The 115343-nt window shown below is 35.5% G+C and carries 105 protein-coding genes (2 of these 105 running past the window's edge); 57 read left to right on the forward strand and 48 right to left on the reverse strand.

All coding sequences use genetic code 11. The features are described from left to right. A protein-coding gene (locus ACFQ1K_RS08515) for a PKD domain-containing protein (protein WP_320555149.1) crosses the window boundary here: on the forward strand, positions 1–1541 show its 3' end. The gene continues 4510 nt to the left of window position 1, outside the view; the window shows 1541 of its 6051 coding nt (coding positions 4511–6051); its start codon lies beyond the left edge, outside the window; its stop codon occupies positions 1539–1541. Positions 1542–1546: 5 nt separating this feature from the next. Beyond that, positions 1547–2548, forward strand: coding sequence for a PorP/SprF family type IX secretion system membrane protein (locus ACFQ1K_RS08520; RefSeq protein ID WP_320555150.1), 1002 nt, complete (start codon positions 1547–1549; stop codon positions 2546–2548). Positions 2549–2637: 89 nt separating this feature from the next. On the opposite strand, the gene ACFQ1K_RS08525 is transcribed toward ACFQ1K_RS08520, so the two are convergent. The 3 genes from ACFQ1K_RS08525 to sqr are packed head-to-tail and all read right to left on the reverse strand — an operon-like array spanning position 2638 to position 4716. Beyond that, positions 2638–3111 (reverse strand): DsrE/DsrF/DrsH-like family protein, encoded by a 474-nt coding sequence (locus ACFQ1K_RS08525; RefSeq protein ID WP_320555151.1) that lies wholly within the window; start codon positions 3109–3111, stop codon positions 2638–2640. 22 nt (positions 3112–3133) lie between these two features. Further along, positions 3134–3442, reverse strand: coding sequence for a TusE/DsrC/DsvC family sulfur relay protein (locus ACFQ1K_RS08530; RefSeq protein ID WP_320555152.1), 309 nt, complete (start codon positions 3440–3442; stop codon positions 3134–3136). A 35-nt stretch (positions 3443–3477) separates the two neighbouring features. After that, entirely contained in the window at positions 3478–4716 is a 1239-nt protein-coding gene (gene sqr / locus ACFQ1K_RS08535; RefSeq protein ID WP_320555153.1) for a type III sulfide quinone reductase, selenoprotein subtype, read from the reverse strand. Between the two features lie 319 nt (positions 4717–5035). Here sqr and ACFQ1K_RS08540 point away from each other — a divergent pair, with 319 nt between their 5' ends. From ACFQ1K_RS08540 to ACFQ1K_RS08600, 13 genes are all read left to right on the forward strand, one after another. Next, a complete protein-coding gene (locus ACFQ1K_RS08540; RefSeq protein WP_320555154.1) occupies positions 5036–6478 on the forward strand; it encodes an OmpP1/FadL family transporter in 1443 nt (480 codons plus the stop codon). Positions 6479–6906: 428 nt separating this feature from the next. Continuing rightward, entirely contained in the window at positions 6907–7989 is a 1083-nt protein-coding gene (locus tag ACFQ1K_RS08545) for an adenylate/guanylate cyclase domain-containing protein (RefSeq protein WP_320555155.1), read from the forward strand. Between the two features lie 433 nt (positions 7990–8422). Then, positions 8423–8707, forward strand: a complete 285-nt coding sequence (locus tag ACFQ1K_RS08550; protein ID WP_320555156.1) for a DUF2188 domain-containing protein — start codon at positions 8423–8425, stop codon at positions 8705–8707. Positions 8708–8957: 250 nt separating this feature from the next. Continuing rightward, on the forward strand, positions 8958–10436 hold the full coding sequence (locus tag ACFQ1K_RS08555) for a hypothetical protein (RefSeq protein WP_320555157.1): 1479 nt from the start codon (positions 8958–8960) through the stop codon (positions 10434–10436). 5 nt (positions 10437–10441) lie between these two features. After that, positions 10442–11299, forward strand: coding sequence for a M12 family metallopeptidase (locus ACFQ1K_RS08560; protein WP_320555158.1), 858 nt, complete (start codon positions 10442–10444; stop codon positions 11297–11299). A 158-nt stretch (positions 11300–11457) separates the two neighbouring features. Continuing rightward, the gene (locus ACFQ1K_RS08565) at positions 11458–13065 is read left to right on the forward strand and encodes a type I restriction-modification system subunit M (RefSeq protein WP_320555159.1); all 1608 of its coding nucleotides are present in this window, start codon (positions 11458–11460) and stop codon (positions 13063–13065) included. Positions 13066–13068: 3 nt separating this feature from the next. Next, positions 13069–14832 (forward strand): ATP-dependent nuclease, encoded by a 1764-nt coding sequence (locus tag ACFQ1K_RS08570; protein ID WP_320555160.1) that lies wholly within the window; start codon positions 13069–13071, stop codon positions 14830–14832. Beyond that, positions 14832–16037, forward strand: a complete 1206-nt coding sequence (locus tag ACFQ1K_RS08575) for a restriction endonuclease subunit S (protein ID WP_320555161.1) — start codon at positions 14832–14834, stop codon at positions 16035–16037. The genes ACFQ1K_RS08570 and ACFQ1K_RS08575 overlap by 1 nt, the downstream gene beginning before the upstream one ends. A gap of 2 nt (positions 16038–16039) precedes the next feature. Beyond that, the gene (locus tag ACFQ1K_RS08580; RefSeq protein WP_320555162.1) at positions 16040–16195 is read left to right on the forward strand and encodes a hypothetical protein; all 156 of its coding nucleotides are present in this window, start codon (positions 16040–16042) and stop codon (positions 16193–16195) included. 54 nt (positions 16196–16249) lie between these two features. Further along, complete coding sequence (locus tag ACFQ1K_RS08585; RefSeq protein ID WP_320555163.1) at positions 16250–19252, forward strand: type I restriction endonuclease subunit R; 3003 nt, start codon at positions 16250–16252, stop codon at positions 19250–19252. 52 nt (positions 19253–19304) lie between these two features. Beyond that, positions 19305–19682: a hypothetical protein gene (locus ACFQ1K_RS08590; protein WP_320555164.1), complete on the forward strand. Its 378-nt coding sequence runs from the start codon at positions 19305–19307 to the stop codon at positions 19680–19682. A gap of 199 nt (positions 19683–19881) precedes the next feature. Next, positions 19882–20025, forward strand: a complete 144-nt coding sequence (locus ACFQ1K_RS08595) for a hypothetical protein (RefSeq protein WP_320555165.1) — start codon at positions 19882–19884, stop codon at positions 20023–20025. Between the two features lie 84 nt (positions 20026–20109). Continuing rightward, entirely contained in the window at positions 20110–20577 is a 468-nt protein-coding gene (locus tag ACFQ1K_RS08600; RefSeq protein WP_320555166.1) for a hypothetical protein, read from the forward strand. Positions 20578–21752: 1175 nt separating this feature from the next. Here the strand turns inward: ACFQ1K_RS08600 and ACFQ1K_RS08605 are convergent. Further along, the gene (locus tag ACFQ1K_RS08605) at positions 21753–22553 is read right to left on the reverse strand and encodes a hypothetical protein (RefSeq protein WP_320555167.1); all 801 of its coding nucleotides are present in this window, start codon (positions 22551–22553) and stop codon (positions 21753–21755) included. Positions 22554–22912: 359 nt separating this feature from the next. Next, on the reverse strand, positions 22913–23899 hold the full coding sequence (locus ACFQ1K_RS08610) for an endonuclease/exonuclease/phosphatase family protein (RefSeq protein ID WP_320555168.1): 987 nt from the start codon (positions 23897–23899) through the stop codon (positions 22913–22915). Between the two features lie 387 nt (positions 23900–24286). Between ACFQ1K_RS08610 and ACFQ1K_RS08615 the strand changes: the two genes are divergently transcribed. Continuing rightward, positions 24287–24814, forward strand: a complete 528-nt coding sequence (locus tag ACFQ1K_RS08615) for a hypothetical protein (RefSeq protein WP_320555169.1) — start codon at positions 24287–24289, stop codon at positions 24812–24814. A gap of 2 nt (positions 24815–24816) precedes the next feature. Here ACFQ1K_RS08615 and ACFQ1K_RS08620 read toward each other — a convergent pair whose 3' ends face one another. From ACFQ1K_RS08620 to ACFQ1K_RS08640, 5 genes are all read right to left on the reverse strand, one after another. Beyond that, entirely contained in the window at positions 24817–25551 is a 735-nt protein-coding gene (locus tag ACFQ1K_RS08620; RefSeq protein ID WP_320555170.1) for a hypothetical protein, read from the reverse strand. 41 nt (positions 25552–25592) lie between these two features. Further along, positions 25593–26504 (reverse strand): ATP-grasp domain-containing protein, encoded by a 912-nt coding sequence (locus ACFQ1K_RS08625; protein ID WP_320555171.1) that lies wholly within the window; start codon positions 26502–26504, stop codon positions 25593–25595. A gap of 15 nt (positions 26505–26519) precedes the next feature. Then, on the reverse strand, positions 26520–29780 hold the full coding sequence (locus ACFQ1K_RS08630; protein WP_320555172.1) for a S41 family peptidase: 3261 nt from the start codon (positions 29778–29780) through the stop codon (positions 26520–26522). Between the two features lie 85 nt (positions 29781–29865). Then, complete coding sequence (gene ggt, locus ACFQ1K_RS08635) at positions 29866–31554, reverse strand: gamma-glutamyltransferase (RefSeq protein WP_320555173.1); 1689 nt, start codon at positions 31552–31554, stop codon at positions 29866–29868. Continuing rightward, entirely contained in the window at positions 31551–32153 is a 603-nt protein-coding gene (locus ACFQ1K_RS08640) for an acyl carrier protein phosphodiesterase (protein ID WP_320555174.1), read from the reverse strand. The genes ggt and ACFQ1K_RS08640 overlap by 4 nt, the downstream gene beginning before the upstream one ends. Positions 32154–32223: 70 nt before the next feature. Between ACFQ1K_RS08640 and glmM the strand changes: the two genes are divergently transcribed. Next, entirely contained in the window at positions 32224–33612 is a 1389-nt protein-coding gene (gene glmM, locus ACFQ1K_RS08645) for a phosphoglucosamine mutase (protein WP_320555175.1), read from the forward strand. Between the two features lie 11 nt (positions 33613–33623). After that, a complete protein-coding gene (locus ACFQ1K_RS08650; protein WP_320555176.1) occupies positions 33624–35129 on the forward strand; it encodes an aminotransferase class V-fold PLP-dependent enzyme in 1506 nt (501 codons plus the stop codon). On the opposite strand, the gene ACFQ1K_RS08655 is transcribed toward ACFQ1K_RS08650, so the two are convergent. Then, a complete protein-coding gene (locus ACFQ1K_RS08655) occupies positions 35126–36016 on the reverse strand; it encodes a lysophospholipid acyltransferase family protein (RefSeq protein WP_320555177.1) in 891 nt (296 codons plus the stop codon). The genes ACFQ1K_RS08650 and ACFQ1K_RS08655 overlap by 4 nt on opposite strands. A gap of 57 nt (positions 36017–36073) precedes the next feature. Between ACFQ1K_RS08655 and ACFQ1K_RS08660 the strand changes: the two genes are divergently transcribed. After that, complete coding sequence (locus ACFQ1K_RS08660; RefSeq protein ID WP_320555178.1) at positions 36074–36727, forward strand: rhomboid family intramembrane serine protease; 654 nt, start codon at positions 36074–36076, stop codon at positions 36725–36727. A 47-nt stretch (positions 36728–36774) separates the two neighbouring features. On the opposite strand, the gene ACFQ1K_RS08665 is transcribed toward ACFQ1K_RS08660, so the two are convergent. Then, on the reverse strand, positions 36775–37929 hold the full coding sequence (locus ACFQ1K_RS08665; RefSeq protein WP_320555179.1) for a TlpA disulfide reductase family protein: 1155 nt from the start codon (positions 37927–37929) through the stop codon (positions 36775–36777). A 146-nt stretch (positions 37930–38075) separates the two neighbouring features. Here ACFQ1K_RS08665 and mnmE point away from each other — a divergent pair, with 146 nt between their 5' ends. Further along, a complete protein-coding gene (mnmE, locus tag ACFQ1K_RS08670; RefSeq protein ID WP_320555180.1) occupies positions 38076–39461 on the forward strand; it encodes a tRNA uridine-5-carboxymethylaminomethyl(34) synthesis GTPase MnmE in 1386 nt (461 codons plus the stop codon). Between the two features lie 81 nt (positions 39462–39542). Here the strand turns inward: mnmE and ACFQ1K_RS08675 are convergent, their stop codons facing one another. The 6 genes from ACFQ1K_RS08675 to ACFQ1K_RS08700 form a co-directional block, all read right to left on the reverse strand. Continuing rightward, entirely contained in the window at positions 39543–40295 is a 753-nt protein-coding gene (locus tag ACFQ1K_RS08675) for a hypothetical protein (RefSeq protein ID WP_320555181.1), read from the reverse strand. Between the two features lie 82 nt (positions 40296–40377). Then, positions 40378–41220, reverse strand: coding sequence for an NmrA family NAD(P)-binding protein (locus ACFQ1K_RS08680; protein WP_320555182.1), 843 nt, complete (start codon positions 41218–41220; stop codon positions 40378–40380). A 12-nt stretch (positions 41221–41232) separates the two neighbouring features. Next, positions 41233–41634: a DUF5367 family protein gene (locus tag ACFQ1K_RS08685; RefSeq protein WP_320555183.1), complete on the reverse strand. Its 402-nt coding sequence runs from the start codon at positions 41632–41634 to the stop codon at positions 41233–41235. A gap of 44 nt (positions 41635–41678) precedes the next feature. Further along, complete coding sequence (locus ACFQ1K_RS08690; RefSeq protein WP_320555184.1) at positions 41679–42173, reverse strand: anthrone oxygenase family protein; 495 nt, start codon at positions 42171–42173, stop codon at positions 41679–41681. A gap of 4 nt (positions 42174–42177) precedes the next feature. After that, positions 42178–42534, reverse strand: coding sequence for a hypothetical protein (locus ACFQ1K_RS08695; protein WP_320555185.1), 357 nt, complete (start codon positions 42532–42534; stop codon positions 42178–42180). A gap of 103 nt (positions 42535–42637) precedes the next feature. Beyond that, complete coding sequence (locus ACFQ1K_RS08700) at positions 42638–43627, reverse strand: AraC family transcriptional regulator (protein WP_320555186.1); 990 nt, start codon at positions 43625–43627, stop codon at positions 42638–42640. A gap of 219 nt (positions 43628–43846) precedes the next feature. On the opposite strand from ACFQ1K_RS08700, the gene ACFQ1K_RS08705 reads away from it, so the two are divergent. The 3 genes from ACFQ1K_RS08705 to ACFQ1K_RS08715 all read left to right on the forward strand — a co-directional run bounded on the left by ACFQ1K_RS08705 (position 43847) and on the right by ACFQ1K_RS08715 (position 46515). Beyond that, positions 43847–44470: a CatB-related O-acetyltransferase gene (locus ACFQ1K_RS08705; protein WP_320555187.1), complete on the forward strand. Its 624-nt coding sequence runs from the start codon at positions 43847–43849 to the stop codon at positions 44468–44470. Between the two features lie 96 nt (positions 44471–44566). Beyond that, the gene (locus tag ACFQ1K_RS08710; RefSeq protein ID WP_320555188.1) at positions 44567–45700 is read left to right on the forward strand and encodes a type 1 glutamine amidotransferase domain-containing protein; all 1134 of its coding nucleotides are present in this window, start codon (positions 44567–44569) and stop codon (positions 45698–45700) included. Between the two features lie 92 nt (positions 45701–45792). Then, entirely contained in the window at positions 45793–46515 is a 723-nt protein-coding gene (locus ACFQ1K_RS08715; protein WP_320555189.1) for a DUF4386 domain-containing protein, read from the forward strand. 119 nt (positions 46516–46634) lie between these two features. Here the strand turns inward: ACFQ1K_RS08715 and ACFQ1K_RS08720 are convergent, their stop codons facing one another. From ACFQ1K_RS08720 to ACFQ1K_RS08750, 7 genes are all read right to left on the reverse strand, one after another. Further along, on the reverse strand, positions 46635–47972 hold the full coding sequence (locus tag ACFQ1K_RS08720) for an alpha/beta hydrolase (RefSeq protein ID WP_320555190.1): 1338 nt from the start codon (positions 47970–47972) through the stop codon (positions 46635–46637). Positions 47973–48173: 201 nt separating this feature from the next. Beyond that, complete coding sequence (locus tag ACFQ1K_RS08725) at positions 48174–48680, reverse strand: hypothetical protein (protein WP_320555191.1); 507 nt, start codon at positions 48678–48680, stop codon at positions 48174–48176. Positions 48681–48760: 80 nt separating this feature from the next. Beyond that, positions 48761–49492, reverse strand: a complete 732-nt coding sequence (locus tag ACFQ1K_RS08730) for a CPBP family intramembrane glutamic endopeptidase (RefSeq protein WP_320555192.1) — start codon at positions 49490–49492, stop codon at positions 48761–48763. A gap of 16 nt (positions 49493–49508) precedes the next feature. After that, positions 49509–50504: a S41 family peptidase gene (locus ACFQ1K_RS08735; protein WP_320555193.1), complete on the reverse strand. Its 996-nt coding sequence runs from the start codon at positions 50502–50504 to the stop codon at positions 49509–49511. A 123-nt stretch (positions 50505–50627) separates the two neighbouring features. Continuing rightward, positions 50628–51440: a LytTR family DNA-binding domain-containing protein gene (locus ACFQ1K_RS08740; RefSeq protein WP_320555194.1), complete on the reverse strand. Its 813-nt coding sequence runs from the start codon at positions 51438–51440 to the stop codon at positions 50628–50630. A 343-nt stretch (positions 51441–51783) separates the two neighbouring features. Further along, positions 51784–52419, reverse strand: coding sequence for a hypothetical protein (locus tag ACFQ1K_RS08745; protein ID WP_320555195.1), 636 nt, complete (start codon positions 52417–52419; stop codon positions 51784–51786). Positions 52420–52806: 387 nt separating this feature from the next. Continuing rightward, positions 52807–53451, reverse strand: a complete 645-nt coding sequence (locus tag ACFQ1K_RS08750; protein ID WP_320555197.1) for a CPBP family intramembrane glutamic endopeptidase — start codon at positions 53449–53451, stop codon at positions 52807–52809. Between the two features lie 205 nt (positions 53452–53656). Here ACFQ1K_RS08750 and ACFQ1K_RS08755 point away from each other — a divergent pair, with 205 nt between their 5' ends. Then, complete coding sequence (locus tag ACFQ1K_RS08755) at positions 53657–56206, forward strand: cation-translocating P-type ATPase (protein WP_320555303.1); 2550 nt, start codon at positions 53657–53659, stop codon at positions 56204–56206. Between the two features lie 35 nt (positions 56207–56241). Here the strand turns inward: ACFQ1K_RS08755 and ACFQ1K_RS08760 are convergent, their stop codons facing one another. Beyond that, a complete protein-coding gene (locus tag ACFQ1K_RS08760; RefSeq protein WP_320555199.1) occupies positions 56242–56886 on the reverse strand; it encodes a TetR/AcrR family transcriptional regulator in 645 nt (214 codons plus the stop codon). Positions 56887–57077: 191 nt separating this feature from the next. Here ACFQ1K_RS08760 and ACFQ1K_RS08765 point away from each other — a divergent pair, with 191 nt between their 5' ends. The 10 genes from ACFQ1K_RS08765 to ACFQ1K_RS08810 are packed head-to-tail and all read left to right on the forward strand — an operon-like array spanning position 57078 to position 67507. Continuing rightward, positions 57078–57851: a hypothetical protein gene (locus ACFQ1K_RS08765; RefSeq protein ID WP_320555200.1), complete on the forward strand. Its 774-nt coding sequence runs from the start codon at positions 57078–57080 to the stop codon at positions 57849–57851. A gap of 1 nt (position 57852) precedes the next feature. Next, the gene (locus ACFQ1K_RS08770) at positions 57853–58563 is read left to right on the forward strand and encodes an outer membrane beta-barrel protein (protein WP_320555201.1); all 711 of its coding nucleotides are present in this window, start codon (positions 57853–57855) and stop codon (positions 58561–58563) included. Between the two features lie 27 nt (positions 58564–58590). After that, positions 58591–59652, forward strand: coding sequence for a PCMD domain-containing protein (locus tag ACFQ1K_RS08775; protein ID WP_320555202.1), 1062 nt, complete (start codon positions 58591–58593; stop codon positions 59650–59652). Between the two features lie 19 nt (positions 59653–59671). After that, complete coding sequence (locus ACFQ1K_RS08780) at positions 59672–60160, forward strand: phosphate-starvation-inducible PsiE family protein (RefSeq protein ID WP_320555203.1); 489 nt, start codon at positions 59672–59674, stop codon at positions 60158–60160. A gap of 14 nt (positions 60161–60174) precedes the next feature. After that, positions 60175–61347, forward strand: a complete 1173-nt coding sequence (locus ACFQ1K_RS08785; protein WP_320555204.1) for a hypothetical protein — start codon at positions 60175–60177, stop codon at positions 61345–61347. After that, on the forward strand, positions 61344–62366 hold the full coding sequence (locus tag ACFQ1K_RS08790; protein ID WP_320555205.1) for an META domain-containing protein: 1023 nt from the start codon (positions 61344–61346) through the stop codon (positions 62364–62366). Before ACFQ1K_RS08785 ends, ACFQ1K_RS08790 begins: the two co-directional genes overlap by 4 nt. Positions 62367–62402: 36 nt before the next feature. After that, the gene (locus ACFQ1K_RS08795) at positions 62403–63830 is read left to right on the forward strand and encodes a hypothetical protein (RefSeq protein ID WP_320555207.1); all 1428 of its coding nucleotides are present in this window, start codon (positions 62403–62405) and stop codon (positions 63828–63830) included. Positions 63831–63863: 33 nt separating this feature from the next. Then, a complete protein-coding gene (locus ACFQ1K_RS08800) occupies positions 63864–64742 on the forward strand; it encodes a mechanosensitive ion channel family protein (RefSeq protein WP_320555208.1) in 879 nt (292 codons plus the stop codon). Positions 64743–64770: 28 nt separating this feature from the next. Continuing rightward, a complete protein-coding gene (locus tag ACFQ1K_RS08805) occupies positions 64771–66483 on the forward strand; it encodes an amidohydrolase (RefSeq protein WP_320555209.1) in 1713 nt (570 codons plus the stop codon). After that, positions 66476–67507, forward strand: coding sequence for a DUF481 domain-containing protein (locus ACFQ1K_RS08810; protein WP_320555210.1), 1032 nt, complete (start codon positions 66476–66478; stop codon positions 67505–67507). Before ACFQ1K_RS08805 ends, ACFQ1K_RS08810 begins: the two co-directional genes overlap by 8 nt. A 22-nt stretch (positions 67508–67529) precedes the next feature. On the opposite strand, the gene ACFQ1K_RS08815 is transcribed toward ACFQ1K_RS08810, so the two are convergent. From ACFQ1K_RS08815 to ACFQ1K_RS08830, 4 genes are all read right to left on the reverse strand, one after another. Beyond that, positions 67530–69299, reverse strand: a complete 1770-nt coding sequence (locus tag ACFQ1K_RS08815; RefSeq protein ID WP_320555211.1) for a mechanosensitive ion channel family protein — start codon at positions 69297–69299, stop codon at positions 67530–67532. A 45-nt stretch (positions 69300–69344) separates the two neighbouring features. Continuing rightward, complete coding sequence (gene cls, locus ACFQ1K_RS08820; RefSeq protein WP_320555212.1) at positions 69345–70790, reverse strand: cardiolipin synthase; 1446 nt, start codon at positions 70788–70790, stop codon at positions 69345–69347. Between the two features lie 72 nt (positions 70791–70862). After that, the gene (locus tag ACFQ1K_RS08825) at positions 70863–71903 is read right to left on the reverse strand and encodes an alpha/beta fold hydrolase (protein WP_320555213.1); all 1041 of its coding nucleotides are present in this window, start codon (positions 71901–71903) and stop codon (positions 70863–70865) included. A 36-nt stretch (positions 71904–71939) separates the two neighbouring features. Continuing rightward, positions 71940–72470 (reverse strand): DUF4136 domain-containing protein, encoded by a 531-nt coding sequence (locus ACFQ1K_RS08830; RefSeq protein WP_320555214.1) that lies wholly within the window; start codon positions 72468–72470, stop codon positions 71940–71942. A gap of 206 nt (positions 72471–72676) precedes the next feature. Between ACFQ1K_RS08830 and ACFQ1K_RS08835 the strand changes: the two genes are divergently transcribed. The 6 genes from ACFQ1K_RS08835 (at position 72677) to ACFQ1K_RS08860 (ending at position 78243) form a co-directional block, all read left to right on the forward strand. Continuing rightward, positions 72677–73477, forward strand: a complete 801-nt coding sequence (locus ACFQ1K_RS08835; RefSeq protein WP_320555215.1) for a sulfite exporter TauE/SafE family protein — start codon at positions 72677–72679, stop codon at positions 73475–73477. Positions 73478–73548: 71 nt separating this feature from the next. Further along, positions 73549–74964, forward strand: coding sequence for an MBL fold metallo-hydrolase (locus ACFQ1K_RS08840; RefSeq protein ID WP_320555217.1), 1416 nt, complete (start codon positions 73549–73551; stop codon positions 74962–74964). A gap of 131 nt (positions 74965–75095) precedes the next feature. Continuing rightward, positions 75096–75434, forward strand: coding sequence for a rhodanese-like domain-containing protein (locus ACFQ1K_RS08845; protein ID WP_320555218.1), 339 nt, complete (start codon positions 75096–75098; stop codon positions 75432–75434). 10 nt (positions 75435–75444) lie between these two features. Next, the gene (locus ACFQ1K_RS08850; protein WP_320555220.1) at positions 75445–76470 is read left to right on the forward strand and encodes a c-type heme family protein; all 1026 of its coding nucleotides are present in this window, start codon (positions 75445–75447) and stop codon (positions 76468–76470) included. Between the two features lie 9 nt (positions 76471–76479). After that, positions 76480–76776, forward strand: a complete 297-nt coding sequence (trxA, locus tag ACFQ1K_RS08855) for a thioredoxin (RefSeq protein WP_320555221.1) — start codon at positions 76480–76482, stop codon at positions 76774–76776. Positions 76777–76980: 204 nt separating this feature from the next. Continuing rightward, complete coding sequence (locus ACFQ1K_RS08860; protein ID WP_320555222.1) at positions 76981–78243, forward strand: NAD(P)/FAD-dependent oxidoreductase; 1263 nt, start codon at positions 76981–76983, stop codon at positions 78241–78243. 414 nt (positions 78244–78657) lie between these two features. Here the strand turns inward: ACFQ1K_RS08860 and ACFQ1K_RS08865 are convergent, their stop codons facing one another. Beyond that, positions 78658–80754, reverse strand: a complete 2097-nt coding sequence (locus ACFQ1K_RS08865; RefSeq protein WP_320555223.1) for a TonB-dependent receptor — start codon at positions 80752–80754, stop codon at positions 78658–78660. A 66-nt stretch (positions 80755–80820) separates the two neighbouring features. Beyond that, positions 80821–81198, reverse strand: coding sequence for a hypothetical protein (locus ACFQ1K_RS08870; RefSeq protein WP_320555224.1), 378 nt, complete (start codon positions 81196–81198; stop codon positions 80821–80823). 172 nt (positions 81199–81370) lie between these two features. Here ACFQ1K_RS08870 and ACFQ1K_RS08875 point away from each other — a divergent pair, with 172 nt between their 5' ends. The 11 genes from ACFQ1K_RS08875 to ACFQ1K_RS08925 all read left to right on the forward strand — a co-directional run bounded on the left by ACFQ1K_RS08875 (position 81371) and on the right by ACFQ1K_RS08925 (position 94490). Then, a complete protein-coding gene (locus tag ACFQ1K_RS08875) occupies positions 81371–82093 on the forward strand; it encodes a peroxiredoxin (protein WP_320555225.1) in 723 nt (240 codons plus the stop codon). Between the two features lie 345 nt (positions 82094–82438). Next, the gene (locus tag ACFQ1K_RS08880; protein WP_320555226.1) at positions 82439–83071 is read left to right on the forward strand and encodes a DUF2202 domain-containing protein; all 633 of its coding nucleotides are present in this window, start codon (positions 82439–82441) and stop codon (positions 83069–83071) included. Positions 83072–83173: 102 nt separating this feature from the next. Continuing rightward, a complete protein-coding gene (locus tag ACFQ1K_RS08885; protein ID WP_320555227.1) occupies positions 83174–83833 on the forward strand; it encodes a DUF6799 domain-containing protein in 660 nt (219 codons plus the stop codon). Between the two features lie 59 nt (positions 83834–83892). Next, positions 83893–84807 carry a hypothetical protein gene (locus tag ACFQ1K_RS08890; protein ID WP_320555228.1) on the forward strand — a complete coding sequence of 305 codons (915 nt, stop codon included), beginning with the start codon at positions 83893–83895 and terminating at the stop codon, positions 84805–84807. Positions 84808–84908: 101 nt separating this feature from the next. Beyond that, the gene (locus ACFQ1K_RS08895; protein WP_320555229.1) at positions 84909–86222 is read left to right on the forward strand and encodes a TolC family protein; all 1314 of its coding nucleotides are present in this window, start codon (positions 84909–84911) and stop codon (positions 86220–86222) included. A 1-nt stretch (position 86223) separates the two neighbouring features. Continuing rightward, positions 86224–87315: an efflux RND transporter periplasmic adaptor subunit gene (locus ACFQ1K_RS08900; RefSeq protein WP_320555230.1), complete on the forward strand. Its 1092-nt coding sequence runs from the start codon at positions 86224–86226 to the stop codon at positions 87313–87315. A 37-nt stretch (positions 87316–87352) separates the two neighbouring features. Further along, positions 87353–90553, forward strand: a complete 3201-nt coding sequence (locus tag ACFQ1K_RS08905; RefSeq protein ID WP_320555231.1) for an efflux RND transporter permease subunit — start codon at positions 87353–87355, stop codon at positions 90551–90553. A 9-nt stretch (positions 90554–90562) separates the two neighbouring features. Beyond that, on the forward strand, positions 90563–90868 hold the full coding sequence (locus tag ACFQ1K_RS08910) for a hypothetical protein (protein WP_320555232.1): 306 nt from the start codon (positions 90563–90565) through the stop codon (positions 90866–90868). Between the two features lie 10 nt (positions 90869–90878). Then, positions 90879–91082, forward strand: a complete 204-nt coding sequence (locus ACFQ1K_RS08915; protein WP_320555233.1) for a YgaP family membrane protein — start codon at positions 90879–90881, stop codon at positions 91080–91082. A gap of 167 nt (positions 91083–91249) precedes the next feature. Next, entirely contained in the window at positions 91250–93982 is a 2733-nt protein-coding gene (ppdK, locus tag ACFQ1K_RS08920; protein WP_320555234.1) for a pyruvate, phosphate dikinase, read from the forward strand. Positions 93983–94127: 145 nt separating this feature from the next. Further along, positions 94128–94490 carry a DUF4870 domain-containing protein gene (locus tag ACFQ1K_RS08925; RefSeq protein ID WP_320555235.1) on the forward strand — a complete coding sequence of 121 codons (363 nt, stop codon included), beginning with the start codon at positions 94128–94130 and terminating at the stop codon, positions 94488–94490. 106 nt (positions 94491–94596) lie between these two features. Here ACFQ1K_RS08925 and dnaN read toward each other — a convergent pair whose 3' ends face one another. The 6 genes from dnaN to ACFQ1K_RS08955 all read right to left on the reverse strand — a co-directional run bounded on the left by dnaN (position 94597) and on the right by ACFQ1K_RS08955 (position 99825). Beyond that, positions 94597–95715, reverse strand: coding sequence for a DNA polymerase III subunit beta (gene dnaN, locus ACFQ1K_RS08930; RefSeq protein ID WP_320555236.1), 1119 nt, complete (start codon positions 95713–95715; stop codon positions 94597–94599). Positions 95716–95803: 88 nt separating this feature from the next. Continuing rightward, on the reverse strand, positions 95804–97468 hold the full coding sequence (gldG, locus tag ACFQ1K_RS08935) for a gliding motility-associated ABC transporter substrate-binding protein GldG (RefSeq protein WP_320555237.1): 1665 nt from the start codon (positions 97466–97468) through the stop codon (positions 95804–95806). Continuing rightward, positions 97455–97961: a hypothetical protein gene (locus ACFQ1K_RS08940; protein WP_320555238.1), complete on the reverse strand. Its 507-nt coding sequence runs from the start codon at positions 97959–97961 to the stop codon at positions 97455–97457. The genes gldG and ACFQ1K_RS08940 overlap by 14 nt, the downstream gene beginning before the upstream one ends. Beyond that, entirely contained in the window at positions 97958–98680 is a 723-nt protein-coding gene (gene gldF / locus ACFQ1K_RS08945; protein ID WP_320555239.1) for a gliding motility-associated ABC transporter permease subunit GldF, read from the reverse strand. The genes ACFQ1K_RS08940 and gldF overlap by 4 nt, the downstream gene beginning before the upstream one ends. 8 nt (positions 98681–98688) lie before the next feature. After that, positions 98689–98985 carry a putative quinol monooxygenase gene (locus ACFQ1K_RS08950; protein WP_320555240.1) on the reverse strand — a complete coding sequence of 99 codons (297 nt, stop codon included), beginning with the start codon at positions 98983–98985 and terminating at the stop codon, positions 98689–98691. Positions 98986–98988: 3 nt separating this feature from the next. Next, positions 98989–99825 (reverse strand): SAM hydrolase/SAM-dependent halogenase family protein, encoded by an 837-nt coding sequence (locus ACFQ1K_RS08955; RefSeq protein WP_320555241.1) that lies wholly within the window; start codon positions 99823–99825, stop codon positions 98989–98991. A 121-nt stretch (positions 99826–99946) separates the two neighbouring features. On the opposite strand from ACFQ1K_RS08955, the gene ACFQ1K_RS08960 reads away from it, so the two are divergent. Beyond that, on the forward strand, positions 99947–100900 hold the full coding sequence (locus ACFQ1K_RS08960; RefSeq protein WP_320555242.1) for a PhoH family protein: 954 nt from the start codon (positions 99947–99949) through the stop codon (positions 100898–100900). Beyond that, positions 100900–101856, forward strand: a complete 957-nt coding sequence (locus ACFQ1K_RS08965; RefSeq protein ID WP_320555243.1) for a phosphoribosylaminoimidazolesuccinocarboxamide synthase — start codon at positions 100900–100902, stop codon at positions 101854–101856. The genes ACFQ1K_RS08960 and ACFQ1K_RS08965 overlap by 1 nt, the downstream gene beginning before the upstream one ends. Here ACFQ1K_RS08965 and ACFQ1K_RS08970 read toward each other — a convergent pair. From ACFQ1K_RS08970 to rlmD, 4 genes are all read right to left on the reverse strand, one after another. Beyond that, on the reverse strand, positions 101853–102377 hold the full coding sequence (locus tag ACFQ1K_RS08970) for a DinB family protein (protein ID WP_320555244.1): 525 nt from the start codon (positions 102375–102377) through the stop codon (positions 101853–101855). The two genes, ACFQ1K_RS08965 and ACFQ1K_RS08970, sit on opposite strands and share 4 nt — an antisense overlap. 80 nt (positions 102378–102457) lie before the next feature. Continuing rightward, positions 102458–103201: a DUF6048 family protein gene (locus ACFQ1K_RS08975; RefSeq protein WP_320555245.1), complete on the reverse strand. Its 744-nt coding sequence runs from the start codon at positions 103199–103201 to the stop codon at positions 102458–102460. Beyond that, positions 103182–103727, reverse strand: a complete 546-nt coding sequence (locus ACFQ1K_RS08980) for a DUF6452 family protein (RefSeq protein ID WP_320555246.1) — start codon at positions 103725–103727, stop codon at positions 103182–103184. Before ACFQ1K_RS08980 ends, ACFQ1K_RS08975 begins: the two co-directional genes overlap by 20 nt. A gap of 3 nt (positions 103728–103730) precedes the next feature. Next, complete coding sequence (gene rlmD, locus ACFQ1K_RS08985) at positions 103731–105182, reverse strand: 23S rRNA (uracil(1939)-C(5))-methyltransferase RlmD (RefSeq protein ID WP_320555304.1); 1452 nt, start codon at positions 105180–105182, stop codon at positions 103731–103733. Positions 105183–105424: 242 nt separating this feature from the next. Between rlmD and rocD the strand changes: the two genes are divergently transcribed. Further along, a complete protein-coding gene (gene rocD, locus ACFQ1K_RS08990; RefSeq protein WP_320555247.1) occupies positions 105425–106705 on the forward strand; it encodes an ornithine--oxo-acid transaminase in 1281 nt (426 codons plus the stop codon). Positions 106706–106763: 58 nt separating this feature from the next. Here the strand turns inward: rocD and ACFQ1K_RS08995 are convergent, their stop codons facing one another. Both ACFQ1K_RS08995 and ACFQ1K_RS09000 read right to left on the reverse strand, forming a co-directional pair. Then, entirely contained in the window at positions 106764–107102 is a 339-nt protein-coding gene (locus tag ACFQ1K_RS08995) for a CCC motif membrane protein (RefSeq protein WP_320555248.1), read from the reverse strand. 8 nt (positions 107103–107110) lie between these two features. Beyond that, positions 107111–107410 (reverse strand): DUF2752 domain-containing protein, encoded by a 300-nt coding sequence (locus tag ACFQ1K_RS09000; RefSeq protein ID WP_320555249.1) that lies wholly within the window; start codon positions 107408–107410, stop codon positions 107111–107113. Positions 107411–107495: 85 nt separating this feature from the next. On the opposite strand from ACFQ1K_RS09000, the gene ACFQ1K_RS09005 reads away from it, so the two are divergent. Together ACFQ1K_RS09005 and ACFQ1K_RS09010 are read left to right on the forward strand one after the other, a co-directional pair. Further along, positions 107496–107723, forward strand: coding sequence for a hypothetical protein (locus tag ACFQ1K_RS09005; protein WP_320555250.1), 228 nt, complete (start codon positions 107496–107498; stop codon positions 107721–107723). Continuing rightward, positions 107710–108261: a Smr/MutS family protein gene (locus tag ACFQ1K_RS09010; protein ID WP_320555251.1), complete on the forward strand. Its 552-nt coding sequence runs from the start codon at positions 107710–107712 to the stop codon at positions 108259–108261. The genes ACFQ1K_RS09005 and ACFQ1K_RS09010 overlap by 14 nt, the downstream gene beginning before the upstream one ends. A 4-nt stretch (positions 108262–108265) precedes the next feature. Here the strand turns inward: ACFQ1K_RS09010 and ACFQ1K_RS09015 are convergent, their stop codons facing one another. Continuing rightward, the gene (locus ACFQ1K_RS09015) at positions 108266–109198 is read right to left on the reverse strand and encodes a hypothetical protein (RefSeq protein ID WP_320555252.1); all 933 of its coding nucleotides are present in this window, start codon (positions 109196–109198) and stop codon (positions 108266–108268) included. Positions 109199–109285: 87 nt separating this feature from the next. Here ACFQ1K_RS09015 and ACFQ1K_RS09020 point away from each other — a divergent pair, with 87 nt between their 5' ends. Then, positions 109286–110431 (forward strand): cysteine desulfurase family protein, encoded by a 1146-nt coding sequence (locus ACFQ1K_RS09020; protein WP_320555253.1) that lies wholly within the window; start codon positions 109286–109288, stop codon positions 110429–110431. Here the strand turns inward: ACFQ1K_RS09020 and ACFQ1K_RS09025 are convergent. The 3 genes from ACFQ1K_RS09025 to ACFQ1K_RS09035 all read right to left on the reverse strand — a co-directional run. Further along, positions 110421–112250 carry a T9SS type A sorting domain-containing protein gene (locus ACFQ1K_RS09025; RefSeq protein WP_320555254.1) on the reverse strand — a complete coding sequence of 610 codons (1830 nt, stop codon included), beginning with the start codon at positions 112248–112250 and terminating at the stop codon, positions 110421–110423. The two genes, ACFQ1K_RS09020 and ACFQ1K_RS09025, sit on opposite strands and share 11 nt — an antisense overlap. A 145-nt stretch (positions 112251–112395) precedes the next feature. Further along, positions 112396–114861 carry a TonB-dependent receptor gene (locus ACFQ1K_RS09030; RefSeq protein ID WP_320555255.1) on the reverse strand — a complete coding sequence of 822 codons (2466 nt, stop codon included), beginning with the start codon at positions 114859–114861 and terminating at the stop codon, positions 112396–112398. 11 nt (positions 114862–114872) lie between these two features. After that, positions 114873–115343, reverse strand: partial view of a M23 family metallopeptidase gene (locus ACFQ1K_RS09035; protein WP_320555256.1) — the end only. It continues 1215 nt past the right edge of the window; the window shows 471 of its 1686 coding nt (coding positions 1216–1686); its start codon lies beyond the right edge, outside the window — the gene reads right to left on this strand; it ends in the stop codon at positions 114873–114875.

A 115343-nucleotide genomic window follows, 5' to 3' on the forward strand; every position in this document is an offset into this window, starting at 1 on the left:
GATCTTATGCGTTGACCGTTACCGATACTTCAGGATGTACAGATACCTTAAGTGTAGACATACAGCAAAATGATCAGATCACAATCGATGTAACGACAACAGAAATTGAGTGTTATGGGGATAACGATGCGTCCATAACCATTAATAATATATCAGGCGGAGTAGCACCTTATGACGTGGCTTGGAGTAATTTTGGTACAGGATTGAGCCAGTTTAACCTTTCAGCAGGTACATATACCATTACAATTACAGATGCAGAAGACTGTGTTCGTGAGTTTTCAATAGTAATTGATGAGGCACCGATTTTCCTTATTGATCCTGTGGTTACACAAATGTCTTGTGCTGGAGAAAACGATGCAAGTATTGCACTTAATTTTCAAGGAGGTTTAGACCCAATTACCGTGGTTTGGGATGATGATGCTTCAGCTGGTGTAGAACGCAATAACTTAGCTCCTGGTACGTATAGTGTTACCATTACGGATGGTACTCCATGTGTCATTCAAGAAACCTTTACCATATTCAATATTTTACCATTACAGTTGTCCGCCAATGTTACAGATGCTCTCGATTGTGATGATACCAATAGTGGTTCAATTAACTTGCTCATTCAAGGAGGTACACCACCGTTTTCGGTCACCTGGTCTAATGGTGCTACCACGGAAGATTTAGCAGCCATTCCACCAAACACCTATGTGGTTACGGTTGTTGATGCTAATGGTTGTAGTATAGAGGGTAGTTGGGACGTTAATCGTTTTGAGCCTTTAACTTTAGATGTAGAGACCCAATCTGAAGTAGATTGTGATACCCAAACCGTCAATCAAACCTTTGTAGCTATGGCCAGTGGAGGAGTGCCACCATTTAGTTATAACTGGTCTAGTGGTACGGTAAGTGGTGCTAATAATGAATTTATGACAACAGATGAAGATGGTTTGGTACAGCTAGAAGTGACGGATGCATTAGGTTGTACCACCAATTTTAGTTTGAATGTGGGCATCCCACTTTTAGGGGACCCCGACTTTGAACTATCATCTTTTGGCTTTAGTAATTTTGGCGTGTATGCCATTGAAGATCCTATCACATTTACCAATTTAGCCACTGGTGATTATCTAAGTGTTTTATGGGATTTTGGTGACGGTAGTTTTTCGGGAGAAGAAAACCCAACGCACACGTATAGTGCTGTTGGTTCTTATGTGGTCACGCAAACCGTAACCTACCCATTTGGTTGCGTATATGAGCGGGTCATTACCTTATATGTTGAAGAAGGTTATAAACTGGTAATGCCAGACGCTTTTACACCAAATGAAGATGGTATTAATGATTTCTTTGGTCCTGTTTATGAAGGCCTTAGTAGCTTAGAGTTGAATATTTACGATACTTGGGGAAGCTTAATCTACACGGAAGATGATGATAATTTTACAGGTTGGAATGGTAAAATCAATGACGAATTTGCCGAAAACGGTAATTATTATTACACCTTTAGTGCCAAGACGTTTTATGGAAAAACCATTACCGCCCAAGGAGCTTTTGTATTTATAAAATAAACCTCATGATCTTAAGATCCATATTTACCATTTTTATTCTAATCAGTTGTTGGACTTTAGCAGCACAGGACCCTATTTTCACACAGTCTAACTATATACAGGAAACCTTAAACCCTGCCTTTTCTGGGTTTGAGGACAATGACCGATTAGGGGCTGGGATATTAAGTCGTGTGCAATGGCCCAATCTTGATTTACAGATTCATACCCAATACGCCTATGTGAATAAATCTTATGACTATGGACCAAGCTTGGGCTTTGGTATTGGCATGAATGCGGTCTGGCAATACGAATCGTTTAACAACTATAATTACGCACAAGTTAATTTTAATTATGCCCATCGAATCAACCTAAATAATGGGTGGTACTTTAGACCTGCGATAGAGGCTGGTATTGGAAATAAAAGCAACCGCTTTAGAAATCTTACCTTGGCTGATCAAATCAACATTAATTCAGGGTTCATCAATCCTGTGTCTGTAGACCCTTTAGCAGGTCGATTGAACAACATTTACTTCTTGGATATTAATGCAGGCTTTCTTGTTGAAAAGCAAACCTTCGATGATATCAGTTATTGGATAGGAGGTTCGGTACGCCATCTTAATCGACCAAATATTTCTATTGTGGATGGTGAAAAATTACCTCTGGACATTTTTTATTCCTTTCACGGAAATGTTAGGTTTCCGTTCTTACGTGAGAATACCGTTATGATGACAACAAACCTTATGGTACAAGGGCCTTATAATCGTTTGGACGTTGGTACTATTTTTCAGCTCGATGCCTTATTGTTAGGTTTAACTGCTGCAACGAATCCGGCGCGTAATGATGGAAATGAACATTTACTGACTTCCATAAATGCGTTTGTAGGCTTTGAATATGAGACCCTAAGATTTGGGTTCTCCTATGATAAAAACACCTCAAATATTGGTCGTACTGATGGGGTTTATGAGTTGTCCATGACGTATCTGTCGCGATGTCAGCGATGTAGTACAGATCGTAGTAGAAAGCGCTAAAAAAAATATTGCGGTATATATTTTTATTAGAAAATACATACCGCAATGTCCTACATCATCAGAACCCAATGATGGTGTATATAATTAGGTTATATGAATAGAAGGTGCGTGCCTTCTTCATTTGCACGATTATAAAAGTCTCCAATCGTGATGATGCCATCTAGCTCATCAATAAAATCCTCTTCTTTAAGATGAAACATGTCAACTGCGAGTTTACAACCCCAAAGTTTACAACCAGAATCCGAAAGAATTTCTAAAAATTCCCCTACGGGTGGCATATCCAATTTTTCCATTTCTTTTTTCATCATCTTGGTGGCTAAGGCTTCAACACCTGGCAAACCACCTAACATTGTTGGTATATGCATTGCAGGATTACCTACGGTTGCCACATGGAGGTTGTCCAATTTCTTCTTTTGTATGGCCTCTAAACCAAAGAATGTAAAGAATATTTCAGATTCTATACCTTCCATGCGCGCACCATTGGCCATCACGAAGGCTGCGTAAACATTCTCTATAGTTGCTTTTGATAAGATGAAAAGCATTTTCTTAACTTTTGTGCCCATAATATTCTATGTTTTAATTAGTTTAAATACAACTTTTTGGTTTAGGGATACCTGCTATTTTAGTCGATATTTTAAGAGGTCCGCCAGGGAACAGATTATAAAACTCCTTGATGTCTATCACACCACTTTTTTTAATACCTCTTACTGATAATGGTTCCTCTTTGTGATATTTATCTTGTAAATATTCAATGACTTCCCAATGTTTGTCAGTCATAGTAATATTAGATTCTTCGGCAATACCCTTACCAATTTCACGATCCCATTGTGTAAAGTCGGTGAGATAGCCTTCTTCGTTAACGTCGATTTCTCTATTTGCAATAAGTTTTTTCATGATTATTCAGAATTTTTAAGGTTATAATATTAGTGTTATGCTTCGATTTTTTTGCCTTTAGTAGACATATTTGCACTTACAAATGGTATAGGAACGCCTTTAAGCAGCATATTCCAGTATACCCATCTAAAGGCTAATTTTCCCATATGATTCATTCGGTTTTCTTTCAATAACTGCATCGGTCCAATACCGGCAATAGGGAAGGTACCTTCTACAGGTTCCTGTACATAATTAAAGTCTATCAGAAGGGCTTTGCCATTACCAGTTTCAACAAAACAATTGGCGTGCCCATCAAATGAAGCATCTAAAGGTTCTCCTTTTATATACTTTAGGATGTTTTCTTCAAGTATTTCAGCTTCAAAATGAGCCACTGAGCCTGCTTTCGATGTCGGTAAATTTGTTGCATCACCAATGACAAAAACATTCTCGTAGTCTTTAGATTGTAACGTGTTTTTATCTGTAGGTATAAAATTAAGATCATCTCCCATTCCAGAACGTTCTATAAGTGCATCACCCATATTGGTTGGTACAGTGACCAGAAGATCATAGTCAACCTCAGTTTCGGCATAATCAATAATCTTATTATTTTCATAATCTACCCGCTCAATGTTAAAGTTAGTGACTTCTGAAATCCCTTTTTCCACTAATAAGTGATGTAAGGCCTTGGTAGCTTTAGGTTTGGTGAAAGCTCCATCTAATGGAGTAACATAGGTAATGTCTACTTTATCTCGCATCCCCTTGTTTCTAAAGTATGAATCTGCTAAAAATGCAAACTCCAAAGGAGCTACAGGACATTTTATGGGCATCTCGGTGATATGTACAACAAGTTTACCTCCTTCCCAACTTCGTAATTTATCCCTAAGTGCTTTGGCACCCTCGTAAGAATAGAAATCAAAAATACTTTTGTGCCATTCAGGACCCTTCATACCCTCAATTTCATCAGGTGCTATTTTAGAGCCAGTAGCAACAATGAGTAGGTCATAGTTAATGATTTCCTCGTTTTCAAGAGTCACCTTATTGGCTTCTGGTGAGATTAACTCAATTTTTTTCTGAATGTAATTTACTCCTTTTGGAATAAATTTCTTTCCCACTTTTTTTACCTGATCTTCTGTATAAATATCAAAAGGTAAAAACAAAAATCCAGGTTGATAATAATGGGTTTTATATTGATCTATGATAGTAATTTGCCATTCATTCTTGGGAAGTTTCTTTACCAAATGATTGGCCATCATTGTACCAGCTGTACCTGCTCCTAAAATCACTAAATTTTTCATTGGACTAAATTTTTGGTTACGTGTTAAATACACCTTTATTTCTGATGGTAAAGTTACAGTGATGCTTCAAGTTAGGTTATGACAAATGTCATGTATCCATGTAACAAATGTTACATAAGAAAAAACGGTGGAAACACTTGATTTTAAAGGGGTTTTAGAAGCCTCGATTTTCAAAAAGCAGACTATGACATTTATCATAATTAGTTAAGGGTTTGCCATTTATTTTTGTTCATGGCTATTTACTAACCAAAATTCGAAAACGCGATAAAACATGTAGTTCTTAAGCCATTTTATCCGCAGAATATAAAACGATCTTATTATGAAAACATCATTTATTAAATTAATTGTATTACTGTTCTCACTCGGCCTATATGCCCAAACAGGTCATATCATGCAAGGCGTGGGATCTGTAAATATGTCTATGGGTGGAGCGGCAACAGCACAACCATTAGATATTTCTGGTGCTATGCATTGGAATCCTGCAGCCATATCTGTGTTTGATGATAAAATACTCAAGCTTGATGTGGGCTTTTTCTTTTCATCACCAGAGTTAAGTTCTAGTCTGCCAGAAGGACTACTTTATCCAGAAGGAGCTTTTGGTCCAGGGTCACCCGCATCACCAGCAGTTTATGGTACAACAAAGGACGATAGAGGAGTGTCTTACATGCCAGCGCTAGGTATGGTCTGGGGAAATGAAAATAGTAAGCATACGTTCGGTGTATCCGCTTTTGGTATTAGTGGGTTTGGGGTAACGTTTCCTCAAGAAACTAACTTACCAATGGATATGAACGGTAACCCAAACATGGATTGGAACCCAAATAATTCAAATGCCATCAACTGGCCACAAGGGCTTAATGGGTTTGGACGTATTGAGTCCGATTATATGTTACTGCAAGTCAGTGCGACCTATGCCTATGAGCTTACCGATAAGATATCTATAGGGATACAACCTAACTTTAACTACGCGGCACTTGAGTTGAATCCTAATCCAATAGCATCGCCAGATTTCCCACCTTCAATGGGTGGTACAGGCAAAGGTTATCCTAAGGCAGATAGTACACCAGCCATAGGTTTTGGTGCACAATTTGGGGTGTTTTATGATTCTGGTTCTGGTTTAAAGCTTGGTGCTTCCTACAAAACCAATCAGACCTTTGGTGAATTTGAATTTGATAACGAGTACCTTGATGGTACAGATGCACCAGATGTTAAATTCCAAATGGATTACCCAGCCATCATGTCACTTGGTTTAGGTTATTCTTTTACGAATTTTGACTTTGCGCTCGACTTTAGACGCGTATTTTACGAAAATACCGAAGGATTCGAAGCTAGTGGATGGGCCATTGGAGATAACGGCTTCCCAACAGGCGCAGTACAAGGTTTTGGTTGGAAAGATATTTCCATACTTTCTGTTGGGTTACAATATAAAGGGATTAGTAAGTTACCATTACGTTTAGGTTACACCTACAGTGGTAATCCAATTGATGAGGATTTAGCGTTCTTTTCAACACCAGCAACAGCAATTATTAAAAATGCGTACCAGTTTGGATTGAGTTATGAGATTAATGATAACTGGAGACTAGATGCCGTTTACCATTATGGCGATAGCAATGGCGCTACAGAAGGACGAATATTAGATCCTAGACAAATTACACCAAATAATCCATTAGGTGAAATTCCAGGCACATCCGTGTCTTATAAGATGACAACCTCTATGGCGATGTTTGGTATAAATTATACCTTCAAGAAAAAAACAAAAGACTAAGCTAAAAATCAAAATACGGGATACTTTTAATAATCTATTTAAAATCCAGCATTACGGTGCTGGATTTTTTTTGATTGAAATTCCGACAGAGTCAGAAAGCCCAACGATTTTAAGAAGTAATGAGCGAGAAATAGAATTTAAATCAGACATAAAGTATCGAATAAAGAATATGGAAAAAAATAAGAGCGTATCCAATTATCAGCGAATGGTGCTTTAGCAACTTCCTATAAATCGTTTTGACTTTTTGGTTCGTTTTGTGTCAAGACAAAATGAACGTAAAGATTAACTTATCATTACAATGTGCTCAGGCTTCAGAAATTACTCTCAAAGACGGTGCACTATATTAATTTATAACGCTACTATCTAAATCAATTAAAGTTATATTCAATAAAGTTACTTATTTTAGTACCATTCAATAATTAGAAATTTTGTGGTCTCCAAAACAAAAGCGTTTAGTCCTTCAATCCTTACCTATTGCATTGATATGGTTAGTAACTGGTTGGGTATTTCTGTGGACCGAACAGGCCATTATTGGCAATACCAGTAACACACCAGATTCAGCGATTTCATTAACACCAAAAGTGTTTGCCTTTGCTAGTGTAAGTGTAACCTTAATAGGATTTTTGGTGGGTTTTATAGAATATCGGTTCATCAACAAACTATTTAAACCGTATCGCTTTTCCCTTAAGCTTTTAGGCAAGTTTGCCTTCTACATACTGTTTATGGAGCTCATAGTATTCATAACGTTTATCAGTGCTGCTAGTATTGAACTGAATGAACCTATGTTGTCGCATGTGGTATGGGAAAAGTATGTGTTATTCTTTTGGAGTATAACACATGCCAGTACATTGATTCAATTGGCATTTTCTATGCTGCTCACCTTATTTTATGTTGAGGTCAGTGAACATTTAGGGCACTCTGTACTGACCAACTTTATAACAGGGCGTTACCATCATCCTAAATCAGAAATTCGGGTATTTATGTTTAGTGATATGAAGTCGTCCACACAAATCGCAGAAACATTAGGTCATGATAGGTATTTCCAATTTTTGGCATCGTATTACAACGACCTTTCTGATGCGATTTTACAACATAAAGGAGAAGTTTATCAATATGTTGGAGACGAAATTGTGTTAACATGGCCAAATTCAAACAAGGATTATACAAAGTTAAGCCTCGACTGTTTTTTTGCCATGAAAAGGGATTTAGCGCAGCGGCAATCCCATTATCTGGAGCGGTATGGTGTATTTCCCGATTTTAAGGCTGCGATTCATGTGGGAGAGGTGACTACAGGTGAAATAGGAGCGCTTAAAAAGGACATTTTTTTCACGGGCGATGTACTAAATACAGCAGCACGCTTGCAGTCAGAATGCCAAACATTTAATGTAGATTTACTAGTGTCTAACGCGCTGGTTAAAAGGGTAGCTTCAGAAACTTATACATTTAAGAGTTTAGGATCCGTGCAATTAAAAGGAAAGGCAAAAGAAGTTGAAGTATTTTCAGTAGTTTGAATGTGGCTTTACAAACAAAAACAAAATTCCAATTTCAACTAAGTAGCTAACTTCTGCACGCAGAACTAAAGACCTATCAATTGATTATAAGAAAACACAATTCCGACGCAGTCGGAAAAACCAACGATTTTAAGAAGTAATGAGTAAGAATTATCATTGAATGTGACATCAAGTATTGAAGCATAAAATACAGCTAAGAGTAAAGTATATTCAATTATCAACGAGTGGTGCTTGCAACTTCCTATAAATCGTTTTGATTTTTTTGATTCGTTTTTTTATCAAGAAAAAAATGAATGGAAAAACTTTTTGATATAAACTGCATTCACTCTTAGGCTAAGTTCATTGTGGGCTTATGGGATAATTTGTTGTGATGGTTAGCGATGTGCTGGTATGGTTTAATTTACTATATTTACTTTTATAGCAAACACCAGTAATGCCAAAACAAAATAACTTAGTTGACGCTATACAAAACCTAATAGCTGCTATTCTAAAGGCTTTAGGCTACCAAAGTACACCAAAACGCACCTGGCACCAGCACGTGGTGCCATATAAAGAAGGCTGGGCCGTCAGAAGAGAGGGGAATGAACGCGTTACTTCTAAACACCGCAAACAAGGCACAGCCATACGCAAGGCCAAAACCCTAGCCAAACGTTACAGTGCCGATGTAATTATTCACCGTGCCAATGGTGGTATCAGAAAACGTATCAGTTACAGGTAGTTACAATGCTAGGCATAGGCTTTAATTCTGCACTTTAAGGTTTTTTTTGGTCATTGGTCTAATTTAAAAGGAAATAATCTCAATAAAATTTAACTTAAAACCAATTCCTTAAGTAGCGCGTCCTTGGCGCTATAGAATTACATAATTCGTTGTTGACCGCATCGTATAGCTGTATACCCAATATGGGGTGTGCTTTGCTATGAAGGATGCTTTTAATTTGAATATTAACCAATTAAAAACTATACGGATTATGAAAAACTATCTTTCCCTTTTGTTAACATTTATAGTTTCTATACCTTGTTTTACTCAAGTTGAATTTGAAAGCAAGGATGGCTTAATAAGCTCGGCTGCCTACAACACTAAGATTGCTAAAGATTTTAATTACCTCATTTTAGGTGATAATTCTCCACAGCAAGGTATTAGCGCCACCTTAAACGAAAAGAAAAGTAATATTAAGATTAATGGCTTATTCTATTCTGGGCCCACTGGTGTTTTTACCATCGAGGCTGACTTGGCTGCGAGTAATGGCATTTATTTCTTTGACCAAGAAAATGGTAGTGAACAAGGTAAAATTACTTTAAATTATTATCGACGACTAACATCACTTTCAAAATATAAAAGCCTAAATCCTAAAAATAGAGCCTACATAAATCTACAAATTGTTGATTTGTTGGCTAAAACTAAAACTAAATATGATAATTTACTTGCATTATTAAAAACCGTAAAATTTAATGATGCTGTTAGAGTTTCTAGCGATGAAGAAAAGCGTATCTATAAGCAATTGCGTTCGATAACAAGAAATTATATAAACGAAGATGATAAAAAGGGTTATGATGAACTCCCAACCACAAAATTTGTATCGGCGAATTATGTTAAGTCAACAATGGCGAATGATAATGGTGGTAATCAGAAAGGTAAAGACGGCATAAAGGATATAAAAATCGACAATAAAAATAACTTTGATTTAATTAAACTAATTAAGGATTATGATGAAACTAGAGATTTTATACTTACAAAGTTAGAGGACAGTATTAATAAAATAGAGTTGCAAAATACCTCTAAACAATGGACGTATAATCATACGTTATTTTATGGTGTAAGCCCTTTTTATGAAAGACAAAGTTTTAAACGATTTACCTATAATGCCAACCAGTCTTTCTCAGATATGTTTAATCAGGTTAAAGGGGATATTTATGGGGTAACATTATCATTAAATTACAGTATAGAAAAAGGTTTGGCAAACAAAAAAAAATTAAGTCCTCATTCTTTGTTTACAAGGCTCTCATTGTCTTTAATTAGAGGTTCTAATATTTCGAATTTTAGAAACAGCACCTTAGAGACCTCAGGTGTATTTGGAAATGACGTTAATGGTAATCCGGTTATTTTTACCAATTCTGACAATGCATTTATAGGTGATACGCGATATGAGTATGGCTTTGGACAACGTTTTACTTTAGACACCTATTTCTATCCACTAGATTTGCCAATTGGTTTATTTGGTATAATTAGTTACGAAAAAATTGATTTTAGTAGTCGAAGTTCTGCAAAAGACAAAGAAATGTATCCTTTGCGATTAGGCTTACTTTTTAGTCTCGTTAATAAAGACTCAAAAAAACCAAATATTACGATACAAACTTTTTTAGATCGTACAGACTTAAACCTCAGTCCAAATGGCAAGGATAAGGATCTACGCTTTGGGTTAGGGATTGGATTACCTATAAATTTTTAATTTCAATGTATTCTAAATTAAATAAAATAATTATTGCGATTGTTTTGGTAATAATTTTAGCTCTGACTTTAATATACCTTTTAAATAAAAATGACTTTCATAAACCATTAGAATATCGTAGTGATTATGGTTCAAGAAAATTTATTGAGGTAAAGTTTCAAATGGCTTTTACAGAAGAGGAAGTCGAGTTTATAGCCGAAGTTGTAGATAGTCTTGTCATTACAGAAGGGGATATTATATTAGGTACATTAAAAGATTTTGAACTGCAAGGTTTTGCTGCTGTGACAGGTGAAGGAAAGCTATGGGATAGAGGTATAATTCCATATGTAATAGAATCTAATCATCCTAAAAAAGACGAAATATTAAAAGCTATCGAAGAAATAAATACTAAAACAAAAATTAAATTATTGCCACGGCTTAACGAGAGAGACTATGTTTATTTTATGAATAAGCCCAATTGTGCTTCTTATGTTGGTCGTCAAAAAGATGGGCAAGTTATTGAATGTGGTAATTGTAGTTATGGAAGTATTATCCATGAAATATTACATGCAGCAGGATTCTATCATGAGCATACAAGAAAAGATAGAGGAAAATATATCATAGTAAATGAGGAAAATATTGAGATTAATTCGAGTGACAATTTTCGGCGCTATATTGATAGATTTTTATCAGGGAAGGATATAAAAGACTATGATTATAATTCGATCATGCATTATGATGAATATTCATTTTCTAAAAATGGGAAAAAAACTATTGAGGTAAAAAAACTACAACAAGATTCTGTTATAAAAATTGGTCAACGTGACTCACTGAGCGATGGCGATATAAGAGGCATTAATATAACCTATCATTTAAAGCAGTAATTCTATAGGTCTAATTATTCAATATCATAAAAGAATATATATCTAAATACCCTTGCAAAATCAAGGGCTTTTTTTATCTTTAAACTCCCTTAATTAATTTCACATTGACCCTTTAATTTTTAAAATTTTGTACCCGTTTTAATCCGGGCCAACCAAATATGACCAAAACCAAAACCAAAGCCGATATCAATTTCGAACAAGAACTCTGGAAAGCGGCTAACGAACTACGCGGTGCAGTTGCCGAAAACCAGTATAAGGACTACGTCTTACCGCTCATTTTTTTAAAGCATTTGTCAGAGCGCTATCAAGCCCGTAAGGACGAACTTATCGAGGCATTTAAGGATGAAAGCTCTGACTATTACACGCAAGACCCGGACGAAAAGCAATACATCCTGGAAGACCCTGACGAATACCTCTCTAAAAACACCTATATCATCCCTAAGGAAGCCACTTGGCAATTTTTGCAGGATAATGCCGAGCAGGACAACATCAAAGTCTTGGTAGATGATGCCTTTGACCTATTGGATGGCACCTTAGCACAATACAGACAAGACCTAAAAGGCATCTTACCGCGCATCTTTGTAAAAAGCCAACTGACACCAAAACAAGTGGCTGGTTTAATTAACCTATTGGCAAACCCTAAGCTGTCCGAAAAAGAAAACCCGGGTAGCGATATACTAGGCCGTGTTTACGAATATTACATTGGTAAGTTTGCCATTGCCGAAGGTTCTGGTGCAGGACAATTCTTTACACCAAGCAGTATCGTTCGTCTTATGGTAGAAATGATAGAACCCTACCAAGGAAAAATCTTTGATAATGCCTGTGGTTCTGGTGGTATGTTTGTACAGTCCTTAAAGTTTTTACAAGCCCATGGTGGCGATAAGAGGAACATTTCCATTTACGGACAAGAGCGTTACGATGGTACATTACGCTTATGCAAAATGAACCTCGCTTTACGCGATTTATCCTTTGATGTTAAGTTGGGCGACTCATTATTACAAGATAAGTTCCCAGACCTTAAGGCAGATTACATATTGGTAAATCCACCATTTAATGTGAGCCAATGGCACTCAGAGGATTTACCAGAAAACGACCCAAGACTCTTTGGTCCTAAAGAAGAATTCACAACGGATGGCAACGCCAACTTCATGTGGATGCAAACCTTTTGGAGTCATCTTAGTGATCGAGGTACGGCAGCGGTGGTAATGGCCAATGGTGCCATGACCTCAAATAACAAAGGCGAAAAAAATGTCCGCCAGTTTATGGTAGATAAGGGTATGGTAGATTGTATTGTACGTTTACCAGATAAACTTTTTTTAACCACTGGTATACCAGCATGTATTTTTATTTTAAGTAAAAACAGAGATGGTAAAGATGGCGAACACAGAGAGCGTTTAAACGAAGTGCTGTTTATAGACATGTCCAAACTAGGACGTATGGAAAGCCGCAAGCTACGCGTCTTTGATGCGGCTGACCTACAAAAAGCCACAGACACCTACCACACTTGGCGCAATGTCATTCAGAGCGATAGCGAAGAATCTCAATACAACGACGAACCAGGCTTCTGCTACAGCGCCACCATAGACGAGGTCGCTAATCAAGACTACAAACTCACACCAGGCATCTATGTGGGTACAGAAGCCGTAGAAGACGATGGCATCCCATTTGAAGACAAAATGGCAACCCTAAAAACACAATTACAGGAGCAGTTTGCTAAAGGCAACGAACTACAACAACAGATTTTAGAGAATTTTGAAAAGTATTAATTAATGAAATTAGATAAAGTTAGAATTGAAGAATTTAAATCAATTAAGGCCTTAACAGTTGACTTACATGAATTAACCTGTTTTGTAGGTAAAAATGAATCGGGAAAATCTGCAATTCTTGAGGCCATAAGTTATTTAAATTTTACCAAGTATAAACTCAAAATAGACTTAACTAATAAGACTTCATCTAAATATGAAAGAGATGAATTTCCAATAATTAAAGGATACTTTCTTATTAGTGAAGAAGAAAGTGAAATGATTTATAATCTATTTACTCACAAAGCAACTGGACATGAAGAAACAAAAAAAATATTTAAATGGTTGAGAGTTACAATTAAATCTGATAAGATAGAAGACATCGAATTCGAATTATTACACGGTAATAATAAAGGAACTAGTTTAAAAGAAATATTCAATTCTAGTTCTGGAAATACACTAAATGCACAACAGAAACTTAATCAATTAAATGTAAACCGAAATAAAATATTTAATGAAGTCATTCCTCAAATAGAACTTTTTACAAGTGATGAACTAACATTAGCACCAATTACACTGGCACAATATCAGCAAAAACAGGGTTCTTACCAGTCTTTTAAGAGATTATTTGAAATAGCAAACCTAAATAATATTGAAACTTTAGCAGCTAATCCACAAAAATTTAGACATAAGTTAAGAATGGCGGAAAGAGTTCTGACTAAAATTCTAAGAAAAGCATACAAACAAGATGACTCACTTGAAGTAAAATTAGATTATCATGGGGATAAGTTTATCATAAGTTTTGAAGATGATTCTGATAGACCATATGATCTTACTGAAAGAAGTTTAGGGTTTCAATATTTCTTTGCTTTTTTAATTAATAAAACATATTTCAATAAAATTGATAAAAGAAAACATATATTTCTATTAGATGAACCAGGCAACAACTTACACCCAGAAGGTGCAAGGAATCTCGTAAATGTACTAGAAGATATTGCTGAAACTGATCAGGTTTTATATTCAACACACAATCCGTTTTTAGCATTTAGAAAAAAACCAGATAATTTAATTCTAGTAAAGAAATCAGGCACGAAAGGAACTGAATTGTTGACAAAAGTTTACACGAACAAATATCAAATTTTAAGAAAGGAATTAGGTCTAATTCTTAACGATTCGTTTTTGGTAAATGATATAAATTTAGTTGTAGAAGGTAATGCGGATAAATGGATATTACATTATGTTATTCATGAAGACGATGATTTCGAACCCTTAACTTGGACACATATTTTTAGTGCTGATACTGCTTCAGAAATTATACCATCTGTACGATATTTATCAAACCTTGGATTAAAAGGAGTAGTCTTATTAGATTCTGATGATGCTGGAAATAAAGAAATCAAAAAGCCTAAGTTTAAGAAATATATTCTAGAACCCAAAGAGTGGAGTCACCTTACACTAGATGAGGTTTTTAACGACGGAGAAAAACGAACTATTGAGGATATGCTTTTACATCAAAAATATGTAGAAGCTTACAATGAATATTATAAAGAAGAAGATGCTGTAGAATGGAATGAGCCTTTTAAACCACTAGTAATTTCTAAGTACAGTTTACCAATCTTAGACCAAATTAATACTCATTTTAAACAGCATGCAGATGGTGGTATTAATAAAATAGCCATTCTAAGAAAGTTCACAGAACTTAATCCATATGATACTAATATGGGCTTCTATAAAAAATTGAAAGAACTGTTGTTAGTTATCCAAGAGCGTGTAATGAAACTTAATGCCTAATGCCCAACAACTGGAAAACATATAAACTCTCAGAAGCATTAAAAATAATTGGAGGTGGAACACCAAAGACTTCAGTCAATGAGTATTGGAATGGAGATATTCCTTGGCTGAGTGTAAAGGATTTTCAAGGAGAAAAGAAATTTGTAAATAATACAGAAAAATCAATTACACAATTGGGGCTTGAAAAATCTTCAACAAAATTATTACCAAAGGGTGCATTGATTATTTCGGCCCGAGGGACTGTAGGTGAATTAGCAGTCTTAGAAAGAGATATGGCTTTTAATCAATCTTGTTATGGATTATTGCCTAATGACAAAACAGATAGAGACTTTCTCTATTACTTAGTAAAACAAAAAATTAGCGACCTTCAAGGTTTAAGTTACGGCAGTGTTTTCGATACAATTACTACCAAAACTTTCGATAGTTTAAATGTCAAAATACCATATTTAAAAGAACAAAAAGCCATAGCCAACATCCTTTCCGCTATAGACGACAAAATAGAAAACAACCTAGCCATAAACAAAACCTTAGAAGACATGGCCATGGCACTCTACAAACATTGGTTTGTGGATTTCGGACCATTCCAAGATGGCGAGTTTATCGATAGTGAGCTTGGTCCAATTCCTAAAGGTTGGGTAGTGAAAAGATTACCAGAAATTTCTATTAATCACAATAAAAAAAGGAAACCTATTTCAACACGTGAAAGAGCAAAAATTCAAGGAATATACCCATATTATGGTGCAACAAAAGTTCTTGATTATATTGATGATTTCAGGTTTGATGGTGAATACATATTGTTAGCCGAAGATGGTACAGTAAAAACAGAGAGAGATACACCATTTTTGCAGTTTGTAAACGGACAATTTTGGGTAAGTAATCATGCCCATGTATTAACTGGAAATGAATTATATTCAAATGAATTTGTTTACTTATCACTTTCTCATACTAATGTAGTTCCAATTATAACTGGTGCTGTTCAACTTAAAATAAACAAAAAGAATTTGGAGAGTCTAGAATTTATTGTTCCGGTAAAGGAGCAATTAAAAGAATTTGAAGATATTATTATTCCAAAATTTCAACAGATAAAAGAATTGGAAAAAGAAAACCAATCCCTAACCCAACTTCGCGACACCCTATTACCAAAACTCATTAGTGGTGAGTTACGGTTAAAGGAATTTAAAAGACAATTGGAGCAAATAGTATAATTATGGAATATAAAATAGAATCAGCATCAAACATTAACGATTTGTCGGACAAGGTGAACAAAGAAATTGAACAATCTTGGAGACCTCAGGGCGGTGTTTCTCATACTTTTATAGAAGGAATGGGGAATTACTTCTTGCAAGCAATGATAAAAAAATAATACAGATATGCTGCAACAACCCTTCGACTGCGCTCAGGGCGACAAGTAAATGATATGACCACAGAAGCCACCATAGAACAAGCTACCTTAGACTGGTTAGAAGACCTAGGCTACACGCACAAAGATGGTACAGCCATAGTACACCATCCTAAAGACGTGGTGCTAAAGGATGCGCTGTTGACATTTATACAAAAAACATATCCGCAGTTACCTAGTGATATGCAGGCTTTGGCGGTTGCAGAATTTACAAACAATGTGGGGGCAGATCTAGAGCATCGCAATCGTAGCTTTCATTTAAAGTGTACTAAAGGCATAGACCTTAATTACGAAGATGCACAGGGCAACGAAAAAGCGATACACGTCTATCCTATAGATTTTGAGTATCCAGAAAACAACAGCTTTTGGGCAGTCAATCAGTTTAGCATTACGGGCAAAAACAAACGCCGACCAGATATTATCATTTACATTAATGGCTTGCCGCTTATCGTCTTTGAGCTCAAAAACTGGTACGATGAAAATACCAAACTCAAAGAAGCGCACAACCAAATACAGCATTACAAAAAAGACATTCCGCAGTTGTTTGAGTACAATGCGCTCACAGTCATTAGCGATGGTAACGAGGCGCAACACGGTATGTTTAGTTCGGGTATGGAGTGGTTTGCCCCTTGGAAAAGCATTAACGGCAAGGACACGGTAGAGGAAGACGATTTCCAAATGCACACGCTTTTGTTTGGTTTGTTTCCAAAAGCACGCTTGCTCAACTACATCAAAAACTTCATCTTTCATGAAGACCATAATGGCTCGCTCATAAAAAAGGGTGCGAAGTACCATCAGTTTTTTGGGGTCAATTTTGCTGTAGAGGCAGCTAAACACTCGGTAAGACCATTTGGTGATGGTCGTATTGGTGTCATTTGGCACACCCAAGGGTCTGGTAAAAGTATTTCTATGGCCATCTACACAGGTATTTTGCGCAGTTTACCAGAGTTAAAAAACCCTACCATTGTCGTGCAAGTAGACCGTAGCGATTTAGATATGCAACTCTACGAGAATTTTGTCTTGGCCAAGGACTTGGTAGGTGATGTACACCATGCTGAAAGTACGGACGATTTGCGAAAACTGCTATCCGTTGGTGCTGGTGGCGTCATTTTTACCACCATTGAAAAGTTCCGTTTAAAACAAACTACAGATGAGGTGCTCGGCGAACTCGAGCATCCTGTATTATCAGAACGTGAGAATATCATCGTGATGGCAGATGAGGCACACCGTACACAATACGGCTTGCTCGATGGGTTTGCCTCTAATTTGCGCAATGCCCTGCCTAATGCGTCCTTTATTGGCTTTACAGGAACACCTGTGGATAAAAAGGATGCCGATACCGAAGAGGTGTTTGGTAACGTCATACATACCTACGATATCAAACAGGCGGTAGAGGATAAGGCCACAGTCAATATTTACTATGAACCACGCCTGGCCAAGCTGCACCTTTGGAACGAGAATATAGATGATGAGGTGGACGAAATTACAGAAGGTGAGGAGGATTCTGGCAATCTCAAATGGGCAGCCATTGAAGATGCGGCAGGCAGTGAAGACCGTGTGAATAAAATCGCTAAGGATATTTTACAACATTTCACCAAGCGTATCGAAACCTTAGATGGTAAAGCCATGGTAGTGTGCATGAGCCGTCGTAATTGTGTAAAGATGTATGATGCCTTAATCGCCTTAGACGGTTGCCCTGAAGTGGCAGTGGTTATGACCGGCAACATTTCCAAAGACCCTGTTGAATGGAACCAGCATTTTAGAACCAAAGATGCTCAGGAAGCCTTAAAGAAACGCTTTAGAAAGGTGGACGACCCTTTAAAAATCGTCATTGTTCGCGATATGTGGTTAACCGGGTTTGATGCACCTTGTGTTCATACCATGTATGTCGATAAAATCATGAAAGGCCATAACCTCATGCAAGCTATTACACGTACCAATCGCGTCTTCAAGGACAAGGAAAATGGGGTAATTGTAGATTACATAGGCATTGGCGATAACCTAAAATCGGCAACCGATAAATACACCAAAGGTGGTGGAACAGGAAAGCCAACCATAGATATGGAACAAGCTTTGGAATTGTTCTTCAATCAGGTAGAATATTGCAAGACCATGATTCCAGATACTGTGGATTACAGTAATTGGAAAGCCTTAAGAGAAGCAGATAAAGTGCTTTTGGTGAAAAAAGGTGTCAACCATTTGGTGAAATACGATGAGGATGCCAATAACTTTATGAAGGCTGAAAAGAAGTTGTCAGGGTTATTATCCATCGTAAAAAGTCAACCAGCCATTCAAGAGTATGCCGTGGATGTCTTGTATATGCAACACGTGTCAAAAGCGGTAAGAAATGCCAAATCGGTAAAGTCGAATCGAAGTGAACAAAAACAACAAATCAAGGAATTGATCAGTCAGAGCATCGATTCCGAAGATATAGTCGATGTGTTTGCCATGGCAGGAATAGAAAAACCAGATATTTCCATTTTAGATGAAACCTTTTTATTGGGCGCAAAAAAAGAAAAGGATGGCAATGCCTTAAAAATTGAAATCATCAAGAATATTCTTAAAGATGAAATAAAATTACGTTTGCATAAAAACATTAAAAAGTACACCTCACTTAAAGAAGAACTAGAAAAAGTTATTGAGAAATACCATAACAACGCCTTAGATAGTTATGCCACGATTGCAGAATTGGTAGAACGCGCCCAAGAGTTACAACAGGACGACAAACGAACCGAGGAACTCGGTTTAAGTGAAGAAGAATTAGCCTTTTATGATATCCTCGCTGCTAAGCAAGACATCATCAAAGAAAAAGGACTCATGCAAGACATTGTGCATGGCGTGGTAAAAGCAGTAAAATCAAATCTGCAACTCGACTGGACGAAGAAAGAAAACGCAAAAGCAGCCATTCGATTAGCCGTTAAAAAAGAATTACGAGGTAAAGTTTCCATCACAAAACTTAACGATATCCTAGCCGAAATTATGGAACAAGCCGAAGGCCAGTTTAGTGATTGGAGTGCTTAAAGTTATATGTTACGTGATGTAAAATTTCCAAGAATTAAAAATACACTAAGCTATGACGGAGTCAGAAAATGTAAAGACCTTATACGACAATTTAATAAATGCTCAATTTTACAGCTTTCCGTTGTTAGGTAAAGTATCTGTTAGTGTTAAGCAAGGTGTTTATATTATATACGGATCTAATAATAAGGTTTTGCACGTTGGAAAAACCTCAAGAGCAAAAAATGGATTAAACCAACGATTAACAAATCACCTAAGAGCTCAATCCTCTTTTTCAAAGGCATACCTTATAAAAAATGGTATTGATTTAAGACAGATTGGAAGCTATAAGATAATAGAAATTGAAGATAGCCGCATGAGAACCTTTGTAGAAGCGTTGGCTATTGGTAAACTATGTCCTGCACATGTTGGAACTGGTGCTAAAAATGGATAATCCATAAATCAAAAATGAACCTACAAGAAGCAAATCTGAACAGAAAACCATACGCGTCATCATACTCAAGAGGGCCACTTTGGCCAGCACCCGTCTCCCTAATGTTAACAAAACGCTAAATCTTTAATATTTAGGGGATTAAGACATCTAAATCTAAGTGTATAGCCGTATCTTTATAAACAGAAGAAAACCCATTGCTATGAACTCATTACAACGATTAAGATCACGATTATTAAAGTCCAAAACCGAAACCTTTCATAAGACCACAAAACGGGAGTTATCACCAAAAGCTAAGGACGCTACCAAAACGGTAAAAGAAGACGACGCTTACCTATTTATCTAAGCGCACCAAATGTTTACCGGTTGATAATCTTGTAACAAAATAGACCATGGTGAGACCTATAGATGTATCCTTTAACATAGCAAAATGACATTTATAGACCTTACAAAAATTGGTACTAACAATCCAAACCCAAAATTTAAAGGCAAATTACAGCAGCTTCAGCAACTCTTGCAAGAGCTAAAAAAGCATCTGTTACCAGAGGCAACCATTAAAGCAATCAATTCGGAGCTTTCGGCACTTAAGATAAAAGCGCCGTCAGATCCCAAACTATACAAACATGTGTGCTCCACGCAAAACCGTATTTTAAAGTATCTTGAAAAACAGCACAAAATAGTACCAAAAGGCTATTACCAGCAACAGTGGTTGGCGGTAGGAATGGCTGCCATTGGTATTCCTATGGGAGTAGCTTTTGGTTTGGCGCTAGGCAATTTGGCCTTTTTAGGTATTGGCCTACCAATTGGTTTGGCCATTGGCATGGCTCATGGAGCAGGCATGGACCAAAAAGCGGCAAAAGAAGGGCAGCAATTGCAGTTTAAAAGTAATGCACTTTAAATAAGCCAATACTTTAACCGCATAACAATTCCAAAAACCAAATTCCGACAATGTCGGAAACTACTGAAAGCAAAAATAACGAGCTGTAAAAGTCTTGTTGTAAAGCATAATCAAGGATAGAAAGCTAAGGACAAAATGGAATTAAAAACTTTCAAAGACTAAAGCGAGAGGTACGAAGAAAAATGCGTTGCATTAATGAGAAACTTCAAAATATTGTGGAAAACAATGAGTAATGTCATCTTTCAGTAAAGCACTTTTTTTGATATCTTTTATAATGCCTCAAAAAAGAACACCTAAAAAAAAACAAACTCAAACCTGATGCTGTATCTCAAGCGATACGCAACAAAGAAAATACCCTTTGTACTTCTACCAAAGCGAGATGTTTTCAAACAAGGAAGGTATACTTAAACTCAAGATTTGAGCTTTTTAATCGCATAGATATATAAAGACCAAATTCCGACAACGTCGGAAACTACTGAAAGCAGAAATAACGAGCTGTAAAAGTCTTGTTGTAAAGCATAATCAAGGATTGAAAGCTAAGGACACAACGGAATTAAAAATTCTCAAAGACTAAAGCGAGAGGTACGAAGAAAAATGCGTTGCATTAATGAGAAACTTCAAAATATTGTGGAAAACAATGCGTAATGTCATCTTTCAGTAAAGCACTTTTTTTGGTATCTTTTATGGTGCCTCAAAAAAGAACACATAAAGAACAATAAACTCAAACCTGATGCTCTATCTCATGCGAAACGCAACAAAGAAAATACCCTTTGTACTTCTACCAAAGCAAGATATCTTTAAACATGGATGGTATGCTAAAACTCAAGACTGGGGCCTTTTAGTCGTATAGATATATAAAGACCAAATTCCGACAACGTCGGAAACTACTGAAAGCAGAAATAACGAGCTGTAAAAGTCTTGTTGAAAAGGATAATCAAGGATTGAAAGCCAAGGACAGAAGAGAGTTGAAAATTCTCAAAGACTAAAGCGAGAGGTACGAAGAAAAATGCGTTGCATTAATGAGAAACTTCAAAATATTGTGGAAAACAATGAGTAATTTCATCTTTCAGTAAAGCACTTTTTTGGTATCTTTTTTGGTGCCTCAAAAAAGAACACCTAAAAAACCCTTCTCAGCACAACACCAAGAAGGGCTAATAAAAATAATATAGCACAACTTACTTGGCTGCAGCAATTTTCATACTATGGCCTTGAGCCAAAATATACAACTCACCATTTACCATTTGATAAAACACAATAGCTGTACTCGCAAATAAAGCGGTAGTAACAGGTACTGGTGCAAAACCAGTAAGATCAATATCAAAACCAGTAGGGCTACCTACCATACCACCAAGGGCAATGGCATCACTGTATGCTACAACACCTACGGCATTAGGTTGTTCTTCAACAGGTTCGTAAGACTTCAATGTGGCATCCCACTCATAATTGCTTACGTAACCCGCAGCAAGAGCCAACTTAAAATGAGTGGCGCCTTCGGGCGAACGTACAAAAGTATCGGTATTAAAATCCTCAACGTTCCAACGCACACCATCCTTAGTATCCGGAATATCAGGTCCAACCGAGGGAGCATTAAAAATACTATCAAATGGTGTTGAGACATCAAAATTAAAACCAATAAAAGGCTCTAGGTTATCCACAAGGTTAATGTTGCGCTGACCTCTCAGACCTGTACCATTAGGAACAATACTGCGCATTTTTGCTGTAACACGAGAGGTAAGATAGCTGTCACCAACAACCCTGGCAATGCCAGCAAAACTCTCTCTAAAGGCTTTACCACATTTGGCTGAGCCTCCAAATTCTTGATTGTTTTCTCGCGTTCGTTGAAACTCAGGAGCGTTAGCAATACGGTTCCGGTTAACTTCGCTTTTGGTTTTTACAAAGTTTTGTCCATTCTTTTTAAAGAAGGTCAACCCATCCAGAGTGCCTTCAAGTTTAATAAAACTACTGTTCTTTGCCATAATTATAAGATTTGGGACATACCGCACTATGGCATAATGCAATGCAGTACATCTGGTTAAACATAACCTGATAATCAGGTCCTCATTAAGGTGTTAATAGGGGATGGGTCAGCTACTATAAAAACCGGTATTTTATAAACAGTAATTGATCAGATTACTAAGCAACTGAAAATCAAACATATAAAATTATTTTTAATCCACAAACAGTTCAAAATAAAGAGTTTATAACAAAATAAAGAAATTTCAGAAAATTCTTCAAAAAGCAAACTCAAAAACTCAACTTTATCTAAGTATTCTCAGTTAGACATGAATACCTGTTGCTAAAGTCATAAAAATGAAATAGTTACAAAAAATTTAGTTTAAGACTCCCGCAACGTTACCGAAATAGGGTAGTGATCACTAAAGCCATTTAAATCAATCGTCTTGCCCATACCACCAAAAGCTTTGGGCACACCATAGGCACCAGATTTAACCATTTCAGGAAATTGCTCAATGCGCACGGAATCCATAACAACGTTGATAGTACTGTTTTGCTTTAGCATATTTTCATTAGCTAAAAACTGATCGAGCATATTAGGCTGATTTCCAAAGTAAAAGCTAGCAGTGCCATAGTCCATCAATGGCCACATTAAATTTAAAAAATAAGGAATGCGACCGCGTACCACACGGGCTCTACTGCGTAAGGCCAATGCAAAGCGAGTAAGCGACTCATTAAAGGGCTCATCATTAAAGTCGCCCATAGCTAGCACAGGGGTATCATCACCATGAACTTCTCGTATACGTTGATGGAAATAACTTAACGTTTCACCTGCAATCTGTCGGTAACCATTAGATTCATACTGTCCACCACTACGAGAAGGCCAATGGTTGGCAATAAGCACCAAGCGCTGTTGCCCTTGGCTATGAGTAGTCAAAAAATTAACCTGTAAAATATCGCGAGTAGCAGTTCTGCGCAATACAAAATGATCAAAAACCTTAGGTTCACCGTTCTCCTCTTCAATAGTAAACAGGTCAGCATCGTAGATAAAAGCAACATCAATACCACGGCGGTCATCAGAATCGTCATGCACCAAAGCATAATTACGATTCAAAACACCCATTTTATCTATCAGTAGGTTGAGGACATGGGCGTTTTCAACCTCACACACACCAAGAATATCGGGTCCGTTACCAGCATTCAATTGCACTATGATGCGGTTAAGCTGTTCTAGTTTGCTATCAAGTTCTATAGGTCCCCAACCCTTAACGTCACTACCAATAGCACGTTGTAATTTTTCGGTACGCCTTGGCGAATGTTCAATGTCAAAGAGATTTTCTAAATTCCAGAAAGTAACGTAATAGTCCATATCATCTAAACTTTTTTTGGGATACGGCTATTGATTAGGTTTTAAAAGAGGATGATTAAAAATAGTGGATTTTAAATAAACAACCAAATACCAAATCAATCCTAGCCACTGACAGTAAAATACGTTTTTGAGAGCCATCCTGAGCTTGTCAAAGGTTTTGCGTCAATGTCAAATGAATACATAAAACGAATTAAAAAGTATAGTTTTTAGCAAAAATTCAAAATTAGAACTCCTCCATAGCTCCTCCATGTGTACTCCATGTATACTCCATATACAAGGCATGTCTTTAAAATGGAAAACACATCCACTCATTTTATAGATCAACAACTACAAAATTCTAATAGAGATTTAGTATACTTGTTATACAAATAACAGAATACACAAACTATGAATTTACTTGGAATAGGATCACGCATTAATCATTCAGAATACGGTAAGGGAGTGGTTACCAATGTAACCTCAAAACATTATTGGGTAACGTTTATAGAAAAAGGATTAGAAACTCTAGAGCTCAATGAAGACTTCGAAGTGATTGAAGCGGCTGAAGACGATGTAGATACCGTAAGTTTCTATGAGGTTGAAAAAAGCTTAAAAGCAATCCTTAAAAAATGGTCAGATGTTTCTGAAGTCGTTTCCATTGCTGATAAATGGAAAGGCGGTAAGCTAATTCTTGAGCCAGGGGATACCAATCTACAAGGCAAAGAATTACCAATAGATACGTTTTTCCATAAAATCACCATGGTACGCGACCGACTGCGTGTTATGGAGCAAAAAATCAATTCTAGTAATCTTGATGAGCAAGAGAAAATAGATTTACAGCAATACATCACCAGAAGCTATGGTAGCTTAACGAGTTTTAATGTACTGTTTAAGTTGAAGAGCCAGCAGTTTATAGGGCAGCGATCAAAGTCTTAGTCCTACGGCAACGTTAAGCCTTTAACATCACCCATATCCAGATCAAATACAAAAAACTTGTGAGTGGTAGGCAGTAAGGCACCACTGTCTGTAGTGGTCCATTGATCCCAAGAAGCTTCAAGACCATCAATGGGTAATAGCTTTACCCACATTTGAAAACGCTTAGGCTTACCAGAATCATCCAAATGCCATAAGTAGGAATCACCTGGTGTTGTGCCACCTGTGGTATAGGTGACCAGTAAGGCTTTTTTACCATCGTCTGTTTGTACTAAGCGGCGCTCAGTACCCTTATCAAACACCTTATATGGAGCAACTAGCCAAAACGAGTCATTATTATAGTAATCTTGTGCTTTTTGGATGTAGTCTTGTTTTTCAGTACCGTTGTATTCCTGCTGTCCTGCAAATACTTTGGATTTATTCATATCATCAAAGTCCAATATAACGGTCATGGCATCCCAAGATACTTCACAGATGTTATCCGTTTTATACCATTTGTAATGATGAATGCCTTTAAAGGTCCATTCGAGGTAATCCGTATTAAGATAGGCTTTGTGATTTAAGGCTTGAAGCATTGAGGTAGCCAGTTGGTCAGCCTCTTTTCCTTGAATACCAGTAGGTAATTCTTCATCGTATTTAAGATACATAAACCCAAAAAAGAGTAGGGTAGGTAGCGTGAAAAAGATAATGATTCCGCCAATAATTTTTAGGATACGTTTTGTTTTTGATGGTTTTGGCACGTTAGTTTTTATTTAATTATTTACAAGATGACGATTTATATTTAGCATGACAAACCTAAAAGTTTTTTCTTAATGCCCTCCGCTAGAACCAAGGCAGCTTCAGGATAATGTCTAAACCATAACTCTGGTTCTATGAGTTCGAGCTCTGCAAGGGCAATGCGTTGGTCATTATCCTTAAAAATATCCACTCTGGCATATAAGGGTTGTTCGTCACAAGATTTAACCGCTTGAAGTGCAAATTCAATTTCAGCATTTGTTGGTTGATAATGTTCAACACTACCCCCAAAATCATCTTGTACCCTAAAATCACCAGATTTAGCTTTCTTAAGTACGGCATGTGCAAACTGTCCATTAAATACCATCATTGAGATTTCGCCTTCTGATATGATGTTTTTTTGTAACGGTTGTAGCATCATTGACTCTTGTGCAATAAGGACCTCATAAATTCCTTGATGATTACTTCTATTTTCAGGATTCAATCTATAAGTATGTCTTGCAGCACCTGAGACACAAGGCTTCAAAACGGTCTCGGTCCATCCAGTTTCTAGATGTAATTCTTCAAGCGTTCGATGATCGCCCTTTTCAATAAACAAGGTTTCTGCAGTATGAACACCCTTCGCCTTTAGTTGTTGCAAATAATGTTTGTCAATGTTCCAACGTATAAGGGCTTCTGAATTGATCAGATGCGTCAATTTAGAAACCTTATTCAACCATTTTGAAAACTTATGGAAGTTGTCAAAATAGTTCCATGTGGTTCTAAAAAGTATGGCCTTTGTGGAAGACCAATCAAAGTTGGGGTCGTCCCACGCCAATCTTACGACCTTGAGCCCTAGCTTTCCCAATGCATTGACAACCAAGGCATCTTCAACAAGGACATTTTTTACATAGTCATTTATGGTTTTGGGATAAGCATAATTACTGTCCGTTAGGACGACAACATCGTATGGTTTCATGCAAAGACAATTATATTAATTGTCGTTTTTATACCCTTTAGGTCGTTTCCATCGTACTGGAGCTTCTGGCTCTGGTTTCAATTTGAATTCATTACCATTTAAAAGCTTCATGGCCTCTTGAACGGCACGTTCTAATTGCGGATCATTACCTTTACTGGTTTCTTTTGGATGCTGAATAACTTCAATATCTGGTGCTACACCTTCACCTTCAACGGCCCATTCCCCATTAACATCATAAAAGCCTCCTCGCGGTGCTACCATACGTCCACCATCAATAAAACGTGGTGTATCCCAGGTTCCTACAAGTCCACCCCAGGTTCTCGTTCCAATTAATGGTCCAATATTTTTCATTTTGAACATATAAGGTAGTAAATCACCACCTGAACCAGCGCGTTCATTGATGAGCATTACTTTTGGTCCCCAAATACCTGCCATTGGTGTTGTCCATGGACGATTATCACCAGCTTTGCTATTAAAGTACCCAAACAATTCACGAGACATTACATCAATCATATAGTCGGCGGCAGAGCCACCACCATTGTTACGCTCATCAATAACAACTCCCTTTTTATCTTGCTGTGAAAAATAATATCTGTTAAATGAGGTAAATCCGCCACCGCCAGTATTAGGTACGTAGACATAGGCTAATTTTCCATTAGAGAGTTCATCCACTTTACGACGATTACTCTCAATCCAATCCATGGTTCTCAGCATGCGTTCGTTAGAAACAGGCTTAACCAATACGGTTCTTGCATTGGTTGTATTAGGCTTGTCATTCACAACGATAGTGATTTCCCTACCTGCCGTTTGTTCTAAAAGTTGATATGGATTGGTATTGTCATCTAACGTTTTCCCGTTAATAGAAAGGATATAGTCCCCTTCATTTACATTGATACCAGGTTGTGATAATGGCGCTTCCATATCAGGATTCCAGCGCTCACCAGTATAAATTTTTGAAATTTTATAATTACCATTGACCTTTTCAAAGTCACAACCTAAAAGTCCAACGGGCACACGATCAACATCTGGAAAGTCACCACCAGAAACATAGGAATGTCCTACAGCAACTTCGCCACTCATAATATCCACGACATAATTTAAGTCGGTTCTATGGCGTACATGGTCTATCCAAGGCGCATACCATTGGTAAACGTCATCCCATGGTGCCCCATGCACATTATCTACATAAAGAAAATCTCTCATGTAGCGCCAGCCTTCTTTAAAAATTTGGTGTGCTTCAGCTTTGGGGTCAAGCTTTATTTTAATATTAATATTCAATTTGTCCTTACCCGGTTTTGGTGGTGTTGACGTGCTAGTTAAGACCCAACTTCCATTTTGGGAAAGTAAGATAGATTTTCTATCATTTGAGGCAACCATTTGGGACACACCAGTGGCAAAATCCGTTGCTTTTTCTTTTTCAACATCGTAAGAGTGGACTTTAAGTCCTCTTTCATTAGGAATAGCTTCTGCAATAAATACATGATGTTTAGGACCTTTAAGCAGCGCGACATAATTTCTGTCTGGCAAATTTAGAGCGACGGCACGATCAAAAATACCTTCTTCATGGATGGTCACTGTTACCTCCTCGGACGATTTTTTATCATCTTTTTTGTCATCCTTTTTTTCATTTTTATCATCTTTTTTGACCTCTTCCATATCATTTTTAGGAAGGTTAGGAGCTTTATCCTCTTTACTGAGTACAATAGCATATAAACTCCGAGTAAGATTGGCTGCTGGATCATAATTACTCATATCTAACCAACCACTTTGTAAACCGTAGTTGGTACTTGCTAGAGTATATAAATATTTACCTGAAGCGTCCCAAACTGGCGTTATGGCATCAGCCAGTGGGTCGGTTATTTGGATTACTTTCTTTGAATCTACATTGTAAGCAAAAATGGCCTTATAATGGCTGTCTTGTTGTTTCGCATAGGCAATCCATTTACTGTCTGGTGACCAAACTGGGTTCATGGAACGGTTAGGATGTGCATAGCGATCAGTATCTACCTTTTTTGTTTTCTTAGTTTCTAAATTTAGAATCCAAATATTATAATGTGTATCGGTATAGGCTATATACTTGCCGTCTGGAGACCAGTCCGGTTGAAAGTAAAAGGTTGGATTTGGTAATGAAATAGCTTCAGCATTTTCGCCATTTTGGTCAGCTAGCATTAATTGGTACTCACCACTTTTATCAGAAAACCAAGCGATTTTATCACCTTTTGGTGACCAAATAGGGCTTCTATCTGCAACTCCAGGTGAGTTGGTGAGGTTCATCCAAGTGCCATTTTCCTTTGGTACCGTAAAGATTTCACCACGATGTTCAAATATTGCACGTTTGCCTGTTGGTGAAACATTAGGATTAGTGAGTTGTCGAGCGGAAACATCATCCCATTTGGATCTGTAAAAGTTGAGATCCGCTTTCACGTCTATATTTAACTGATTTGTAGCTCCCGTTGCTGGATTGTAAAGGTGCAGATATCCACCTTGTTCATATACGATTTTGTCATTGCTGGCATCTAAACTTTTTACGTCGAACTTTTTATGGAATGTGACTTGCTTTTCCTCTTTAGTTGAAGGATTAAATGACCAGATATTCATGGTGTAATCGCGTTCGGACATAAAGTATACTAAGCCATTGAGCCAGACAGGATCGAGATGACGTTCTTTTGTCGGTTGTGACGTTCTCGTCAATGCTTTAGTTTTTATATCAACCACCCAGATTGGCATTGCTTGACCACCACGGTAATTTCTCCATTCAGCATCCCAGCCCGTAATAGGTGTGTAAGCCAAATGTTTACCATCTGGCGACATTTCCCCATAAGCGGCTCTTGGAATATCCAATGCTTTGGGTAAGCCACCTTCTAATGATACCGTAAAGAATTTGTTGGTCATGGTTGGTTGTGACTCCCTACCAGATCGAAACAATACTTCACCATTTGGTGTCCATCCTTGTACATAATCACCACCTGGATGATAGGTGAGACGTTTTGGCTCTCCTCCTTCAGAAGGCATGACATAGACGTCTACGTTTCCATCATATTGTGCTGTGAAAGCAATCATTTTACCATCATTGGAGTAATGTGGATTGGATTCATAGCCTTCATCACTAGTCAATCTAATAGCAGTTCCACCTTTTGTGGAGGCTTTCCAAAGATCGTTAGCATAAACAAAGACGACATCATCGCCGTGAAGTGTTGGTTGTCTTAAAAGCTGTGTGCCTTGGGAAAATGAGATAAGTGACATGCAAAGCATTGCATATACAATGTAATTTTTCATAATGGATGGTTTTATGGGTTAAGTGTTTGGTGACTTGCGGAAGCTAAAGATACGATATCGTTCAATTGTATGTTTTAAAACAATGTTAAAACCCAAGAGCAGTATCATCACCTCTATAATCTGCGCCACCTTCTAAAGTTCCATTGGGTAATACTAAAACCCCATCGACTTTACCAATAATCGATGAACGGGTTTGATTAATGGGATAGCCCAAATGTTCTAATTGATTCATAAGGTTTTTATCAAAAGAATTCGGTTCCATTCTAATTTCGTCTGGTAGCCATTGATGATGAAATCGTGGTGCATTGATAGCTTCTTGCATAGAAAAACCAAATTCATGTACATTTAATATGGTTTGTAGAACGGAAGTAATGATGGTAGATCCTCCAGGTGTACCTAGTGTCATGTAAAGCTTACCTTCTTTTTCTACAATGGTTGGTGTCATAGCACTAAGCATTCGTTTTTCAGGGGCTATGCTATTGGCTTCAGCACCGATAAGACCGTATGTATTGGGCACTCCAGGTTTGCTGCTGAAATCATCCATTTCATTATTTAGAAAAAAGCCTAATTCCTCAACATATAATTTTGAGCCGTAAGCACCGTTTAGGGTTGTGGTAACGGCTATAGCGTTACCAAACTGATCCACAATAGAGTAGTGGGTGGTTTCATCACTTTCGTAACCCGAAATTTTGCCATAGGATAATTCATTGGAAGGTGTTGGGGTTCCAAAGGAAAAGGTACTCATCCTTTCTTCAAGATAGTTGTCACTCAGTAAAGTTTCTGTAGGAATCCCCACAAAATCAGGATCACCTAAATAGTAACTACGATCTGCATAAGCACGCTTTTCGGCTTCGACCAAAACTTGAATGTATTTTAGCGAGTTGTGGTTATATTCATTCAGATCAAAAGGTTCAATCATTTTCATAATTTGTCCTAAACAGATACCCCCTGAAGACGGTGGGGACATTGAAGTGATGACCAAATCATCGTATTTAAAAGTTATAGGGTTTCGCCATTTAGGTTTATACTTTTTTAAATCTTCCGCGGTAATGACACTACCTTTAGCTTTGAAGTAATCAACCAAAACCTCTGCGATTTCACCATTATAAAAATCATTTTCACCATATGAAGAAATTCGTTTTAGTGTATTGGCTAAAGCTAGGTTTTTTAAGGTATCACCTGCGCTTATTGATTTATTGAAAATTAGTTGTTTACCATTTACAGCTTCAAAAATGCTATCGTATGCTGCAAAACGATTGGCTTGGTGTTGAGTAACTACAAATCCGTTTTGAGCCAAATCAATGACGGGTTGTAATATCGTTTCAACATCAAGCCTTCCATGTTTGCGCTGTGCTTCAAAAATCCCAGCGATAGTGCCGGGTACACCAACGGCCTTACTTCCTACTGTACTTAAATCTTTTATAACGTTTCCTTTATCATCTAAGTACATGTCTTTATATGCCGCTAATGGTGCTTTTTCCCTGTAATCAAGTGCTCCTTTTGTACCATCAGCCAATCTGTAAACCAAAAAGCCACCACCGCCGAGATTGCCCGCATAAGGATAAACGACCGCTAGCGCCATTTCGGTTGCCATCATAGCATCAAATGCATTGCCACCCTGTTTTAAGATTTGCACACCGATTTCAGATGCTTCTTTTCGGGCGCTGACGACCATAGCATTTTTCGCCAAGGTACCTCTTAGGGTTGTACTTGGTCTATTTTTACAACTGACAAGACATATAAAAAGTAATATGATGATTTTAGAAAACTTCATAGTTTAAATTGCTTTACTAAATCGATACGTTTCGTTTTACTAAAGGCTTTGAGTTCTTCAAAAAAGGCTGTAAATTCCTCTTCAAATTCAGAATAATATGTTCGAAGTTCTTTTGTAGCTTCATTCATTTTAGATTTGCCCTTCGTTCGATTGTTCATACCATTTAATACACTTTGAATACCTTCGATAGTTGCATAATTTAAGAGCCAATTTCCTTCAATCATAATTGGTGTGAGGCGTTTAAAGCGGTCTGGTAGGATGTCAAAGTTATTGTTGAGTACTTGGTAAAAGTCATCAACATATTGGTCTAAAGGAGTGTCACAATAGTTGTCCCAGTTTTTAGCTAAAAAATGATCATAAAAAATATCTACAATAACACCACTGTAATGGCCGTAATTTTGATGTAAACGTTTTGTGCTTTGCCTAAAGACGGGATGTGCATCTGTAAAGGTATCTATTTCCCTATGAAGCAGAATTCCAGCTTGTACTTTTTTTGGGTAAGTTTTATAATTTCGTCCTCTAATACCATCTGCAACAAAATTCCCAATGGTTAGGAGTTTATTATTTCCAGAGAGGTATATGTGGGCAAGGAAGTTCATTGCCCGAATTTACAAATTCATAATAACAAAATAGGATTAACATGTTATATTTGCTCAAAATCAAAATTCTATGACTTTAATAAAATCAATATCTGGAATTCGTGGAACCATTGGAGGAAAAGTAGAAGACAATTTAACACCTATCGATGCTGTGAAATTTGCTGCTGCTTATGGCACTTGGATAAAGCAACAACGTAATAAGGAAAACTACAGAGTAGTTGTTGGTAGAGATGCCCGTATTTCTGGTGAAATGATTCAGAGTTTAGTTATGAATACGTTGGTTGGCATGGGTATTCATGTGATAGATTTAGGTTTGTCCACCACACCAACTGTTGAGGTTGCTGTGCCTATGGAACATGCCGATGGTGGTATTATTTTAACGGCAAGTCACAACCCAAAACAATGGAATGCCCTAAAACTATTGAACCATAAGGGTGAGTTTTTAAATGGTGAAGAAGGAAAGAAGATTCTTGATATAGCTGCAGCAAACGACATGACCTTTGCTGAGGTTGACAATTTAGGTAAGATAATTAAAAACGATGCATACATAGATTTGCACATTGATGAGGTTTTAGATTTACCATTGGTAAATAAAAGTGCCATTGAAGCTGCTAATTTTAAGGTCGTGGTAGATGGTGTTAATTCTACCGGAGGTATTGCCATACCATTGTTATTAGAACGATTGGGTGTTGAGGCTGTAAAACTTTACTGTGAGCCCACCGGTCATTTTCCGCATAACCCAGAACCTTTAAAAGAACATCTAGGGGATTTAGCAAGAGCGGTTGTGAAAGAGCATGCCGATTTTGGTATAGTAGTAGACCCTGATGTAGATCGTTTAGCCTTTATGGATGAAATAGGGGAGATGTTTGGTGAAGAATATACCCTAGTGGCTTGTGCGGATTATGTATTGAGTAAAAACCCAGGAAATACAGTAAGCAATATGAGCTCTACTAGAGCCTTACGCGATATTACCGAAAAACATGGGGGAACATACGAAGCCAGTGCGGTAGGAGAGGTTAATGTGGTAGAATTAATGAAGAAAAACAATGTGGTGATTGGTGGTGAAGGTAATGGTGGTATCATTTATCCTGAATTGCATTACGGACGCGATGCCTTAGTTGGTGTGGCGTTATTTTTAAGTCTTTTGGCTGAAAAGAAACTATCGGTTAGTGCATTAAGAGCAACGTACCCTAATTACTTTATGAGTAAAAAGAAGATTCAATTAACACCGCAATTAGATGTTGATGCAATTTTGAAGACTATGGAATCTAACTATAGTCATGAAAAATTGACAACCATAGATGGTGTTAAAATTGATTTTGCGGATAGTTGGGTACATCTTAGAAAGAGTAATACCGAACCCATAATTCGTATTTATACCGAAGCGCAATCGCAAAAAGCGGCAGATGATATAGCAGATCGATTTATTGCCGAAATAAAAGCTGTCGCTAATATTTAGTAAATTTGAATATGATTTCTGAAACAACGAAGGAAAATATCACTGAGCTTGAAGCTTATTTCGAGCAATTTAGAAAGCATATAATTGGTCAAGATCAAACCTTTGTATCACCATTTGGTGAGCAAAAAATAATTTATACAGATTGGACAGCCTCAGGGCGCTTGTACAGACCCATTGAAGAAAAACTCGTCAATGAATTTGGTCCATTTGTGGCCAATACGCATACTGAAACTACTGTTTCTGGTACTGCAATGACTAAAGCTTATCATAAGGCTAAACATATAATTAAAGACCATGTTAATGCTAATGAGGATGACGTACTTATTGTGACAGGTAATGGCATGACAGGAGTGGTGAATAAGTTTCAACGTATTCTAGGATTAAAAGTACCAGAGAACTTAAAGGACTATACTGACATTCCTGATGAAATACGACCTGTAGTATTTATTTCTCACATGGAACACCATTCAAATCAAACATCGTGGCTAGAAACCATGGCCAAAGTTGAAGTAGTGCCACCAGATGAGAATGGTTTATTCTCCTTGGATAATTTAGAAGTATTATTAGAACAATATCAAGATAGAACACTTAAAATATGCTCTATTGTAGGTGGTTCTAACGTTACAGGCATTCAAACACCATATCACCAAGTGGCTAAAATGATGCACCAACATGGTGGAGTATGTTTTGTGGATTTTGCTTGCTCTGCACCTTATGTAGAAATAAATATGCATCCTGATGACAAGGATGAGCAGCTCGATGCAATTTTCTTTTCGCCACATAAGTTTTTAGGAGGTCCAGGTACTTCAGGTGTTTTGGTTTTCAACAAGAAATTATATCATAATATGGTGCCTGATTGTCCAGGTGGTGGTACCGTAAGCTGGACAAACCCATGGGGAGAACATAAGTACATCGATAATATTGAAGATAGGGAAGACGGAGGAACACCAGGATTTCTTCAAACCATAAAAACAGCGTTGTCTATTAAGTTGAAGGAGCAAATGGGAGTAAAAAATATCCTAGAACGCGAACACGAGTTAATAGATATTATCTTTAAAAAATTAAAACCCATTCCTAATATCAATATCCTAGCAGGTCAACACCAAGACCGTTTGGGTGTCATTTCATTTTATATAGATGATTTGCATTATAATCTGGGTGTAAAATTATTGAACGACAGATATGGAATTCAGACACGAGGAGGTTGCAGTTGCGCAGGTACTTATGGTCATTTTTTATTGCATGTAGACCAACAAATGTCTAGAGAATTAACGGATGAAATTTCCATTGGAGAGTTAGTGCGTAAACCAGGTTGGATGCGTATGTCTATTCATCCTACCACGACTAATGCAGAAATGGAATATGTTTGTGATAGTATTATAGCACTTGCAGAACATCACGAAGAATGGTCCAAGGATTATGAATATTCTAGGGATAATAATGAATTCATTCATAAATCCCTGCTAAAAAATCATTCGGACTCAGTTAATATAGAGGGTTGGTTTAGTTTGGACTAATATGATTTAACAGGCTTTTTATCCTTATGTTTCCAGCGTTTGTGCGTCCATAAATAGTACTCAGGAGCTTCGATAATCTGCTTTTCTACCAATCTAAAGAACATGTCGGTAATCTCATAGTCCTTGTAATCTCTAGGGCTTTCGGTAATGGTTTTGAAAGTCGTTTCGTAATACCCGCGTTTTATACGTTTTACACTAAAAAATACAACAGCCATATCGAGTTTTTTAGCAAGTAATTCTGCACCTGTATGCATTGGCACTTTAATGCCCATGAATTCATTCCAATGGTAGGCTTTATTTACTTTAGGAGACTGATCGGAAGCAAAACCATTAATAGTTAATTCTCCTTTGTTTCTGCTTTCATTTAAAACATTGAATGTTTCCTTGGTTGTAATTAGGTAGGTATTGTGTCTTGCTCTTATGCGTTTTACAAGCCTATCAAAATATTTATTTCTCAAACGCTTGTATATCGCATATCCTTTGTAATTAATATAGGTTTGAAGTATAAATATCCATTCCCAACTGCCGTAATGCGCGCACATTAATACAATACTACGCTCCTTTTTTTCTAAATCTTTGATTAGTTCAATATTGGTGAACTTATAGCGCTTTGCCAGTTCAGTTTTAGAGATGGTCATCGATTTAATGGACTCTAACGTCATATCACACAAATGGTGATAAAACTTTTTGGTGATGGTAGATATTTCCTTATCAGACTTTTCTGGAAACACTAACTTTAAATTGGCTTTAACAGTAGATGCTCTATAACCAAAGATCCGATAAAGAAAAAAGTATAAAACATCGGATAAAGCATAAAGTAGTCTAAATGGCAATATAGAAACCAGCCAAAGAATAGGATAAATAAGGATGTAGGCAATAAGTTGCATAAAAGCGAGTTCGTTCTGAAGCGCAAATATATTATATTTGATTCAATAGATTTTTTTATGTACAATTTAAATCCTGTTACCATTGCCATTATTGCGGTAAATGTTATTGTGTCACTAAAGGGTTTTGACGACCGTTTGTTTTTCGAGAAATATAAGTTTAATGTGGGTAGTATAAGGCGAGGCGAACAAATAAGAATGTTTAGTTCTGGTTTTTTACATGTGGACACCACCCACTTACTTTTTAATATGTTGACCTTATATTTTTTCGCTAATGCTGTGATTTTTGCATTAGGTCAATTAAACTTCATTATTATTTATGTGGCGAGTCTCGTCTTCGGTAATTTACTTTCATTATACTTTCATAAAGAAGAGTATTGGTACTCTGCGGTTGGTGCTAGTGGTGCTGTTACGGGTATATTATATGCTGCCATTTTGATTCGACCGGAAATGAACTTGTACATGTTTTTTGTTCCCATTCCAATACCAGGTTACATATTTGGTATAGGCTACTTATTATATTCAATTTATGGTATGAAAAACAGAATAGGTAATATTGGTCATGATGCACATTTTGGTGGTGCAGTTGGTGGTTATGTGGTAACCTTAATGTTAATGCCTAGTTTGTTTAAAACGGATCTTGGGCATATAGGCCTGCTTGCCATTCCAATTATTATTCTTTTTGTACTTTATAAAACTGGTAAATTGCACTAAAAAAAGCCTGTAATTACAGGCTTTAAAAATATCTGTGTATCCTACATTTAAAGGTCTAAAATAAGCTGTCTTACTTTACGTTCTAAAGCAAAGCCTCTTAAGTTCTTTGCAACAATTTTTCCTTCTTCATCTAAGATATAAGTCGCAGGGATAGATTCAATATTATACAGTTTAGCTACATCGTCATTAAAATACTTAAGACTGGACACATGGTGCCATTCTAAACCATCCTTTTCAATGGCGTCTAACCATGCTTTTTTAGGGTCTTTTTGGTTTGGTGCACCATCTAAGGAAACTCCTATGATTTCTAAACCTTTATCATGGTATTGCTCATAAACTTTAACAACATTTGGATTTTCCCTTCTGCAAGGGCCACACCATGCTGCCCAAAAATCAATAATAGTAACCTTACCTCTTAGATCATTAAGACTTACAACCTTGCCATCTGGTGTTTGGGATTCAAAATTAGGAGCTATTTTACCAATTTCTAGGTAAGCCGTTTTTTCATATGCCTTGTAAAGTTCATCTAACTTTTGTTTTACAATTTGGCCTCTATTTGAGTTTTTTAAATAATCTGGAAAACTTTCAAATGCTTCCTGGTATTTTAGAATATCAAACCCAGCTCTACTAGATTCTAATTGAATGAGATTAAGGCTAAAATAACTGTCGTTGTTTTCCTGAACAAACTTTAATGGATAGGCCCTTTGGCGTTCTCTTAGATCTTCCATAACGTTTTTAATGGAATCTCTTTGTTCAGGTGCGGGCTCGTTACCCAATTCTCTAAACTTTGTCATAATCGCTCCACCTTCCTCTTTAAACTGAAGCATACCATTTTGAAATGCCTCATAACTCTTATTGGATTCAGAACCAGTAACCTTCGATTCCATAGGAATCTGTTTGTTAAAATCTATAGTTATATCGCTATTCTCTAACATGAAGACTACATTCCCTGGGCTCCCGTCTGCAGATAAAAAGTAGATCCCAGGCTCATCAACAGAACCTTTGATGGTAAATTTATTATCCATTACTATGGCAGAGTCCTTGATAACTTGTTGTCCCTTTTCATCAATTTGGGCCAACCGAACTCTTATACCGTTATGAACATCCTCAGCATTCCCATTAATTACATATTCTGAATCTTTTCTTTGGTTACAGCTGGAAATAGCAATACCTATTGCTAGTAACATTAATATTTTTCTCATTATAATCCTTTTCTTTTTTTCAATCGCAAATATAACAACATAGGGTCATTATTCTAGGATTTGATTGTGAATTAAATCTTAAATAGTAATCACTGTTTTTTAACAATACCATATTTTACAATACTTTTGCAATAAAGTAATTGCGTATGCATAATGATACCATCGTAGCCCTTGCCACTCCTTCTGGTAGCGGAGCCATTGCCATTATAAGGCTATCGGGTAAAGATGCCATTGCCATAGCCTCATCGGTATTTAAATCGGTTTCGGGTAAGACATTACAGAACCAAAAAACCCATACGATACATTTGGGTCATATTGTGGATGGTAATAAAACCCTAGATGAGATCTTGGTTTCTGTATTTAAGAATCCTAACTCTTATACTGGAGAGGATGTTATTGAGGTGTCTTGTCATGGGTCTCTCTATATTCAACAAGAGATTATTCAATTATTTTTAAGAAAAGGCTGTAGAATGGCTGCTGCGGGAGAGTTTACGCTCCGTGCTTTTTTGAATGGCAAACTGGACTTGAGTCAGGCAGAAGCTGTAGCAGATTTAATTAGTAGCGATAATGAAGCCGCACATCAAATTGCCATGCAGCAAATGCGAGGGGGATTTTCTTCAGAAATCGCAAGGCTACGGGAAGAGCTTTTAAATTTCGCCTCTTTAATTGAATTGGAGCTCGATTTTGCAGAGGAAGATGTAGAGTTTGCAGACCGCACCCAGTTTAAGGAACTTATAGAGCGTATTACATTTGTATTAAAACGGTTAATTGATTCTTTTGCGGTTGGTAACGTCATTAAGAATGGGATTCCGGTTGCTATAGTAGGCGAGCCCAATGTAGGAAAATCTACACTTTTAAATGCGCTTTTAAACGAAGAGCGCGCTATTGTTTCTGAAATTGCTGGAACAACAAGGGATACTATTGAAGATGAAATCTCTATAGGTGGTTTTGGATTTCGGTTTATAGATACTGCAGGAATTAGAGAGACTAAAGATGTTGTAGAAAGTATTGGAATCAAGAAGACCTTTGAAAAAATTGAACAGTCCCAGGTGACCATATATCTTTTTGATGCTAGTAAAACTATAGATTCACTCGAGGAAGTCAGAATTGAAATTGAAAAAATAAGAAATAAATACCCACAAAAGCCTTTATTGGTTATTGCTAATAAAATAGACCGCTTGGATGATACGCAATTAGCAAAAATTAATACCACCATAGCGGATGTATTGTTGTTATCGGCAAAAACAGGTTTTGGTGTTGAGCAGTTAACCAACTCATTATTAAACCTTATTAACACTGGTGCTTTAAGAAATAACGAAACTATTGTTACCAATACACGACATTACGATGCGCTTTTAAAGGCCTTTGAAGAGATTCAAAAAGTAAAACATGGGTTGGATACTGATTTGTCTGGTGATTTATTGGCTATTGATATTAGGCAGGCACTTTACCATTTTGGTGAGATCACAGGTGAAATCACCAACGACGACTTATTAGGGAACATTTTTGCCAATTTCTGTATCGGTAAATAGATAAGATTGTTGTTCTGAATCGGTATTTTTTATTCTTGAAACACTTAATGAATGCGTTAACTGTACATATTATTTACAAGATTAGTCAAGAGGTAAAAATGTCAAGGAGAGGAATAGTATGTTTGTTGACATATGCACCAAAAGAGGGTATTGAAATCCAAAAGCAACGCGCGTATACCCGGCAATAGTTGCAATAAATAATTGCGGTAAGGTTAATATGGGTAACCATAAAAGATTGGTGAGGTTTAATTCAAAATTAAAAATATGAAGCCATGCAAAACTTATACATGAGAAATAATAGATCATTTTAAAGTGCTTTTGCCAGAAATTCTGTAGCATCATTTTGATGGGCTTCGTGCTACTGAAGAGAAAAATGATCATTAATAAGATAATAGCAGGAATTACTCGATACCAAAACGTTTCATCTACAAGGGATAATCGACTTTTAAAAACGGGTTTAGTAAGAATGTAGTATGTAAATGTGCCGGATGTCAAGGCAAAATAAATAGGGTTGAATTTCAAAGATAATCTAAAGGTTATTTCTTCAAATAATGGCAAGATAATGCCACCAACTAAAAGTAAAAGTAGTGGGGAGAATCGTTTGGTCATACTAATCGACGTCAGGTTTTCAGGGTCATAAATAAACTGTAATAATGATGCTACTGTTATTGAGAAAACGACTTTTATGAAAAATAGACCTATGGTATCATAAATTTTGTTTGTTGTACTTTTTTCTACTATAGTTTTGTTCTTGGGAGACTTTATAAAACTCACTAAATCTATCAATAAAGACTTGTAGTACTTTGGTTTTATCAAGGGGTAGGAGATTGTCATCAAATAATATTTTAGATCTTAAGGTAACTTATAATAGAGGCTCCAAAACCTGTTCTAGGTACCTGGAGCCTTGTTTGTTGGTTTAGTTTTTCTGAATTATTTCTGCATTCCAAATACCACTAGCAGCAGTTTCTTTTGCATAGGTTTCAAAATCTTTGGCAGGTCTGCCCAAGACTTTGGCCACATCTTCAGATACCTCTTGATTGTCAGGATTGCCTAAAACCTCTTTAAACAAATACCCAAATAGCCAAACATAAGAATCTGGCAAACCGGCTTGTCTCATTCCTTCTTTGAATTCGTCAATTGAAATCGGCACAAACTGTATCGGTTTATCAGAAGCTTCAGCCATAATGTCTACCACTTCTTTAAAGGTTCTTTTTTGAGGTCCTGTAACGGTTATCGTTTGTCCATTATATGAATCATCAATTAAGACTTTAGAAACAACGTCAGCAATGTCATCAGCATCAACAAATGGAATTTCTGCCTCTGGCATTGGCAAGGCCACTGCACCATTTAAGACAAATTCTAAAAAAGCACCTTCACTAAAGTTTTGATTAAACCAGGACGCTCTAACCAAAGTGTAGTTTAGTCCTGAATTAGCAACGATGTCTTCACAAGCCTCAGCTTCGGTTTCACCTTTTCCTGATAGTAAGACCACTTTTTCTAAGCCAGCTTCCATTGCTTTTTCGGTCAATGCTGTTATGGCATCCCTTGATCCTGGTACGGCTAAATCTGGATAATATACGATATACGCTCTATCCATATTTTTTAATGCTGCAGCATAAGTTTCAGGGTTATCCCAATCGAAAGCTGGATTGGTTTTTCTTCCCACGACACGTACGTTGTGTCCGGTTTGCGTTAAATTTTGGGCTACTCGGCGACCAGTTTTACCAGTTCCTCCGATAACTAAAATGTTCTGTTTCATGTTTTTTATGTTTTATGTAGTTTGATTTTGTTTGTTAATTCTCAGTTTGATATACCAATACAGGACTGTTATGCTTATAAATTCGAACCCAATAAGCCAAAACCCTAAATCGGTAAAAAATTGATAATAAGAACCGCCACTTGGAATAATAAAAACGGGAACCGTGATTAAGGCATCTAAAGCGGTTGCGGTTAAAAAGAAGGTTTGGCCAACCCAATAGCCATGTGTGTTCGTACCTTTTTTGTAATACTGTTTTGCACCAAACCAGACCAAAGGCATTACTGCAATAGAAAGCAGTATATTGGCTTGTTGTTGTGCGTCCTCTACAAACGATATATAAAAGGACAGATTATAAACACTAACCCCTAGAATCCAGATGATAATTCCGATGCCAACTGCTCTTAAATGTTTCATAATTGTTCGTTTTTTAATGTTAATTAGTAAAATTCAATATGTTTTTATTTGTTGAATAATAGTCCTGTAACCAATAAAGCGAATGAGGTAAATGAGCATACGGTTCTAACCATATGCCATTGGTTCCAGGGCTGTTCAAAGGTTTTTCGTAATTCCGAGAGCTCTACATTAGTGGCAGTTTCTAATACTGTTTTGTCAAGTATTTCATTAAGAGGGACATTTTTAAAAATTGTGATCAGACCGACGCCTGCAAAAAACAGAACAGCTGCCACCAAATAAGAGGTAAATGCGAACTGGTTGATGTTTTTGAATATAAAGGCATTTATGAACAGCAGTAAACAAGGTCCCATAAATACAATTATAAAAGTTGGATTAAGGATGGTTCTGTTCATCGCTTGAAATGCCTTTAAGAACCCTAGGTCATCTAAACGACCTAATCCGGGAGTTACGGCATTAGCCCAGGTAAAGCACAATCCAGCAGTTAATCCAGTAAATAGGATACTCAGTGTTAATACGATTAATTTAAAATTTAGTTCCATTTGTTTATTTTTTTGTGTTTGATATCCATGTCAAAACGTCTTGATATTCTTCAGACGTAAGTTTTATTTTTCGGCCTTTAGGCATACGTTTTTTTACAAATACCTGTTTATAAATATCAGGCGCAAAGTCATCCATGTTTTCAATTGTGAATACTCGTCTTTTATTGCGTTTACTATGGCAAACGTTGCATTTATTGTCTAAAATTTGAAAAGCTTTATCGCGGGGATTTCCAATTATATAATTTGACACATATAATTTAGCTTTTTCATTATTGCTCTCAATAGATGTATAAGTATCTAGTGAATCAGCTGAAAGCGCTATAAAAATTCCTATTAATAGTTTTACTATAATTACCATCATTAAATTGTTTAATTAATTTGATGGTACAAAGATGCGCAGTGTTCAAAAGAGTATTTTGACACTTAAAGACAAGCTTTTGACATTTTACGCCAAAATCTAACTATTAGTTGTTTTTACGAAATTCTGATGGGGTTTGGTCCGTCCAATTCTTAAATGCACGGTTGAATGCACTTTGTTCTGAAAACCCGGTAAGAAAGGCAATTTCACCTATACTTTGCTCAGTATTATAAAGCATATCCTTTGCGATGGTTTCCTGTGTCCTTTTAATTAAGTCACGATAGGTTACACCAGTTTCAGAGAGTCTCCTGGTCAGTGTTCGGTTACTCATGGCTAACAGGTCACTAATATAATGTATGCTTGGAATACCTGTGGGCAGTGCATCCTTTATAAGAGCTTCAACATCGTTTATAATCTTATGACCAGGAATTTTTATACCTTTTGTTTTTTCATCAACTTGTTGAAGTAAATAGCTGTTTATACTGGCATCCGCCTTTGCGGTTCGTAAATTAAGGTCGGCTGTTTTATAGCTAATCGAATAACGAGGCTGCTCAAATATTATTGGACATTTAAATGCTTCCTTATGACTTGTGATGTCTTTTGCTGGTTTGTGTTTAAAACTGACTTGGACGGGACGAAGTTCTTTTTCAGACATCGCTTGCAATACGACTACGGTGGCAGACAAACTCGCCTCAGTGGATAATTCCATACCTCTTCGATGTGCTTCCCGATTAAGCACCACATGGGAAATATCTCCTTCGTTTTTAATTTGCCATATAAATGTGTTGGATAACAGTTTGAAATAGCGTTCGCTTCGTTCAAAGATTTCACCAACTTTGGAACACGTACGCCAAGACAATCCTAAAACACCATAATCTTCAATAATCATTTTTTGACCAACTCTTACAGAAAACCCAGAATCCAATCGTTTTTCAAGTAGTTCATGAAGTGCTAAAAATTCCTCGGCATCAACAACTTGTAGCTCATTAATTTTGCTCATCGGAGTTGGTAGTTTCTCAAATTCATCCTTTGGAATGCCTTCAGCTATTGCACAATTGAGCATTTTACGGTAAAGATGAATTGAGAAGTATTTCATTTAATCTTCTTTATTAAGACCTTTTCAAAGATAAAACATTATCTGTTTTTATTCATTTTAGCGTGATTTGTAGAACTTATACTTATATTTTGTGGTATTTCTTGAGATCAAAGTGAGAAATCATAATTAGCTTTTGAGTACCTTTATTTATATAGTGCATAAGATTTTATAACTTCGTTCGTGCCTAGTATTATGCGTTAGATAAATAAAATAACTACTATGAACATTCCTGATGCTAATACCACCTTTCCACTTGAAAACTATGACAAGCTTTGTTATTTGAAAAATATAATCGCTAATCCAAACATTATTGTTGGCGATTACACCTATTACGACGATTTTGAAGATGTATATAATTTTGAAAAAAACGTGAAGTATTTATTCGATTTTATAGGCGATAAATTAATTATTGGTAAGTTCTGTATGATAGCCTCTGGTGTGACTTTTATTATGAATGGAGGTAATCATCTTACAGAAGCCATAACAACATATCCCTTTGCCATATTTGGTGTAGATTGGCAAAATGCCATGCAAGGAAAAAGCTATCCCACAAAGGGCGACACTGTTATTGGTAATGATGTTTGGATTGGTCATGATGCCACAATTATGCCAGGAGTGACAATAGGAGATGGGGCTATCATTGCTTCTAAATCTGTAGTGACCAAAGATGTTGAACCCTACTCAATTGTGGGTGGCAATCCAGCAATAATGATTCGTAAACGATTCGATGATATTAAAATAAATCAACTCTTAGAGCTTCAATGGTGGAATTGGGATATTGAAAAAATTACCAAAAACGTACATCATTTAACGGGTAATGACCTAAATAAGTTAATTGAATAATTGAATTATGCCTTTTGTTTCTTCGACTTAAAACGCCTAGTGTAACAAAACAGTTATTCACTCGTGTTTTATATCTAATCAATAAAGAAACAAAAAATGAAAAAAACGATTTTAAGTCTAGTTTTATGCTTACCAATGTTACTTTTTTCTCAAGGAAATAACAATCAGAAGAAAATTTTAATGGTAGTTAGCAGCTATGGCAAAGATATGGGGGCTTCACGACCTGGATATGAATTTGATGAATTTTCACAAGCCTATTTGGTGTTCAAAAACAATGGTCTCACCGTTGACGTGGCCAGTCCGAAAGGGGGAAAGGTGGAGTCTGATGAATATAACAAAGAGAAAGCCTATAATCAAGAGTTATTGAAAGATCAAGAGGCTTTACAATTATTGAATACAACACGAACAACAGCCAGCATAAATCCTATGGAATATGATGCTATTTATCTCGTAGGGGGAAAGGGAGCTATGTTCGATTTGCCTTTTGACCCTTCGCTGCAAGATATAATATTAAACCTATACAACAGAGACCAAACAGTTATTGCTTCCGTTTGTCATGGTCCAGCCGTATTTGCAAACGTTAAAAATAATGATGACTATATCATTAATGGTGTAGCGTTAACTGGTTTTACTAATTTAGAAGAGGAGCTTTTTGGAAAGAAATGGGTAAAAGAGTTTCCTTTTAGTTTGGAAACGCAGTTAAAAGCTAGAGGCGCGGACTTTAAGCAAACCGATTTCATGCTTTCTAAAGTTGTGGTATCTGGAAAATTTGTGACTGGTCAAAATCCATTTTCAACTGCCAAGTCTGCTGAAGCCGTGGTACAATCTTTGGGATTAAAACCTGTAACCAGAGAGTTATATGCTGATGAAAATAGTGTTCTTCTTATACAAAACATACTAGATGAAACACTAACCACGCTAAAAGCCGAAGAGTTATTAGCCAAGGATATTAGTAACTATGACATGCCGCTGATAGCAGTTTATGGATACTATAAAATTTTAGCATCTGAAGATGACAAGAATGGTTTATTAAAAGGTATAGAACTAGTTGAATTAACCGCACCTTACTTCTTTAATGAAAATCTGCAGCTTCTATTAGCTAAAACATATGCTTCAATAGGGAAAGCGGAAAATGCAAAAAAGATAGCAAACGAATTGATATCCAAAGAGTTACTTGTTGAACAAGCTGAAAGTCTTCTTGAGGACTTAAACACTAAGACAGACCACTAATTTTTGGGTCATACTTATTTAAAAATTAGAGTTATCCCTAATACTCATTTAATCAAGGAAAGAATGCTTTTAAATAATAAAATCCATTAGAAATGAATGGTAAAAATACGTTTGCCAGTTTACGAATTATACGCCTTACAGGTCTATTTTATCTCATAGTTATTATTTGCGCCGGCTTTAGCCAAGGGTATGTAAGAGGAACCCTCATTATCCCTGATAATGCCGTAGCAACAGCTAATAATATTATGCAGAACAAAGGGCTGTTTGAGCTTGGATTAACCATGGATTTGGTAGCTTTTCTAATGGATGCAGTTATAGCTGTCATGTTGTATCAGATTTTTAAGCCATTTAATAAAACCTTGGCTATGATGTCTTCGGTATTTAGATTAATAGCACATCCAGCCATAGGAAGTATAAATCTTCTTAATCACTATATGGCAATGAAGGTATTTGATATTCACCAGTTGACTGGTTCTTTTAGTATAGAACAACTACAGGAAATGAGTAGCATTTTTATGGTAGCGCATCATTATGGGTATCTCATTGCGGGAGGATTTTTTGGTATTCATTGCATATTATTTGGCATACTTATCTATAAATCTAATGTATTTCCAAATTTCTTCGGTGGCCTGTTATTGGGTTCAGGTGCTGGTTACCTTATAGAAACATTCGGAAACTTTAATTTTCCAGGATATGAATTCTACACCGCCTTAATAGTTGGTATAGCAGCAGCTCTGGGAGAAGTTGGAATTACAATTTACATGTTAACTAAAGGAACTATAGTATCATATAAACGGCTAAAAAAATTAACATAATGTAAATTGGGATTTTAATTTTAGCAAACCTTATTATAGTTTTTAAACAAAGTCTAATTTGAAAATTTTCTTTTAAATAGATTCTTAAATCAATATAGGAGGGTATCTATATACTGTTATTAATTTATAGAATCTCCAATGAATATATTAAGATCAAGCATGTCATAGTTAGAATCTAAAGCCTTCAAATCTGTTTCCTTATTTTTTAAATGCTTATCAAAGAAAGCGGTAACGACTTTACTTGTTATTTCAATTGCTAAATCTGGATCAATCGCACCTGCCTGACTTAAGGTTTTTACGGGAATCATGTAAGGAATATCCATAAAATTACTATGAAGCGTTCCTAATACTTTAGCTTCATAGAAGACGTCCTTACTTTTATTGATATAAGCATGAGAATTTAGATCTTCTTTATCTTCTGGCCAGTCAGCAGTAATGTAAAGAAATGGATCATCAAAAGCTGTGTTTACAATTCTACCCCATTGAACACCATCTATGTTAGCACCTGCTTTAATGCGATTGTCCGTTAGCAATGCTTCGCCTGCGGCACCACCACCTCTGGAATGGCCAAATACACCAATATTTGAAAAATCTAAATGACCTTTAAAGAAGCCACTACTGTTCCAGTCATCAATTTGATTCACAACATCTACCACATCCATGGCCCATCGTTCTTCCATATCTCGCACAAAATAGGAAGTAAGTCCTTTCTTAACTATAGGATGACGTTCTTCAAAAGTAAGATCATTATTAAAGGCCTCAACTACAGGTTCCATCATATGCCAGGTATCAGATTCGATCTCTTGTGCATACTGATAATTAAAATATACTTCAGAGCCATCCGGGAACGTGCTTCCTGTACTTTCGTAAGTATGGTTGACTGCAAAGACAACATAACCATGACTTACAATTTCTGATAGTAACGCGTAATAGCTATTGGCTTTTGAGTTGTAGCCGTGTGAAAAAATTAAAACTGGAAACTCTTCTTTAGCAATATTAATGTCTCTGTAAACATGGGTTTCTATCTTGTCTAAATAATTGAAGGCAGAATTTGGAAGACCATATTTTTGTGCAAAACCATGTCTTCCGCCTTCATCAATATATGGATCCTGTTTTCCTACGGATTCGTTAGATGGATACCAGACTTTAATCATTAAGGCCCTTTTATCTGTTTTATCTGTAGTAATTACCTCATCTCTATCAAGGATAAGATGTAGGTCTTTTGTGCCTACTTTGTAGGGACCGGATGGTTGAGGTAATTTAAAGACTGGAAATATTGATGGTAATGCGATGGATATACCTATTATGATGACCAACCCCATGATTTTTAAAATCCTTATTGTAATTGCAGGCCTTTGATAAGATTTTAAAGAAGCTGTAATTATTGAAATGATCCAAAGAATATATGCAGGAATCATTTGCAATCTGTATCCATTAAATAATAAATGAATGGACATAATAATTATTAATAAACCGAATATATAAGTCTTATTAATTTTAGTGCTTATGGTTCTGTGAAACAAAACATAAACAGCTGACATGATAATTAAAATAAATTCTAAAAATTGCATCACTCTATTTTATGGTTTTTAAGCTGAAATTCAAAGGTTAAAGGGTTTTGAATGACTTGTGCTAAAGTCAATAATGGGCAAATAGTTTTAATAATTAAAATATTTGGTTTTACCACATTGCGCAAATTCTTCATCTCTCCGTAACTCTATGTGAACCTCCTTGCTGAACTTTGACAAAGTGTTTTTAAATTCTTCTTTTTTTAGTTCCGATATAGACGGATTATTGATGTTAAAAACGTAATAGTTTACCCTTCCATTTTTATCAAAATATATTCTATTGTAAATACTAATGGTGGAATCCGGAACTTCCCAGGAAAAATCTTCTTCTTTCAAAAAACTAATAATCTTTTTATGAAAATTTGACCACGACTCAATAACTCTTTTACTTTCATTTTCAGTTGTATTTCTTGGATCAAGAAGATTCACACATTTTTCGTCTAGATTGAGTTGGCTAAACTCGGTAAATGCCAATTTATCGTCAAAATTGATAATAATAGGTTCTTTAGTGTTTTCCGTTTTATCTTCACTTGAATTTTGTTTGCACCCCAGTGTCAATGCCATTAGGCCTATTAAAAGACTATTCCTTATTTTCATATGTTATGTAATTAATTTTAAAACTCTTCTTTTTAGATGGGTGTGAATTTTTAAAGTTCTTCTTTTTGTTCAATCTTTTTTTAAATCAAATATCCTACAACATTTATCCAACCATGAAGAATAACAGGCAATAAAAGGCTACCCGTTGCTAGACGGATATACATAAATAATAGTCCATAAAGTCCAGGTAGAAAATCTCCCCAAACAATCACTGTATTCCAGTCGGCATCCACATGAATAACATGTGTCAGGTAGAACATCGCTGTTATAATTATTGCTCCCCAACTCCAATTTACCTTTGCAAATTTCCACGTTTGACTAAACGCCCTCTCAAGTATGAGAAGCATAATTCCACGATCAAAGATTTCCTCTTCAAAAGCTGGCATACTTAACTGGTAGAGCCAATCACTAGTTGATCCTTCTTTGGTTCCACTAAAATAGAGCCATGCTAGTAATGTTCCGATCAGTGCTGTTATAATGGCTGTAATGATGCCTGCTTTTTTAGCTACTCCATTTTGAGATAATCTAAAACCCCATTCGTTTGCTTTTTTGGGAAATAATAAATAGGCACAGAGTAATAGGAAAATAATAGCTGCCATTTTGCCTTCCCAGTTATACCTGCCAGGGATAAGGTCCGGATAGGTTCCGTCCACACCAAAAAAAAGAACAATTTTGTGAAGCAGAAATATTCCAATGGCTAAGCCAACCCATTTCCAATTTACTTTGTTTCTAAAAACAATAAGTGGGATGAGTAAAAGAGCTATAAAGATTAACCATTCTACAACGACTTGATTATACACTCCAAAATTCATTTTATTTGTTTTTAAGTTATTTAATTAATTTAATGATGTATTCCTTAGCATTTTCAGGATTAATTTCAATATCAGGCTTTACTCCAATTTTATCTATTTTCTGTCCATGAGCTGTATAATAATCTGCTATAGGAATAAAGGCTTTATAGTCTTCGTTAATATCAAAATAACTACCAGATAGCATGCCTCCGCAGGATGTTTCGCCTACCAAAGTGGCAATCTTATTCTTCTTAAATATATCTATTAAGGGTTCACAAGCACTAGCTGTCCATTTATTGATAAGTACATAAACTTTACCTTTATAGACAGTGTTTTCATGGCCAGGTATTACCATTCTAAAAGCCGCTTCATTGGCAAACATTTTTTTGATACCTGCATAACTGAAGTCTTGGAGAAAAGGCATTTGTTGTACGTCTTCTGAAGTTGGTAAGTCTTTATTATTTTTGAACCACTTTCGGGTTAAATAATAACCAGCATCGATGGGTTTTTGTGTCAAAAACCGACCTAAAGCGATAGGACCTTCTAGATTTCCACCACCATTATCTCTTAAATCGATAATGAGGTTTTCATAATTGTCTGTCCCAATTTCCTGAAGTGCTCTGGCTATCTTTTTGCCTGGAATAGAAAAAGTTCTGATTCTTAAAAAAGCTGTTTTTTCATCAATTGCTTCCCATGTTACAGAAGGATCATTGTCATGCTCGGTCTTATTTTTAGGTAAACTTGAAGAAGCCTTTGTTTTCAGAATTTGAAAATGAGTAAAAGGTAAATTCCATCTTGCTTGATCGAAAGTTTTTTGAAACTCCTGATCATTTAAAGAGAGTATAGAGTCTGAATATAATAGCGCTTTAAAATCTAGGAAAGACTTATCGGTCAACCAATCTGGGTTGGCAATGTTTTCTTCTAAAGTCATAAATACCTTATCGAGCATTTCTGATCTTTTGACTTTCTTGTCATCATTTACAACCTGTGTTAATACAAGAATACTGATTAAGAATGTAATAATAGTTTTCATTAATTCGTGGGTTTTGGTTTTTGTTGGACACAAATTAAGAACCTTTAAATCGTGCTGAAAAACTTAAGTGATGAGTATGAAGTTTATGCCATGAAATTGAATGGCGAGGGATAAAATTGAACCTTAGGGACGAGTTTGAAGGTATTTCTGAACGCCTATAAAGTGCTTTGGGGAAATAGGAACGCTGTCTTCGATATGTTTTAGCTCCACATTTCCTTTTCGAGTGTTTCCTTTGATGTCAGAAATCATAGCAGGATTTACTAAATAGGATCTATGAATCTGCTGTGCTGAAGGAATTAATTCTAATAAACCTGAAATAGTATATCGAATCATTTCCTTTTGGATCTCATTTTCCTTGAGATAGTAAATATCCACATAATTTGCTTGGGCCTTCGCCATAACAAAATCCTGTTCAGGAAAACTTAAGACTTCGTTTTGATTATTTCCTTTTATGTTTACTACTGCTTGATTTTTGATTAGAGCAGGGTTAATGACAACCTTACTAAATCTAAAGCGGAAATAAATCCAAAGTGGCATGAATATAGGAATAAACGGAACTCCAAATTCTACCACCCATTGTAAAATGTAACCAGAATTTACTTCTAAGTCATTAACAATATAAGTGTTGTAGAAATAGCAGAGAATAGCAATAAAAAAGAAACCAAGAGTTAAAATGATTATTTCCTGAAAAAGAAACCATTTATTATTGTTTTTTTTAAACCAATATTCCTCTAAAACGTGTAGAATTAAAATTGGAATGATGATACACAGACTATATCCTAAAAGCTTTAAATTTTTGTATGGTGTATCATTAGTATAGGTATCGAAGGGTTGTAAGAAAATCAGAATGAAAACAATAATTGTAGCTAAAATAGTACTCAAAAAAAAGGTGTTTAACCAACTTCTGGTATAGGCTATAGCTCTATTCTGTAGCATGTAGTATCATATTTAGGTGTCTTACAAAATTATAAGATTATTGCCAATGGTTTTTTGTATGGCTATTTTAATAAAAATAGCTTCGATTTTCCGTCGTATCCGAAAGATAGTGAATTACAATGATACGAGTACAACGATTAAAATATAAAGGATAATTTCCGGGAAGACCACAAAATATGAAGTCTACACTAAAACAAAACAACTTTTTGTAAAACCTTGATTTTTTAAAGAATATGACAATGAGTTACTCTTATTTTCCTTGTCCTAAGGAAGCTCTTTTTTGCCTTCATGGAAATTATTTAAAGAGGTGTATTTTAAGGGTAACCATTTTTTCTAATGGACCTTAAAATTCATATGTTTTTGGCTTACTGAAATTTTCGTCGAACATAATTTCTGAGTGGCCACTTGGTGCATCATAAGGTGCCTTTTCTAACATAGATGGGTTTGATGGATACGCGCCATTATTATAAGTCAATTCTTTTAATTCACCTTCAGATCTTGTAAGTAGTATTCTCCAACCATTTTTAATAGTCTGTTCTGCAAATAAAGGAGTTCTTGTTACAGTAAATTTAGTTATGGGTTCCAAATCATTACTTAAAAGGAGTATGGTACAACCGCCAGATCCACAAAAGTAAGAGGTTAAAAAGTTAACAAACACTTCATTTTTCCCATCACTATTCAAATCAATTTTATAGAGTTGAAATTTTCTTTCTTCTTTGGGTATTGACCTTAAATCTGCTTCTTTTAGGAATTTACTCGTTAGGTAGTTCTTTATTTTGTGTGCCAATTCATCGTCAACACTTTGTATTGCAAAACCAGGGTCTGAGGACTCCTTTTCTTCTGATGCAACGGACTCTTCATTTGGACTTTTGATTTCCTTACTTGTATCAATTTTAATGTTTTCTGATGTTTTATTTTGGCAAGAATTGAATACGAATACAGAGAGAAGAATAACGGAGATTACTATATATTTCTGCATTGTTGAGGTGTTTTTAATTTTCAGGAATAGATTGATTTTGTCTCGGAAAAATCTATAGGATGTCTTCCGCTAAAGTCTAAGATAATAAAATACTAATTATAAATCATATTTGGTCAGCACTATAATTAGAACGATATAAAAAATTGTTCCCAAACCCATCAGAATCAATTTTCGACCCAATTTATTGTCTGAACTCCTTTTTATTCCTGGGTTATGATGGTTATATGTTCCATTCAACTTAATCAATAAGAGATAGAAAGGACCACAAAAAAAGAGAACAATTAGTGAGTCTGGAAATTTTTTTGATTCTCTCATATAGTCTCAAAATTACTTTAATTTAAATTTAGCTGAATGATTAAACACTAGGTATTGTAATTCGTCTTTTGTTTATAAGTAATCATAATAAATCAATGTCATGACCATGGTGTTATAAAAGCCATGACAAAAAATGGAATACCATAGGTTTCTTTTATAATATAGGAATAGAGCGAGATATACAGCTCCTACAACTAGCGCATTAATGAGGCCTAAAGCACCGAGCTGAATATGATAAAAGCCAAAAATGATAATGGTCGCGAAAGCACTTATGGAGGTGGAATACTTGCCTTTAATAATCTTCTCTAAACGTGTAAAGATAAATCCATGAAAAACAATTTCTTCATAAAAGCCACCAATGAGCCAACCCATAATGACCATGATAAAAAATTGCAACTTTTCACTTTGGATTGTGTCATTAAGTCCAGAATCGTTATAGTCTAAAGACACAAAATAATCCAAGACGGGATGAAAGATCAACTGCATGAACGCTAAGGTTAGAATAGCGATAAGGCCACCAAATAAAATAGTATTTGGTTTAAATGGCTTAAAGCTGAAGCCGATGTCAGAAAAAGACTCATTGGTATATTTTAAAACAAACCGAATAAACAGTAGAATTGGAATGCTATATCCGAAAAATGGAATGAGTTCTGCATGTGGCAAAAGGATAATTGTACCTATTGCAATAATGCTAAGAACAGTTTTGTTAATAGTCATTTTAAATCAAGTTCATGGGTTTTGGACATGGCATCGCTAAAATATGTGGGGAATGTTCATCACAACCGAAAGATAGTGAAATACAACGACACGAGGACGAGATATGTACTGGCTAGCATTATAGATTAGGATATTAAAATTGTTCTATCTAAAAGTCGAAAAGATGGATGCCCTATATATTTTTTAATTACATTTAATAGAATCAATATGGCAAAATAGTACTAGTAGTAATTTACTGAAAAAATTGGAGAACAATTTCAATATTAAGGGGCTTACGGAAAACCAGGTTATTGAGGCTAGAAAAAAATATGGTCAAAACAGTCTGGATTTTAGGAAGGACAGTGGTTTTATTTATGTCGTTAAGAACATTTTCAAGGAACCAATGGTAATCCTGCTTTTGGTAACGTCTTCAATATATTTCATAACCGGAAATATTGGGGATGGTATCTTTCTGGCCTTAGCGATTGTATTGGTTTCAGCTATTTCATTCTATCAAGACTCTAGAAGTCGCAATGCTTTGGACAAACTAAAAGTTTACACGCAACCTAATTGTAAAGTTATTCGGGATGGAGCAGTAAAGGAAATTAAGAGTCATAATCTCGTGGTTGGTGATTGTATGATGGTTGAAGAAGGGCATACCATTCCAGCGGATGGTACCGTGATCCATTCCAATGATTTTTCGGTTAATGAGTCTATATTAACTGGTGAATCCTTTTCCGTTTATAAAAATCAGACCGAGGGCAACAACACCATATTTATGGGAACCATGATTGCTAGTGGATTGGCCATTGCTACTGTGACCCACATAGGTAACGATACCAAATTAGGAAAAATAGGCAAAAGCCTTGAAGAGGTAGCAGATGAACAAACACCTTTAGAATTGCAAATCAACAATTTTGTTAAGAAAATGGTTGTTGCTGGTGTTTTCATCTTTATTATTGTCTGGGTCATAAATTATTTCAAATCCTATAATGTGCTCGAAAGTTTACTTAGGGCACTGACTTTGGCTATGAGTATTTTGCCAGAAGAAATTCCTGTAGCATTTACGACCTTTATGGCCATGGGTGCATGGCGTCTCATGAAAATGGGTGTGGTTGTTAAGCAAATGAAAACGGTAGAAACCTTAGGAAGCGCAACAATTATCTGTACAGATAAAACAGGTACAATCACCGAAAATAAAATGAGTTTGGTAAGACTCTACAGCGCTAAAAGTCAAAAAATAAGTTCCTTGGATGAGGACTTAACAAGCGATGTAAAAGAACTGATCAGAATTGCTATGTGGGCTAGTGAGCCCATTCCATTTGACCCAATGGAGAAGGAGCTTCATGATCACTATAAAAACGTCTTCGGTGATGACGAAAGACCAATTTACAAGATGTATCATGAATATCCGTTAGGAGGTCAGCCTCCTATGATGACCCATATTTTTCAGGACGCCTCCGGCCATAGGATTATTGCTGCTAAAGGGGCACCAGAGGCAATTTTAGAGGTGTGTGGCCTTAGTGACAATTTTAGAGGTGAAATTGAAAAGGCCATTCATAGTTTGGCTGCCAATGGCTATCGTATCTTAGGGGTGGCTCAAAGTACTTATGAGGGTGATAAGTTTCCTAAGAAACAACAAAATTTTCATTTTAAATTTATGGGTTTAGTGGCGTTCTATGATCCACCAAAGCTTAATATTATAAAAGTTTTGAAAGATTTCAATACTGCTGGGATTAAAATTAAAATAATCACAGGCGACAATGCCGTTACCACCAAGGCTATAGCAAAACAAATCGGTTTAAGTGATTTTGAACGTAGTATTTCAGGAGATGATTTAATGAAATTAGCCGATTCAGAATTTAAAAGCAAAGTTTCGCACTATCAAATCTTTACACGCATGTTTCCGGATGCTAAACTTAAAATCGTTGATGCTTTAAAGGCTAGTGGTGAGGTTGTTGCAATGGTAGGTGATGGAGTAAACGATGGTCCGGCACTAAAAACGGCCCATATAGGAATTGCTATGGGTAATAAAGGTACTGAGATAGCCAAGGATGCGGCTTCTCTTATTTTAGTAGATGACGATTTATCTAAAATGGTTGACGCCGTTGCTATGGGCAGAAAAATATATGCCAATTTAAAGAAAGCCATTCAGTATATTATATCGATTCATATTCCAATAATACTCACGGTTTTCATGCCATTGGTATTGGGATGGATCTATCCGAATATACTATCTCCTGTTCACATAATCTTATTAGAGCTCATTATGGGTCCAACTTGCTCTATTGTTTATGAAAATGAACCGATTGAAAAATTTACCATGCAGAAAAAGCCTCGTCCTTTAACATCTGTTTTTTTTAATTGGAAAGAGTTGACTACTAGTGTCATTCAAGGGATAGTGATAACGTTTGGCGTACTTTCGGTATATCAAATTGCAGTTTCTGAGGGATATAATGAAGCAACGACGCGTACCATGGTATTTATAGTACTTATGTCAGCAAATGTATTTTTAACCTTTGTTAATCGTTCGTTTTATTATTCGGTATTAACCACCTTAAAATACAAGAATAACTTAGTGCCATTAGTAATAGGTACTACTGTTTTAATAACGGTGTTGTTACTTTTTGTCGCTCCATTAAATCAATTTTTTCAGTTCGAAATTTTGAAACCAAATCCAATACTCATTAGTATTGCTATTGGTTTCATTTCCGTGATATGGTATGAACTCGTGAAATATGTAAAAAGAAAGCGGAAGGATGTGCTAATTGATTAGGCCCTTAAGTAGTTTTTAATGATTTTATATGTTCATTAAAAAATTAATCCTTCAAACTGTGATTGGCCTTTTTTGGTTAAATAAGGTAAATAACAATTAAGAATACCCTTTAGGTAAATAGGTTTCATTTCTGAAAAATCTTGACTGCCATCATACAGTCTGTAGCTAATGACCCATGTCGTCAAAAGATTAGTGTGTTGAAAGGTGAAGGGATCAAAGTGATCATCCAACAAAAGCCTTTCATCAAGAATTCCCATCTGGCATAATTTGGTTACACGTTCATATAACCGTACTTTATTGGCACTGTAGGTACTGTTGATATGCGACCTTAGCTCCTTGTCATTCATGGGATTTACCAATACATAGGATATGGAAAAGCGATATTCAAATAATAAAGCCATAACATCCGAATAATAGTCCTTGAGATGTTCTAAACTATTAGTTTCTGCATTTTGATGGTGGTTCTCTAGAAATTTTTTTAAGGTTTTCTCGAACTCATAATAGATGGCAAGTATAAGAAGCTCTTTCTTAGGAAAATAATTTGTTATTCTGCTCCTACTTAAATTGAGCTCTATGGCCATTTCATCCCATGTTAATAGCATTTCCTTTTCATTAAACAGTTTATTAATGCGTTTGATAATGGAATTTTTAGTCTTTTCTCCCTTACTGAATGATGTCATATTGAGATGAATTCAATAACAATATAACACATATTTTTAGAAGTAGTCTTAAAAATCATCGATGCTTTGATTAAAAAAATAAAAAAATATTTTTTTATTTTTTTGTTGGATTACAGTAATATAACTAAATTTAAAAGGACAATGAGGTCCAAATGCTTAAGAAAGCTTTAACTACACTAACACCATTTTTAATGTTTCGTTTCAACAAAATTGCCTGTACTGTTTCACTTTGGTTGGTTTGCTGTATTTGTATAGGGCAACAAGAACAGGACTCTACTAGCTTAGAAACCTTACGAACCCAATCTGGTGTCGATCCAACACGTGTAGTAACTAAAATAGCCTATTCAGTCTGGTACTATGACCAAGCGAATGATCGTATGCAGATTAATAACCGTATAAATTATACAGCAGGAGTAAATCGCTGGAGTTTTAGTTTGAAACCAGAGCTTATTACGAACAATTATACCGTTGAAGGGAATTTTACCACAAAGGTAGGCGATTTACGATTTACCATTTTAAATGCCTTCTATGTGAAAGGCAAACATGCTCTGGCTGGAGCTGCCGAATTTACTTTACCAATAGGAGCAGAAGGTTTTGGTAGCCAGTATTTTTCTGTAAACCCATCTTTAACCTATTCATATACCATAAATCAAAGTTTATTCTTTGCTATACAACCTCAGTATTTATTTGATTTAGCCAAAGTTCAGAGCTATCCTGATCTAAGTGTTTTTACATTGAGGACGTTTTTGGCAAAATTTACTAGTTCGGGTTGGTTTTATGTTTTTGAACCACGTATCATCAATAATTTTGAAAGTAAGACTTTTGATTTTGTTTTATCACCAATCATTGGAAAATCAGTAGGCGGCGGCTTTAATATTACGGGTCTTGTAGAAGTACCAACACGTCAGGCGACTATTGACAATCGTGGCCTTTTAGTACAGTTTGGAATCACAAAAAACTTTTGATATGAAAAAACAAATAGCTCTTATTGTATTCTTGCTAGCTTTTGTAGGGTGGATTTTTCCTCAGCAGGCTGATGATCCAGAAGAATTATACAGCATATCAAAAGGACGGTATTACACATCTTTGACTTTTTCTTTAAATAGCAGAAATGCTGAGAATGAAGACCAATTATTTCGTCAAGTTTTGGACCAAGACCGTTATATCTATAGAATCGTTGGTAATGCTGGTTATGCTATAAAAGATAACTTTACATTAGGTCTTTCACTCGGATATGGTGAATCAAAGGAAGATATTAGATATACCGATGAGAATGATGCAGAGCTTAATTCGAAGCGATTACAGCGTGGCTTATCTATTTCACCTAACATGCGAAATTATATTCCTATAGGTAAAGGAAAGTTGCAAATTTTAGTACAGACCGAATTAGGTTTTACCTTTGGTGAATCCCTTCAGCGTATTTATGCAGTAGATAATGTAGATAAGATTGAGAGTGATTTTTTTGAGTTTGAACTTGGAGTAAGTCCTGGTGTAGCACTGTTTTTTAATAAAAATTGGGCTTTTGAAACTCGAGTCAATGTTGCCGGATTTTCTACCAGGGCAGAAGAATTAGTGACCAATAATGATGAGGCCAACCGACAACGAATATCAGAAACAAAAATTGATCTCAAATTAAATTTGTTAGAATTAAACTTAGGGGTAGCGTATTATTTTTAAGTTCAATTTAAATTGTAAAAAAAAGGTATGAAAACATATAAAGTTCAAATAGTAATTGCTGTAATAATAGGTTTATTGTCTTCTGGCTGTATAAGTGATGATGAATTTGATCGTTCACCGTTCAATGATATTAAGACTTTTCAATTACCAGGGCAAGCCGGACTTACCGCTATTAATAGAGAAGAAAAAAGTATTATTATTCCGATGAGTGAAGAGGCAGAATTGTCTGATGTGGTGCCTTCTAATATTGAGATTTCAAATTTGGCGACGATATCGCCCTCTATGACTAGTCCTCAAAATTTTAATGAACCGGTCGTGTATGAAGTTAGGGCAGAGAACAACGAAATAGCGATTTGGACCGTGACAGCAATTCCTGCATTGCCCAATCCACAGTTACCTAATAGTAACTTTGATCAATGGTATACAGTTGGTAATTATCAACAGCCTGGTGAAAGTGCTGATAACACGGTCTGGGGAACAGCCAACAGAGCTTTGGCACTTGTAGGAGAGGCCAATACCAATCCTGTAGATCTAGGTAATGGAGATTTCGCTGCAAAACTGACGAGTGAGCCGGCACCTTTATTGGTTAGGATGGCTGCAGCAACATTATTTACTGGCACATTTACTCAAGGATTTCCTAGTCCAACCGACCCTAGGTCAAATATAGATTTTGGTACTCCCTTTAGCGGACGGCCAGATGCATTTAGGGTAGATTATAGGTATCTCCCTGGTGAATCTTATGAAGATGCAGATGGTAATCCTTTGTCAGGAAGCGACCAATGTGATATTTATGTATTATTAGAAAAAAGAGAAGGTGATGTTGTACAGCGTATAGGAACGGGTTGGTTTCGTAGTGATGCTTTGGTCCAGGATTGGAGTACTTTAGAAATTCCTATTACATATGGTGAACTAAGCCCATCTGATCCTCAGTTTGAATATGCAAACATAAGGGAAGGAGAGTCATGGGGACAATCCTCAGATACACCAACGCATATCACGGTAGTATTTTCATCTAGTGCTTTAGGTGATTTTTTTACCGGCGCTATTGGTAGTGAACTTTGGGTCAATAATTTTGAATTAATGTATTAAAAAACAAACTAGACTTCATATGAGCGCAATCGAAAGAATGATTAAAATGTTTTATTGGTTTATAATAGTTATACTTTTTGTAATTCTATTGTTTTCAACGCTTGAGCTTGTTGTACTCATTGGTAGAACATTAGTAAATAGTAGGGAGGTTTTTGATTTTTCTACACAGCGTGTTAATACCGACGGATTATTTGTCAATCATGTGCAAGGATTTATCGCAGGTATATTATTATTAACCATAATTATTGAATTAATACAATCATTTTTTGTTTTCATCAAGTCTGAGGCACATTCTAAATATCTTGTTATTATATATGAAATCGCTATGATCGCCATAGTGAGACATCTTTTCGTACTTGATTTTGAACATATAGGAGGTGTTGAACTTATGGGAATATCGCTTTTGGTTCTTGTGGTAGGGGCATTAAATTTTTTCAATAAACCTGAATTGATAAAAAAAATGACACAATTAAAATCAATCACAAAACAGAAAAAGTCTAAAAATTAAAATTTTTAAATACTATGCTAGATAAATTTAGAGCTAATTTCTTAAAAACTGTTTTTTATATTCTGACTAGTGTTGTTGCGATTACATTTTCCTCATGCTCTCTTGTTAAAATAGAAAGTGAACAAAAACCATTAGGTGTCAGAGAACTCAATACAAGGTTGCTTACTCAAAACTTTGCAAAGACAGCAATGGATCGTGTTGAATTGGCTGCAGATAGTATTTCTCGTTTATATCCAGATAAAAAGAATGTTCAAATCAATACGCTTTACTGGAAGATTCAAACCTCGGAAGAGTTAGGTAAAGTAAGTTTTCAAACAGAGCCAAAGATTGCCTTAATGGATACTTGGGCTTATTTTCTAGAAGCGAAACAATCACTTAGTTTGCCTGAATTAGATAACATTTTCGGTTCACATAAATCTTTGGCACTAGAGGCCATTAATCAAAACCTCGAAGACATTGACAATATAGCTTTAAATGTCCTTCCTAGAGGTGAATACAATGAAGTAAAAGAGTTTGTAAGGGAACATGCAGCGAATACACCTTTGTTCATGCAAAAGGAATTCAAACACCAATCCGTAAGGGATTCTTATCTAAAATTTAAAAATATACCAGATAGTACCGCCGTGCAAACCGTAGGTACACTTTCAGAAGTAGTAGCAGATGCCAGCAATCGTATTGGCTATTATTCAAATGCTTCAGGCAAAAGGTTTAACTGGAAGACAGAGTTAATGCTAAAGGAGAAGGGAATAGATTCTTTTGCGTTTGAAGCAAAACTTGCTGAGATTGAAGCACAATTTGATCGCTTAGTTGTTGTTGCCGAAAATTCGCCAGAAACCATAGAGGAAGCCATAAAAGAATTTAGGAATAAAATTAGTCCGTTATTTAGAAATCTAAATTATGAAATCGGAGCTGCCATGCAGAGCTTAGCATCAGATGTACAATCTGTAGATACAATGTTAGAACGAGAGCGTATTGCCTTAGATTCTATTATTGAAAGAGAGCGGATAGCCCTAACCATGAAGGCAGATGACTTGGTGAATACCGGCATTGAAAATGCCTTTGATGGCTTGGGTAAAACGATACGTAAATCTATAATCTATTTCATTTTATTATTCATAGTTGTCTTAGGATTACCCTTCTATCTTGGGTATCTAACAGGTAAACGTAAAACAAACAAGGAGTCATGAAAAAAATTGTAATTGTCTTTAGTGTAATAGCATTGGTAATGTCCTGTAATTCCAACAAAAAAGAAACCTCGGTAATTTGGGTTAGTGGCTATAAAACAAATTGTGATATGGGCGCTGGAAAATCGACTTGTCTTATAGTTTCAAAACAAGAATCCCTAGACAATCAGAAATGGGAATTATTTTATACAAACATTGAAGGATTTGAATTTGAAGAAGGTCAATTACAAAAAGTTGAGGTTAAGGAACAAAAATTAAATGATGAAGACATGGCAGCTGATAAATCCAGTTTTAGCTATCAACTAGTAAAATTATTAGAAAAAAAACCAGATAACCGTATTGCATTACAATCTGAATGGCAACTTGAAAAGATGAATGGTGAGGCTCTTATTGATAGTATGACGATACCTACCTTAGTTATTGACCTTTTAGAAATGCGCTTAAGCGGTAATTCTGGCTGTAATAGTTATACGGGAAGTATTACAGAGCTAGGTCTTAATAAGATCAGTATGAGTGAAATGGCAAAAACATTAAAACTCTGTCCTGAAGCCAATTATGAAGATGAATATATGAATCTTCTTAAGAAGGTAAAAGTATATGAAGTTAATGGGGCGAACTTAAATTTTAAAGATGTTGATGGAAAGGAGATGCTTCAATATAGAAAACTTAACAAAACCAAAAATGAGGTCAGAATTCATGATATATGGAATGCAGTTAGGGTAGGAGGTTATCCAATTAATAGAATGGTAACCGTTCCAAGACTTGAAGTTAATACGCAAGACATGAAAATTTATGGCAATGACGGTTGTAATGAGTATTTCGGTTCCATAACCCAACTTTCCAATACAGCTATAACTATTGAAAATATTGGAAGTACACGAAAAATGTGTCCTGATATGGAATTTCCAGAGCGCTATATGAACGCTTTAAAGCAAGTGAAAGGCTATGATTTTGAGGAGAATATATTAATACTAAAAAATACAAACGATGAAGAGGTCTTGGCATTTATAAAAGGAGATTAATTCTAAAGCACAAAACAACTTAATAAACATATAACAATGAAACCACAACTCTTATTACGCATCTGTTTTATAGTAAGTTCTATAGGCCTTTGGTCTCAAGAGACTAATTTTTTAACACTTCATAATTCAGAAAAATTTAAAGTACAAGGCACACTACAATTTGGAGCCAATGCTGTCGCTGAAACGAATCTCTTTTGGAATTTAGCAGACGTTCCTGAATTGGATTTTGATTCTGATACACAATGGTTAGAATCTTATATAAAACCAGGAGTTGGGTTTACATGGCTTCCAAGCGAATCAAATACATCTAAATTTTACGGAAAAGTGTCTATTGTTGCATCTTCTACCCTCGGAACAGATGCATTTGATGAAGGTGATACAGGTAGAACAACAATTGAAGAAGCGCACCTTGGTTACAAATTTAATCTAAACGAAACAAGTAGCCTAGACCTCTCTTTAGGTTCACAAGAATTAAAACTTGGAACAGGTATGCTGATTGCAAATGGTGGTGTAAGTGGATTTGAAAGAGGTGCTTTAAAACTAGGTCCTCGTAAAGCTTGGGAAATGACAGCTATAGGAAAACTAAAAACTAAAGATTTAAATATAACGGGTTTCTATATCGATCCTAACGAATTACCTTCAAATGATACACGCAATGAGTTAGCAGGTTTTGATGTAAATTTATATAAGTCCGCAAATAAATATATTGGGTTAAGTTATATCCACGTCACAAGTTCAAATGCTCCATATCCACAAGCAACTCCAAACGGTCCAGCACCAATAACAATAACTTTTGGAGACCGAGAAGACTTAAATGCATTAAATTTCTACGGAAAATCGTATCCGTTTAAAAATGAACTTAAAGATGTTTTTACAACTATCGATTTTGCATACCAATGGAACAGTAGAATTGATCTTAATTCATGGGGTGGACGTGCCCAAATTGGTTATGATATTAAAAAATGGAAATGGAGACCAACAGTAATGTTGTCTTATCAAATATTTTCTGGGGATGACCCTTCAACATCTGGTCAAGAACGTTTTGATCCCTTGTACTATGAAGGATCTCCAAGCGCATGGTCTACTGGGTCTAAATCATCGATGGTTTTTATCAATTCTAACGTAAAAGCTTTCGGTTTCAGCGTAAGAACTATGCCATCACCTAAGGATATATTAACGTTTAGATATAATGCTATATCTGCTCATAAACTTCGTAGTCCACTTCAATTTGGTCAGGCTGCTAGGGTTGATTTTGCAGATGGTGAGGGATCTACAGTAATTGCTGGTGTAACCGAAAAACCTCTAGCAGATGATTTTTTCCTTGAATACAATAGAATAATCAATCAAAATATTTTCTTTAATGTAGGATTCAGTATGTCTTTTGCTGGCAAAGGAATTACAAGCATTAGACCAGATGTATCTACATGGACCGGAGGTTTTGCAAATATTGTGTTTAATTACTAAAACATTGGTTTACCCGAAAAGCAGAATAATATTATGGAAGAGATAATTAAATTCTTTAAAACACCTTTAGGTATCAATATTATTACTGTCGTTATAGCGATAATAGGAATAGTAATTATTTCCAAATTTATTAAAAGAATTATTCCAAAACATATAGCCGATACCAGTTCTAAATATCGTGCTCGAAAGCTTGTAAATATAATTGGATATGTTACAGCAATTGTTGTTATACTTGTAGTATTCAGTAGTCAATTATCAGCGTTAAATGTAGTACTAGGGGTTGCTGGTGCTGGTGTTGCCTTTGCCTTTCAAGAAGTGATAGCTAGTTTCGCTGGCTATTTAGTTTTACATTCTTCTAGTTTTTTTAAAGTTGGAGACCGTGTGATGCTAGGCGGTATTAAAGGTGATGTGATTGATATAGGACTTCTAAGAACATCACTAATGGAAACAGGGGATTGGATAAATGGAGATCGCTATAATGGACGAATTACTAAAGTTGCCAACAGTTTTATTTTTAAAGCACCTGTTCATAACTACTCAGGAGATTTCCCATTTTTGTGGGATGAAATTCATATCCCAATTAAAACGCACTGTGATTATGTATATGCCAAAGAGAAATTTTTGGATATACTAATGGAAGCTCAAGGTGACTTTGTACAAGTGGCTCAAGAACATTGGGATAATATGACTGCTAAATATTTGGTTGAGAATGCTCGTGTAGATCCTTTTGTGTTTATGCGATTTGACGAAAATTGGATAACCTTGACCTTACGATATGTAGTACATTATAACAAAAGAGGTGGAACTAAAGATTGGATATATGAACAGGTTTTATCTACAATAAGAAATTCAGATGGTAAATTAGAGGTCGCTTCTGCTGCATTTGAAATAACAGCTTTTCCTAATAAATAAAAAATGAAATAACATAAAACGCAAAAACATGAAAAAGCAATTTTTAAAAATTATAATGATGTCATTACTCCTCATGGCATGTAAAGAAACAACTAAAAGTGATAATTCAGATGTGACACTTTACTACAATGGTGATATTGTTACAATGGAAACTAATTCCCCAGTTTATGCTGAGTCGGTTGCTGAGCGAGAAGGAAAAATTGTTTTCGTCGGTAATTTAAAAGATGCCGAAGATAAATTTAAAAATCCAACTAAAGTAGATTTAAAAGGAAAGACGTTATTGCCTGGTTTTATAGATCCTCACAGTCATTTTGAGAAAGTGTCCAATACCATGGGGCAACTTAATATCAGTCCGCCGCCTGTTGGTGAGGTAACAAATATTCCTCAAATTATGGAAATGCTTAAGCAATACAAGATGGATAAGAATATTCCTGATGGTGAGTGGATATTTGCCTGGGGTTACGATGAAAATTTATTGGAGGAAGGTCGTCATCCTACAAATAAAGAAATTGATGAAGTTTTGCCCAACAATCCGGTTTATTTAGATCATACCAGTGGCCATATGGGTGTGGCTAATAGCATAGCACTTAAAATGATGAAGGTGACCTCAGAAAGTAAAAATCCACCTGGAGGAAATATTGGACGCTATCCAGACTCGAACGAACCAAATGGATTGGTACAGGAAACCGCGATGTACCCATTCGTAGGCAACATGCTTCAAATTCTTGAAACCAAGGCAGCAGGATTCTTTGTTGCTACGCAAAATTATTACGCAGAAAATGGGATCACAACCGCACAGGATGGATTGATTAATAGGCGAAAAATTAAATTTTATCAAGAGCAAGCCGAATCAGGAAATATGACGATTGATCTTATTGCCTTGGCTGGATACTCAGAATTAGAGCAAAATTTAGAGGATAGTACCATTACGTTTAATATGTATAAAGATGGTTTCAAAGTGCAAGGAACTAAGCTCATTGGTGATGGTTCTCCCCAGGGTAAAACGGCATTCTTTACCAAACCATATTTGACTCAAGTAGATGGTTGTGAAGAAAACTGTGTTGGATTACCAAGTATTACTCAAGAGGCTATGAACAAACTTTTTCTTATTGGCTATGAAAATAACAATCAATTGTTTATTCATTGCAATGGTGATGCCTCTATTGATATGGCTATAGCAGCTCATGAAAATGCTTGCGAAGTACTTGGTCAGCCTTTAGATAAAGATCGAAGAACAGTGATTATTCATTCACAATTTGTAAGACCAGATCAGCTTGAGAAGTATGTAGAGTATAAGATACTTCCTTCGTTTTTTACGAATCACGCTTATTTTTGGGGAGATGTTCATATTGAGAATTTGGGAATGGATCGCGCAAGTTTTTTAAGTCCAATAGCAACCTCAGATAAGTTAGGTATTAAATACACAAATCACTCTGATGCAACCGTAACCCCATTAAATCCATTAATGACTGTTTGGTCTGCTGTTAATAGAAAATCTAGAAATGGTGTTATCGTTGGTGAGGCCGAACGTGCTACACCATATCAGGCACTTAAGGCCATTACAATTAATGCGGCCTTTGAAAATTTTGATGAGGACCAAAAAGGGTCTTTAAAGGAAGGTAAGCTCGCTGATTTTGTAATATTAGAAGAGAACCCATTAAAAGCGGAGCCTGAAACATTAAAAGACATAAAAGTTGCAAAAACCATAAAAGACGGTAAGGTGGTTTATAGCAATGACTAATGAAGTGATGCGGATTTTTTCTATAAGTATTTTTATTTTCATACTAAGTCTATCCGGTGTTCAGTTATATGGCCAATCTGATACCTTGGTCTTTAATTCTGGAAATAGAATTGTAGGTGAAATTAAAAAGATGGAAAAAGGAATTCTTGAGATTGACGCAGCCTATGGAGATGAGAATTTTAAGGTTAAGTGGCTACAAATAGATTACATTCATACCACTTCAAAATTTTTAATTAATATCAAAAACCAGATCTATGAAGGTCAAATTGCCACGGAGTCGGATAAAACGATTAGAGTATTCCAGGCCGACTCCACTTATATTATATGTGCCTTAGAAGATATAGTATACTTAAAACAGTATAAGGATGGGTTTTCAAATCGCTTTAGTGCAGCTGTGGAAGTCGGTTTTAATTTGACCAAAGCCCAAGATGTTCGCCAATTTTCTTTTAGAAGTTCTGTCGGATATAAAACCAGTAAATCCACATTTAGTGCTTCATATAATATATTACGTGCATCACAGAGTAATACAGAAACCGTTAAGCGAACGGATGGGTTATTAAACTATAGCCGTATTTTAATTAAAGATTGGTATGGTGTAGCCAGTATTTACACCCTTTCTAATACAGAGCAAAAAATAGATTTACGAGCTAATTCCCAATTAGGTATTGGAAATTACTTATACGCTACTAACAGGGCATATTGGGGCATAGTTACAGGGGTAAACAATAATTTAGAGCGTTTCACCAATTCTCAATCCAACCGTAATACCTGGGAGGTGTTCTATGGCACCGAACTAAATTTGTATGATGTTGAAGATTTTAATTTGGCATTCGTTTTTGTTGGCTATTCCGGATTAACCGAAAAAGGTCGATTTCGTGCTGATACCACAATTGATGCCAAGTATGATTTGCCCTGGAATCTATTCATCCGTATAGGGTTTTCGTTGAACTATGACAATCAGCCTGCTATAAACGCAAGTCAAACGGACTACATTTTAAGAACTGGAATTGGCTGGGAATGGTAATCCGTTATGAAGGCTCATAGCCTTAAGAGCCTTCATTGGATTTTTTCTGTGGATATTCTATGGTGTTTTCAATTTTACTTATTGCATTTTCATCAAATTCTGGAATTTGAAGCTCTTTTTTTTCAATCCAGTCTTGAACTTTGTCCTCTACAGCTTTCTTTTTGGATTCAGACATTCCCTGATCTTTTGACAGATAGACCGTTTGTGATGGGAAAGCAAATCCACTACCGCTAGATTCAATAACTTCTGCTATTCTTAAGTTAATATCTTCTTGAACAGCTAAGAACTCATTGTAGTCCGATGATAATATATAAGCATATAGTTCTACATTTAAAGCATCACTGCCATAACCGATAAAACGAACGCGCGCAGGATTACGATCAACCTTGGGATGCGCGTACAAAATATTTCTTAGTTCTACCAGAATATAGCGCATCTGATGTGTAGATGTTTCATAACGCAAACCAATGGTGGTTTGGAACAGGAACATATCACGTTTAGCAAAATTCTCTATGATTTGTGAAGAAAAATCAGCATTAGGCACTGTTACAACTGTTCTTGCCGTTGTTCTTATTCTTGTAGATCGCATACCAATCTTTTCAACGGTACCGAGCGTATTGCCAAATTTGCAAAAATCACCAACACTTACCGGCTGATCAAATACAACAGAAAGTCCACCTACAATATTTTCGACTGTTTTTTGTGCGCCCAAAGCTAATGCAATACCACCAACACCTAAAGCGGCGATTCCTGCCGTAACATTGAAACCAAGTGTTTCAAAAATGATTAAAATAGCAATAACAATTAAGGTAAATTTTGCGCTATTCTTGATGAACGATATGGCACTGAGCCCACTAAAAATATTGCGTTCCCGTAACTGTTCGTCTGCCATAGAGGAGAGTGCATCAATCAATAGCCATAAGAATATAAAAAATGCTGTCCAAACCGCAATTAGATTGACCACACCAAAGGCTTGACGAACCACAATGGAAATTCCTAAATAACGAGATACGTTTACTAAAATTGCGACAGTAATGATTAAGCGCAATGGTATTAAAAGCGTTTTTAGGAACCTGCTATATTTACTCTGTTTATAATTCCTCCAAAATAATCTTACGAACCAACCAATCATTAAGGTTAATAACCATGCTATTAAATAGGAAATTATAGCTATAGAGATTATAGAAATCCAATCTAAGACCGGTGCGCCGAGCCATTTTGAATACTTATTGTCAGTAGCATAGTCAATGTTGTATTTGTCAGAATTATTATTATAATATTGAATGATGTTTCCTGTAGTTTCACTCGAAATTAACCAGATTTCATTATCTGAATCTAAAATTGTTTTTTCTAATAAGATAGGAATATTATTATTTGCTAAACTTAGGCTTCCAACATTTTCATAATTCGTGTTCAATCCATCATTATTATCGCCTTCAGCCGAATTATTTATAATTCTTATAGGGACAATTTTACCGTGTTTGTTTAAAACAATTTCAATGCGTTTAAGAAGTAAAATAACTATGGAGTCGTTATCTGTTTGTATATCATTTGGGAAATTAACATACTCCGAAGCTCTTAAATAATTGTTGTTTGCCACGGATTTAAAAAAACCGTTAACAGCACCTCTAGGTGTTGATCGACCTAACGGATCAAGCTTCTGGGATTTGGTTGTGACCTCTGAGGAGTCAGTAGCTTTGATTGAAAATAAATCTTGTGCATCCACCCCATCAAAACTCAGGAATGAGTATATGATAAGTGCTTTTAAAATTATTGATTTTGTTGAAATCATTTCCGTGATTTTTATGAGTTTAAATTTTTATAGTTTTTTCTGCCATTACATAAGAGATGAAAACAAATGCAGGGTCTTTTCTAAAAGTTTTATGTAAAGGGGTCTACTGTTCCATTCGTTCAGGTCAACAATATCCGAATCTTTAATGTCCTCATTAAATTTGCTTTCTAAGGATTCAGCTATCTTTTTATCATAAACTACAGCATTAATTTCAAAATTCAAATCAAAACTTCGATTATCTAAGTTTGCTGTACCTACGTGAGCTACTGTAGCATCACAAACCATAGTTTTGGCATGTACAAATCCTCTTTTATATCTATAGATACTTACGCCTGCTTCTAACAGTTCTTGAAAAAAGGAGTTCGTTGTTAAACCAACGACTAATGAATCTGATTTTTTTGGAACGATAATCTTGATTTTAACATTACTAAGTGCTGCGATTTTTAAAGCATTTAAAAAAGAGTTGTTTGGAATTAAATATGGTGTAGTGATTAAAATTTCTTTTTTTGCAGATAGTATGGTCTGAATTAAAGAATATAAGATGTTAGGGTAATCTGAATCTGGTCCACTTGATAGGATTTGTACGATTTTATCTCCATTTTCAGTCTTCAGCTTTTCAAAAGGAAAGAAGTCAAATGAAAATTTAAGGTTCTGCTTTGCACAAAAATTCCAATCTGTTAAAAAGGTATATTGTAGGTTCAACACAGCATTGCCTTCAATCTTTAAATGTGTATCTCTCCAATAAAGATCTGTTTTGGATGGATTGATATATTTATCGGATACGTTTATACCACCAACAAACCCAATTTTGCCATCTACGACAATTATTTTTCTATGATTTCTATAATTTAATCTGTTGGCAAATTGAACAAAGTTGATTTTGTTAAAAGCAAAGGCTTCAACACCATTTGATATAAGTTCCTTTACAATATTTGATCTTATATTTTTACATCCAAAGTCGTCATAGATAAAACGTACCTTTACGCCTTCGCGCGCTTTAGCAATCAGCGTCTGGGCGATTTCGTTTCCTATGGTATCGTTTTCATAAATATAATATTCTAGATGTATGTATTTTGTTGCCGACTTTAAAGTCTTTAATACTTCTGGAAATTTTTCCTCTCCATTAAATAAAAGTTCAACTTTATTATTGTCTGATATAATGCTGTTTTGGCTGAGAAAACTAGCCAAAGGATAAAACACGCCTAAATTTTTTTTATGTTTAGAAAGAACAGTATCAGTGTATCTAAGACTTTTTGACTTGAGTTCAGGAAAGGCTTCATCATCAATAGCTATTTTCTTTTGATAAAGTTTACGCTTTCTATAATTTAAACCAACACTTAGGTAAAATAGTATCCCTACTACAGGAAGTGCAAAAATCAATAATAAATAAGCGAGGCCTTTACTGGGCGTAGTGGTATTCAAAATTATTCTTATACCAACAGTTATCAATATAGTAATGTAAAGTGCAAAGATAATGTTAGATAATACCATTATTTATTTTTTAAACTGAAAGGCATAAAATTATTCAACCTCATTAAATATTTAGTTTGGAAGAGACTCTTATTAGTTAGTTGAATAAAAGTCAATAATTTTATTGATGGTTTGTACTCTTTGAGCATCTTTCTCTATAAGCAATTCATGTTCAGCATCCTTAATTTCAATGTACTCACATACTTTACCTATTTCCTTGGCCACATTAAAAAATCTTTTATGTGCAGTAGGGTTGACAATGTCTTCGTTTTCTGCTGAAAATAAAACAAAAGGGGTTTGAATTTTATCGATATTATCAAATATGTAACCGAACTGTTTACAGGAATGACGAAGCCAAGAATATGTGGCACCACCAAGTCGTGCTTTAGGCACTTTTTGATAGGCTTTGATCATTCTGTTAAATCTTATTAGAGAACCAGTTAAAGTATTATCCTCAAACTCTAAATTACTATCATTGTATTCAGATTGGCCAACTGCAAATTTAGGTTCTTCCTTATCTACCAACTTAACAATGCTGCAGATCGTGGGTTTAAAACCAAACATTGGTGAAGTAAATGCAGCCGCATTGAAGTCGTTTGGATACTGCTCCAGATAAGTCATACCTATGGCACCACCCATTGAGTGGGCGAGTAAGAATATTTTCTGGTAGAGATCACTTTTAATATAATTATCATAGAAGTACTTCATGTCATCTATGTAAAACTGGAAATTATCAATGTAGCCCATATCTGGGTTTTCAACCATTCTTTGAGAAAGCCCCTGACCTCTGTGATCATGAATGTAAACAGAATACCCATTATTGAATAGATCATAAATGAGTTCCTTATATTTTATGGCAGCTTCTGTGCGTCCTGATGATATTAGAATTGCCTTATCGGTATTTTTTTGCTTGAAAATTTTATAATAAATCTCAATGTCGGATTGCCCCTTGAAAGTGCCTTCCTCGCCGCTATCATAAAACAATTCTATTTGATTGGCATAGATTGAATCTCTTAAATTAATTGTTGTAGTGAGATTATACTTATTATTTAATTTGAGTGATGAAGTTTTACCACCCTCGCAGGATAATATAATAAATGGAAAAAGTAGAAAGTAGTACCTTAAGAAACTCATAATTTTATAAATCACCTTAGTTTTATAAAATCAGGTCTAACGAGGAGGAAAACTTGATAGTATTTTGTTAATAGCCTCTGATATAACTGAACTATTAAGATTTTTGTCCTTAACAACATCGGTTCCAGAGCCCTTCCAAATCAGTTGCTTTTTTTTATTATCAATAATATTAATTAGGAGTGTACCTTCCGTATAATTGATTTCTTTAGAAAAGGTTTTTCCCACTCCTGTTCTAAATCTCCATCTTTTACCAAAAGTCGTACTTACATTGACGTTGGTGTTAGAGTAATCTCTTTTGTTTTTTGTCTTTACATCTAAATCAACTAGAAAATCAGGATTATCAGACTGAACAAATCCTTTATTGTCTAAGTTGGAAGAAATACTATTTATGAGCCTACTTTTTACAATATCATCAATCGGAAGCTTATCGGTTTCACTTGAAAAATTATAGGTTTTGTAATTTTTGAAATTTACACTTTCATCATAATCAGACATAATCTTTGTTGACGAACAGGAAAATAAAATAAGCGATAAAATGAATGTAGTAAATAAGGTTTTGCTTGACATTTTTAAAAGATTAAGAAGTATAACGTCTTAAAGATAGTGAATTTTCAAAGGATGATTGTCAAAAATTTAGTTCAAATTTCGGATTTTTTAGGAATGAATTAGTTTTCAAAACCAAGGATGTTTTATTAACAATCATTACATTGTAACAATTGTTACGTGTTTAAGCTAATTATAAGATTAGATTTGAAGCTCACTAACTATTTCTTATGGATATAAATCAAATTTTTGGTTACATCGGAGCCTTGTTTATTGGAGTTGTCTTAGGCCTTATTGGCGGTGGGGGTTCTATTTTAACGGTTCCAATACTGGTTTACCTTCTTTTTGTAAATCCTGTTACGGCAACAGCATATTCACTGTTTGTGGTGGGGATATCTTCACTTGTTGGTGCCATTAGGAATATTCAAAAAGGATTGGTGGATTTTAAGACAGCTATTGTATTTGCAATCCCTGCGTTTATTGCAGTTTATATAACAAGAAAATATTTGGTACCATCAATACCTGAAAACCTATTTTCTATAGGTGATTTTATGGTCACAAAGAACATTGGTATCATGTTGTTTTTTGCTTTTGTGATGTTAGTGGCCTCTGTATCGATGATACGAAATAAACGTGAAGAAAGGCTCGAAACTTCTGAAGTTTCATATAATTATCCGCTCATTATTGTTGAAGGTGTTTTGGTAGGAGTCGTTACAGGGATTGTTGGTGCTGGCGGTGGATTTTTAATTATACCTGCCTTAGTATTGTTGGCCAAACTCCCAATGAAAAAAGCTGTGGCCACATCATTGCTTATTATTGCTATTAAATCGCTTATCGGTTTTATTGGAGATGTCGAAAATTTAGTTATTGATTGGCCATTCCTTTTAATATTTACAGGGATATCGGTAGTTGGTATATTTTTAGGAATTTACCTTTCTAATTTTATCGAGGGTAAAAAACTAAAGAAAGGATTTGGCTGGTTTGTATTGATCATGGGTGTTTACATCATTTACAAGGAGTTAACAATGTAACTTTTGTTACAGCCTTATTTTTTAAACGTTAGTAATTTGAGTGACATATAGTTTACATTAACCAAAATATTATGAAAATAGAACAAATTTATACAGGATGTTTAGCGCATGCCGCATATTATATTGAAAGCAAAGGCGAGGCAGCCATTTTTGATCCCTTACGTGAGGTGCAACCATACATTAATAGAGCAAAATTAGATGATGCTAAGATTAAGTATGTTTTTGAAACACATTTCCATGCAGACTTTGTTTCAGGACATTTAGATCTTAAAGAAAAAACAGGTGCTAAAATTGTGTTTGGCCCAACAGCCAAGCCAAATTACGATGCTATAGTAGCTGAGGATGGTCAGATATTTGAAGTAGGAGACTATAAGGTAAAAGTCATTCACACACCTGGGCATACTATGGAAAGTACAACTTATTTGCTCATCGATGAAAACGGTAAAGAACACGGCATCATTACCGGTGACACTTTGTTTATTGGAGATGTGGGTAGACCAGACTTGGCACAAAAGGTCGTAGCGGAACTTACTCAAGATAAATTAGCTTCGCTGTTATACGATTCCTTACGAAACAAAATTATGCCATTGAGTGATGATTTAATTGTATATCCAAATCATGGTGCAGGATCTGCCTGTGGTAAAAATATGAGTAAAGAGACTACAGATACACTTGGCAATCAGAAAAAGACAAATTACGCGCTTCGGGCTGATATGACCAAGGAAGAATTTATAGAAGAACTTTTGGACGGATTAACCGAGCCACCTGGATATTTCCCTCAAAACGTATTAATGAATATAAAAGGCTACGAAAGTTTTGATAAAGTAATGGATAAGGCTCAAAATCCCTTATCACCTAAAGCTTTTGATGCGGCTGCAAATGAGACTGAAGCCGTTGTTTTAGATGTTCGTCAACAATCAGAGTTCATAAAAGGTCATATACCACGTTCCATATTTATTGGTATTGATGGTAACTTTGCGCCATGGGTTGGAGCGCTTATAGTAGATGTAACACAACCCATTCTTTTAGTAACACCAAAAGGAAGGGAAGAAGAAGTGGTGACTAGATTGTCTAGAGTTGGGTTTGATAATGTCATCGGCTATTTAGATGGTGGATTTGAGGCTTGGAAAAATGCAGGAATGGACTACGATACCATAACCTCAATTTCAGCTGAAGAATTCGCAAAGGATTTTGAAGGCAAAAAAGATGTCGTTTTTGATGTTAGGAGAGAAGGAGAATTTGTTGCTGAGCATGTAGATGGTTCAAAAAACACACAACTCGATTATTTAAATAATTACCTAAGTGAATTTCCAGAAGATAAGACGTTTTATCTGCACTGTAAAGGTGGCTATCGTTCTGTGATTGCTGCTTCAATTTTAAAAAACCGAGGTATTCATAATTTGGTTGATGTTGCTGGTGGTTATGATGCCATTAAGAAAACAGACATTCCTAGAACAGATTATGTCTGTCCATCAACCTTAAAGTAATTCCGTAGTTTTAATTAGTTCAGCGTGTGCTACAATTGGGTAGCGCACGCTTTTTTTATGTAACAATGGTTACGCTATGGCATTGCTTAAACAACTAATTTTACATGAGTTAAATATTAAAATATAATCTTATGTCGTTTTTCACTTCATTATTTGGATCTAAGACCTCACAAAGTGACACTATAAAGCTTTTGTCTCCAGAAGAATTTAAAGCTCAAGTTGAAAATAAGAAAGTACAACTGGTAGATGTTAGAACACCAGCAGAATTTAATAGCGGGCATATTAAAGGAGCTAAAAATATAGATTTTTTCTCTGGTAAATTTAATATTGAATTTAATAAATTAAACAAGGATAAAGCAGTTTATGTCTATTGCCGCAGTGGGAGTAGAAGTAGACAAACGTCTAGAAAACTTGAAGCTTTAGGGTTCACCGAAATTTATGATTTAAGAGGTGGAATCTTAAGATACTAAAAAGATAATTATGAGATATATTTTAATATTGCTTGTATCTGTTTTTGTTTTAAGTTGCAACAACTCTAAAAACAAGGACCTTTCTGCTTTTGAAAAAAATATGCAGGCTAACAATCATCCTGGGAAAAAGTTAATGGAAACTAATTGTTATGTATGCCATAGTCCCACGGCTAGTCATGATGATAGAATTGGACCTCCAATGATTGCTATTAAAAAGCACTATATTAATGAAGAAACCACCAAGGAAGAATTTATAGCAGATATGCAAGCTTGGATTAAAAACCCAAATGAGGCTGATGCTAGAATGCGAGGGGCCGTTAGACGTTTTGGTGTTATGCCTAAACAGGCTTTTCCCGAAGACGTTATCGGGAAAATTGCTGATTATATGTTTGATTACGACATAGAACAACCGGAGTGGTTTGAAGATCACTTTAATGAGGAAATGAGAAATCGGAATCAAAAGGGCAAAAAAGGTATGGGCCATGGCAAAGGTAAAGGCAAAGGAAATGGAATGCATAAGCAGCAAGCCCAAACCAATTTTGAAGATTTACCTTATGGCGAAAGAGGCTTAAAATATGCTTTAACTACCAAAGCCGTTTTAGGTAAAAACCTAATGGGTACGATACAGCAAAAGGGAACTTTAGAAGCATTAGAGTTTTGTAACGTTAGAGCGTATCCATTAACGGATAGTATGGCAATAGTCCATAATGCTGAAATAAAACGTGTTAGTGATAAACCAAGAAATCAGAACAATAAAGCCAATACAGAGGAATTACAGTACATAGAAACATTTAAAAAGCTAATTGCCGAAAACAAAGTAGTAAATCCAATTGTGCAGGAAACAGATGATGATGTTCATGTATATTATCCTATTGTAACAAATACAATGTGTTTGCAATGTCATGGTAAACCTGAAACTAATATTAAACCAGAAATTTTAAAATCATTATCTTTACTATACCCTGAAGATAGGGCCAAAGGCTACTCAGAGAACCAGGTAAGAGGCATTTGGAATGTGTCTTTCAAAAAGAATTAAATAGTAGTTATGAGTAAGTTTTCTGAAATAATCAATAAGGATAAGCTTGTGCTTGTCGATTTTTTTGCAGAGTGGTGCGGACCATGCAAAATGATGACGCCTGTTTTAAAGCAGGTTAAGGATAATCTCGGAGACCGAGTAAGCATCATTAAAATTGATGTAGATAAAAACCAAAGTTTGGCTGCAAAATATCAAGTACGAGGTGTCCCTACATTAATGTTGTTTAAAAATGGACAGCAAGTATGGAGGCAATCTGGGTTGCTTCAAAAGGATGATCTTATCAATGTCATTACGAGTAATGATTAGATCTTTTATCTTGTTATTTTTAAAAATCAAGGCTGTTTTCATTCTTTCCAAAAAAATAACACACCATTAAAATCATCATTTAACATTGATGGTTGTTTTGGTTATTAAATGGATTATGTAACAAATGTTACATGATTTCATATTAATCAATATAACTTTAGTGATGTTGAATAATAATCAACACTAACTAAATCTTTTCGTTTTATGAAATCGCATTATCAAATTTTGGTCATTGGTGGTGGCTCAGGTGGTATAATGACTACTGCCAACTTATTATCTAAGGATAAATCTTTGGATATAGGTTTAATTGAACCTGCAGATTGGCATTATTATCAACCCGCTTGGACACTTGTAGGTGGGGGAACTTATGATTTTGAAAAAACCAAACGTTCCATGGCTTCGGTAATGCCTAAGGGTGTAGATTGGATTAAAGATTATGCTACAGGGTTTAACCCAGAAGGTAATGCAGTATCAACCAAAGAAAATGGGGATATAACCTATGATTTTCTAATTGTCTCTCCTGGCTTGGTTATGGATACGTCCCTAATAGAAGGGTTAACCGAATCCCTAGGGAAAGGTGTGGTCTGTAGCAATTACACAGACCCTAAACATACTTGGGAAGTTTTAAGAAATTTTAAAGGAGGAAATGCTGTTTTTACACAACCCACAACACCAATAAAATGCGGTGGTGCCCCACAGAAAATAGCTTATTTAGCCGCAGATTATTTCAAGAAAAATGGCCTTAAAAATAAAAGTAATGTCGTTTTTGCAACGCCTGGATCAGTAATTTTTGGTGTTAAGGAAATCAGGGAAAGTTTAATGCAGGTGATTAGTAAGTATGGTATTCATTTTAAGCCCTTTTACGCACCAATAAAAATAGATGGTGAAAATCAAATGGTAACTTTCAAAGGTGTAGGTACGGGAGAAAATAAGTGTGTGATTAATGAAGATAATGAGCTTAGGGAAGTTATGTCTGGGGAACAAATTATTGAGATGCCTTTTGATATGCTTCACCTGGCACCACCACAAACTGCACCAAAATTTGTAAAGGAGTCATCCTTAGTTAATGATGCGGGTTGGTTGGATGTAGATATTCATACCCTTCAGCATAACAAATATCCAAACATATTTGGTTTAGGGGATGTAGCGGCTTTACCAACAGCAAAAACGGGTGCCGCTATACGAAAGCAAGTACCTGTAGTGTCCGATAATATAAGACAGCTCATTGCACATCATAAAAAAGGAAATAAATCCTATAACGGTTATTCCTCTTGCCCATTGGTAACAGGCTACGGGAAAATGATTTTAGCCGAGTTTGATTACGATAATAACTTTATTCCAGATCCTAAGCTTAAGCAGATGTTGGTATTTAATAGCGAAAAAGAACATTGGAGGCTTTGGATGCTTAAAAAATATGGGTTACCCTATTTATACTGGAACAAAATGATGAAAGGCAAAGAAGTGTAATTAGATTTTTTTTTGATTGATAGCTGAGCACCTTAAGAATTATTTTTTAAGGTGCTTTTTTTATTTACTGACAAATGTCATCTTTATTGTAAAATAATGAAGCTACTTTAGCCTTGAAAACGATAAATAGTTAACCAATGAACAATTCTTTACTAATATACGATCACAGTAATGGAGTTATAATGATTGCTGTGTTCGCTTTAGTTTGCGTCATTTTAGTAGGCGTACTTGTTAATTTTATGACAAGTGGAAAAAAGAAAAACGATAACAACGAAACTAACTAAACTAATTTAATTTTTTATTACATAGTTTTTTTACTGTGTAATATTTTGAAATTCTTCTAGAATTTTGGGCTAAAATGAAGAGGCTCGATTTTATAAATCGAGCCTCTTTTTAGTTTTCTAGATGTAATGTCTAAAATTTGTATTGCAAAAATGCTGTGAAATTACGTCCAGGTTCGGTAATTGGCGTACGTCCAAAATCTGCCTGATTGGTAAATGAAAAGTTGAGATGGTTGTTGTACGTCTCATCAAAAATATTCAAAACAGCAACACCTAAGGTGAAATTTTTAAATGCATTGATGCCAAAACGCGCATCTAAGGTTTGATAACCGTCAGTCACGGTCTCGTCAAAACTTTCAGAAATATTATTTTGTCGGGACACTAAATTATACTGTAGGTTGGCCCAGTACTTTTCTCTTGTAACACCAGCAGAAAAACGGGTTGTAAAAGGCATTGTTAGAGGTAAAGACTCATTTAAATCTTTATTTTTTGTATAGACATATGCAAATTCACTTCTAACAAAATAGTCATTCAAAAATTCTAATTCTGCTTTAATTTCAAAACCGGTTTTATAAGCTTCATCCAAATTTCTAAACACTTTCGCATTCTGCGGTAATGCCATAGGCATAAATTTGCGGTCTATGCTTTCATCTACAACAGCAACAATATAGTTTTCAAAATAGGAATAGTAAAATGAAGCTTCATACTTAAAAGCATCCAAACCATTTTTTAAAGGTTCATAACCTTTAAAACCTATTTCAAATTGGTTGTTAACTTCAGTATCGAGATTAGGGTTGCCTACATACTCATATGAGTCTTGCCCAACAGTAAAATGATTGATAAAACGCTCTATCATATTTGCCGAACGGACACCACGACCATAAGCAGCTTCTATGGTAAAATTATCTGAAACGATTTTCTTAACAGAAACAGTAGTGCTTATATTATGTTCCGTACGCTTTTTTAAATCGTACATTTCTGCAAAATCCGCTTCAGGATCTTTTATATCAGAAACAACATGGTCGTATCTAAAACCAGCTGTAAGAATGGTGTTTGGACCAATACTGTATTTGGCTTCTGTAAAAACACCTAAATCATTAATGTAAGAATCTTGCCAGACCTTATCAATAAAAAGCATGGGTTGTGGTAACGGATTACCGTTCATCACTTTAACTAAACGTTCTCTATTACCGTCTCTGGCAACATTAAACATGTCAACACCAGAAAAAATGTTTAAACGATTTAACGGCTGCCAATGTAATTCAATTTTACCACCAGTGGTCAAGGCATCAACATTAGATGCTGCACTTACCATATTAAATGAGGGTCTGTTGTTATTAACCATTAAATGATCTACATAACTATAGTAAGCCTTGGCATTTACAGATTTAATAACCTTACCAATATGATCTAATTTATAATCTAATGAGATAATACTGCTATTGTCATAATCTGTATCCATTGGTAAAGCCGCATGTAATACATCTCTGCCAAAGGATTGTCTCCAATGCGCTTGTAAGCGATGGTCTTCCGAAAAGTTATAACCCACCTTAACACCATAATCCGTACTTCTGAAAGACGACGGAATTTCGGTACCATCACCATCTTCATAATTACCAAAATCTCTGTAGCCAGCGTTAGCTACAATGTCATACTTTTCTTGTATGTACTGCAATTGGGCCATATTAACAAATGAATTTCCGTTACTTTCATAACCACCGGAAATTTTACCGTGTAAGCCATGATCTAAATAGTTTGGCTTTTCAGTTACCATATTAATAATCCCTCCAAACGTCGCGCCATAGCGCACAGTGTAGGGTCCTTTTATAATCTCAATTTTAGAGATTTCTTCAGGAATAATATGCGTTGTAATAGGATCCATTCGGTTTGGGCACGCATGCATAGCTTTCGTTCCTCCATCATACTGTATATTAAGTTGCTCATATTGAGACGCTCTAAACGACGGATCAATAGCATAGTTACCTCGTTTTATAGATGAGAAGCCGATAATATTGTTAAATAAATCCGCAACGTTTTTAGGTTGTACAATATTCTCAGCGTATTTATTGGATACTATTGTTAGAACAGGATCGGTCTTTATATTTCCTGTAACGATGACCTCGTTTAATTTTGTTATTTCTTTTTTTAAGGTGTCTTGTTTTGTTTCTTTTTGAGCATAAGACACACCTGCGATTAGTGCACATAGCAGTGCACTACACAATGTTTTCATTTATAGTATAATTAAAATTTAAAAATGTAAATAAGGGTAGATACTATCTACTAATAAAAATGAAAACTATACTTGAGGTGGATGAAACCAATCTAAAACCTTTAAAAAAGAATATAAATTGGTGTAGGTAGTTGCTGGTTGGTCCTTAGTCACAAATTTAGTCGTTAAACTGAACTCTTCTTTTGAGTAAGGAACAAACATTAATTCTTTAAAATCTACAATATTTTCAGGAGTCTTTTCATTGCTATTTTGTGATTCTGCCACCTTTTTTAAATGACATTTACCATTACATTGTAGCTCAGGTTTGTCCTTGTTCTCGCATAAGGCTTCTATAAATCCAACAGGGTCAAGCTTATAGTAAGCATAAGTAATATGGACTCTTAAACTATTGGATAAGATTAGAGTAGCAAGGAAAATGGAAAAAAAGTATGTGCCTATTTTCATGCGCTGTAAATGTATAGTTATTGTAAAATAACCCTACTGACTTTTGTCATAAAATTTATACAACATCGTGGTAAAGGTCTTCATTAAGATGTGGATTCAACGTAACATACGTTACATAGCTTTCAGCTATTGTTTTTTATTTTTGAATAAATTATATAAATAATAAATTATCATGAATACAATAGAGATGTCACAAGAACAACAAACATTTTCAATGCCTCGAATAGGAGACAAGGCACCAGAATTTAAAGCAGTTACTACACAAGGAGAGATTAATTTTCCGTCAGATTATAAAGGTAGTTGGACTATTTTATTTAGCCATCCAGCAGATTTTACACCTGTATGTACATCAGAGTTTATGACTTTTGCACATTTAGAAGAGAAGTTTAATAAAGCAAATTGCAAGTTGGTTGGTTTATCTGTTGATGGGCTTTACAGCCATATTGCCTGGTTAAGAACCATTAAAGATAAAATTGAATTTAATGGGATGAAGGATATTGAAGTAAAATTCCCACTAATTGAAGATATTACAATGAATGTGGCCAAGAAATATGGAATGATACAGCCTGGTGAACATCAAACGCAAGCTGTTAGAGCCGTATTCTTTATTGATCCAGAAAGTACGGTTAGAGCCATCATATACTATCCGTTGAGCTTAGGTAGAAATTTTGACGAAATTTACAGAGCACTTATAGCTATGCAAACATCAGATAAGTTTAATGTGGCAACACCAGCAGATTGGGAACCAGGTAAAGACGTAATTATTTCGCCAGCCGGTTCTTGTGGTGTAGCTGAAGAGCGCATGACCAAATCAGAGGATCTAGAATGTAAAGATTGGTTTTTCTGTACTAAAAAATTAGACAAGGATACTGTTTTAAAAGAAGTATTAAAATAGATTTTATTGGTATGAGTAGATTTTAATTTTACTAAGAGTGCCTATGCGGGTACTCTTTTTTATGTAACAAATGTAACTAAGGTTGGAATACTTGTATTGTATTTTTAAACTATAATGAGAAAATACAAAAATGATAGTTGTTTATTCATAAGTATTGAGTAGAACGCGAAAGGTCAACTAGTGTAGTTAACTAGTTTTTTTTTGGTTAGTGTTAAGATATCTATTAGGATATCTTGATTTAAGAGAGCTCTTGAAAATGGGCTCTCTTTTTTTAATGTAACATTAGTAGCACCTTTTCTATGTTTTATTTCAGAACTTTAGGTGTGAATTTTAAATTATAAAAAGATGAAAAAGCCATTATCAACTCGGGTAACACTATTGATTGTACTAATGCTGTCATTATCTTTTTTATGCGCATGTAGTGACGATAATGAAGAGAATAATAGTGAGAACACTCTAACTCAAAATTTAAATGAGTCAGATAAAAATGCCTTACTATTCATGTTAGAAGAAGAAAAGTTAGCTAGAGATACTTATATATTTCTAAACAACCAATGGTCATTAAACCAGTTTGCAAATATTAAGAATAGTGAGCAAATGCATATGAATGCTATTGAAGCCTTATTAATTCAATACAATATAAATTATAGTATACTACCTATTGGTGAGTTTTTTAATCAGGACCTTCAAAATTTTTATGATCAATTTACTACAGAGGGGTCGGTAAGCCAGATCAATGCACTTAAAATAGGTGCAACTATCGAAGATTTGGACATCGTTGATTTACAAGACTACATTGGTTTGACAACAAATACTGATTTAATTTCAGTATTTAACTCCTTACAATGTGGCTCTAGAAATCATCTTAGAAGCTTTGTTAATGGCATAGAAAATTATGGTAGCATTTATGAACCTCAGTTTTTAACATCAGAGGATTATTATACTATCATTTCTTCAGGTCATGAACAATGCAATTAAATAATTTATACACCTCATTCGTATCTATTTCTGACGAATATCATTGTGCGAATTAACATGCCATAGTAAATTCATTCCATTAGAAATTTAAATCGTTTAAAAATGAAAAATATATGGTTATTAGTAGTATTTATGGTTTTTGGAACCATTACTACTGCAGCACAAGAAAGGGACCGAGATCAAATTAGAGATCAAGATCGTTTAATGCTTGTTGATGGAGATGTTTTACAAATTAGAGACCAAAAACAGATACGTTTGCAAAATCGTGTTACTTTAAATGATGGAACTGTATTAAATACGGATGGAACATATCAAACAAAAGACAAGAAAAAATTAAAACTTAAAAATGGACAATGTTTAGATATGAATGGGAAAGTGTACCAAAATGAGTATCAATACCGCAAAATGGTGCAAAAAGAAAACCAAGGTCTAACTAAAGAACAAATACAGGAAAGAAATCAAAACAGATTTCATTACATGCTTGTTGATGGAGAGGTTGTTCAAATTCAAAACCAATCTCAATTTAAATTACAGAATCAATTACAATTAGGTAATGGTACTGTAGTTAATCCAGATGGGTCTTATCAAACACGACAAAAAAAGCAATTACGACTAAAAGAAGGTGAGTGTTTGAATATGGGTGGGGAAATGTTCAAAAACACATATCAACATCGAAAAAAAATGGTCAAGAAGAATAAACTAAACAAAAAGGCCATTAAGAAGCATAAGATGAATAAGAAGACCATGAAAAAGGGTAATTAATGACAAAAAGGGGTTTAAGTTTTTAAATCCCTTTTTCAAAGTAACTAAAGTGTAAAGTGATGAAATACTTTCAACATATGTTAGCGCTGTTAGTTCTTCTACTGTTCAATAGTTACGCGATTGGTCAAAAAATTAAAAGTGCAAACCAAAGCTTAAAAGCAAAGGATTCTACAGAAGTTATCAATGAGAAAGACTCAAGTTATGTGTCTTTAAATCTCAACTATATTAGTGATGCTGTTTTTTTTGGTAGGAAAGACTCCACAGCAATACCATATTTGTATACTTCGGCAATATATCATCACAAGTCTGGTATATATGGAATGGGTTCATTGTCTTATCTAACAAAGTCAAATGACAGTAGAGTAGATTTGTTTTTAGTGTCGCTAGGGTACGATTTCTCGTATGACAATTTTACTGGTGATGTTTCTATCACAAAGTATTTTTTCAATGAGGCTAGCTATAATGTTATTTCTCAGGTTAGTGCAGATGTAACAGCAGTTTTAAGCTACGATTTTCAGTATTTTAACTTAGCTGCCACAGCCGCAAATTATTTTAATAATAATAGTACGTCAGATTTTTTTCTATCTACAGAAATAAGTCACGATTTCATAACTCGTAATCAAAAGTTTCAAATATCACCTTCTGTTGGCTTTTATTTCGGATCTCAAAATTTCTATCAAGAGTATTATACTAATAGAGGAAGTAGTGGTCAAGGACAAGGACAGGGTCAAGGAGGTGCCGATAATTCTACAAATGGTAATAATATTACAGTTGAAGAAAGTGAAACATTTAAAATAATGGCTATAGAATTTGGCTTACCAGTTTGGTACGAATTAGATCCAGTCATATTTATGCTTTACCCTATTTATGTTATACCTAAAAGTCCTTCAAGACTAATTGTGAACGAAGTAGTTTATGAAGAAGATTTAAATCCTACTTTTTACTTCACTATTGGTATAAGCTTAAAAATATAAAAATTAAAAACTATTTGTAAATGGTGCTTTTTGCTTTAGTAACCTTTGTTACTGACTAAAATCAAAGCCCACCTTAATTTTGAATCAAATTAAATTACGACATGTATAAACTTAAATATCTTATCACATTAATTGGCATTGGTTTCATATCAAGTTATAATGCGCAGGAGTTAAAATCAATCTCAAAGGCTGAAGTGTTGAGTACAGTTTCAGAAGCCAATCAGCAGATAAAGATTTCGGTAGAAGCCTTTAATGAAGCTAAAGCCGATTACAGGCAAACAAATGCAGTATTTTTACCAAATATTAGTGTGTCTCACACGGCCATTGCTACCACAAATCCATTAATGGCTTTTGGTTCAAAACTGAATCAGGAAATTGTAACCCAGGCCGATTTTAACCCAGAGGCTTTGAACGATCCGAGTCAGATTCAAAATTATGCAACAGTCTTTGAGTTTCAACAACCATTAATCAATATGGACGGTTTTTATCAGCGCAAAGCGGCCAAGTACAAAATGGAGGCCATGGCTTTACAAACGGATCGTGTTAAGGATTATGTAAATTTTGAAGTCGAAAAAGGCTATATGCAATTACAATTAGCTTATAAAGCCGTAGCTGTATTGGAAAAAGCGTTAGAAGCTGCCGAAGCTAATTTACAATTGGCTCAAAATAGTTATGATCAAGGCTATTTGCAACAATCTGATGTACTCTTGGTTAAAGTAAGGGTGACTGAAGTAAAAAACCAATTACAAACCGCAAGGAGTAATGTAAAAAATGCTTCTAATTATCTATCTTTTTTAATGAATGATACTTCTGATGTAGTATTGAAACCTCAAGACACGCTACAGCTTGAAGCAACCATATTGGAATCTGAAAATGGACTTAGCGAAGAACGTGCAGATATCAAGGCCATGCAATTGGCAGCGAATGCAAGGGAAACTATGTATAAGTCAGATAAGATGACTTTTCTGCCTACCTTAAATGCCTTTGGTAGCTACCAGTTGTACGACGATAGCCTATTTCAGTTTGGAGCTGATGGTTACTTAATCGGTGCCGAACTTAAATGGAACATACTACAAGGTACCAAACGTTTTGGTAAAGCTAAAAAGTCTAAGGCATCCTTAGAAAAATCAAAACTCGAATATGAGCAGTATGTCTCTAAAAGTCAATTAGAGCTGAACAAAATCAAACGTTTGCTTCAAGATATGGAAAGCAAATTACAGTTGTCAAAATTGGCTATGGAGCAATCAAATGAAGCCTTGAGAATTAGAACAAACCGTTTTAAAGAAGGTTTAGAAAAGACTACAGATTTGCTCATTGCAGAAACACAATTTGCACAAAAGGAACTTGAGTATTATCAAACTATATATGAATATAATAGCACTAAAGCATATTTAAACTTTTTAACTATAAACTAAAATGAAGACATTATCTATACATAAATTATTTGCCGTACTTACTTTACTTGGGTTATTGAGTTGTGGGCAAGATCAGAAAGAAGGTATGAAAGATACATCAAATCCTGTTTCGGTAGTTGTAGCAAAAGTAACTTCAAATAATGACAATTCGCCATTAATTGTTAGTGGAACCGTAGAGGCCGTTAATAGTGCAAATCTAAGCACACGTTTAATGGGTTATGTAGAACGCATAAACGTTAAAGTTGGAGACAAGATCACTAAAGGGCAAACCTTAATTGTCATAAACAATAGTGATTTACAAGCCAAAAGAGCACAAGTTAATGCAGGGATTTCTGAAGCTCAAGCAGCTTTTGATATTGCCGAGAAGGATTACAACCGTTATAAGAACCTATTTGAGGAAAACTCGGCATCTCAAAAGGAGTTGGATGATATGACAGCGCATTACAACATGGCAAAAGCAAGGTTGGAATCTGCACAACAGATGAAGAATGAAATTAATGCACAATTTGCCTATACTAATGTAAAAGCACCTTTTAGCGGTGTAGTTACTGGCAAATTCATTGACGAAGGTTCATTAGCTAATCCTGGTATGCCTTTATTGGCTATAGAGTCACCACAAAATTTTGAAGTGGTCGCTAGAGTTCCAGAAGCGGTGATTTCTAAAATTAAGAATGGTCAAGCCGTTAATGTAGTAGTATCTTCCATTAATGTAGAATTACCAGGTAGCGTCACAGAAGTGAGTACATCTTCGGCAAATTCTGGTGGACAATATTTGGTAAAAGTGAATTTAGATTCTAAAAATCAGAATGTGCGTTCAGGTATGTTTGCCTCAGTGCAATTTCCGAATATAAAAAATCAATTAGCCGGCTCAACGGGAACCATTATGATTCCGAAAGAGGCTATAATAACCAATGGTCAATTAACTGGGATTTATACAGTAAGTCAACAAAATACAGCAGTATTGCGTTGGTTGAGACTTGGAAAGACTTTTGGGGATAAAGTAGAAGTATTATCTGGTTTGTCAGAAGATGAATCTTATATTCTGTCCTCAGAGGAGAAATTATATAATGGTGCTAAACTAAGTATTCAATAAACAATCGAAGTAAGCAATTAATTTAAATTAAAAAAACATGAAAGAAGGTTTAGCAGGAAAAATTGCCAAAGGCTTCATAAGTTCTAAACTTACGGTGCTGTTGATGATTGTTTTTATGGTCATTGGAGTGTACAGTTCGTTTTTAATTCCTAGAGAAGAGGAACCACAAATTGATGTGCCAATAGCCGATATATTTGTAGGATATCCTGGTGCGAGCCCAACGGAGGTAGAGTCAAGGGTTATAAAGCCATTAGAAAAGCTTATTACCAACATAAAAGGTGTAGAGTATGTGTATTCTACATCCATGCAAGAGCAGGGCATGGTCATCGTGCAGTTTTATGTGGGAGAGGATATTGAGCGTTCATTCGTAAAACTTTATAACGAGATCAATAAGCATATGGACATCATGCCGCAAGGTGTTACGTTTCCATTGGTAAAAACACGTGCGATTGACGATGTACCAATGCTTGGACTAACATTATGGAGTGAGAATTATGACGACTACCAACTGAAGCAAATTGCACAGGAGTTAACTGACGAAATAGAGAAAGTTAATGATGTTGCTGTAACCAAAAAAATAGGAGGAAGAAACCGCGAATTACGTGTGGTTTTAGATAAGAACAAATTAGCGTCTAGCGGATTGGATTTCTTATCGGTTGCCGAAATGATTAAGGCTAATAATCAACAACTAAACTCTGGTAGTTTTGACAGAAATGATACAGAATTCCTTGTTAAAACAGGAGAGTTTCTTCAAACAAAAGAAGATGTTGAAAACTTGGTCGTCGGTGTGTTTAACAATCAACCGATTTATTTAAATCAAGTTGCCAAAGTTGTAGATGGACCACAAGTACCTATCAACTATGTTAGTCTTGGTTTTGGTTCGGCAAGTGAAAAAATAAAGGATTACCGATCCGAGTATCCTGCAGTTACTATTTCTGTGGCCAAGCGTAAGGGTGCAGATGCGATGAAAATCTCTGATGTCATTATTGACAAAGTTGAGCATTTAAGAACCACTTTGATCCCAGATGACGTCCATGTAGAAATAACAAGAAACTACGGGGAAACAGCTTCCCAAAAAGTATCTGAACTTTTGATGCACTTAATTGGTGCCATTATCGCAGTAACAATCGTGGTAATGCTTGCTATGGGATGGCGTGGTGGATTAGTGGTATTCTTATCAGTGCCAATAACGTTTGCCTTGACTTTGTTAAGCTATTATTTACTCGATTATACATTAAACCGTATCACATTGTTTGCTTTGGTATTTGTTACCGGTATTGTTGTGGATGATTCCATTATCATTGCCGAAAATATGCATAGGCATTTTAAGATGAAACGCTTACCATTTAAGCAAGCCGCCTTGTACGCCATTAATGAAGTGGGTAACCCAACCATTTTAGCAACATTTACGGTTATCGCCTCAGTATTACCAATGGCATTTGTGTCTGGATTAATGGGACCTTATATGAGTCCGATGCCTATAGGTGCATCAATTGCTATGTTATTATCCTTGTTTGTAGCTTTAACCATAACCCCTTATTTGGGCTATATTTTTCTTAGGGAAAAAGATAAAAAAGCAGAGGCTATTAATGATGATGAAACAGCTGGTCTTTCCGATTCTTTGATATTCAAAATCTATTCAAAATTTGAAACTCCGCTAATCGAAAATAAAACGAAACGCTGGTTGTTTTTGGGTATTACCTTTATTTTACTGTTGGGCTCTGTAGGTTTATTTTTTACCAAAACAGTAGCGGTAAAAATGTTACCATTTGATAATAAAAACGAATTTCAGGTGGTCATTGACATGCCAGAAGGTACAACCTTAGAACGCACAGCATTGGTGGCTAAAGAAATAGGGCAGTACTTGGCAACCAGACCAGAAGTGGTAAACTATCAAAGTTATGTTGGGACATCCGCTCCAATCACCTTCAACGGTTTGGTGCGTCATTACGATTTACGTGGTGGTAGCAATATGGCGGATATTCAGGTTAATCTAACAGATAAGCATGATCGATCTGAACAAAGTCATGATATTGCAAAATTATTACGTCCAGAGATTCAAAAGATTGCTTCAAAATATGATGCCAACGTTAAATTGGTTGAAGTACCTCCAGGTCCTCCGGTGTTATCCACGATTGTGGCAGAGGTTTATGGTCCAGATTATAAAGAACAAATTCGTGTGGCAGATTCGGTTCAGTCTATTTTAAAACGTACAACGGATGTTGTAGATATTGATTGGATGGTGGAAGCCAATCAGAAAGAATTCAATTTTAAAATAGATAAGGAAAAAGCCATGCTAAATGGTATTGCACCACAACAAATTGCCTATACCATGAACATGGCTCTTTCCAATAGAGCGATAACGCACCTGTATGATGAGGATGCTTCAAATCAAGTAGAGCTGATCTTGGCTCTTGATGAAAATGAAAAATCAACACTTCAGGATATTGCTAATTTAAAGGTGAAATCACATCATGGGCATCTAGTTCCGATTGTAGATTTAGTGACCATAGAAGAAGGAGCTAAACCCAAGAGTATTTACCGTAAAAACCAGAAGCGTGTTGTTTACGTCACAGCAGATATGGCTGGTGAGTTGGAAAGTCCGGTTTACGCTATTTTAGGTATGTCTGATAAATTACAAGAGATCAACTTGCCAAAAGGATATAATATGGATGAGTTGTACATAAAACAGCCTGAGTTCGAAGATAATTATACTGTAAAATGGGATGGTGAATGGCAAATCACATTAGAAGTGTTTAGAGATTTAGGAATCGCATTTTTGGGTGTTATCATTATCATATACATCTTGATTGTAGGTTGGTTCCAAAACTTTAAAGCTCCTGTGGTCATGATGGTAGCCATACCATTGTCATTAGTTGGTATTGTATTAGGGCACTGGATGCTCGGAGCGTTTTTTACAGCAACCTCTTTTATTGGCATGATTGCTTTGGCTGGTATCATGGTTAGGAATTCGGTATTACTTATTGACTTTGTCAATTTAAGATTAGCAGAGGGTATTCCATTAAAACAAGCTGTTATCGAAGCTGGAGCCGTAAGAACAACACCGATATTGTTAACAGCTGGTACTGTGGTTATTGGAGCATTTGTAATTCTTTTTGATCCTATTTTCCAAGGTTTAGCTATTTCATTAATGGGTGGAACAATAGTAAGTACCGTACTTACTTTATTAGTAGTACCATTGGTATATTATATGATAGAACGTAAAAATTATAAATAAATAAAGCAGATGAAATTAGTGATTGTAACAGCTGTTGAGGAGTTTCATAAAGAGGCTTTAAGGCTTTTTAAAGAAGCTAAAATTGAAAGTTTTAGTACTTCAGATATTGATGGATACAAGGAAGCGCCCAGCTTGTTGGCAACATCAAGTTGGTTTCCAAGTGTTAAGGGTGGTAGTGAATCGCATATGTTTTTCTCATTTACCGAAGAAGAGCAAATAGAGCGCCTATTTCATCTTATAGCAGAATTTAATTCTACACTTGAAACTAACAACCCAATACGAGGAGTTGTTTTACCAATTGAAAAATACATTTAAATTTAAAATTATGATAAATAGGTATATAAGAGCAATTGCAGGAACATTTGTTATTATCAGTGTTCTTTTAGGTATGTACGTTAACGAAAACTGGTTGTGGTTTACCATTTTTGTTGGTGCAAATTTATTACAGTCGTCCATTACCAAATGGTGTTTAATGGAAGATATTTTGAAAAAGATAGGCATTAAGGATTCGAAAGAATCTTGTGGTTGATTCGTAGTTTAATAGAGTTTCTGAAAGTCCAGGCTTTTTATAAGCACTGGACTTTTTTTATGTATAAAAATTTAGAATAAAGGTGTAAACATGACTAATATCATAATATATGGATACTTGACTTAGTACCTTTAATGCATTAATTAGAAACTAAAAATTTCATTATTATGGAACTCGCAAATAAAACTAAAACAAGGGTTTATACCTTCGGAAACAAAAAGGCCGATGGTAACAGCTCGATGCGTAATTTGCTAGGTGGTAAAGGTGCTAACCTAGCAGAAATGAGCGCCATTGGCATACCAGTGCCACCAGGATTTACCATTACTACAGAGGTTTGTACTGAGTACAACCTTTTAGGAAAGGATGAGGTCATTCAGCTTATAAAGCGTGAAGTAGAATTAGCAGTGGCTAAGATTGAAAAAACCATGAACACCAAATTCGGTGATGCTAAAAATCCATTACTATTATCAGTTCGCTCTGGTGCTAGAGTATCTATGCCAGGCATGATGGATACCGTATTGAACCTAGGTTTGAATGATGACGTGGTTGAAGGTCTTGCCAAAAAAACTAAAAACGAACGTTTTGCTTGGGATTCTTATCGACGTTTTGTGCAAATGTATGGTGGTGTTGTTATGGGTGTTAAAGCTATAAACAAGGAAGATATAGATCCATTCGAAGAAATCATTGAGAACTTAAAAGAAAAAAGAGGTATCACATTAGATACTGAATTTACAGTTCAGGATTTAAAGGATTTAGTTTTCGATTTCAAAAAGTCTATATATAGACGTATAGGAAAAGAATTCCCTAGTGATCCATGGGATCAATTATGGTTAGCAGTTATGGCTGTATTTGATAGCTGGAATGGTAAACGTGCCGTTTACTACAGAAATATGCATGGATATCCTGCAGATTGGGGAACGGCTGTAAATGTTCAAGCCATGGTATTTGGTAATATGGGTGAAAATTCAGGAACTGGGGTATGCTTCACTCGTGACGCTGGATCTGGTGAGAATTTGTTTAATGGTGAGTACCTAATCAATGCCCAAGGGGAAGATGTGGTTGCTGGTGTTCGTACACCACAACAAATTACTAAAATTGGTTCCCAACGTTGGGCAGAATTAGCTCAAATCACAGAAAAAGAAAGAAAAAATTCATATCCGTCATTAGAGGAAGTCATGCCTGAAATTTTCAAAGAACTAAATGGCTATCAGCAAATCCTAGAAAAGCATTATCGAGATATGCAGGATATGGAGTTTACCATTCAAGAAGGAAAATTATGGATACTTCAGACACGTAATGGTAAACGTACTGGTGCAGCTATGGTTAAAATTGCCATAGACTTGTTGTCACAAGGTTTGATTTCAGAAGAGGAAGCGTTATTGAGAATAGAACCTAATAAATTAGATGAATTATTACATCCTATTTTTGATCCGGCAGCTCTTAAAAAAGCTCATGTCATTGCTCAGGGCTTACCAGCTTCTCCTGGTGCTGCTACTGGTCAATTAGTGTTCTTTGCTGAGGATGCCAGTAAATTTAAATACTCTATACTTACAAGAATTGAGACCTCTCCAGAAGATTTGGAAGGAATGAATTTGGCCAAGGGTATACTTACTGCTCGTGGTGGTATGACATCTCATGCTGCTGTTGTCGCGAGAGGTATGGGTAAATGCTGTGTGTCTGGTGCAGGGGCTTTAAAAATTAACTATAAAACCAAAACGATGTGGGTAGAAGGAAAAGAATACCATGAAGGTGATTGGATTTCTATCAATGGATCAACGGGTAATATTATAGAAGGTAAGGTTGCGACAGTAGAACCTGAATTAACTGGTGAGTTTGCTAAAATCATGGAGCTTTCGGACAAATACAGTAGTATGAAGGTGCGTACAAACGCAGACACACCACAGGATGCAAAAGTAGCGCGTAATTTTGGTGCAACTGGTATTGGTTTAACTCGTACAGAACACATGTTCTTTGAAGTAGACCGTATTAAAGCCATGAGAGAAATGATTTTAGCAGATACCGTTAAAGGTCGTAAACAAGCATTGGCAAAATTACTTCCAATGCAGCGTGAAGATTTTGAAGGTATTTTTGAGGCTATGGAGGGTCTTCCAGTAACGATTCGACTATTGGATCCACCATTACATGAGTTTGTACCTCACCAATTAGCCACTTTAAGAGAATTGGCAGATGAGATGCACGTGTCTTTAGAATCTGTTAAGATTAAAGTTGCGGATTTAGAAGAATTCAATCCAATGTTAGGACATCGTGGTTGCCGTTTAGGAAATACATATCCTGAAATTACAGAAATGCAAACACGTGCTATCATTGAAGCAGCTTTAAATCTTAAACAAAGAGGTATTGAGACTAAACCAGAAATTATGGTGCCATTAGTTGGTACGTTTGATGAATTTGTAGCTCAAGAAACCATCATTAGAGATACCGCTGAGGCTATTTTTAAAGAAAGAAAAGATAAGATTGAGTATTTTGTAGGTACAATGATTGAAATTCCACGTGCAGCGTTAATGGCAGATAAAATTGCCAAGCGCGCAGATTTCTTCTCTTTTGGTACCAATGATTTAACACAAATGACCTTTGGTTACTCTAGAGATGATGCTGGTAAATTCTTGCCTATCTATCTCGAACAGGGTATTTTAAAACACGATCCTTTTGAAGTATTGGATCAAGAAGGAGTAGGACAGTTAGTTACCATGGGTACGCAACGTGGCCGTAGTACAAATCCAAAATTAAAAGTTGGAATATGTGGTGAACATGGTGGTGAACCATCTTCAGTAGAATTCTGCTATAATAATGGTTTGGATTATGTGAGCTGCTCTCCATTTAGAGTTCCGATTGCGAGAGTTGCTTCTGCACAAGCAGCTATAAAATCCGTACTACACTAACATTTTCTTTTTCACATGAAACTTCCTGAGGATGACTCAGGAAGTTTTTTTATAACCTCATTGGTAAGATTTCAATTAAAAAGTTGGTATAAATCTGTAACATTTTAATAATGTTTGCGTCACATAGGTGTAATTAAATAAAATCATGGAATCAAATTATCATACACTTAAACGAACAGACAACCAATTATTGGTAATTACTCACCTTACCCAGATGTTGACTTATATTACGGGTTTTGGTGGTCTAATTGTGCCATTGATTCTCTGGGCAACACAAAAGGATAGAGTAGACGGTATGGATGTGCATGGTAAGGCCATTGTGAACTTTCAACTGAGTATGATAATCTACTTTATTATTAGTATTATTTTAATTCCTGTATTTTTAATAGGGGTATTGCCTCTTATATTAGTTTGCATTTTATCTTTTATAATGCCAATTATAAATGCCATAAAAGCTAGTAATGGAGAATTACCTAGCTACCCATTATCTCTTAGTTTTATTAGTTAGTTACTCGTGCCGAACGTTTCGGTATTTCATTAAAAGAGATAATAAAAAATGCTCATCTTTAAATGATGAGCATTTTTTGATTTAATTATGAATAAGATTTATTATATTAATTGTTCAGCATCACAGGCATCACTAGCATCGTTACATGCTCACCTTCATCTAAACCATCAACAGGAGTCAAGATTCCTGCTCTGTTAGGTAAACTCATTTCTAACTGTACATTATCAGAATTTAAGTTATTGATCATTTCTGTTAAGAAACGTGAGTTAAATCCTATTTGCATATCGTCACCTTGATAATCACAGGTTAAACGCTCTTCAGCTTTATTACTGTAGTCAACGTCCTCAGCAGAGATATTTAATTCAGCACCAGCAATTTTTAAACGAATTTGATGTGTAGTCTTGTTAGAGAAAATAGACACACGACGTACCGAGTTTAAAAATTGTGTTCTATCAATTACCAATTTATTTGGGTTTTCCTTTGGAATAACGGCCTCATAATTTGGATATTTTCCATCAATCAAACGGCAGATTATAACTGAATTTTCAAACGTAAATTTGGCATTAGAATCATTATACTCAACCAGTACATCATCATCACTTCCTGCTAAAATGCCCTTTAAAAGATTTAATGGTTTTTTAGGCATGATAAACTCAGCAGGCTCAGTTGCACTCACATCGTCTCTTGTATATTTTACTAATTTGTGAGCGTCCGTAGCAACAAACGTTAAGTTATCTGTTGAAAATTGGAAAAACACACCACTCATAACGGGCCTTAAATCGTCATTTCCAGCAGCAAAAATAGTTTTGCTAATAGCGGTCGCCAAGATATCTCCCATGATGGTTGTTTTGCTAGCATCTTCAACAGATACTGCATTAGGAAATTCAGCACCATCTGCATAGGCTAAAGCATACTTACCATGATTAGAGCTAATCTCAACGGTGTTGTTGTCCTCAACCACAAAGGTTAGTGGTTGTTCTGGGAATGTTTTTAGGGTATCCAACAATAAACGTGCTGGCAACGCAATACTGCCTTCTGAGTCACTATCTACATCGATTGTAGAAGACATAGTGGTTTCTAAATCGCTAGCCGATATCGTAAGCTTGGATTGGCTAAGTTCAAACAAAAAATTATCTAAAATAGGCAAGGTGTTGCTGTTGTTGATAACACCTCCCAAAACTTGAAGTTGCTTTAGTAAATATGTACTTGAAACTATAAATTTCATTGGATTGAATTAATGTTTTTCCTATTGATTAAGTCTTACAAATATATCTCAATAGAAGGGTTTTGTAAAACAAACTTATTAACAAATTCTAGGTGTATTTTTTCTTTCTATAGAAGTTAAAAGCAAAACCAAATAAGGCAAGTAACCCTAATGGTAATACAATGTTTACAAACTGCCATGTACCTTGTTGCTCTTTTACCTTGTCTGGGTTTAAGTAGGCAATGCTTATTTCTTTTGCCCTAATGTTTATAAGTCCGGAGTCATCCAGTAAATAATTTACGGTGTTTAACAGGAATTCTTTGTTTCCGTAAAGAAATCCTCTGTAATCTACACCAAGCTCCAAAGGTCTATTCCGTCTAACATCATTTTTTATAACGTCGCCATCAGAAATGACCACCATTGCTGTCGGTGTGCTTTTTGATTGAAAATTTTTAACTTTAAATGGTAAAACGCGTTGGTCATATACAGAAGTAAATTCACCTTCTAATAATACAGCTAAATTTTGAGCTCCTGAATTGTATAGACTTTCATCTGGCGATTTGGTAACCTCATTTAAGGATATTAGCGTTGGCACACCTTCTAATTTAGTTTTTGGGGAACTCTGTAAAAGGATAGTTTTGCTGATTTCATTTTTAAGGGTGTCCATAGGACTTGCAAAATCATACTTTACGAGTTCTAAATTTTTAGTAATGGGATGATCTTGATTTGAGGATGCAAGAGGTGAATATTGCCATTGGATAGGTTGTAGCTGGGCTTGGCTACCTTCACCAATCGCTAGCATTATTGGTGCAGAGTAGAGGTCTTTAACCAAACTAGGGTTAATCCTAACACCATACTTAAAAAAGAAATCGTTAAGGTTTAGATCGCGCATTGTAGAAACCGATGAGCCAGAATCATTGTACAGACTATCCTTCTCCATGATTACGGATTCGGCTAACCAAAGACTTTTTCCTCCTCTCATGGTATACTGATCCAAAACCAGTTTTTCTTCTTCCGTAAAGGCTTGAGTAGGTTTTGCTACGACGATTAAATTATATTGTTTTAAATTATCCAGCGTGCCTTGTGGATTACTTACTACACTATCTAGAGTGAATGGTGCTATATTGTAATAGGGCTGCACGGTTTTAAGAAAATCAGCTATATAAGCATCACTAAGTTCACCATTACCCTTTATAATGGCAATAGATTTAGATTTTGAAGTAACGAGTTTGCTAAAGGCATCTGCAAAGGCATATTCCAAGCCTTGAACAGAATTGTTGATCTGTTCGGGCAAACTTTGCGTTATGCTCTTTTTGAGCAATGGAATTTTAACGGTTTGATCTTTATAGCTAGCAAAGGCCCAGGGAAAGATAATATCCTGTGTAACCTTTCCAGAACTATTATCAGTATTAATATAAGGCTCTAAACCAGAGCGAGTAAGTTCGTTAATATTTCGTTCCCGAGTAGTTTCGTCTTCAATGGGGTTGATATAATTAACCCTTATATTATTGCTCTTTAGCTGAAGCTCTTCAATAATTTGTTTGACTTCGGTCTGGAGTAATCTAAACTCAGATGGAAAGTCTCCTTCTAAAAAAACGTCTATGATTAAAGGAGCGTCAATTTGATCGATGATAGTATTGGTTGCTTCAGAAAGCGTATAGCGCTTGTCTTTGGTTAAATCGTAACGGCCATAAAACTTACTCGATAAAGCATTAACCACTATAAGTCCAACTAAGACAGCGAGTATGTAAATTAAACTTTTATTCTGCTTCATTCTTCGTTTTCTCGTAGATGATTTCTTCTTGATAATGACGTAATTCGGTCACTTTATCATCTTTAAAAATGATTTCTACACATTCTTTTTCGCCATTAAAAGCACCTGGTTCTATACCCAGGGCATAATTCCATTTATTATCATTGTGTGCTTTTAAACTTTCATCCCATGTTAGCCATTCATAATTCCCTAAGAGAGATTTGATTTTTTCTTTTGAGACACCAATAAGTGTATCCGATTCAATAGTATTATCAATCATTTCATAGCGTAAGGCTGGTTTTTCGATCCATGCTCCGCTATCAAAATACTTTTGATGATGATAATTGCTCACAATATTCACAAAAGGATAAAACATGTAGAAATAAACAAATGGTGTTAAAACTAAGCTGATTAATGCAGTTAACCACTTGCGTCTATCTACCGTATTTAAAAACAAGAAGAGAAGTACAAAGACGACGCTCATGAAGATGACTAAAAAGGGCGTTATAATCATTGTTTTTGAATTCTAAGTTTTGTAAAAAATAAAAAGGCTAGAGCAATACTTACGAAGTAAACCAAATCTCTTGTGTCTAAGATTCCTCGACTCATACTATTATAGTGTGCCGACATTCCTAGGTTTTCCATATACACTAAATCTCCAAATATATTGTAGTTTGAGAGCCCTTCGAAACCAAAATACATAAAGAAACAAATGAAAACTGCAATAATGAACGTAACGATTTGATTATCTGAAAGCGTAGAAGCAAACACACCAATAGATGTATATGCGGCAATAAGAAATAATAGCCCAAAGTAAGACCCAATTGTACTACCCATATCTAAATTGCCTTCTGGACTACCTAATTGGTACACTGTATAAACATATAAAAGTGTTGGGATTAATGCCAACAGGATGAGTATAAAAGCACCAAAATATTTACCCAACACAATCTGAAAATGGGAAATCGGTTTTGTAACTAAAAGTTCTAAAGTCCCTTGTTTTTTCTCATCACTAAAACTGCGCATGGTTACGGCAGGAACTAAAAAAATAAGAATCCATGGTGCTAACAAAAAGAACGAGGATAAGCTGGCTTCACCATTATCCAACACATTAAAATCGCCTTTAAATACCCATAGAAATAACCCATTTAACAATAAAAATACACCAATAACCAAATAGCCAATTGGTGAGGCAAAGAAGGTATTTATTTCTTTTCTTAAGATTGCTAACATTTATAACTTTATTCAAGACTATGAAGCTTATCTACACTCCAAGCTTCAGGTTTTGCGTTAAACAAAGGTTTGGTTTTGGACCAGACACTTTTAAATAATTCAGAATGTCTATAATTATTCAAATCCTTTTCAGAGTTCCAATAACTATAAGTAAAGAAAATATTGGTATTGTTCAGATCGCGATATAATTCTAAAAATTGACAACCTTCAAACGCCCTAATCTTCTGTTTATTGATTTCAAAATTAGCCAAGAATTCTTCAATTTTCGACGGTTCAAAACTCATTTTTACAATTCTTACTAACACTACCTAAGATTTTAAAAAGTTAACCGTTACGGTGTCCATTGTTTTTAAACCCATCAGTGTAGAGGCACTACCAACTGTACTGCAATTGCTTTTGTATACAGCAATTTCCAAATATCCAGAAGAATTAAAAACAACGAGGCCTTTACCTTCATCGTTACGTTTGGATTCTTCAATTTCAAAATTCACGATGTCACTATACTTACTGTAAATCTTTTTAAACTTATGGTTTCGAGCTGAGATTTCATACTCACGTGTTTTTTGGACCTCTTCAAAAAACTTCTTTTTTATGTTTGTAACCACGTTGCCGTAATTATCTATATAAATAACGCTTCCGATAATTTGATTTTTGTCGTCATTAACAAATGGATTCAAATTTTTGATAGGTTTAATAGTGTTAATAACTTTTCCTATAACCTCAAGCGTGCCTCCTCTGGCAATATGGCATGCAACTTTTACAAAGACATCCAGAACTGGAAAATTAGTTTCAATTTTATCATGGATATTGATTTCAACTATTTTATCTGGTGCGATTTCAGCACAAATCATACTCATTATACCATTGTTAGCACATATAAAGTAATGGTCGTCTAAACTAACTGCAATATGCTTATTTTCAGGACTTAACTCCGAATCAATTCCTATAATATGGATAGTCCCTTTAGGGAAACTGCTGTAAGCATTTAGGATGATATAAGCTGCTTCTGAAATGTTAAATGGCGACACTGAATGTGATACATCCACAATTCTAACTTCAGGCAATTCACTGTAAATTGCCCCTTTAATCGCACCAGCAAAGTGATCTTTTTCTCCAAAATCAGTGGTTAAAGTGATAATTGCCATGGATTAATTGTTGATATTTTTTTTAGAATTGAGATTGTAAAATTGTTAGATTTGTTTGTGCACAAACGTTACACAAAACTAAGAAAAGAAAACAGATTAACACACTAAATTCATTAGCCTTTTGAACGAACTTATTCTAGAATTAGAAGAAATTACTCCAAAAGAATTCTTCGGTGCCCAAAATGCCAACATTGAACTACTAAAAAAATACTTTCCTAAACTTAAAATCGTTGCTCGCGGTAATAAAATCAAGGCCTATGGTGATGAAGACTTACTAGAAGAGTTTGATACCCGTATGATGATGCTCATGAAGCATTTTGGTAAGTATAACAAGCTCGATGAAAACGTGATTGAACGTATTTTAACAAGCAATAGCAGTGAAGATTATTCGACATCAGCAACGAGTGGTGATGTTATTGTGCACGGTGTAGGGGGTAAGCTCATAAAGGCACAAACCGTTAATCAAAGAAAGCTTGTAGAAAGTATACGAAAAAACGATATGGTGTTTGCCATTGGTCCTGCTGGTACGGGTAAAACCTATACTGGAGTAGCTTTAGCTGTACAAGCTTTGAAAAGTAAAGAAGTAAAAAGAATTATATTAACTAGACCAGCTGTAGAAGCTGGTGAAAACCTAGGGTTTTTGCCAGGTGATTTAAAAGAAAAATTGGATCCGTATATGCAACCATTGTACGATGCTCTGCGTGATATGATTCCTCATGAAAAGTTAGAAAGCTACATAGAAAAAGGAGTGATACAAATAGCACCACTGGCTTTTATGCGCGGTCGCACCTTAGATAATGCCTTTGTGATTTTGGACGAAGGGCAAAACACGACACATGCACAAATGAAAATGTTTTTGACGCGTATGGGTAAAAATGCTAAGTTTTTATTAACGGGAGATCCTGGACAAGTGGATTTACCTCGTCGTACCATTTCTGGATTAAAGGAAGCCTTACTGGTTCTTAAGAACATTGAAGGTATTGGGATGGTCTATCTAGATGATAAAGATGTGATTCGTCATAAATTAGTGAAAAAGGTCATCGCAGCCTATAAGAGTATAGAAAATAGAGATTAATGAGCCAGAACAATACCATAATAGATACCAACTTCAATTTTCCAAATCAAAAAAGTGTTTATAAAGGAAAAGTCAGAGAAGTTTATAATATAAACGACGAGCAATTAGTGATGATTGCTACTGATAGATTAAGTGCTTTTGATGTGGTGATGCCCAAGGGAATTCCTTATAAGGGGCAAATCCTAAATCAGATTGCGACCAAAATGATGAAATATACGGAAGATCTGGTGCCAAATTGGTTGGTGGCCACGCCAGATCCTAATGTGGCAGTAGGTCATTTGTGTGAGCCATTTAAAGTTGAGATGGTGATAAGAGGTTATATGTCTGGTCATGCAGCAAGAGAATATAAAGCTGGTAAACGATTACTATGTGGAGTGCCAATGCCAGAAGGAATGAAGGAAAATGATAAATTTCCCGAGCCTATAATTACACCTGCAACCAAAGCCGAAAAGGGTGACCATGATGAAGATATTTCTCGTGAGGACATTTTAAAACGAGGTATTGTCTCTGAAGAAGACTACATTGTTTTAGAGGATTATACTAGAAAGTTATTTCAGCGTGGCACCGAAATAGCGGCAAAACGTGGATTAATTTTGGTGGATACCAAATACGAGTTTGGTAAAACTAAGGATGGAAAAATTGTATTAATTGATGAAATCCATACACCAGACTCATCAAGATACTTTTATGCGGATGGCTATCAGGAACGTCAGGATAACGGTGAAGCTCAAAAGCAACTTTCTAAAGAGTTTGTCCGCCAATGGTTAATCGCTAATGGTTTTCAAGGTAAAGAAGGTCAGCAAGTACCTTTTATGAGTGATGAGTACATAGAAACGGTAAGTGATCGCTATATTGAGTTATATGAAAACATTACTGGTGAGGCCTTTGTAAAAGCTGATGTTTCAAATATTCAGAGTAGAATAGAAGCTAATGTTTTAGAATATTTGACTAGTTAATACTTGGTTTTCAAATTCTCCGTATGATGCTCAACATGATATGCGGTCCACATAATAATTTCTCGTATGGGCATTTTACCCATCAAGGGATGCGGCAAGATTAATTTGTCTAGATTCTTGTCACTGATCTTTTTTGTTTTGTATTGTAGTTTTTTGCTTTCGGTTTGAAGGCGATTGAGGATATATTGCTTTTCATTAACGGTAGGAACTTTCATGTTCTGCGAGCCTTTAAAGGTCTTTCCTCTTGCACCTTTTAATCGTTCGTGGTATCGATTAACGATACTATCATAATCTCTAACAGGCCGGTTGGCTTTTCCAAATTTGTAGCGAATTAAGAATTTTGGTAAGCTTAAAGCGTTATTGAGCGGAATGATACTTTGCAATAGATGGAGTGCTTGTTGTCCTTGTGTCCATTTGCCTTGAGGACCTTGAGTCCACGATTCAAGAGGTTGTGCTTCTAACCATTGAATTAACTCGGAATGCTTAGTATCAATAAGATCAGCAATATCTTTTCTGTCCATATAATTTTTTAATTATAGAAAAGATAGGGATTTTTGTTGAAAGTTGTGTTGATTGCGTACGCGTTTATTTTTAGACTTGACTACTCTTCTTCCTTTTCTTGAATTACAATTTTATCCTTCTTTAAAATAGGAATGAGATAAGAGAGGTTTAGACCAAAGCCAACACCAAAACGTCCACTATCATAAGTGCGATTAAAACCAGGTATATAAAGATTCTCAAAATTATCGGGTGCAGTTTCTGTAATAAGACCTTTGAGTTGTGCATTGATACCAGCATAAAAGTTATTGAACACTTCGGCTTTAATTCCTATGATGATTTCGGCCCAAATCGCGGTTAGACCAGAAAACTCCGTTCCTTCTTCTACAGTAAATAAATCGTCATTCCAATATTGATGGTTAACGTCATAAATTCTATAGCTATCTAAGGTTTGGCTAAAAGTACTTGCTCCACCTCTAAAACCAACATAGATCATATTTTCCATATCTAGCCAGTTTTTGTAAAAGTTAAGATCTATACCACCTTTAAAATAGCTTCCTTTGGTAGTGTTGTTAAGCACTTCGTTTTCTAAAGTGCGTTCTTCATTTCCTATTTCCCCAGCTAAATATATTTTTTTTGTAAGACGATAATCTCCCATAATCTCAAAACCGGTATAGTTATCGTCAAAAAATGTGAATGCCAGTTTACTAACATCCAAACCTAACCTTAGGCCATACTTTTGTTTATATACTAAAGTGTCCTTTACAGTTTTCTTTTTTTCCTGAGCGGTTGCTATTGTAGAAAATAACAACAAAAAAACCATACTCTTAATGAAGAATTTGTACATGTACTGTATTTTCATTTTCTACATTTTCTACGGATTCAATGATGTTGCTTATCCATGTGCTTCCATCAAAGGCTTCAAAGGTAACTTCTAGATTTTTGAATATACTTTTATAACCACAAGCTCTCGATACGTATACGAACTCTGTTTCATAGGATATGGTTATAATATCAATATTAGAATTGGTACTGGAATTGTCGTCCAATCTTAAATTAGTGTCTTTTTCAAGTACAAATCGCGTGGTAGTGGTTTCATCTTCAACACCTACAATTAATGGTAACTCAACTGAGCTTGCGTTTGTGTTATAAACCAAGGTGCCATCGGTATTATCATCTGTTGGGTTAAGCGCTAAACCTTCCCCATAAACCGTTAAGCGTGGTACAGTTTTCAACTCATCCTGTTCGTTGATATTATAAAATTCAACCAATAGTCGAGGAGTCGTTGGTGTACTTTCTGCACAAATATCATCTCGCTCACAACTGATGAGCGCAACTAAAAGAGACAGAATTATAAACTTTAACTTTTTCATTAATTATTTTTCAAACAGAACAACGGTTTCAATGTGAGCTGTATGTGGAAATTGATCGACCAAACTTAACTTTTTTAATTGATATCCTGCAAGAATTAATTGCTCTGTATCTCTTGCTTGTGTTGCTGGGTTACAAGATACATAAACTAAACGGTCTGCATTGAGGTTTATTATTTTGTTAAGGGTCTTTGGTGCGATACCAGCTCGGGCAGGATCTAAAATGATAGTTCGTATGTTATTCCTATATTCGGGATGCTCCGTTAAAAACTTACCTACATCTGCTGCATAAAATTCTAATCCTTTAATATTATTTCGTTTGGCATTTTCTTTAGCGTCTTCTATCGCTGAGGCTACAATATCTACACCCACAATTTTTGTATTGTTGGCTTTGCTCGCCACAATTTGTCCAATGGTTCCTGTACCACAAAATAAATCTAAAACAACAGTATTATCTATAGCATCTTTATTTTCTAAAGCATAGTCAACTACTTTAGAATAGAGTTTTTCTGCACATTTAGGATTAGTTTGAAAAAAGCTTTTCATACTAATTTCAAAATTCAGACCTAACAATTCTTCAACAATCTTATCCTCACCATACACCAATTTGATATTTCCTGTCGTTGCTATGGTTCTATCACCAACCTCATCGTTTATGGTATGTAATACGCCTGCAGCTCTATCACCAAATAGTGTCACTAAATAATTAGCAAAGGCATTTAAATCAAACTGATCTAAATCACGCGATGTCGTCACAAGATTGAAAAGTAGTCGATTTGTTTTGTACGATTTTCTAACTACGAAATAACGAAAGAAACCTTCCTTTTTTGGTCCATGCCAAGGTGCTAAACCTGTATTTTTACAGTATGCTCTAATATCTTTTAAGTGGTTCTCTACCGATGCATCGAAAAGACCAGAATCTCCATTTAGATTATCACCACACCACCAAAGTCCTCTACGTTTAAAGCCCAAGGTGAACTTGTCAATATCGGTATTGGTTTCGCGATCAAAACCAATGGCAGAAAAGCCATATTCCATTTTATTGCGATAATGAAAGGTGTTTGGTGAATTTACAAATTCATCAAACTTAGTTTCAATATCTTTTATCTTTCCAATACGTTTAAAAAGCTCTAAAGTGCTCTGCTTTTTATAGTCATGTTGTTTTTCAATTGGTAATTGAATGTATGGAGCACCAGGAATGTCTTGGAAAGGAATTTCTACTTCGTCTTCAGAGGGTTTTAGAATATCGATTAGTTTGCATTCAGCATATTTTTTACTGGATTTTTTCACTTGAGCCTTAACCAATTGACCAGGTAATGTATTGGGAACAAAAACAACAAATTCTCCATGTTCATTTTTAATACGGCCAATGCCTTTACCACCAAAAGCATAATCTTCAATTAAAATCTCAATAATCTCTCCGCGTTTTACAAACTTGTTGCGTTCTCGTCTTGGCATCAATATTAAATTAGTTTGCAAATATAGTTGCATTTTAGAAATGGGGTCAAAGAATTTGATATCATCTTTGAGTAAGATATTCCATAAATATTTATTAATTTGCAGGCATCTAGGGGTGATTTCTCTCCCACGCTGCTTTTTCAGGGCTTCACCATAACTTCTAAACATGGATGCGCAAAGCCTGAGAAAAAATAAAGGTAGAGTAGGAATGGTTATTTTTTCAACATTTAAAATTTATCAAAATGGCTGTTTTAGACCACATTTCGTCTCAGGAGGCGATGGCACTAGAGAATAAATATGGTGCTCAGAATTATCATCCCTTACCAGTAGTTTTAAGTAAAGGGGAAGGTGTTTATGTTTGGGATGTAGAAGGTAAAAAATATTACGATTTTTTATCGGCATATTCCTCGTTAAACCAAGGACACTGTCATCCAAAAATAGTCAATGCCATGACAGAACAGGCACAACGACTAACCTTAACTTCAAGGGCATTTTATAACGATATGCTTGGCCGTTATGAAAAATACGCAACAGAGTATTTTAAGTTCGATAAAATGTTGCCTATGAATTCTGGGGCAGAAGCTGTAGAGACCGCTTTAAAACTTTGTAGAAAGTGGGCATATGAGGTAAAAGGTATTGACTTAAACAAGGCAGAAATTGTTGTTTGTAAAAATAATTTCCATGGTAGAACAACAACTATTATATCATTTTCTAACGACCCAGTAGCTCGTAAAAACTTTGGGCCATATACGGACGGATTTATAAAGGTAGAATATGATAATCTTAAAGAATTAGAAGAGGTACTTAGCAACAACCCTAATGTAGCAGGTTTTATGGTTGAACCTATACAAGGAGAAGCAGGCGTGTATGTACCTAGTGAAAACTACCTAAAAGAAGCAAAAGCCCTTTGCGAAAAATATAATGTTTTGTTTATTGCGGACGAGGTGCAAACAGGTATTGCTCGTACTGGACGTTTATTGGCTACTTGTGGGAATTGTACTTGCGAAAATAAAGACTGCTCTGGAACACCAGATGTAAAACCAGATATTTTGGTTTTAGGTAAAGCTTTAAGTGGTGGCTTATATCCAGTATCGGCTGTAATGGCAAGTAACGACATTATGAATGTGATTCAACCAGGTAATCATGGAAGTACTTTTGGAGGAAATCCTATCGCAGCGGCAGTGGCTATAGCTGCTTTAGAAGTTGTAAAAGATGAGAAGCTTGCCGAGAACGCAGACCATCTAGGGAAGATATTCAGGGCTGAAATGAATAAATATATCAAAGAAAGTACTATTGTAAGCTCTGTTAGAGGTAAGGGATTATTAAATGCTATTGTTATTAACGATGATGAGGATAGTGATACCGCTTGGAATATTTGCCTGAAGCTTAGAGATAATGGGTTATTGGCAAAACCAACACATGGCAATATTATACGATTTGCACCACCATTGGTAATGACAGAGGACCAATTACTGGACTGTGTCTCTATTATTACAGAGACATTGAAAGAATTTGAGATATAACCATATAAAAAAAGCGATTCATAATTGAATCGCTTTTTTATTTATTTAATAATTATCCTTATTCAACTTCTACACCCATTTGTCTCCATACATCTTTGGATTGTTCCATATAGGCATCCCATCCACCTGCTGAGACTATAGTATATATAGACATTATTAAAGCTATTACTGCCAAAACCAAGCCGATGATGGCAATAATCTTAGCGGTTTTTACCTGACTAAAATTACTATAGATTTCGGGTTGTTCTGCATATAATTTTTCATCTTTCATGGCTAAATAATATGCAATACCGGAAAGTAATAAACCACCGATACCCATACTAAAACAACAACAGATAAAAGAAATGCTTCCTAAAACTATTGATGCCGTTGCATTAGGTAATTTTTGTTGTTCCATAATTAAATTTATTTGAGATATAGTTTTAATAAGTAACTAATGATAATCACTACCACATTCAGTATAGCCAATATAGCAATTATTTTAGTACCATTTTTAAAGTTCTTAACTGTATTAAGCGCAATAAAACCAAATAATGCCATTAAAGTGTAAAGTCCAGGGTACATTAAAAACGATTCCACAACTTGACCTCTAAGCAACAGTGCTGCAGAACGTTGCAAGCCACAGCCCATACATTCGTACCCAAACAATGTTTTGTTGACACAGGGCAACATATAATCCTCAAGATTTTTTATGAATAGAACCATAAAGCTAAATTAATAAATTACACTTACTCTAGCTTATATTAAAATTTCATTTGCCTTATTTTTGTATGGTAATATTTGAAAGTATATGACGGTTTCTAGGGTTATAAATCTTATTTTTATAATAGGAGGTGGTAGTGTTGCAGTTTATGCACAAGCTGGTGAACAACAAAACACCTATGTATTGATTGGTGGTATTATACTGCTGATGTTTGGTATCTACAGAACATCAAGAAACATTCCTAGTAAGTATGAAAGACAAGAAGAAGAATCTTTTGTAAAATCTGAAACAATAGAAGACAATGAAAAAAGGTGATATTGTTGAAACTATAGATGATGCCATCAAAGGAACTGTTAAAAGCATTAAAGGTTCAATGGTTACCATTGAGGATGTGGATGGTTTTGAGTTTCAGTTTGAAGCAAACGAATTGGTGATTATAACTTCAAATAAAACTCTAGATAATGCTATATATGATTCTGATATAGAAATTATTAAAAAAGAAAAAGAAACTTCAAAACGAAGGACTATACCAATAGTTAAACCAAAAGAACGTCATGCGCCAAAATTTGAGGTGGATTTACATATTCATCAACTTACTGATTCTACAAAGGGTATGACCAACTTTGATATGATGAATTTACAATTGGATACAGCAAGACGACAACTCGAATTTGCCATTCGTAAGCGTATTCCCAAAATGGTATTCATTCATGGGGTAGGAGAAGGAGTCCTACGACAAGAGTTAGAAACGCTTTTAGGGCGCTATAATAACGTACAGTATTATGATGCCGATTATAAAACCTATGGTAATGGTGCTACCGAAGTTCGAATATTTCAAAATGTAGAACCCTAATTGTCTAATTGTCCTCAGTGAAATTTATGGCGTAAGTTAAAGTACCAAAATCAATTTCTTGCGCAGATAAAATATCGAGATTAACACCAGTAATTAAAAAGTCAATGATTATTGTTCTAGTGTAGGTATTTCCACCAGAAAGTCCTGGGTTATCATACTCCGTTACTTCTAGCATATTTAAGTAATGTGGAACAATATTGCCATCAGCATTAGCATTAAGATCATTTCTTGGATCTTGGTCCTGATCTTCATCTTCTAAGATGGTATTGACACCATCACCATCGTCATCTTCATCTAAATAGTCTGGCGTGCCATCTCCATCAGTATCTAAAGGATTTGTTGTTGGGTCATCGTCATCATCTAGATCATCATTGTCAATTTCATTGCTTGTTGGCACATTATCATTATCATCATCCTGATCTAAATAATCAGGAATACCATCTTCATCACTGTCCTGAGCATTTGGATAATTGCCATTTTCGTCCATTTCACCTCTACCTTCCAAATCCGATGGAATGCCATCGTTGTCGTCATCTTCAATGGTAACAGTAGCAAAGGCTGACCCTGATGGAGCTTCATAATCATTTACAATGTTCAAATCAGCTGGTGGCACGGGATTGCATAATTCACCAGAAGCGAGTGCTCTATTGTAGGTTCTATATAGAAAGCGTGTGGTTGATTCATTAATTGGAAATTCCTGTGGATTGCCAACTGGAGTGGCTTCCGTAAACGGAAACGCTTCGTTATTACTTCTTGGTATAATTAAAGATAACGATTCATTTGGGTCTTGTCTCGTATCGTAAATTAGAAAGGAGTCCGTATTATTAGTACATAAATCCAATTCCTTATCAAATTCTAAATCTACTGTAATAATATCACCATCATCACAGGCAGTTAAAATAAAAAGCGTAAAAATTACATAATACCAACGCGTCATATACTTACATTTTGAGCAAAAATAAGGGATTTGTAAAATTATAACGTCGCATTATCTAAATAATTTTATTTACGATATTTTTGCAGTATGAAGCAAGTGTATTTAGATAACGCAGCTACAACAGCTTTGCGACCAGAAGTAATAAACCGCATGACAGAAGTGCTTGCCAATACTTATGGTAATGCCTCTTCAACCCATAGTTTTGGACGTTCGGCCAAAGCACTTTTAGAACAGTGCCGTAAAAATATTGCGATTTATTTTAATGTGTCCGCCTCTGAGATTGTTTTTACTTCTGGTGGTACAGAGGCTGATAATTTGGCGTTGCGAAGTGCTGTTAGGGATTTGGGAGTCACCGAAATAATTACCTCTAAAATAGAGCATCATGCGGTTTTACATACAGCTGAACAACTACAAGATGAATATAATATAAAGATAAGCTATGTTAATCTTGACGGGTGTGGAATGATAGATTACACTCACCTTGAAGACTTATTAAAAGCATCAGATAAGGCCATGGTAAGTTTGATGCATGTAAATAATGAAATAGGAAATGTTTTAGATATCCAACACGTTGCGAAGTTATGTAAAGAAAACAATGCCTTGTTTCATTCTGATGGTGTGCAATCCGTTGGTCATTTTAAATTGGATTTACAGACCATCCCAGTTGATTTTTTAGCAGCGAGTGCGCATAAGTTTCATGGGCCAAAGGGGGTAGGCTTTTGTTTTGTACGAAAAGAGTCGGGTTTAAGGCCTTTGATTTTTGGCGGTGAGCAGGAGAGAGGGCACAGGGCAGGAACAGAGTCTATCCATAATATTGTTGGTATGGACGAAGCTTTAAAAATAGCCTATGATAATCTTGATGCTGAAAAAGAACAAATCACTTCAATTAAAACCTATTTTATTAATCAGCTGAAAAAAGTCATTCCTTCAGTAAGTTTTAATGGAGGCTGTGAGGATACTACAAAAAGTACATATACTTTGGTTAATGTTTGTTTACCACTAGAGCCTTCAAAGACTCCAATGCTTCAATTTCAGCTAGACCTTAAAGGAATTGCTTGTTCAAAGGGCAGTGCATGTCAAAGCGGTAGCAGCCAACAATCTCATGTGCTTGCAGAAATCCTAGACGAAGAAAAGTTAAAATATCCATCTGTCCGTTTTTCCTTTAGTGTATTTACAACGACAGAAGAGATTGATTACACCATAAATGTTCTGAAAGATATCTTTAATGCTTAACAATTATCTTTTCAGATGATACCGTATTGTTTTTTGAGGTGACATTAACAATGTACACACCATCACTTAAGTTTACAGTAGATAACTGATAACGGTTAGATACAGAATCGTATAATTGATTCAACATTCGCTTACCAGTCATATCAAAAACTTCAATAGTTTTTACATCTAAACCATTGGGATTAATGACAGATAATTCGTGAATATCGTTATCCTGACGAATGATTAAGTCACTAACTTCAAGGTCGTTAATACTAAGTGCTTGACCAGGTGTGAATACAATTTCAAAACGATCAGTGTAGTTGCCTGGTTCTATATTGAGTTCGTAATCCTGATCTCTTAAATTTACATATACATCATTGTAGGTATCGTGAATATAAATGCCTTGGGATTCATCGAAGTTTTGAATATCAAATATTCTAAAACGTAATGGTTGTTGTTCTTCTATGTCAACAACAATTGGAATTCTTAGGTCTTGACTAAAGGGATAAGCCAGGCCAGAATAATTCTTACTGTCTTGTACAAAATAGGCGTCAGAGTCAAGATTGACTGCTCTTTTTAATTCTAAACCCCTATCATGTTCAAATGTGGCCGTATCATGGAAATTTAACAATATTTGTCTCGTGTACTCAGCCTCTCCAACTGTAAAGTCTACATTGACTCTAAATCGTTTATAATCATCAGGAACAAGTGACAAGCCATTATCTTGGTATTGAATACCACTAGTTGATGAATCTGGGTTATTACTTCTAAAAAAAACACTACTTGCTGGCGCTTCTTTTTCAAACACACGATGGGAGTTCTTTAAAGTCACTACTGCTCCCGGACCAATGCCTGTGGAACCTTCAACCATAAAGCCTTGTCCAATTGGGATATAACGATAGGCTCTTTTACTTGCACCTGGAGGTCCTGGAGGAACTGGCCCTACTATATTTCCTGCACCATCATAGGTTTGAAATACAGCTGGCGTATTTGATATAATATTACCAAGCGGATCTATAGAGAACTCATGATAACCTCCAATATAGTCTGCGAGTACATGAGATTCTACGTAAGTCGCATGTTCCCAAAATAATATAGTACCTTCAATTTCAATTACATTATCTATGTCATGGATGAGAGCTGCTGAATCTATTGCAGATGGATAAGGATTACCAATCAACGTAAACAAACCATCAGCAATTGGACTGGAGATAGTGCCATTGTTTGGTTTTCCTCTAAAATCATAGGCTTGACTAACAATTGGGTTTCCGCTGGTACCTTTCATGGTAAACCCCAAACCAGGTGCCAATACATCCGCCGCATCTCCAATGTAGTCCCAACCTGTATACTGTTCTGAACTTACAAAAGAATAAATCCATCGATGCGAAATTGTCACTGGATCTGTGGCATTATTGCCATCAACATTAAACGTAAAAGTAGGAGTCACATTGGTAATCAGACCAGTTGGTTCTGTAATTTGTTGTTGAAATATAAATTGCCTATTTGAATTATCATCTGCATTAGTATTACCAACTGGCGAACACCAATAATTATAACTCCATCTATTTACATTACCTTCTTGATAAACACTTAATTCACCAGTGCCAGAATTACCCACGTTATTTCCTTGAAGTAACTGAGCATCGTTTCGTAAATAGAGGTGCGAGTTGTTTTCTAGGTTGACATCATTTGTAACATAAAGCGGAGCAACATCTGTTCCACTGGAAAACCCTGTACCATCAATGTAGATGTAACTTCCATTACTTACAAATAAATCTGATTGTGCCGAAGCCATACTGAAGCATAGCAATAGGCATGCGATGAGGGTAGTTTTCATGCTGAATAAATTTATAACTATAGCTTAGTAGGGTAACCTAAAGTGAATTAGACAGTTACAAATTTATACATTTTATGAAATGGTAGGGAGCAATACAACGAGGATATTTGCCGTTTCGCTAAAAATTTGAAATTAGTTAGGGTAATTACAATCTCGCCGAAAACCTCAAATTAAAAACTCGTGGTGTTAAAAAGTTAGGAATAGCGAACTGACGTTTGGTATAAACATCCCTTACCCAAGTGTTGGTGATTGAGTTTTGGTTATTAAACATGTTGTAAATTTCAAAACCAAGTGAAAGTTCCCTAAATGCCTTTTTCCATTTAGCGTTGTAGGTTTTGGTTGGATTGACCAATTCTAATTGGATGCCTAAATCTGCACGTCTGTAATCCCTGAGCCTGATCTGAAAATCATAAGGATCTGCATAACTTGGCGAACCACCAGGTACTCCAGTATTGTAAACCAAATTAAGGTACATTTTAAGGTTAGGCATGTTTGGTACATAATCTTGAAATAAGGCGCCAAACTTTAAACGCTGATCGGTAGGTCGGGCAATATAGCCACGATTATTGATGTTTTCTTCCGTTTTTAGGTAGCCAAAGCTGAACCAGGATTCTGTCCCAGGAACAAACTCACCGTTTAAGCGCATATCCAAACCGTACGCATAAGCCGTGGCGTTATTGGCTGCTCTATAACGTATCCGAACATTTTCCAATGTGTAAGGGTTAACATCAGTTAAGCCTTTGTAGTAGGCTTCCGTAACCAATTTAAAGGGCCTATCCCAAATTTTAAAACTATATTCATTTCCAAAAACGATGTGAAACGACTTTTGTGCTTTAACATTTGGTTGCACCACACCTGAGGAATCCCTTAATTCCCTGTAAAAGGGTGGCTGATAATACAAACCACCAGCAACTCTAAAGAGCATGTCTTTATCCCAATCCGGTTTAATGGCAAATTGTGCTCTTGGGCTAAATACTGTTTGGGTCTTATTTTCTATATTATCTCCACTTACAGTCCAGTTATGCATTCGGACACCAGCATTGTAGAATACCTCATGATTTCCCCATTCTGTGCGTTTACTATATTGTGCAAATGCTTGCATACGGTCGATTTGAACGCGGTTGAGCGCTCTAATATTTTCAAAAGCTGTAAGGGGACCTTCAAATGGCTCGTAGGGCTGTAGGTTTGGAATGCTAAAGTTTGGTGGACGAATAGAGAAACCTGCCGAATCTATGATTTCATATTCTACAAGTCGGTCTCTGATGTCTTCATGTGTATATTTTACAGACCATTCAACTGTAGATTCTTCATCAATATTATAATCCCCTCTATGCTCAGCATTAACAATAAAGGCATCTAAATCGTTACGCGCATGGGTTAATTGCGAACCTATCCCTTCGCTAAATTCAACGTCTCCTAGATTTTCATCACCAATGTTGGTATTGACTTCACCCAATCTGTATTGTGCAAAAATGTCAAAGTATTCTTGTTCTAAGGTATGATAGGCAGAACCAATAAATTTTAGTGTAAGGTTATCGTTAACAAAGTAATTTGCCTTTAATGCCCCAAAATAGGTCTGGTATTCGTCTTCTTCATTACCATCATAAAATACCAATAAGGCAACCGGTTCTTGTAATGTTCCAAAGTTAGTTTGTCTGTTTTCTGGTTGAAAATTATATCTATTGAGCGAAATATTCCCTAGAAAATTCAAGTGAAACTTATCCGAGAATCGATAGGTTAAATACGTTTGTGCATCAGCAAAAACCGGCTCAACATTACCTTCGGTTTCCAGATTGTTTAGTATTAAGCTATTGTCTCTGTAGCGTACACCAGCTATACCTGAAAATTTACCATTCTTGGATACCGTTTCAGCTGCAACGCTTCCACCGAGTAAACTCAAATCGGTTCGAACACCAAAAGCCACAGGATTGCGATAGGTGATGTCTAAAACCGAAGATAATTTATCTCCATATTTAGCTTGAAAGCCACCAGCGGAAAAGTCGACATTTGAAACCAAATCGGTATTTACGAAGCTTAGTCCTTCCTGATTACCAGAGCGAATCAAAAACGGACGATAGACTTCAATCTCATTAACATAAACGAGATTCTCGTCAAAATTTCCACCTCTCACCGAATATTGCGTACTCAATTCATTTGAAATATTAACACCGGGAAGTGTTTTGAGGATATTTTCTATACCAGGCTGCGCACCTTTAATCGTTCGTAAAGTTCTAGGTGATATTGTAACAACACCATCTTCATTTTGCCTTGTATTGGTGGTAATGACCACCTCAGCAAATTGTTCGGCCTCTACCTTCATTACAGGATTATATTCTAATTCCTGACCATTTTTTAGATTAAACTTTTGAATAACCCTTTTGTGACCAAGATGGGTAAACTCAATAGTGACCTCAATATCAGATGGTATTCTGAGTTCAAAGAAACCATTAGTGTTTGTAGCCGTACCTTCTCCCGTTGAAGCTTTTATATTCACATTCTCAATAGGGAGTTTTGCCTCATCTAAAATAACACCTCTTATGATTGCAGATTGTGAAAAAGAAAGTACACTAAATAGCAGGCAAAGGAGGAGAGTAAAAAATAAGCGTTTCAATGAGTTTAGTTTTATTTTCTAAAAAAGGTTGCCTCAAATGTAGAACTATTTCCAACATTATCAGTAACAATTATCTTTAAATCGTTCTTGGTATCCTTAACGACGTTATCGTTAAAATCGTGCACTAGCATATTGGTTTTGTAGTCATATTCCATTAAAATCCATTGACCATTAACCGTCGCTCTATATTTACTAATCCCAGATAAATCATCATCAATTTTCACCTTGAGATAGCGGTATTTGCTCAACCATTTTTTATCCTTGAAGTTAACAGGAGTGATGGTTGGTGCAACAGTATCCATGGCCAAGGTGTACGTCCCAAAAAATTTACTTCCGGCGCTCAGAACATTACCTTTTCGTTTGGTATTGACATAACTAGGTCTTTTATAATATCCGAATAGTCTTGCAATAAAAATTTTATCAAGATGTTCTGATTTATATTGGCTTAAATCGTAATTGATATAAAAATTCTTCTGAAGTGG

Origin of the sequence: Winogradskyella aquimaris, from assembly GCF_042676105.1 — a bacterium.
GTDB lineage: Bacteria > Bacteroidota > Bacteroidia > Flavobacteriales > Flavobacteriaceae > Winogradskyella > Winogradskyella aquimaris.

Bases quoted from the DNA above. Each gene is read 5' to 3' on its own strand.
- ACFQ1K_RS08660 (WP_320555178.1), top strand. From the start codon at position 36,074: ATGTACAATTTAAATCCTGTTACCATTGCCATTATTGCGGTAAATGTT.
- ACFQ1K_RS09000 (WP_320555249.1), bottom strand. From the start codon at position 107,410: ATGGTTCTATTCATAAAAAATCTTGAGGATTATATGTTGCCCTGTGTC.
- ACFQ1K_RS08710 (WP_320555188.1), top strand. From the start codon at position 44,567: ATGAAAAAAACGATTTTAAGTCTAGTTTTATGCTTACCAATGTTACTT.
- cls (WP_320555212.1), bottom strand. From the start codon at position 70,790: ATGGTATTATCTAACATTATCTTTGCACTTTACATTACTATATTGATA.
- ACFQ1K_RS08570 (WP_320555160.1), top strand. From the start codon at position 13,069: ATGAAATTAGATAAAGTTAGAATTGAAGAATTTAAATCAATTAAGGCC.
- ACFQ1K_RS08910 (WP_320555232.1), top strand. From the start codon at position 90,563: ATGAAATTAGTGATTGTAACAGCTGTTGAGGAGTTTCATAAAGAGGCT.
- ACFQ1K_RS08995 (WP_320555248.1), bottom strand. From the start codon at position 107,102: ATGGAACAACAAAAATTACCTAATGCAACGGCATCAATAGTTTTAGGA.
- ACFQ1K_RS08550 (WP_320555156.1), top strand. From the start codon at position 8,423: ATGCCAAAACAAAATAACTTAGTTGACGCTATACAAAACCTAATAGCT.
- gldF (WP_320555239.1), bottom strand. From the start codon at position 98,680: ATGTTAGCAATCTTAAGAAAAGAAATAAATACCTTCTTTGCCTCACCA.
- ACFQ1K_RS08790 (WP_320555205.1), top strand. From the start codon at position 61,344: ATGAAAAAAATTGTAATTGTCTTTAGTGTAATAGCATTGGTAATGTCC.
- ACFQ1K_RS08705 (WP_320555187.1), top strand. From the start codon at position 43,847: ATGAACATTCCTGATGCTAATACCACCTTTCCACTTGAAAACTATGAC.
- ACFQ1K_RS08610 (WP_320555168.1), bottom strand. From the start codon at position 23,899: ATGGACTATTACGTTACTTTCTGGAATTTAGAAAATCTCTTTGACATT.
- ACFQ1K_RS08685 (WP_320555183.1), bottom strand. From the start codon at position 41,634: ATGAAACATTTAAGAGCAGTTGGCATCGGAATTATCATCTGGATTCTA.
- ACFQ1K_RS08815 (WP_320555211.1), bottom strand. From the start codon at position 69,299: ATGATTTCAACAAAATCAATAATTTTAAAAGCACTTATCATATACTCA.
- ACFQ1K_RS08560 (WP_320555158.1), top strand. From the start codon at position 10,442: ATGTATTCTAAATTAAATAAAATAATTATTGCGATTGTTTTGGTAATA.
- ACFQ1K_RS08840 (WP_320555217.1), top strand. From the start codon at position 73,549: ATGAAAATAGAACAAATTTATACAGGATGTTTAGCGCATGCCGCATAT.
- ACFQ1K_RS09020 (WP_320555253.1), top strand. From the start codon at position 109,286: ATGAAGCAAGTGTATTTAGATAACGCAGCTACAACAGCTTTGCGACCA.
- ACFQ1K_RS08765 (WP_320555200.1), top strand. From the start codon at position 57,078: ATGTTTCGTTTCAACAAAATTGCCTGTACTGTTTCACTTTGGTTGGTT.
- ggt (WP_320555173.1), bottom strand. From the start codon at position 31,554: ATGAAGTTTTCTAAAATCATCATATTACTTTTTATATGTCTTGTCAGT.
- ACFQ1K_RS08865 (WP_320555223.1), bottom strand. From the start codon at position 80,754: ATGAAAACATTGTGTAGTGCACTGCTATGTGCACTAATCGCAGGTGTG.
- ACFQ1K_RS08980 (WP_320555246.1), bottom strand. From the start codon at position 103,727: ATGAAAAAGTTAAAGTTTATAATTCTGTCTCTTTTAGTTGCGCTCATC.
- ACFQ1K_RS08925 (WP_320555235.1), top strand. From the start codon at position 94,128: ATGGAATCAAATTATCATACACTTAAACGAACAGACAACCAATTATTG.
- ACFQ1K_RS08895 (WP_320555229.1), top strand. From the start codon at position 84,909: ATGTATAAACTTAAATATCTTATCACATTAATTGGCATTGGTTTCATA.
- ACFQ1K_RS08760 (WP_320555199.1), bottom strand. From the start codon at position 56,886: ATGACATCATTCAGTAAGGGAGAAAAGACTAAAAATTCCATTATCAAA.
- ACFQ1K_RS09025 (WP_320555254.1), bottom strand. From the start codon at position 112,250: ATGAAAACTACCCTCATCGCATGCCTATTGCTATGCTTCAGTATGGCT.
- ACFQ1K_RS08775 (WP_320555202.1), top strand. From the start codon at position 58,591: ATGAAAACATATAAAGTTCAAATAGTAATTGCTGTAATAATAGGTTTA.
- dnaN (WP_320555236.1), bottom strand. From the start codon at position 95,715: ATGAAATTTATAGTTTCAAGTACATATTTACTAAAGCAACTTCAAGTT.
- ACFQ1K_RS08735 (WP_320555193.1), bottom strand. From the start codon at position 50,504: ATGAAAACTATTATTACATTCTTAATCAGTATTCTTGTATTAACACAG.
- glmM (WP_320555175.1), top strand. From the start codon at position 32,224: ATGACTTTAATAAAATCAATATCTGGAATTCGTGGAACCATTGGAGGA.
- ACFQ1K_RS08665 (WP_320555179.1), bottom strand. From the start codon at position 37,929: ATGAGAAAAATATTAATGTTACTAGCAATAGGTATTGCTATTTCCAGC.
- ACFQ1K_RS08655 (WP_320555177.1), bottom strand. From the start codon at position 36,016: ATGCAACTTATTGCCTACATCCTTATTTATCCTATTCTTTGGCTGGTT.
- ACFQ1K_RS08940 (WP_320555238.1), bottom strand. From the start codon at position 97,961: ATGATTATAACGCCCTTTTTAGTCATCTTCATGAGCGTCGTCTTTGTA.
- ACFQ1K_RS08830 (WP_320555214.1), bottom strand. From the start codon at position 72,470: ATGTCAAGCAAAACCTTATTTACTACATTCATTTTATCGCTTATTTTA.
- ACFQ1K_RS08725 (WP_320555191.1), bottom strand. From the start codon at position 48,680: ATGAAAATAAGGAATAGTCTTTTAATAGGCCTAATGGCATTGACACTG.
- ACFQ1K_RS09010 (WP_320555251.1), top strand. From the start codon at position 107,710: ATGAAAAAAGGTGATATTGTTGAAACTATAGATGATGCCATCAAAGGA.
- ACFQ1K_RS08785 (WP_320555204.1), top strand. From the start codon at position 60,175: ATGCTAGATAAATTTAGAGCTAATTTCTTAAAAACTGTTTTTTATATT.
- ACFQ1K_RS08800 (WP_320555208.1), top strand. From the start codon at position 63,864: ATGGAAGAGATAATTAAATTCTTTAAAACACCTTTAGGTATCAATATT.
- ACFQ1K_RS08805 (WP_320555209.1), top strand. From the start codon at position 64,771: ATGAAAAAGCAATTTTTAAAAATTATAATGATGTCATTACTCCTCATG.
- ACFQ1K_RS08680 (WP_320555182.1), bottom strand. From the start codon at position 41,220: ATGAAACAGAACATTTTAGTTATCGGAGGAACTGGTAAAACTGGTCGC.
- ACFQ1K_RS08970 (WP_320555244.1), bottom strand. From the start codon at position 102,377: ATGGACAGAAAAGATATTGCTGATCTTATTGATACTAAGCATTCCGAG.
- ACFQ1K_RS08860 (WP_320555222.1), top strand. From the start codon at position 76,981: ATGAAATCGCATTATCAAATTTTGGTCATTGGTGGTGGCTCAGGTGGT.
- ACFQ1K_RS08615 (WP_320555169.1), top strand. From the start codon at position 24,287: ATGAATTTACTTGGAATAGGATCACGCATTAATCATTCAGAATACGGT.
- mnmE (WP_320555180.1), top strand. From the start codon at position 38,076: ATGCATAATGATACCATCGTAGCCCTTGCCACTCCTTCTGGTAGCGGA.
- ACFQ1K_RS08900 (WP_320555230.1), top strand. From the start codon at position 86,224: ATGAAGACATTATCTATACATAAATTATTTGCCGTACTTACTTTACTT.
- ACFQ1K_RS08630 (WP_320555172.1), bottom strand. From the start codon at position 29,780: ATGAAAAATTACATTGTATATGCAATGCTTTGCATGTCACTTATCTCA.
- ACFQ1K_RS08770 (WP_320555201.1), top strand. From the start codon at position 57,853: ATGAAAAAACAAATAGCTCTTATTGTATTCTTGCTAGCTTTTGTAGGG.
- ACFQ1K_RS08880 (WP_320555226.1), top strand. From the start codon at position 82,439: ATGAAAAAGCCATTATCAACTCGGGTAACACTATTGATTGTACTAATG.
- ACFQ1K_RS08530 (WP_320555152.1), bottom strand. From the start codon at position 3,442: ATGAAAAAACTTATTGCAAATAGAGAAATCGACGTTAACGAAGAAGGC.
- sqr (WP_320555153.1), bottom strand. From the start codon at position 4,716: ATGAAAAATTTAGTGATTTTAGGAGCAGGTACAGCTGGTACAATGATG.
- ACFQ1K_RS08640 (WP_320555174.1), bottom strand. From the start codon at position 32,153: ATGAACTTCCTTGCCCACATATACCTCTCTGGAAATAATAAACTCCTA.
- ACFQ1K_RS08915 (WP_320555233.1), top strand. From the start codon at position 90,879: ATGATAAATAGGTATATAAGAGCAATTGCAGGAACATTTGTTATTATC.
- rlmD (WP_320555304.1), bottom strand. From the start codon at position 105,182: ATGCCAAGACGAGAACGCAACAAGTTTGTAAAACGCGGAGAGATTATT.
- ACFQ1K_RS08605 (WP_320555167.1), bottom strand. From the start codon at position 22,553: ATGGCAAAGAACAGTAGTTTTATTAAACTTGAAGGCACTCTGGATGGG.
- ACFQ1K_RS08565 (WP_320555159.1), top strand. From the start codon at position 11,458: ATGACCAAAACCAAAACCAAAGCCGATATCAATTTCGAACAAGAACTC.
- ACFQ1K_RS08555 (WP_320555157.1), top strand. From the start codon at position 8,958: ATGAAAAACTATCTTTCCCTTTTGTTAACATTTATAGTTTCTATACCT.
- ACFQ1K_RS08890 (WP_320555228.1), top strand. From the start codon at position 83,893: ATGAAATACTTTCAACATATGTTAGCGCTGTTAGTTCTTCTACTGTTC.
- ACFQ1K_RS08695 (WP_320555185.1), bottom strand. From the start codon at position 42,534: ATGATGGTAATTATAGTAAAACTATTAATAGGAATTTTTATAGCGCTT.
- ACFQ1K_RS08875 (WP_320555225.1), top strand. From the start codon at position 81,371: ATGAATACAATAGAGATGTCACAAGAACAACAAACATTTTCAATGCCT.
- ACFQ1K_RS08965 (WP_320555243.1), top strand. From the start codon at position 100,900: ATGAGCCAGAACAATACCATAATAGATACCAACTTCAATTTTCCAAAT.
- ACFQ1K_RS08540 (WP_320555154.1), top strand. From the start codon at position 5,036: ATGAAAACATCATTTATTAAATTAATTGTATTACTGTTCTCACTCGGC.
- ACFQ1K_RS08740 (WP_320555194.1), bottom strand. From the start codon at position 51,440: ATGCTACAGAATAGAGCTATAGCCTATACCAGAAGTTGGTTAAACACC.
- ACFQ1K_RS08795 (WP_320555207.1), top strand. From the start codon at position 62,403: ATGAAACCACAACTCTTATTACGCATCTGTTTTATAGTAAGTTCTATA.
- ACFQ1K_RS08650 (WP_320555176.1), top strand. From the start codon at position 33,624: ATGATTTCTGAAACAACGAAGGAAAATATCACTGAGCTTGAAGCTTAT.
- ACFQ1K_RS08595 (WP_320555165.1), top strand. From the start codon at position 19,882: ATGAACTCATTACAACGATTAAGATCACGATTATTAAAGTCCAAAACC.
- ACFQ1K_RS08885 (WP_320555227.1), top strand. From the start codon at position 83,174: ATGAAAAATATATGGTTATTAGTAGTATTTATGGTTTTTGGAACCATT.
- ACFQ1K_RS08850 (WP_320555220.1), top strand. From the start codon at position 75,445: ATGAGATATATTTTAATATTGCTTGTATCTGTTTTTGTTTTAAGTTGC.
- ACFQ1K_RS09015 (WP_320555252.1), bottom strand. From the start codon at position 109,198: ATGACGCGTTGGTATTATGTAATTTTTACGCTTTTTATTTTAACTGCC.
- ACFQ1K_RS08580 (WP_320555162.1), top strand. From the start codon at position 16,040: ATGGAATATAAAATAGAATCAGCATCAAACATTAACGATTTGTCGGAC.
- ACFQ1K_RS08825 (WP_320555213.1), bottom strand. From the start codon at position 71,903: ATGAGTTTCTTAAGGTACTACTTTCTACTTTTTCCATTTATTATATTA.
- gldG (WP_320555237.1), bottom strand. From the start codon at position 97,468: ATGAAGCAGAATAAAAGTTTAATTTACATACTCGCTGTCTTAGTTGGA.
- trxA (WP_320555221.1), top strand. From the start codon at position 76,480: ATGAGTAAGTTTTCTGAAATAATCAATAAGGATAAGCTTGTGCTTGTC.
- ACFQ1K_RS08520 (WP_320555150.1), top strand. From the start codon at position 1,547: ATGATCTTAAGATCCATATTTACCATTTTTATTCTAATCAGTTGTTGG.
- ACFQ1K_RS08810 (WP_320555210.1), top strand. From the start codon at position 66,476: ATGACTAATGAAGTGATGCGGATTTTTTCTATAAGTATTTTTATTTTC.
- ACFQ1K_RS08730 (WP_320555192.1), bottom strand. From the start codon at position 49,492: ATGAATTTTGGAGTGTATAATCAAGTCGTTGTAGAATGGTTAATCTTT.
- ACFQ1K_RS08750 (WP_320555197.1), bottom strand. From the start codon at position 53,451: ATGACTATTAACAAAACTGTTCTTAGCATTATTGCAATAGGTACAATT.
- ACFQ1K_RS08700 (WP_320555186.1), bottom strand. From the start codon at position 43,627: ATGAAATACTTCTCAATTCATCTTTACCGTAAAATGCTCAATTGTGCA.
- ACFQ1K_RS08720 (WP_320555190.1), bottom strand. From the start codon at position 47,972: ATGTCCATTCATTTATTATTTAATGGATACAGATTGCAAATGATTCCT.
- ACFQ1K_RS08870 (WP_320555224.1), bottom strand. From the start codon at position 81,198: ATGAAAATAGGCACATACTTTTTTTCCATTTTCCTTGCTACTCTAATC.
- ACFQ1K_RS08975 (WP_320555245.1), bottom strand. From the start codon at position 103,201: ATGTACAAATTCTTCATTAAGAGTATGGTTTTTTTGTTGTTATTTTCT.
- ACFQ1K_RS08625 (WP_320555171.1), bottom strand. From the start codon at position 26,504: ATGAAACCATACGATGTTGTCGTCCTAACGGACAGTAATTATGCTTAT.
- ACFQ1K_RS08690 (WP_320555184.1), bottom strand. From the start codon at position 42,173: ATGGAACTAAATTTTAAATTAATCGTATTAACACTGAGTATCCTATTT.
- ACFQ1K_RS08955 (WP_320555241.1), bottom strand. From the start codon at position 99,825: ATGGCAATTATCACTTTAACCACTGATTTTGGAGAAAAAGATCACTTT.
- ACFQ1K_RS08845 (WP_320555218.1), top strand. From the start codon at position 75,096: ATGTCGTTTTTCACTTCATTATTTGGATCTAAGACCTCACAAAGTGAC.
- ACFQ1K_RS09005 (WP_320555250.1), top strand. From the start codon at position 107,496: ATGACGGTTTCTAGGGTTATAAATCTTATTTTTATAATAGGAGGTGGT.
- rocD (WP_320555247.1), top strand. From the start codon at position 105,425: ATGGCTGTTTTAGACCACATTTCGTCTCAGGAGGCGATGGCACTAGAG.
- ACFQ1K_RS08905 (WP_320555231.1), top strand. From the start codon at position 87,353: ATGAAAGAAGGTTTAGCAGGAAAAATTGCCAAAGGCTTCATAAGTTCT.
- ACFQ1K_RS08585 (WP_320555163.1), top strand. From the start codon at position 16,250: ATGACCACAGAAGCCACCATAGAACAAGCTACCTTAGACTGGTTAGAA.
- ACFQ1K_RS08780 (WP_320555203.1), top strand. From the start codon at position 59,672: ATGAGCGCAATCGAAAGAATGATTAAAATGTTTTATTGGTTTATAATA.
- ACFQ1K_RS08675 (WP_320555181.1), bottom strand. From the start codon at position 40,295: ATGACAATCTCCTACCCCTTGATAAAACCAAAGTACTACAAGTCTTTA.
- ppdK (WP_320555234.1), top strand. From the start codon at position 91,250: ATGGAACTCGCAAATAAAACTAAAACAAGGGTTTATACCTTCGGAAAC.
- ACFQ1K_RS08835 (WP_320555215.1), top strand. From the start codon at position 72,677: ATGGATATAAATCAAATTTTTGGTTACATCGGAGCCTTGTTTATTGGA.
- ACFQ1K_RS08600 (WP_320555166.1), top strand. From the start codon at position 20,110: ATGACATTTATAGACCTTACAAAAATTGGTACTAACAATCCAAACCCA.
- ACFQ1K_RS08575 (WP_320555161.1), top strand. From the start codon at position 14,832: ATGCCCAACAACTGGAAAACATATAAACTCTCAGAAGCATTAAAAATA.
- ACFQ1K_RS08745 (WP_320555195.1), bottom strand. From the start codon at position 52,419: ATGCAGAAATATATAGTAATCTCCGTTATTCTTCTCTCTGTATTCGTA.
- ACFQ1K_RS08715 (WP_320555189.1), top strand. From the start codon at position 45,793: ATGAATGGTAAAAATACGTTTGCCAGTTTACGAATTATACGCCTTACA.
- ACFQ1K_RS08525 (WP_320555151.1), bottom strand. From the start codon at position 3,111: ATGGGCACAAAAGTTAAGAAAATGCTTTTCATCTTATCAAAAGCAACT.
- ACFQ1K_RS08590 (WP_320555164.1), top strand. From the start codon at position 19,305: ATGACGGAGTCAGAAAATGTAAAGACCTTATACGACAATTTAATAAAT.